The organism is Burkholderia sp. BCC0405, from assembly GCF_902833075.1.
In the GTDB taxonomy this organism is placed as follows: Bacteria; Pseudomonadota; Gammaproteobacteria; order Burkholderiales; family Burkholderiaceae; genus Burkholderia.
This window is the reverse complement of the sequence record NZ_CADFEO010000014.1, coordinates 54,634-169,976: the sequence shown is the minus strand read 5'-3', so window position 1 is coordinate 169,976 and position 115,343 is coordinate 54,634. Positions and strand designations below refer to the sequence as shown.

95 protein-coding genes and 1 tRNA gene (2 of these 96 only partly in view) are annotated in these 115,343 nt (G+C 65.7%); 26 read left to right on the top strand and 70 right to left on the bottom strand.

Translation table 11 applies throughout. The features are described 5' to 3' along the window. The 3 genes in view from HWX36_RS23425 to HWX36_RS23415 are tightly spaced (at most 26 nt apart) and all read right to left on the bottom strand, a layout consistent with a single transcriptional unit that may run on beyond the window. Nucleotides 1-2,257, bottom strand: the 5' portion of a protein-coding gene (locus HWX36_RS23425) for a glycosyltransferase family 4 protein (protein WP_175955190.1). The gene continues 209 nt to the left of window position 1, outside the view; the window shows 2,257 of its 2,466 coding nt (coding positions 1-2,257); its start codon is at nt 2,255-2,257; its stop codon lies beyond the left edge, outside the window. Then, nucleotides 2,254-3,720, bottom strand: coding sequence for an oligosaccharide flippase family protein (locus HWX36_RS23420; RefSeq protein WP_175955188.1), 1,467 nt, complete (start codon nt 3,718-3,720; stop codon nt 2,254-2,256). Before HWX36_RS23420 ends, HWX36_RS23425 begins: the two co-directional genes overlap by 4 nt. A gap of 26 nt (nt 3,721-3,746) precedes the next feature. Then, a complete protein-coding gene (locus HWX36_RS23415) occupies nt 3,747-5,939 on the bottom strand; it encodes a hypothetical protein (protein WP_175955250.1) in 2,193 nt (730 codons plus the stop codon). A 497-nt stretch (nt 5,940-6,436) separates the two neighbouring features. Here HWX36_RS23415 and HWX36_RS23410 point away from each other — a divergent pair, with 497 nt between their 5' ends. Genes HWX36_RS23410 through HWX36_RS23400 form a run of 3 tightly spaced genes read left to right on the top strand, consistent with a single transcriptional unit; the run spans nt 6,437 to nt 9,532 of the window. After that, nucleotides 6,437-7,501, top strand: a complete 1,065-nt coding sequence (locus HWX36_RS23410; protein ID WP_175955186.1) for an acyltransferase — start codon at nt 6,437-6,439, stop codon at nt 7,499-7,501. 35 nt (nt 7,502-7,536) lie between these two features. Then, entirely contained in the window at nt 7,537-8,583 is a 1,047-nt protein-coding gene (gmd, locus tag HWX36_RS23405) for a GDP-mannose 4,6-dehydratase (RefSeq protein ID WP_175955184.1), read from the top strand. Next, nucleotides 8,570-9,532 (top strand): NAD-dependent epimerase/dehydratase family protein, encoded by a 963-nt coding sequence (locus tag HWX36_RS23400; RefSeq protein ID WP_175955182.1) that lies wholly within the window; start codon nt 8,570-8,572, stop codon nt 9,530-9,532. The genes gmd and HWX36_RS23400 overlap by 14 nt, the downstream gene beginning before the upstream one ends. A 97-nt stretch (nt 9,533-9,629) precedes the next feature. Here HWX36_RS23400 and HWX36_RS23395 read toward each other — a convergent pair whose 3' ends face one another. From HWX36_RS23395 to HWX36_RS23340, 12 genes are all read right to left on the bottom strand, one after another. Then, nucleotides 9,630-10,820 carry an O-succinylhomoserine sulfhydrylase gene (locus HWX36_RS23395; protein ID WP_039358331.1) on the bottom strand — a complete coding sequence of 397 codons (1,191 nt, stop codon included), beginning with the start codon at nt 10,818-10,820 and terminating at the stop codon, nt 9,630-9,632. Between the two features lie 245 nt (nt 10,821-11,065). Next, nucleotides 11,066-12,598: an amidophosphoribosyltransferase gene (gene purF, locus HWX36_RS23390; RefSeq protein WP_175955180.1), complete on the bottom strand. Its 1,533-nt coding sequence runs from the start codon at nt 12,596-12,598 to the stop codon at nt 11,066-11,068. 51 nt (nt 12,599-12,649) lie between these two features. Further along, a complete protein-coding gene (locus HWX36_RS23385) occupies nt 12,650-13,144 on the bottom strand; it encodes a CvpA family protein (protein WP_027782633.1) in 495 nt (164 codons plus the stop codon). Between the two features lie 6 nt (nt 13,145-13,150). Then, complete coding sequence (locus HWX36_RS23380; protein WP_175955178.1) at nt 13,151-13,981, bottom strand: SPOR domain-containing protein; 831 nt, start codon at nt 13,979-13,981, stop codon at nt 13,151-13,153. 29 nt (nt 13,982-14,010) lie between these two features. Beyond that, nucleotides 14,011-15,321, bottom strand: a complete 1,311-nt coding sequence (gene folC, locus HWX36_RS23375; protein ID WP_175955176.1) for a bifunctional tetrahydrofolate synthase/dihydrofolate synthase — start codon at nt 15,319-15,321, stop codon at nt 14,011-14,013. A gap of 100 nt (nt 15,322-15,421) precedes the next feature. Next, a complete protein-coding gene (accD, locus tag HWX36_RS23370) occupies nt 15,422-16,294 on the bottom strand; it encodes an acetyl-CoA carboxylase, carboxyltransferase subunit beta (RefSeq protein WP_175955175.1) in 873 nt (290 codons plus the stop codon). Nucleotides 16,295-16,358: 64 nt separating this feature from the next. Next, nucleotides 16,359-17,174: a tryptophan synthase subunit alpha gene (trpA, locus tag HWX36_RS23365; protein ID WP_027791147.1), complete on the bottom strand. Its 816-nt coding sequence runs from the start codon at nt 17,172-17,174 to the stop codon at nt 16,359-16,361. A gap of 46 nt (nt 17,175-17,220) precedes the next feature. Continuing rightward, complete coding sequence (locus tag HWX36_RS23360) at nt 17,221-18,072, bottom strand: site-specific DNA-methyltransferase (protein ID WP_011355718.1); 852 nt, start codon at nt 18,070-18,072, stop codon at nt 17,221-17,223. Nucleotides 18,073-18,081: 9 nt separating this feature from the next. Beyond that, nucleotides 18,082-19,275 carry a tryptophan synthase subunit beta gene (gene trpB, locus HWX36_RS23355; protein ID WP_089474483.1) on the bottom strand — a complete coding sequence of 398 codons (1,194 nt, stop codon included), beginning with the start codon at nt 19,273-19,275 and terminating at the stop codon, nt 18,082-18,084. Between the two features lie 55 nt (nt 19,276-19,330). Further along, a complete protein-coding gene (locus HWX36_RS23350; RefSeq protein WP_175955248.1) occupies nt 19,331-20,032 on the bottom strand; it encodes a phosphoribosylanthranilate isomerase in 702 nt (233 codons plus the stop codon). Next, nucleotides 20,029-20,841 (bottom strand): tRNA pseudouridine(38-40) synthase TruA, encoded by an 813-nt coding sequence (gene truA / locus HWX36_RS23345; protein WP_175955173.1) that lies wholly within the window; start codon nt 20,839-20,841, stop codon nt 20,029-20,031. The genes HWX36_RS23350 and truA overlap by 4 nt, the downstream gene beginning before the upstream one ends. After that, complete coding sequence (locus HWX36_RS23340; RefSeq protein ID WP_175955170.1) at nt 20,841-22,943, bottom strand: FimV/HubP family polar landmark protein; 2,103 nt, start codon at nt 22,941-22,943, stop codon at nt 20,841-20,843. The genes truA and HWX36_RS23340 overlap by 1 nt, the downstream gene beginning before the upstream one ends. Before the next feature lie 849 nt (nt 22,944-23,792). Here HWX36_RS23340 and flgE point away from each other — a divergent pair. After that, nucleotides 23,793-25,037, top strand: a complete 1,245-nt coding sequence (gene flgE, locus HWX36_RS23335; RefSeq protein ID WP_175955169.1) for a flagellar hook protein FlgE — start codon at nt 23,793-23,795, stop codon at nt 25,035-25,037. Nucleotides 25,038-25,141: 104 nt separating this feature from the next. On the opposite strand, the gene asd is transcribed toward flgE, so the two are convergent. The 8 genes from asd to HWX36_RS23300 form a co-directional block, all read right to left on the bottom strand. Next, complete coding sequence (gene asd / locus HWX36_RS23330) at nt 25,142-26,263, bottom strand: aspartate-semialdehyde dehydrogenase (protein WP_175955167.1); 1,122 nt, start codon at nt 26,261-26,263, stop codon at nt 25,142-25,144. Nucleotides 26,264-26,344: 81 nt separating this feature from the next. Further along, on the bottom strand, nt 26,345-26,464 hold the full coding sequence (locus tag HWX36_RS37840) for a hypothetical protein (RefSeq protein ID WP_006756675.1): 120 nt from the start codon (nt 26,462-26,464) through the stop codon (nt 26,345-26,347). A gap of 98 nt (nt 26,465-26,562) precedes the next feature. Beyond that, nucleotides 26,563-27,630 carry a 3-isopropylmalate dehydrogenase gene (gene leuB, locus HWX36_RS23325; RefSeq protein ID WP_175955165.1) on the bottom strand — a complete coding sequence of 356 codons (1,068 nt, stop codon included), beginning with the start codon at nt 27,628-27,630 and terminating at the stop codon, nt 26,563-26,565. A gap of 79 nt (nt 27,631-27,709) precedes the next feature. Then, on the bottom strand, nt 27,710-28,360 hold the full coding sequence (gene leuD, locus HWX36_RS23320; protein ID WP_175955163.1) for a 3-isopropylmalate dehydratase small subunit: 651 nt from the start codon (nt 28,358-28,360) through the stop codon (nt 27,710-27,712). Between the two features lie 68 nt (nt 28,361-28,428). After that, complete coding sequence (locus HWX36_RS23315) at nt 28,429-28,575, bottom strand: entericidin A/B family lipoprotein (RefSeq protein ID WP_021158717.1); 147 nt, start codon at nt 28,573-28,575, stop codon at nt 28,429-28,431. A gap of 3 nt (nt 28,576-28,578) precedes the next feature. After that, the gene (gene leuC / locus HWX36_RS23310) at nt 28,579-29,988 is read right to left on the bottom strand and encodes a 3-isopropylmalate dehydratase large subunit (RefSeq protein WP_175955162.1); all 1,410 of its coding nucleotides are present in this window, start codon (nt 29,986-29,988) and stop codon (nt 28,579-28,581) included. A gap of 235 nt (nt 29,989-30,223) precedes the next feature. After that, nucleotides 30,224-30,982: a Tat pathway signal protein gene (locus HWX36_RS23305; protein ID WP_175955246.1), complete on the bottom strand. Its 759-nt coding sequence runs from the start codon at nt 30,980-30,982 to the stop codon at nt 30,224-30,226. Between the two features lie 32 nt (nt 30,983-31,014). After that, nucleotides 31,015-31,836 carry a hypothetical protein gene (locus HWX36_RS23300; RefSeq protein WP_175955160.1) on the bottom strand — a complete coding sequence of 274 codons (822 nt, stop codon included), beginning with the start codon at nt 31,834-31,836 and terminating at the stop codon, nt 31,015-31,017. 399 nt (nt 31,837-32,235) lie between these two features. On the opposite strand from HWX36_RS23300, the gene HWX36_RS23295 reads away from it, so the two are divergent. After that, the gene (locus HWX36_RS23295; protein ID WP_175955158.1) at nt 32,236-32,961 is read left to right on the top strand and encodes a glutathione S-transferase; all 726 of its coding nucleotides are present in this window, start codon (nt 32,236-32,238) and stop codon (nt 32,959-32,961) included. A 103-nt stretch (nt 32,962-33,064) separates the two neighbouring features. On the opposite strand, the gene HWX36_RS23290 is transcribed toward HWX36_RS23295, so the two are convergent. From HWX36_RS23290 to HWX36_RS23270, 5 genes are all read right to left on the bottom strand, one after another. Then, nucleotides 33,065-34,597 carry an amino acid permease gene (locus tag HWX36_RS23290; RefSeq protein ID WP_175955157.1) on the bottom strand — a complete coding sequence of 511 codons (1,533 nt, stop codon included), beginning with the start codon at nt 34,595-34,597 and terminating at the stop codon, nt 33,065-33,067. A 102-nt stretch (nt 34,598-34,699) separates the two neighbouring features. After that, nucleotides 34,700-35,164 carry an Lrp/AsnC family transcriptional regulator gene (locus HWX36_RS23285; protein WP_175955155.1) on the bottom strand — a complete coding sequence of 155 codons (465 nt, stop codon included), beginning with the start codon at nt 35,162-35,164 and terminating at the stop codon, nt 34,700-34,702. A 98-nt stretch (nt 35,165-35,262) separates the two neighbouring features. Continuing rightward, nucleotides 35,263-36,021 carry an arginine deiminase family protein gene (locus tag HWX36_RS23280; protein ID WP_175955154.1) on the bottom strand — a complete coding sequence of 253 codons (759 nt, stop codon included), beginning with the start codon at nt 36,019-36,021 and terminating at the stop codon, nt 35,263-35,265. A 210-nt stretch (nt 36,022-36,231) separates the two neighbouring features. After that, nucleotides 36,232-37,482, bottom strand: coding sequence for a DUF1479 domain-containing protein (locus HWX36_RS23275; RefSeq protein WP_175955151.1), 1,251 nt, complete (start codon nt 37,480-37,482; stop codon nt 36,232-36,234). 110 nt (nt 37,483-37,592) lie between these two features. Next, on the bottom strand, nt 37,593-37,982 hold the full coding sequence (locus tag HWX36_RS23270; RefSeq protein ID WP_175955149.1) for a VOC family protein: 390 nt from the start codon (nt 37,980-37,982) through the stop codon (nt 37,593-37,595). A gap of 72 nt (nt 37,983-38,054) precedes the next feature. On the opposite strand from HWX36_RS23270, the gene HWX36_RS23265 reads away from it, so the two are divergent. Beyond that, on the top strand, nt 38,055-39,032 hold the full coding sequence (locus tag HWX36_RS23265) for an AraC family transcriptional regulator (protein WP_175955148.1): 978 nt from the start codon (nt 38,055-38,057) through the stop codon (nt 39,030-39,032). Nucleotides 39,033-39,123: 91 nt separating this feature from the next. Here the strand turns inward: HWX36_RS23265 and gltA are convergent, their stop codons facing one another. The 7 genes from gltA to HWX36_RS23230 form a co-directional block, all read right to left on the bottom strand. Beyond that, nucleotides 39,124-40,425, bottom strand: coding sequence for a citrate synthase (gene gltA, locus HWX36_RS23260; RefSeq protein ID WP_011355741.1), 1,302 nt, complete (start codon nt 40,423-40,425; stop codon nt 39,124-39,126). Nucleotides 40,426-40,491: 66 nt separating this feature from the next. Continuing rightward, complete coding sequence (locus HWX36_RS23255; protein ID WP_011355742.1) at nt 40,492-40,764, bottom strand: succinate dehydrogenase assembly factor 2; 273 nt, start codon at nt 40,762-40,764, stop codon at nt 40,492-40,494. Nucleotides 40,765-40,848: 84 nt separating this feature from the next. Beyond that, nucleotides 40,849-41,550, bottom strand: coding sequence for a succinate dehydrogenase iron-sulfur subunit (locus HWX36_RS23250; protein ID WP_011658352.1), 702 nt, complete (start codon nt 41,548-41,550; stop codon nt 40,849-40,851). Between the two features lie 21 nt (nt 41,551-41,571). Next, nucleotides 41,572-43,347, bottom strand: a complete 1,776-nt coding sequence (gene sdhA, locus HWX36_RS23245) for a succinate dehydrogenase flavoprotein subunit (RefSeq protein ID WP_175955146.1) — start codon at nt 43,345-43,347, stop codon at nt 41,572-41,574. Between the two features lie 3 nt (nt 43,348-43,350). Further along, entirely contained in the window at nt 43,351-43,719 is a 369-nt protein-coding gene (gene sdhD / locus HWX36_RS23240; protein ID WP_011355745.1) for a succinate dehydrogenase, hydrophobic membrane anchor protein, read from the bottom strand. 4 nt (nt 43,720-43,723) lie between these two features. Continuing rightward, complete coding sequence (sdhC, locus tag HWX36_RS23235) at nt 43,724-44,140, bottom strand: succinate dehydrogenase, cytochrome b556 subunit (protein ID WP_175955143.1); 417 nt, start codon at nt 44,138-44,140, stop codon at nt 43,724-43,726. A 170-nt stretch (nt 44,141-44,310) separates the two neighbouring features. Continuing rightward, a complete protein-coding gene (locus HWX36_RS23230; RefSeq protein WP_175955141.1) occupies nt 44,311-45,135 on the bottom strand; it encodes a GntR family transcriptional regulator in 825 nt (274 codons plus the stop codon). Nucleotides 45,136-45,423: 288 nt separating this feature from the next. Here HWX36_RS23230 and HWX36_RS23225 point away from each other — a divergent pair, with 288 nt between their 5' ends. From HWX36_RS23225 to acnA, 5 genes are all read left to right on the top strand, one after another. After that, nucleotides 45,424-46,410: a malate dehydrogenase gene (locus HWX36_RS23225; protein ID WP_006754984.1), complete on the top strand. Its 987-nt coding sequence runs from the start codon at nt 45,424-45,426 to the stop codon at nt 46,408-46,410. Between the two features lie 184 nt (nt 46,411-46,594). Next, entirely contained in the window at nt 46,595-47,602 is a 1,008-nt protein-coding gene (locus tag HWX36_RS23220; protein ID WP_175955139.1) for an aldolase/citrate lyase family protein, read from the top strand. A 230-nt stretch (nt 47,603-47,832) separates the two neighbouring features. Continuing rightward, nucleotides 47,833-48,348, top strand: a complete 516-nt coding sequence (locus HWX36_RS23215) for a hypothetical protein (RefSeq protein WP_027791117.1) — start codon at nt 47,833-47,835, stop codon at nt 48,346-48,348. Nucleotides 48,349-48,370: 22 nt separating this feature from the next. After that, nucleotides 48,371-49,822, top strand: coding sequence for a bifunctional 2-methylcitrate dehydratase/aconitate hydratase (locus HWX36_RS23210; RefSeq protein ID WP_175955137.1), 1,452 nt, complete (start codon nt 48,371-48,373; stop codon nt 49,820-49,822). A 52-nt stretch (nt 49,823-49,874) separates the two neighbouring features. Beyond that, nucleotides 49,875-52,592 carry an aconitate hydratase AcnA gene (gene acnA, locus HWX36_RS23205; protein ID WP_175955135.1) on the top strand — a complete coding sequence of 906 codons (2,718 nt, stop codon included), beginning with the start codon at nt 49,875-49,877 and terminating at the stop codon, nt 52,590-52,592. A gap of 123 nt (nt 52,593-52,715) precedes the next feature. On the opposite strand, the gene HWX36_RS23200 is transcribed toward acnA, so the two are convergent. The 10 genes from HWX36_RS23200 to vgrG all read right to left on the bottom strand — a co-directional run bounded on the left by HWX36_RS23200 (nt 52,716) and on the right by vgrG (nt 62,411). Continuing rightward, entirely contained in the window at nt 52,716-53,153 is a 438-nt protein-coding gene (locus HWX36_RS23200) for a DUF1801 domain-containing protein (RefSeq protein WP_175955133.1), read from the bottom strand. Then, entirely contained in the window at nt 53,150-53,581 is a 432-nt protein-coding gene (locus HWX36_RS23195; protein WP_175955131.1) for an SRPBCC domain-containing protein, read from the bottom strand. The genes HWX36_RS23200 and HWX36_RS23195 overlap by 4 nt, the downstream gene beginning before the upstream one ends. Next, nucleotides 53,581-53,904 carry a metalloregulator ArsR/SmtB family transcription factor gene (locus HWX36_RS23190; RefSeq protein WP_041493622.1) on the bottom strand — a complete coding sequence of 108 codons (324 nt, stop codon included), beginning with the start codon at nt 53,902-53,904 and terminating at the stop codon, nt 53,581-53,583. Before HWX36_RS23190 ends, HWX36_RS23195 begins: the two co-directional genes overlap by 1 nt. A 261-nt stretch (nt 53,905-54,165) precedes the next feature. Then, nucleotides 54,166-55,575, bottom strand: coding sequence for a hypothetical protein (locus HWX36_RS23185; RefSeq protein ID WP_175955129.1), 1,410 nt, complete (start codon nt 55,573-55,575; stop codon nt 54,166-54,168). Continuing rightward, nucleotides 55,572-55,829 (bottom strand): PAAR domain-containing protein, encoded by a 258-nt coding sequence (locus HWX36_RS23180; protein WP_175955127.1) that lies wholly within the window; start codon nt 55,827-55,829, stop codon nt 55,572-55,574. The genes HWX36_RS23185 and HWX36_RS23180 overlap by 4 nt, the downstream gene beginning before the upstream one ends. Before the next feature lie 47 nt (nt 55,830-55,876). Next, nucleotides 55,877-56,458, bottom strand: coding sequence for a hypothetical protein (locus HWX36_RS23175; RefSeq protein WP_175955125.1), 582 nt, complete (start codon nt 56,456-56,458; stop codon nt 55,877-55,879). Nucleotides 56,459-56,485: 27 nt separating this feature from the next. Then, nucleotides 56,486-57,196, bottom strand: a complete 711-nt coding sequence (locus HWX36_RS23170; RefSeq protein ID WP_175955123.1) for a hypothetical protein — start codon at nt 57,194-57,196, stop codon at nt 56,486-56,488. A gap of 173 nt (nt 57,197-57,369) precedes the next feature. Further along, on the bottom strand, nt 57,370-58,023 hold the full coding sequence (locus HWX36_RS23165; RefSeq protein WP_244136496.1) for a hypothetical protein: 654 nt from the start codon (nt 58,021-58,023) through the stop codon (nt 57,370-57,372). 95 nt (nt 58,024-58,118) lie between these two features. Then, nucleotides 58,119-60,053: a DUF3274 domain-containing protein gene (locus HWX36_RS23160; RefSeq protein WP_175955119.1), complete on the bottom strand. Its 1,935-nt coding sequence runs from the start codon at nt 60,051-60,053 to the stop codon at nt 58,119-58,121. Between the two features lie 3 nt (nt 60,054-60,056). Continuing rightward, the gene (gene vgrG / locus HWX36_RS23155; protein ID WP_244136500.1) at nt 60,057-62,411 is read right to left on the bottom strand and encodes a type VI secretion system tip protein VgrG; all 2,355 of its coding nucleotides are present in this window, start codon (nt 62,409-62,411) and stop codon (nt 60,057-60,059) included. Nucleotides 62,412-63,639: 1,228 nt separating this feature from the next. On the opposite strand from vgrG, the gene HWX36_RS23150 reads away from it, so the two are divergent. Then, a complete protein-coding gene (locus HWX36_RS23150) occupies nt 63,640-65,373 on the top strand; it encodes a S53 family peptidase (protein ID WP_175955117.1) in 1,734 nt (577 codons plus the stop codon). 106 nt (nt 65,374-65,479) lie between these two features. Here the strand turns inward: HWX36_RS23150 and HWX36_RS23145 are convergent, their stop codons facing one another. The 5 genes from HWX36_RS23145 to HWX36_RS23125 all read right to left on the bottom strand — a co-directional run bounded on the left by HWX36_RS23145 (nt 65,480) and on the right by HWX36_RS23125 (nt 71,578). Further along, nucleotides 65,480-66,898, bottom strand: coding sequence for an MFS transporter (locus tag HWX36_RS23145; protein ID WP_175955115.1), 1,419 nt, complete (start codon nt 66,896-66,898; stop codon nt 65,480-65,482). Nucleotides 66,899-67,105: 207 nt separating this feature from the next. Next, nucleotides 67,106-67,942, bottom strand: a complete 837-nt coding sequence (locus tag HWX36_RS23140; protein WP_047901362.1) for an ABC transporter permease — start codon at nt 67,940-67,942, stop codon at nt 67,106-67,108. A 37-nt stretch (nt 67,943-67,979) separates the two neighbouring features. Beyond that, nucleotides 67,980-69,236 carry an ABC transporter permease gene (locus tag HWX36_RS23135; protein WP_175955244.1) on the bottom strand — a complete coding sequence of 419 codons (1,257 nt, stop codon included), beginning with the start codon at nt 69,234-69,236 and terminating at the stop codon, nt 67,980-67,982. A gap of 111 nt (nt 69,237-69,347) precedes the next feature. Next, the gene (locus HWX36_RS23130) at nt 69,348-70,394 is read right to left on the bottom strand and encodes an ABC transporter substrate-binding protein (RefSeq protein ID WP_175955113.1); all 1,047 of its coding nucleotides are present in this window, start codon (nt 70,392-70,394) and stop codon (nt 69,348-69,350) included. A 77-nt stretch (nt 70,395-70,471) separates the two neighbouring features. Continuing rightward, the gene (locus tag HWX36_RS23125) at nt 70,472-71,578 is read right to left on the bottom strand and encodes an ABC transporter ATP-binding protein (RefSeq protein WP_175955111.1); all 1,107 of its coding nucleotides are present in this window, start codon (nt 71,576-71,578) and stop codon (nt 70,472-70,474) included. 108 nt (nt 71,579-71,686) lie between these two features. Here HWX36_RS23125 and HWX36_RS23120 point away from each other — a divergent pair, with 108 nt between their 5' ends. Continuing rightward, nucleotides 71,687-73,210 (top strand): PLP-dependent aminotransferase family protein, encoded by a 1,524-nt coding sequence (locus HWX36_RS23120; RefSeq protein WP_175955109.1) that lies wholly within the window; start codon nt 71,687-71,689, stop codon nt 73,208-73,210. Nucleotides 73,211-73,246: 36 nt separating this feature from the next. Here HWX36_RS23120 and HWX36_RS23115 read toward each other — a convergent pair whose 3' ends face one another. The 5 genes from HWX36_RS23115 to HWX36_RS23095 all read right to left on the bottom strand — a co-directional run bounded on the left by HWX36_RS23115 (nt 73,247) and on the right by HWX36_RS23095 (nt 78,883). Further along, nucleotides 73,247-74,281 (bottom strand): lipase secretion chaperone, encoded by a 1,035-nt coding sequence (locus HWX36_RS23115; protein WP_175955107.1) that lies wholly within the window; start codon nt 74,279-74,281, stop codon nt 73,247-73,249. Between the two features lie 3 nt (nt 74,282-74,284). Continuing rightward, nucleotides 74,285-75,379, bottom strand: a complete 1,095-nt coding sequence (locus HWX36_RS23110) for a triacylglycerol lipase (protein ID WP_175955105.1) — start codon at nt 75,377-75,379, stop codon at nt 74,285-74,287. 228 nt (nt 75,380-75,607) lie between these two features. Beyond that, nucleotides 75,608-77,740: a TonB-dependent copper receptor gene (locus tag HWX36_RS23105; RefSeq protein WP_175955103.1), complete on the bottom strand. Its 2,133-nt coding sequence runs from the start codon at nt 77,738-77,740 to the stop codon at nt 75,608-75,610. Nucleotides 77,741-77,822: 82 nt separating this feature from the next. After that, nucleotides 77,823-78,191 (bottom strand): DUF2946 domain-containing protein, encoded by a 369-nt coding sequence (locus HWX36_RS23100; protein WP_175955101.1) that lies wholly within the window; start codon nt 78,189-78,191, stop codon nt 77,823-77,825. Nucleotides 78,192-78,346: 155 nt separating this feature from the next. Then, nucleotides 78,347-78,883, bottom strand: coding sequence for a cytochrome b (locus HWX36_RS23095; RefSeq protein ID WP_175955099.1), 537 nt, complete (start codon nt 78,881-78,883; stop codon nt 78,347-78,349). 226 nt (nt 78,884-79,109) lie between these two features. On the opposite strand from HWX36_RS23095, the gene HWX36_RS23090 reads away from it, so the two are divergent. Beyond that, nucleotides 79,110-79,748 (top strand): Pr6Pr family membrane protein, encoded by a 639-nt coding sequence (locus HWX36_RS23090; protein ID WP_175955097.1) that lies wholly within the window; start codon nt 79,110-79,112, stop codon nt 79,746-79,748. Between the two features lie 48 nt (nt 79,749-79,796). Here HWX36_RS23090 and HWX36_RS23085 read toward each other — a convergent pair whose 3' ends face one another. Continuing rightward, complete coding sequence (locus HWX36_RS23085; RefSeq protein WP_175955095.1) at nt 79,797-80,531, bottom strand: peptidoglycan DD-metalloendopeptidase family protein; 735 nt, start codon at nt 80,529-80,531, stop codon at nt 79,797-79,799. 425 nt (nt 80,532-80,956) lie between these two features. Here HWX36_RS23085 and HWX36_RS23080 point away from each other — a divergent pair, with 425 nt between their 5' ends. Continuing rightward, entirely contained in the window at nt 80,957-81,277 is a 321-nt protein-coding gene (locus HWX36_RS23080; protein ID WP_175955093.1) for a hypothetical protein, read from the top strand. Nucleotides 81,278-81,395: 118 nt separating this feature from the next. Here HWX36_RS23080 and HWX36_RS23075 read toward each other — a convergent pair whose 3' ends face one another. From HWX36_RS23075 to HWX36_RS23055, 5 genes are all read right to left on the bottom strand, one after another. Next, the gene (locus tag HWX36_RS23075; RefSeq protein WP_175955091.1) at nt 81,396-81,740 is read right to left on the bottom strand and encodes a DUF4148 domain-containing protein; all 345 of its coding nucleotides are present in this window, start codon (nt 81,738-81,740) and stop codon (nt 81,396-81,398) included. A 200-nt stretch (nt 81,741-81,940) separates the two neighbouring features. Further along, nucleotides 81,941-83,353, bottom strand: a complete 1,413-nt coding sequence (gene gndA, locus HWX36_RS23070; protein WP_175955089.1) for an NADP-dependent phosphogluconate dehydrogenase — start codon at nt 83,351-83,353, stop codon at nt 81,941-81,943. A 97-nt stretch (nt 83,354-83,450) separates the two neighbouring features. Beyond that, nucleotides 83,451-84,092 carry a DUF938 domain-containing protein gene (locus tag HWX36_RS23065; protein WP_175955088.1) on the bottom strand — a complete coding sequence of 214 codons (642 nt, stop codon included), beginning with the start codon at nt 84,090-84,092 and terminating at the stop codon, nt 83,451-83,453. Further along, on the bottom strand, nt 84,089-84,985 hold the full coding sequence (locus HWX36_RS23060; RefSeq protein WP_175955086.1) for an NAD-dependent protein deacetylase: 897 nt from the start codon (nt 84,983-84,985) through the stop codon (nt 84,089-84,091). The genes HWX36_RS23065 and HWX36_RS23060 overlap by 4 nt, the downstream gene beginning before the upstream one ends. Before the next feature lie 1,183 nt (nt 84,986-86,168). Continuing rightward, the gene (locus tag HWX36_RS23055; RefSeq protein ID WP_175955083.1) at nt 86,169-86,567 is read right to left on the bottom strand and encodes a lysozyme inhibitor LprI family protein; all 399 of its coding nucleotides are present in this window, start codon (nt 86,565-86,567) and stop codon (nt 86,169-86,171) included. A 199-nt stretch (nt 86,568-86,766) separates the two neighbouring features. Here HWX36_RS23055 and HWX36_RS23050 point away from each other — a divergent pair, with 199 nt between their 5' ends. Together HWX36_RS23050 and HWX36_RS23045 are read left to right on the top strand one after the other, a co-directional pair. Further along, the gene (locus tag HWX36_RS23050; RefSeq protein WP_175955082.1) at nt 86,767-87,744 is read left to right on the top strand and encodes an LLM class oxidoreductase; all 978 of its coding nucleotides are present in this window, start codon (nt 86,767-86,769) and stop codon (nt 87,742-87,744) included. A 281-nt stretch (nt 87,745-88,025) separates the two neighbouring features. Further along, a complete protein-coding gene (locus HWX36_RS23045) occupies nt 88,026-90,500 on the top strand; it encodes a mechanosensitive ion channel domain-containing protein (RefSeq protein WP_175955080.1) in 2,475 nt (824 codons plus the stop codon). Between the two features lie 27 nt (nt 90,501-90,527). Here the strand turns inward: HWX36_RS23045 and HWX36_RS23040 are convergent, their stop codons facing one another. Further along, nucleotides 90,528-91,361 carry a CerR family C-terminal domain-containing protein gene (locus HWX36_RS23040; RefSeq protein ID WP_175955078.1) on the bottom strand — a complete coding sequence of 278 codons (834 nt, stop codon included), beginning with the start codon at nt 91,359-91,361 and terminating at the stop codon, nt 90,528-90,530. 92 nt (nt 91,362-91,453) lie between these two features. Here HWX36_RS23040 and HWX36_RS23035 point away from each other — a divergent pair, with 92 nt between their 5' ends. The 7 genes from HWX36_RS23035 to HWX36_RS23005 all read left to right on the top strand — a co-directional run bounded on the left by HWX36_RS23035 (nt 91,454) and on the right by HWX36_RS23005 (nt 102,948). Beyond that, nucleotides 91,454-92,575, top strand: coding sequence for an HlyD family secretion protein (locus tag HWX36_RS23035; protein ID WP_175955076.1), 1,122 nt, complete (start codon nt 91,454-91,456; stop codon nt 92,573-92,575). Further along, nucleotides 92,568-94,154, top strand: a complete 1,587-nt coding sequence (locus HWX36_RS23030) for an MDR family MFS transporter (protein ID WP_175955074.1) — start codon at nt 92,568-92,570, stop codon at nt 94,152-94,154. Before HWX36_RS23035 ends, HWX36_RS23030 begins: the two co-directional genes overlap by 8 nt. Nucleotides 94,155-94,167: 13 nt before the next feature. Then, the gene (locus tag HWX36_RS23025) at nt 94,168-95,655 is read left to right on the top strand and encodes an efflux transporter outer membrane subunit (protein WP_175955071.1); all 1,488 of its coding nucleotides are present in this window, start codon (nt 94,168-94,170) and stop codon (nt 95,653-95,655) included. Between the two features lie 302 nt (nt 95,656-95,957). Beyond that, on the top strand, nt 95,958-97,493 hold the full coding sequence (locus tag HWX36_RS23020; protein ID WP_175955070.1) for a catalase: 1,536 nt from the start codon (nt 95,958-95,960) through the stop codon (nt 97,491-97,493). Nucleotides 97,494-97,570: 77 nt separating this feature from the next. Continuing rightward, on the top strand, nt 97,571-98,182 hold the full coding sequence (locus HWX36_RS23015) for an ankyrin repeat domain-containing protein (protein WP_175955068.1): 612 nt from the start codon (nt 97,571-97,573) through the stop codon (nt 98,180-98,182). An 834-nt stretch (nt 98,183-99,016) separates the two neighbouring features. Then, nucleotides 99,017-100,849, top strand: coding sequence for a S53 family peptidase (locus tag HWX36_RS23010; protein WP_175955066.1), 1,833 nt, complete (start codon nt 99,017-99,019; stop codon nt 100,847-100,849). Nucleotides 100,850-101,301: 452 nt separating this feature from the next. Continuing rightward, complete coding sequence (locus tag HWX36_RS23005) at nt 101,302-102,948, top strand: DUF3300 domain-containing protein (protein WP_175955064.1); 1,647 nt, start codon at nt 101,302-101,304, stop codon at nt 102,946-102,948. A gap of 137 nt (nt 102,949-103,085) precedes the next feature. Here HWX36_RS23005 and HWX36_RS23000 read toward each other — a convergent pair whose 3' ends face one another. After that, the gene (locus tag HWX36_RS23000; protein WP_175955063.1) at nt 103,086-103,736 is read right to left on the bottom strand and encodes a pyridoxamine 5'-phosphate oxidase family protein; all 651 of its coding nucleotides are present in this window, start codon (nt 103,734-103,736) and stop codon (nt 103,086-103,088) included. Between the two features lie 314 nt (nt 103,737-104,050). On the opposite strand from HWX36_RS23000, the gene HWX36_RS22995 reads away from it, so the two are divergent. Then, the gene (locus HWX36_RS22995; protein WP_175955061.1) at nt 104,051-105,517 is read left to right on the top strand and encodes a PLP-dependent aminotransferase family protein; all 1,467 of its coding nucleotides are present in this window, start codon (nt 104,051-104,053) and stop codon (nt 105,515-105,517) included. A gap of 22 nt (nt 105,518-105,539) precedes the next feature. Here the strand turns inward: HWX36_RS22995 and HWX36_RS22990 are convergent, their stop codons facing one another. The 7 genes from HWX36_RS22990 to HWX36_RS22960 form a co-directional block, all read right to left on the bottom strand. Further along, on the bottom strand, nt 105,540-107,090 hold the full coding sequence (locus HWX36_RS22990; RefSeq protein ID WP_175955059.1) for a phospholipase D family protein: 1,551 nt from the start codon (nt 107,088-107,090) through the stop codon (nt 105,540-105,542). A 258-nt stretch (nt 107,091-107,348) separates the two neighbouring features. Further along, nucleotides 107,349-107,424 (bottom strand) — tRNA-Ile (locus tag HWX36_RS22985). A 129-nt stretch (nt 107,425-107,553) separates the two neighbouring features. After that, nucleotides 107,554-109,971, bottom strand: coding sequence for an RNA polymerase sigma factor RpoD (gene rpoD / locus HWX36_RS22980; RefSeq protein ID WP_175955057.1), 2,418 nt, complete (start codon nt 109,969-109,971; stop codon nt 107,554-107,556). Nucleotides 109,972-110,059: 88 nt separating this feature from the next. Continuing rightward, nucleotides 110,060-111,937: a DNA primase gene (gene dnaG, locus HWX36_RS22975; protein ID WP_175955055.1), complete on the bottom strand. Its 1,878-nt coding sequence runs from the start codon at nt 111,935-111,937 to the stop codon at nt 110,060-110,062. Between the two features lie 69 nt (nt 111,938-112,006). Further along, nucleotides 112,007-112,453 carry a GatB/YqeY domain-containing protein gene (locus tag HWX36_RS22970; RefSeq protein ID WP_069251095.1) on the bottom strand — a complete coding sequence of 149 codons (447 nt, stop codon included), beginning with the start codon at nt 112,451-112,453 and terminating at the stop codon, nt 112,007-112,009. Nucleotides 112,454-112,663: 210 nt separating this feature from the next. Further along, the gene (gene rpsU, locus HWX36_RS22965) at nt 112,664-112,876 is read right to left on the bottom strand and encodes a 30S ribosomal protein S21 (protein ID WP_006479415.1); all 213 of its coding nucleotides are present in this window, start codon (nt 112,874-112,876) and stop codon (nt 112,664-112,666) included. A 104-nt stretch (nt 112,877-112,980) separates the two neighbouring features. Then, entirely contained in the window at nt 112,981-114,201 is a 1,221-nt protein-coding gene (locus HWX36_RS22960; protein ID WP_175955054.1) for an NAD(P)/FAD-dependent oxidoreductase, read from the bottom strand. Nucleotides 114,202-114,331: 130 nt separating this feature from the next. Between HWX36_RS22960 and tsaD the strand changes: the two genes are divergently transcribed. After that, nucleotides 114,332-115,343, top strand: partial view of a tRNA (adenosine(37)-N6)-threonylcarbamoyltransferase complex transferase subunit TsaD gene (gene tsaD / locus HWX36_RS22955; RefSeq protein WP_175955052.1) — the 5' portion only. Its footprint extends 29 nt past the window's final position; the window shows 1,012 of its 1,041 coding nt (coding positions 1-1,012); it begins with the start codon at nt 114,332-114,334; the stop codon falls past the right edge of the window.

Here is a 115,343-nt window from a genome sequence, read left to right as displayed (position 1 = left end):
CGTCCTCGATGATCTCGACGACACCGCCCGCGCGGGCCGCGACGACCGGCCGCCGCGCGAGCATCCCCTCGACGATCACGCGCCCGAACGGCTCCGGCGTGATCGACGTATGCGCGACGACGTCGACCGTCGTCATGCACGCGGCCACGTCGCGCTGGAACCCGAGAAAATGCACGCGCGCGTCCATCCCGTGCCGGGCAACGTATTCATGCAGCTGCGCGGCGTATTCGTCCTCGCCGAACAACGGTGCGCCGACCAGCACCACGTGCATGTCGGGATGCCGCGCAGCGGCCTCCAGCAGTACATGCTGCCCCTTCCAGTGCGCGAGGCGGCTGAACGAGCCGACGAGCCATGCGTGCTCGGGCAACCCCAGCCGCGCGCGCAGCGCGGCCTGGCTGACACCTTCCAGCGCATCGAACGGCTCGGCCGAAATGCCGTTGAACACGACGTCGACGTGCTGCGGCGTGAAGCCCGTCAGCGTACGGAACGCCTGCGCAGACGCATCCGAATTCGCGATCACGCGCGTGACGCCGAGCCGCGCGCAGTACTTGATCGCCAGCAGCTGCTTGCTGCCGAAATGGTCGGTGCTGACGATGTCGCGCAGGTGCCACACCACCGGCTTGCGCGCAAGCCGCCCCGCCAGCGCGGCGACCACCATCGCGCGCTGCGTGTTCGCGTAGATCACCTCGGCACGGCGTGCGCGGCGCGCGACGTCGCGCACCAGCCGCACGAGCTGTTTCACCGCGCCGACCGACACGCCGCCCTGCTTGCGCACACCCGCGAGCGCGCCCTGGTCGACCACGTCGACGCGCGCACCGATCTCGTAGAGCGCCGCACGGAACGGCCCGTCGTCGAACAGCAGGACATCGGCGTTCGCGCGCATGTGCTTCATGATCTCGAGCAGCGACAGCTCGGCGCCGCCCAGCACGCCGCTCTGGTCGAGCACGAGCGTCGCCGGGCCGCGCGAGGCCGGCATCGGCGCGATGGCCGTACCACGCTGCGCGGTCGAGCCAGGCAGCGCGGCTTCGACATAGTCGAGAAAGCGCCGCCGGAACGTATCCGCGGAGAATCGCTCCGCGTTCGCGCGGCAGGCGTTCGGCGTGAAGCGCTGCGGCGCACGCTCGAAATCGTCGACGGCCGCGACGATCGCGTGCGGCGTCTGTTCGTCGAAAAAGAGCCCGGTGGGATTCAGGTTCGACTGCGGGTCGAGCACGGTTTCGAGCGCGCCGCCCTTGCCGTACGCGATCACCGGCGTGCCGCACGCCTGCGCCTCGACCACCGAGATCCCGAAATCCTCCTCGGCCGCGAATACGAACGCCTTCGCGCGGCGCATCCGGTCGTGCAGCACCGCGAACGGCTGGTAGCCCATGATCTCGACGTTCGGGGCGGCCTTCGCGCGGATCTTCTGCATCTCGGGGCCGTCGCCGATCACGACGAGCTTGCGCTCGGGCGTCCGCGAGAACGCATCGACGATCAGGTCGATCTTCTTGTACGGCACCATCCGCGACGCGGTCAGGTAGAAATCCTCCTTCTGCGCGTTCAGCGAAAACGCGTCGACATCGACCGGCGGGAAGATCACCGCCGCGTCGCGGTGGTAGACCTTCCTGATACGCCGCGCGATGAACGCGGAGTTCGCGACGAAACCGTCCACCGCGTTCGCGGTGCGCGTGTCCCAGTTCCGGATGTAATGCAGGATCATCCGCGCGAGCAGCGATTTCGGCCCGTGCGTGAGGTTCGACTGTTCCAGGTACTGGTGCTGCAGATCCCACGCATAGCGGATCGGCGAATGCACGTAGCTGATGTGCACCTGGTCCGGCCCCGTCAGCACGCCCTTCGCGACCGCGTGGCTGCTCGAGATCACGAGGTCGTACTCGGACACGTCGAGCTGCTCGATCGCGAGCGGCATCAGCGGCAGGTAGCTGCGGTACTTGGTGCGCGCGAACGGCAGCTTCTGGATGAACGACGTCGTCACCGGCTTGCCGCGCACGAACGCCCGATCGTCGAGGAAATCGACGAGGCTGAACAGGTCCGCATCGGGAAAACACGCGACGATCTGCTCGAGCACGCGCTCGGCGCCCGCATAGGTGACGAGCCAGTCGTGGACGATCGCCACGCGCAGCGCGCGCGACGCAGGGCGCGCGCCGGCGCGTTCGGCCGGCGCGGACCGGCGCAGCACGGCGGCGTCGCCCGCTTCGGCCACGGCCGCATCGGCGGCGGCGAGATTCAACACGGCGTGTTCCGCCAGATCGCGATTCATACGGTTCTCCTCGCATTGAGACGGACGAACAGGTCGCGCACGAGCGCACGCAACCCCGGCGTCATCGTGAGCGACCACGCAACATTCAGCAGCAGCACGACCGCGCACATGCCGATCGACTCGACGAGCCCCGGCCACGCCTGCGCCAGAAACAGGCTCGCGAGCAGGAAGGCGAGGTGCGCGAGCATGTCGAGCACGATCGCGCGCATCCGGATCGCCGACAGGTACAGCAGCACGCCGTAGTCGACGAGCGCACGCGCGGCAACCACCACCGCCGCGCCGATCAACCCGAAGTGATGAATGCCGAACCACAGGCCACCGACGAAGAACGGCATCTCGACGAGTCCGGCGAACGCCGCGCGGGCCGGGTTGACCTGCGACTGGATCAGGATTCGCGTGACGCTCGCCTGGCCGACGAGCCACACGCTGATCACCAGCACGCGGCCGACCGGCGCCGAATGCGCGGCGAGATCGGCGCCGACCCACAGCGTGAGGAACGGCGCGAGCGCGAAAATTGCGACGATGCCGACCGGCGTGAACACGCCGTTCAGGAATTCGAGCGACTGGCGCGCGAGCGTGTCCGCATGGTCGCGGCCCACCGCCGACAGGCGCGGGAACAGCGTGCGCACAAGCGCGTTCGGCAGCATGTTCAGGCGCGTGACGAGGTTCTGCGGCACCGTGTAGTAAGTGACGAACTTCGCACCCATGCCCGCGCCGAGCATCACGCGATCGAGCGTGTCGGCGATCATGCTCGTCGTGCTCGCGATCAGCATCCAGCCGCCGAAGTTGAACAGCCCTTTCGCGGTGCCCCACTGCGGCGGATCGATGCGCCGGATGCCGAGCACCTTGATGCTGGCGTGGCCGAGCATCACCGCTGCGACCAGGCGCGCGACGACCGCCGCGGCGAGCACCGTCTGCAGGTTCGGCGCGATCCACCACGCGGCGCCGAGCGGCAGCAGCTGGAACAGGAAGGTGCCGATCGTCTGGTTCGTGTTGAACACGCCGAAGCGTTCGGCGCCGTTGATCGCGCCGGCGAACACCCACGACACGTTCGCCAGCGGAATCGCGAGCGCGAGCCACGGCAGCGCGAGATAGACCTCGTGCTGCATCGCCGCCGACACCTTCGTGAAGTACGCGGTGTAGATGAACGCGCCGAAATAGATCAGCAGCCCGCCCACGATGCCGGTGCCGAGGTTCAGCCAGAACGCGCTCCAGAACACGCGTGCGCTCTCGTCGGCGTTGCCGCTCGCGAGCGCCTTCGAGATGTGGTTCTGCGCGGCCATGCTCATCCCGAGATCGAGAATCCCGAAATAGCCGATCAGCGTCCACACGAGGCTGACGACGCCATAGCGTTCGACGCCGAGCGCATGGATATAGGCGGGCACGGTGACCAACGACACGAAGGTCGGCAGGATCAGCCCGATGAAGTTGATCGAAACGTTCTTGAGTATGCCTTTGTCCATGCTTGTGCCTTGTGTGACGTCGCCCGTCACGGTTTCCAGCGATACATCAGCACCTTGCCGCGCGCGTCTTCCTCGACGAACACGAGGTATTCGCCGTTTTCGCGGCGGAACGCGCTGATGCCGAACGGCACGTCGACCCAGCCGGATGCCTTGCCGACCTCGGCGCCGGGGCTCATCACGCCCACTTCCTTGCCGGTTTCCTTGTCGTACACGTGGATCTTGCCGACCGGCTCCACCCCGAACAGGTAGCGGCCCTCGACCGTGATCCCGATCAGGTCGAAGATCGGCTTCGCGTCGAGCTGCCACGGCAGCGCGACCTGGTAGCGCACGACCGGCGCGCCCGTCGACCACTTGTCGAAGCGCACCAGCACGCGGCCCACTTCCTTGTTGATGCCCGGCTGCGGCGGTGCGTCGGCCGTGTAGCCGGTCACGTACAGCGTGTCCGTCTGCGCGTCGTAGATCGAGCGGCGCAACTGCGTGAACGGCTGCGGCATCGGGTAGGTCGTGACCTTGTCGTACGAGTAGACCGGGTTGCCGGCCTTGTCGACGCCGCCGTAGCGGAACCGGTGGATGCCGCGCACGTCGCTCGTGCGCCAGATGTCGCCCTTCGTGTCGACCCACCAGCCCCAGCCACCCGCCTTCGCCTTGCCCGTCGTGTTGAGCTCGAACTCGTCGGCATCCAGCCGGCCGTTGCCGTTTGCGTCGCGCCATAGCCAGTCGCCGCCCGGCGGCTTGTTCGGCACGTTGTCGACCGGCCGCGCACGGCCCGCGATCAAGCCGGACGGAATCGCGACTTCGCCGTCGCGCTTCGCATCGAAGCGGTAGATCTTCAGGTGATCGGCGTACATGTCGGTCAGGTACAGGAACGTGCGGCCGTCGACGCGGCGCGCGATCGGCATGCCCGGCCATTGGTCCGTGTGGAACACGGGGTCGTCCGGATACTTGAAGCGGTTCGACAGGAAGCCGACGTATTTCCAGTCCTGGCCCGGCGGCTTCGACAGGTCCAGCTCGAAGCGCTTGTTGCCCGTGTACACGCTGTCCGGCCGCGCCGGGTCGAGCCACGCGCCGTCGACGAACAGCAGCCCCTGCACCTGCCAGCGCGGCTTGCCGTCCGGCGTGTAGCTTTCGAGCACCGCGCCGAGCCCTGCGCCGATCGTGTCGTGACGCGGCCCGATGCCGTTCATCGACACATAGATGTTGCCCGCGCGGTCGACGCCGACGCCCGTCAGCCCGTTGAAGCGCTGCGGCCCCGGCCGGCCCGGCACCGGGCCCGCGAAAACGCCGCCGCGCTCGCCGAGCGTGCCCGACTGCGCATAGCCCTTGCCGCCTTTCGAGAAGATCAGGATCTGCTGGCGCGGGCCATTGTCCGCGACGAGCACACGCCCTTTCGTGTCGACCGCCACGTCCACCGCGTCGGCGCCTTCGGGCAGCGCGGGCGCGTCGTCGAGCCTGCGGCCGTCCGCGCGCACGTGCACCAGGTGCGCGGGCCCGTTGATCGTATCCGTGAGCAGCCACAGCGTGCCGTCGCCCGCGAGCGCGATGCGGCCCGGCTCGTGCGCGCTCCACGTGCCCTTCTGCTGCATCGTCTCCGCGTCGTACAAGTCCACCGCGTCACGCGACGGATTCGTCGCGAACAGCGTCTTGTCGTCGGCCGCGAGGCCGCCGACTTCCGCCTTCTGCTCGCCCACTTCCGAGCGCGCGGGCGCCGCCACCTCGTTCATCATCATGAAGCTCGCGGCCATCCGCGCGCGGCCGGGGTCCGCCCGGCCGCCCGGCGCGACCTGCGGCGCCGCGCGAAACGGCGCGGGCTGCTTCAAGTCGCCGATCGTGCGGCGCGAGATGCCGAACCACTGCTTGCCCTTGTCCGGCCAGATGCCGGGCGACTGCAGGTGGCCGCGCTCGTTGCCGACACCGATCGCGACGTATGCATACTTGCTGTTCACGGCGATCGCGCTGCCGCCGAGGTTGCCCCAGCCGTGCGTGCCGCCCGCGAAGCCGAGCATCTTCCCGTCCTGGTAGACGCTCGCCTCGGCCCCGCTCTCGTCCCACGGCGCATTCGTATACACCTTGCCCTCAGGCGTCACCGCGATCGCGCGGATGTCGATCTGCGTCCAGCTGCCGTCGCCATAGCCGAACGTATTGCCGATCCACGACGTCGTCGCGGGCAACACCGTTTCCGCCGGTGCGGCGCGCGTCAGCAGCGTCGCGCATACCGTCATGCCAACCAGAATCAGACATCGCAATGCGCTTCTCCAGACTTGATGCAACAGCGACCGGCACCGCCACGGACTGCCGCCGGCGCACCTGTCGCTAAATGGGTTTCAACCGTCGCGATGCAGGTTACAAGCAAAAATAATCACAAGAAATTTGGAAATATTTGGGGATGTTTCTGCATGAAATATCGAACCGGAACAGAGGCGAAAAGGCATCCGAAAACGGCAATAACGACCGCCCTTTGTTTTCCGATCCGTAGAAAATTCCGCTTCGCACCGCCTGACGGGGCCGTCCGGGCACCGACCTTTCACCCCGCGACTGAAACAATCGGCATTTGAATGTTTGTCGCCAGATAAATGACGCGCGTTTTTTTGCCGATTTCTTTTCCCTAGAATCGGTTTCGATTCGATATTTCATTTAATGGCATGCATTACGTTCACGTTTACGCATCGGATGTGCGGCACGCCCCGGCTCACGCCGCGCGTCGCGAAGGAGCGGCGCGATGACGGGCATCTCGCGACCCGCGGACCTCCCCCCGCCGCAACACGGCCGCATCGTGCAGCTCGACGGGCTGCGTGCGATCGCGGTCGGCGCCGTGTTCCTGCAGCACGCGCTGAAGGCGCCGCTGTGGATGGGCGTCGACCTGTTCTTCGTATTGAGCGGTCTGCTGATCACCGGCATCCTGCTCGATCGCAAGGCGCGCGGGCAGTCGTACTTCAGCCACTTCTACGCGCGCCGCGTGCGCCGCATCCTGCCGCCGTACGCGCTGCTGCTGCTGGTGTCGACGATCCTGTTCGGCGCGAGCTGGCTGCCGCACTGGCCGTGGTTCGCGTTCTTCTCGACCAACATCGGGCTGTCGCTCGGCAGCATCGGTCATGACAGCCTGAACGTGCTGTGGTCGCTCGCGGTCGAGGAGCAGTTCTATATCTTCTGGCCGTTCGTCGTGCTGTGGTGCTCGGAGCGCGCGCTGCTGTGGGTCGCCGCCGCGCTGATCGTCGCGGCTCCGGTGCTGCGCGCGATCGCGACGCCGTGGTTCGACTCGTTCTGGCCGATCTACTACCTGACGCCGTTCCGGATGGACCTGCTCGCCGCAGGCGCACTGCTCGCGATCGTGCTGCGCCGCGACCGGCGCGCGCTGGAGCCGTTCTATCCGCTCGCGATCGCCGGCGCGCTCGTGTCGCTCGCGATCCTCGGCTGGCTGCACCTGTCGTTCCCGCGCTTTCGCGCCGCGAACACACCGCTGTCGAATGCGGCGCTCTACAGCATCTCGCTGCTGCTGTGCACGTCGATCGTCGTGATCGCGCTGCGCGGCCGCGGCATCGTGCAGCGCGTGCTGACGAACCCGATGCTCGTCTACGTGGGCACCGTCAGCTACACCGTGTACCTGATCCACCTCAGCGTGCTGTACGCGCTGTGGCCGCTGCATCTGAACCGTTTCGTCACGGCCGCGCTGGCGCTCGCGATCACGCTCGCATACGCGACCTTGAGCTGGTACGGCTTCGAACGGCGCCTGACGCGCGGCCCCGCCCGCCGCGCGCTGCCGGCCGCCGCCCGCACGACCGCCTGAATTTCATCATCCATCGTTTCTACCAGGACAACGTCATGAGCCAAATTCGCAAGAAGGCCATCATTACCGGGATCTCGGGGCAAGACGGCGCCTACCTGACCAAGCTGCTGCTCGACAAGGGCTACGAGGTCACCGGCACCTATCGCCGCACCAGCTCGGTGAATTTCTGGCGCATCGCCGAGCTCGGCGTCGACACGCACCCGAACCTCACGCTCGTCGAGCACGACCTGACCGACGCCGGCTCGAGCCTGCGCCTGCTCGAACGCACGCAGCCCGACGAGTTGTACAACCTCGCCGCGCAGAGCTTCGTCGGCGTGTCGTTCGACCAGCCGGCGACGACCGCCGAAGTGACGGGCCTGGGTCCGCTGAACCTGCTCGAGGCGATCCGCGTCGTGAGCCCGAATACGCGCTTCTACCAGGCATCGACCTCCGAGATGTTCGGCAAGGTGCAGTCGATTCCGCAGACGGAAGCGACCTCGTTCTATCCGCGCAGCCCGTACGGCGTCGCGAAGCTGTACGCGCACTGGATGACGGTGAACTACCGCGAGTCGTACGGCCTGTTCGGCAGCAGCGGCATCCTGTTCAACCACGAATCGCCGCTGCGCGGCCGCGAGTTCGTCACGCGCAAGATCACCGACACCATCGCGAAGATCAAGCTCGGCAAGGCGACCCGCCTCGAGCTCGGCAACCTCGACGCGAAGCGCGACTGGGGCTTCGCGCTCGAGTACGTCGAAGGCATGTGGCGCATGCTGCAGGCCGACGAACCCGACACCTACGTGCTCGCCACCAACCGCACCGAGACCGTGCGAGACTTCGTGCAGATGGCGTTCGCCGCGGCCGGCTACCAGATCGAATGGACCGGCAAGGGTGAGCAGGAGCGCGGCCTCGACGCGTCGAACGGCAACGTGCTCGTGGAAGTGAATCCGAAGTTCTATCGTCCCGCGGAAGTCGATCTGCTGATCGGCTGCGCGGACAAGGCTAAAGCCAAGCTGGGCTGGGAACCGAAGACGACGCTCGAACAACTTTGCCAGATGATGGTCGAAGCGGATTTGACGCGGAACCAACACCATGACACGTTCTGAAGCCGGACGCCCGTCGCGCCGTGCATTCGTCACGGGCCTGACGGGCTTCACGGGCCGCTACATGGCCGAACGCCTGCAGGCGGCCGGCTACGAGGTCTGGGGCACGGTCGCGCCTGGCACGGCACGGCCCGACGATCCGGCCTTCGCGTCCTGCACGCTGCTGCCCGTCGACCTGCTCGACGCGGACGCGATGCGCGCGGCGGCCGCCGACGCCCGGCCCGACGCGGTCGTGCATCTCGCCGCCCGCGCGCACGTCGCGCAGGACGAGCCGTCGCAGACCTACGCGGTCAACATCGTCGGCACGCGCAACCTGCTGGCCGCGCTCGCGGGACTCGACCGCCGCCCGTCGGCCGTGCTGCTCGCCAGCAGCGCGAACATCTACGGCAATTCGACGGCCGGCGTGCTCGACGAAACCGTCGCCCCTGCCCCGGCGAACGACTACGCGGTCAGCAAGCTCGCGATGGAATACGCGGCGAAGCTGTGGGCGGACCGGCTGCCGATCGTGATCGCGCGGCCGTTCAATTACACGGGTGTCGGCCAGAGCGATGCGTACCTGCTGCCGAAGCTCGTCGCACACTACGCGCGCAACGCACCGCGCATCTCGCTGGGCAATCTCGACGTGAGCCGCGATTTCTCCGACGTGCGCGACGTGACGGCCGCGTACCTGAAGCTGGTCGAAGCCGCGCCGGCCGGCGAGACGTTCAACGTCTGCTCGGAGCGCGCGTATTCGCTGAAGGAAGTGCTGGCGATGCTGTCGCGCATCGCCGGTTACGTAATCGACGTGACGGTCGATCCGCGTTTCGTGCGGCACAACGAGGTGAAGCGCCTGAGCGGGTCGCGCGAGAAGCTGCGGCGCGCGGTGGGCGAGCTGCCCGTCACGCCGCTCGACGAAACGCTGCGATGGATGGTGGAAGCGATGCGCGACGCGCCGCACGGGCACGCCGGCTGATTCCGGCAACGCTCACGCCTCGCCACGCTGAAAAGACAACGGGCCGCTCTTTCGAGCGGCCCGTTGTCATGTCGACCGCTGAAAGCGGTCGCCGCGTTCAGCCTTCGAGGCCGCGCGCGAGATCCTTGCGCAGGTCGCCCGCATCCTCCAGGCCGACCGACAACCGGATCAGCCCTTCGCTGATCCCCGCTGCCGCGCGCGCTTCCGGTGTGATGCGAGCGTGCGTGGTCGTCGCGGGATGGGTAATGGTCGACCGCGTGTCGCCGAGGTTGCCGGTGATCGAGATCAGCTTCGTGTTGTCGATCACGCGCCACGCATTCGCGCGCTGCTGTTCGGGCGTGTCGCCCTTCAGCTCGAACGACAGGATCGACCCGCCCGCCTTCTGCTGACGCTTCGCGAGTTCGTGTTGCGGGTGCGATTCGAGGCCCGGATGAAACACGCGTGCGACGGCCGGATGCGAATCGAGCCAGCGTGCAATCTCCAGCGCGTTCGCCGACTGCTTCTCGACGCGCAGCGACAGCGTCTCCATCCCCTTCAGCAGCACCCACGCGTTGAACGCCGACAGCGTCGGGCCCGCGCTGCGCACGAACGGGAACACCTTGCCCATGATGAATTCCTTCGAGCCGACCAGCGCGCCGCCGAGCACGCGGCCCTGACCGTCGAGGAATTTCGTCGCCGAGTGCATCACGACATCCGCGCCGAGTTTCAGCGGCTGCTGCAGCACCGGGCTGCAGAAACAGTTGTCGACGACGAACAGCGCGTTCGATGCCTTCGCGATCTTGCCGATCGCCTCGATGTCGGCGAGTTCGGTCAGCGGGTTCGACGGCGTCTCGAGGAAGAACATCTTCGTTTCCGGCCGCACGGCTTCCTTCCATGCGTTCAGGTCGGTCGGGTCGACGAAGGTCGTCGTGATGCCGAACTTGCTGAAGATCTGCGAGAACATCCCGAGCGTCGAGCCGAACAGGCTGCGCGAGCTGACGAGGTGGTCGCCGGCCTGCAGCGCGGCCATCACGACCGACATGATCGCGGCCATCCCCGACGCCGTCGCGATGCAGGCCTCGCCGCCCTCGAGCGCCGCGAGGCGCTCCTGGAACATGGTGACCGTCGGGTTCGTGAAGCGCGAATAGGTGAAGTAGTCTTCCGAATTCGCGAAGCGCTCGGCCGCGTCGGCCGCGCTCTGGAAGCAGAAGCTCGACGTGAGGAACAGCGCTTCCGAGTGCTCGTTGAAGTCACTGCGCAGCGTGCCCGCGCGCACGGCGAGCGTGTCGAAGTTGAGGGAGTCGTCCATGTTCCGTTTTCCGTATTCGATGGCCGCGCAGGTGGCGCGAACCCAGTCAAAACCAGGCCAAAACAAAAAGCCCGCTATGCGTCGGCATCAGCGGGCTTCGGTGCGGTACGACAGCGATCGACTCGGGCCGGTTGCCACCGGCCTTCGCTTTAGCTGTTTTGGGAAAGTCGCCCCGCGTCCGCAAGCTGAATCAAATCGACGCAAGGCCACATCCTATCACGCTTCGTCAAAAGCGTGCGCCGGTGTCACTCGACCGACAGCTGCAGGTTCATCTGCGAGCGTTGGGTGTCGCCGGCCGTGTCGCGATCGGCCTGCGACGCCGGCGTGAGGCGCGCGCGCTCGATCGCATCGAGATACTCGGGCGTCACGTCGCCGGTGATGTAGTTGCCGTCGAAGCACGACGCCTCGAAGCCTTCGAGCTTCGGGTTGATGTCGCGCACCGCGCGGCGCAGGTCGTCGACGTCCTGGTAGATCAGGTGGTCGGCGCCGATGATCTTCGCGACGTCTTCGTCGGTACGGCCGTGGGCGACCAGCTCGCCGCGCGTCGGCATGTCGATGCCGTATACGTTCGGGAACTTCACGGGCGGCGCAGCCGACGCGAAGATCACCGACTTCGCGCCCGCATCGCGCGCCATCTGCACGATTTCATGCGAGGTCGTGCCGCGCACGATCGAATCGTCGACGATCAGCACGTGCTTGTCCTTGAACTCGATGCTCATCGCATTCAGCTTCTGGCGCACCGACTTCTTGCGCACGGCCTGGCCCGGCATGATGAAGGTACGGCCGACGTAGCGGTTCTTGAAGAAGCCTTCGCGGTACTCGACGCCGAGCTTCGCGGCAACCTGCATCGCAGCCGGGCGCGACGAATCGGGAATCGGCATCACGACGTCGATCGGCACGTTCGGCAGCTCACGCTTGATCTTCTCGGCGAGATAGTCGCCCATGCGCAGGCGCACGTTGTAGACCGGCACGCCGTCGAGGCACGAATCCGGGCGCGCGAGGTACACGTATTCGAACATGCACGGATTCAGCGTCGGCTGCTCCGCGCACTGCTGGCTGTGGAAGTTGCCGGCCGGGTCGATGAAGATCGCCTCGCCCGGCTGCACGTCGCGCACGAATTCGAAACCGATGCCTTCGACCGCGACCGACTCCGACGCGACCATCCACTCGGTGCCGTGCTCGGTTTCGAGCTTGCCGATGCACAGCGGGCGGATGCCGAACGGATCGCGGAACGCGAGCAGGCCGTAGCCGGCGATCAGCGACACGATCGCGTACGAGCCCTGCAGGCGGCGATGCACGCCCGAGACGGCCTTGAACACCGAGGCGGGATCGAGCTCGAGGCCCGTGGTCGACAGTTGCAGCTCGTGCGCGAACACGTTGAGCAGCACTTCGCTGTCGGAATTGGTGTTGATGTGCCGGCGGTCGATCCGGAACATCTCGTCCTTCAGTTGCTGCCAGTTCGTCAGGTTGCCGTTGTGCGCGAGGATGATCCCGAACGGCGCATTCACGTAGAACGGCTGCGCCTCGGCTTCGCTCGACGCCGAACCGGCCGTCGGGTAGCGCACCTGGCCGATGCCGTAGGTGCCGGGCAGGCTGCGCATGTTGCGCGTGCGGAACACGTCGCGCACCATGCCGTTCGCCTTGTACATGTGGAAATTGCTGCCGTCCGCCGTCGCGATGCCCGCTGCGTCCTGACCGCGATGCTGCAGCAGCAGCAGGCTGTCATAGATCAGCTGATTGACGGGGGATTGGGAGATAACGCCTACGATGCCGCACATGGCATGTCCTTCAGAATGACAAAATCGGTTCCGTCCTGCCCGGCCGCGTCGTCACACGCGTACGTACTGGGCCATGCCGTCGGGCAGGAGCTGCTTCAGCTCGTGCACGCCCTGTTCGGCGAAAGGACGCAATAGCGCATTGCGCCAGAAATCCTGTTTGGGCAGTTCGGTCAGCCCGGCCGCGGCGACCAGCAGCACCACCAGCACGCAGCCGCGGACGAGCCCGAACATCATGCCCAGCGAGCGGTCGACGCCGCCCAGGCCACTCGCCTGCGCGATCCGCGACAGCAGCGCGTTCGCGACGCCGGCGACCAGCACCACGCCGATCACGAGCAACGCGAAGGCGATCACCCACTGCGTCAGCGCGCCGCCCGGCCAGTTCGCCGGAATGTACGGCACGACCAGCCCGACGTAGCGACCGGCGATCACGATCGCCGCGATCCAGCCGATCAGCCCGAAAATCTCGGACACGAAGCCGCGCCACGCACCGCGTAGCGCCGACAACACGATCACCGCCAATACAGCGTAGTCGAAAGCCGTCAACATCGTGCGTTATTGCGTCAGACCGGCTTCGCGCACCTTCGCGATCGCGGCGGAAGCCGCCGCGCGATCCGCGAACGGGCCCGCACGCAGCAGTGTAGCCGTGCTGCCGTCTGCCTGCTTGCGATGCTCGACATAGGCGGGCACGCCCGCCGATTTCAACTTGGTGGCCCACGAACGGGCCGTCGCGTCGTCCTTGAACGAACCGAGCTGCACCGCGAAACGCGCGCCGGCCGGCGACGACGGCGACGAAGCGTCGCTGCTGTCCGGGCTGGCGGCGTCGGTATTCGCGACGGCTGCGGGCGCGGGTGCAGGCTTCGGCGCAGCCGGCTTCGCCGCGGGGGCAGCCGGTTTCGGCGCAGGCTTCGGCGGCGTCACGCTCGCCGTGGTCGTGGTATCGGGTTTCGCGGCCGGCTTGTCGGCATCCGTCGGCGCAGCCGCAACGGCCACATCGGACGCCGGCGGTTCGTCGTGCGCGACGCCCGCCTGTACGTCGGACGCGTCATCGTCGCGCGGCGCGACCGCCTGGTGCGCGGGACGATTCGGGATGTCGATGGCGATGTCGTCCGTGACCGGCTTCGGGTGCGAATCGAGCACCATCGGCAGCACGATCACGGCCGCGACGACGAGCGCGATCGCGCCGACGAGGCGACGGCGCGCGCGTTGCTTTTCTGGAAGGGTCGGATCGAGGAGCAGTGCGTCCGATTCCGGACGCTCGGTGCGGCGCGAGCGGCGCTCGACGCGTTCGGTGCGCTCCGTGCGCACGTTCCGGGAGGCCCCGGTGCGACCGCCGCGCCGCGGGGGCGCGTCGTCGTCTTTTTTGCCGAACGAGAAAATTCCCATGAATGGCTGAGTCCGAAACTGCCCGTCAGTCAGTGTTGCTGCGATTTACGGTAGGCCAGCACGCCGGCAACCGTATGGAAACTGCCGAAAACCACGATTCTATCATTTTCGGATGCTCTTTTTAGTGCATCGCGAAACGCTTCGGCGGGCGATGTGTAACGCGTGACGCTCGAATCGGGCCCTTCCTCCACGCCGGCCTTGCGCAGCGCGGCTTCGAGCTGCTCCGAGGACGCCGCGCGCGGCAGCGGCAGGTCGGTTACGCACCAGTGGTCGATCTCGCCCTTCAGGTGCTGCAGCACGCCGTCGATGTCCTTGTCGTGCATCGCGCCGAACACCGCGTACGTGTACGGGAAGAAACCCATGTTGCCGAGGTTCTGCTCGAGCACCGCCGCCGCATGCGGGTTGTGCGCGACGTCCAGCACGATCGCCGGCTTGCCGGGCAGCACCTGGAAGCGCCCCGGCAGTTCGACGTTCGCGAGGCCGAGCCGGATGTCCTGCGCCGACACCGGCAGCACCGGGCGCAGCGCTTCGAGCGCGGCGAGCGCGGCCGATGCATTGATCAGCTGATTCGCCCCGCGCAGCGCCGGATAAGCAAGCGCCGGATAGCGCTTCTCGCGACCGAGGTAGCTCCACTGCTGGCGCTCCGCGCCTGCCTGCGCCTCGTAGCGGAAATCGCGGCCGACCAGCCACAGGTCGGCGCCGATCGCTTCGGCGTGGTCGATCAGCGTTTGCGGCGCGGCCGGATCGCCGCAGATCGCCGGCTTGCCGGCACGGAAGATCCCGGCCTTCTCGAAGGCGATCTTCTCGCGCGTGTCGCCCAGATATTCGGTGTGGTCGATGTCGATGCTCGTGACGATCGCGCAATCGGTATCGATGATATTGACCGCATCGAGCCGGCCGCCGAGGCCGACTTCGAGGATCACGGCGTCGAGCCCGCGCGATGCGAACAGGTGCAGGATCGCGAGCGTCGTGAATTCGAAGTACGTGAGCGACACGGGCTCGGGCAACGACGTGCGCGCCGCTTCGACGGCCTCGAAGTGCGGCAGCAGCTCAGCATCGGTAACGTTCTGCCCGTTCACGCGCGCGCGCTCGTTGAATTCGAGCAGGTGCGGCGACGTGTGGCAACCGACCTTGTAGCCCGCGCGCACGAGGATCGTCTCGAGGAACGCGCAGGTCGAGCCCTTGCCGTTCGTGCCGCCGACGGTGATGACGGGGCACGCGAATTCGAGCTGCAGCGCCGCCTTGACCTGCCCGATGCGGGTCAGGCCCATGTCGATGCCGACCGGGTGCGCGCGCTCGAGATGCGAAAGCCACGCGTCGAGAGTGGGAAAAGTGCTCATCGGTTCAAATCTGGATCGGGACCGCCACTACGCCAAAAAACGAAGCGCGCCGCCTGACGCTGAAGCCAGGCGACGCGCAGAGTTCACAACCTCGCGCCGGTCAAGCCAGCGCGTCAGCCGGCTGTCGCTGCAGCAGCGCGAGCAGCTGCGCGATCTCGTCGCGCATCTTGCGGCGGTCGATGATCATGTCGATCGCGCCCGTCTTCAGCAGGAATTCGGCGCGCTGGAAGCCTTCCGGCAGCTTCTCGCGGACCGTCTGCTCGATCACGCGCGGGCCGGCGAAGCCGATCAGCGCCTTCGGTTCGGCGATCACGACATCGCCGAGGAAGGCAAAGCTCGCCGACACGCCACCCATCGTCGGGTCGGTCAGCACCGAGATGAACGGCAGCTTCGCTTCGGCCAGCTTGGTCAGCATCGCGGTGGTTTTCGCCATCTGCATCAGCGACAGCAGGCTTTCCTGCATCCGCGCACCGCCCGAAGCGGTAAAGCAGATGAACGGCACCTGCTGTTCCAGCGCGTTCTGCGCGCCGCGTGCGAAGCGCTCGCCGACCACCGAGCCCATCGAGCCGCCCATGAACGAGAACTCGAAGCAGGCCGCGACCACCGGCAGCGTGTGGATCGCACCGCCCATCACGACCATCGCGTCGGTTTCGCCCGTGTCGTCCATCGCTTCCTTCAGACGATCGGGGTACTTGCGGCTGTCCTTGAACTTCAGCGAATCGACCGGCACGATTTCCTGGCCGATCTCGTAGCGGCCTTCCGGATCGAGCAGCCCGTCGAGACGCTCACGCGCACCGATGCGCATGTGGTGATCGCACTTCGGGCACACGTGCAGGTTCGCGTCCACGTCGTTGCGGTACAGCACGGCCTCGCAGGACGGGCACTTGACCCACAGGCCTTCCGGAATGCCCTTGCGGCTTTTCGGGTCGGTCTGCTTGATCTTCGGCGGCAACAGTTTGTCGAGCCAGCTCATCGTATGGTTTCCTGTTCCGTGGCGGGCCGGGCCGCATGGCCCGTTCCCGCTTCCTGTGTTGTGTTTATCGCGCCGTCTTGCCCGCGCCGTCCAGGGCCGCGCGCAACTCGGCGATGAAAGTCTTCAGCGCGGCGGCGGCACCCTCCGGCGCGGCGCTTTCGAGCAGCTGCACGAGGCGGCTGCCGATCACGACGGCGTCCGACACTTCGGCCACCGCGCGCGCCGTTTCGGCGTCGCGGATGCCGAAGCCGACGCCTACCGGAACCGGCACGCGCGACTTGATGGCCGGGATTTTACCCGCAATGCTCGAAACATCCAGATTTCCCGCACCGGTCACGCCCTTGAGCGACACGTAATACACGTAGCCGCTCGCGATCTTGCCGACATCGGCGATGCGTTCGTCGGTCGACGTGGGCGCGAGCAGGAAGATCGGATCGATCTGCGCGGCACGCATTTTCTCGGCGAACACGCCCGCCTCTTCCGGCGGATAGTCGACGACGAGCACGCCGTCGACCCCGGCCGCCTGTGCTTCGGCCGCGAACGCGTCGACGCCCATCCGCTCGATCGGGTTCGCATAGCCCATCAGCACGACGGGGGTTTTGGGGTCGGTTTCGCGAAAGCGCTTCACGTCGGCGAGCACGCTCTTGAGCGTGACGCCGCGCGCGAGTGCGCGTTCCGACGAGCGCTGGATCACGGGGCCGTCGGCCATCGGATCCGAAAACGGCACGCCGAGTTCGATCACGTCCGCGCCGCCTTCGGCGAGCGCGTGCATGAATTCGACGGTTTTGGCCGGATCGGGGTCGCCGGCCGTGATGAACGGGATCAGGCCCTTACGGCCTTGTTCGGCGAGCGCGGCGAAGGTCTGCTGAATACGGGACATGGCAATTTTCCTGGATGCGTTGCGTTCGGCGATGCGGCGGCGCGATTCACGCGCACGCCGGCGCAGCGAGCGCGTTCACGCGCTCGTGCGCGATCGCACAATAGCTTTCGTTGATCTCGTAGCCGACGAAGTCGCGCCCCTGCCGTGCGCAGGCCACCGCGGTCGTGCCGCTGCCCATGAACGGATCGAGCACGCGGCCGCCCGGCGGGCAGCTTGCGAGCACCATCCGCTCGATGATTTCCAGCGGCTTCTGGGTCGGATGATCGACGCGCTCCGCGTGCTGCCGGTGCAGGCGCGAGACCGACCAGACGTCCTTCGGGTTGTAGCCCATCTCCAGCCACTTGCTGCCTTCGAACAGCTTGCGCGAGCGGGCCTTCTTCGTGTCGGCGTCGTACGGGATGCGGACCGGATCGAGATCGAAGTAATACGCCTTGGACACCGCGAAAAAGCCGATGTTGTCGTGCACCGACGTGAAGCGGCGCGTCGTGCCGCCCATGCTCGGCACGCGCCGGTCCCAGATGATCTCGTTGACCATCGTGAGCTGCGTCTTCAGGAAACTGAAGATTTCCGGCGCGTACTGCCACGTGCAGAAGATGTACATCGACCCGCTCGGCTTCAGCTTCGGAATCGCGAGCTCAAGCCACTCGCGCGTCCACGCGAGGAAGTCGTCGCCCGAACGCTTGTCCGAGTCGTTGCCGTAGTCCTTGCCGAGCCCGTACGGCGGATCGGCGACGATCAGGTCGATCGACGCGTCCGGCAGATGCGCGGCATGGGTCAGGAAATCGCGGTTATGCAATTCGATACCGGACGGCAGCGCGCGCGGCACGGCAGCGGCGGGCTGAACCGCCCCCGCCTCGCTCGCGGCGCCGCCGCCCGGTTCTTCGATCAGGTCACGCATCGGTCGGGGTCAGAGCTCGATGCCCGATCGCTCGGCGACCGTGTGCATGTCCTTGTCGCCACGGCCCGACAGGTTGACGAGCAGGATCTTGTCCTTCGGCAACGTCGGCGCGAGCTTCACGCCATATGCGATCGCGTGGCTCGACTCGAGCGCGGGAATGATCCCCTCGATCCGGCAGCAGTCGTGGAACGCCTTCAGCGCTTCCTCGTCGGTGATGCCGACGTACTGCGCACGGCCGCTGTCCTTCAGCCACGCGTGCTCGGGGCCGACGCCCGGATAGTCGAGGCCCGCCGACACCGAATGCGTCTCGATGATCTGGCCGTTGTCGTCCTGCAGCAGGTAAGTGCGATTGCCGTGCAGCACGCCCGGGCTGCCGGCGATCAGCGACGCCGCGTGATGCCCCGTGTCGAGGCCGTCGCCGGCTGCTTCGACGCCGATCAGCTGCACCGACGTGTCGTCGATGTACGGATAGAAGATGCCCATCGCGTTCGAACCGCCGCCCACGCAGGCGATCACCGCGTCAGGCTGCCGGCCTGCGAGTTCGGGCATCTGCACCTTGCATTCGTCGCCGATCACGCGCTGGAAGTCGCGCACCATCATCGGGTACGGGTGCGGGCCCGCGACCGTGCCAATGATGTAGAACGTGTTCTCGATGTTCGTAACCCAGTCGCGCATCGCTTCGTTCAGCGCGTCCTTCAGCGTGCGCGAGCCCGATTCGACCGGCACGACCGTCGCGCCGAGCAGCTTCATCCGGTAGACGTTCGCGGCCTGGCGGCGCACGTCTTCCGAACCCATGTAGACGACGCACTCCATCCCGAAGCGGGCGCAGATCGTCGCGGTCGCGACGCCGTGCTGGCCGGCGCCCGTCTCGGCGATCACGCGCTTCTTGCCCATGCGCTTCGCGAGCAGCGCCTGGCCGATCACGTTATTGATCTTGTGCGCGCCCGTGTGGTTCAGGTCTTCGCGCTTCAGGTAGATCTGCGCGCCGCCGAGCGTCTCGCTCCAGCGCTGCGCGTGATAGATCGGCGACGGGCGGCCGACGAAATGCTTCAGCTCGCGCTCGAATTCGGCGACGAAATCGGGATCGTTCTGGAATTTTTCATACGCCGCGCGCAGTTCGTCCAGCGCATGAATCAGCGTCTCGGCGACGAACGTGCCGCCATACGGGCCGAAGTGGCCACGATCATCAGGAAGGTTGTACATGGTGTCTCTCTCGATCGGTCGGTGCGCCCCGCTTTCGGAGCCGCACCGGCTTGCATCACCCGGCGTCCGCTTCGCGCACCGCGCGTACGAACGCCGCCATCCGGGCGTGATCCTTCACGCCCTTCGCGCCCTCCACTTCGATGCCACTCGAGACATCGACAGCAAACGGGCGCAACTGGCGAATCGCATCACCGACGTTTTGCGCGCTCAAGCCACCACTCAAAACGGCCCGATGCGCGAGCTCTGCGGGAATAAGAGACCAATCGAAGACCTTGCCGCTACCGCCGTAATCCGGCACCAGGGTGTCGAACAGGAGGCCGCGCGCTTTCGAATAACGAAGACCCGATTCTACCAAATCGGCCGATTGCGTCGAGGGGCCCACGCGCACCGCGCGCAGCCACGGCAGGCGCGCCGCGCGGCCGAGCGCATCGCACTGCTCGGGCGTCTCGTCGCCATGGAACTGCAGCAGCGTGAGCGGCACGTCGCGCACGACGGCCTCGATCTCGGCCTCGGTCGCGTTCACAAACAACCCGACCACCGACACGAACGGCGGCGCGAGGCGCGCCAGCTCGGCCGCCTGCGCGATCGACACCGCACGCGGGCTCTTCGGGTAGAACACGAGGCCGATCGCATCGGCGCCGAGCGCGGCCGCGTGCAGCACGTCCTCGGGACGCGACAGCCCGCACAGCTTGATGCGGGTGCGCGGCGGCAGGCCGGCCGCAGCGGAAGTCGAGGGAGACACGGCGTGATCCGTCATGATTGCGGGTCCAGATCGGCCCAGACGCTGCTCCACGGCACGCTGCCGAGCTGCGCGGGCGGGACGGCGAATTCCGCCGGGTAGCCGACGTGGGCGAGATACAGCCCGTCGGCCATGAACGTGGGCGCCGCAAGATTGCGGTCGCGCCCGGCCAGCACGTCGGCGAGCCAGTCGGCCGGATAGCGGCCGCGGCCGACCGCGACGAGGCAGCCCATCAGGTTGCGCACCATATGGTGCAGGAACGCGTTGGCGCGGAACCGGAAATGAACGAAATGGCCCACGCGCCGCACGTCGATCTGGTACAGGTGTTTGACCGGCGTCTTCGACTGGCATTCCGACGACCGGAACGACGAGAAATCGTGCTCGCCGATCAGGTGCGCGGCGGCGGCGCGCATCGCGTCGTCGTCGAGCGGCGTATGAATCCAGCCCGCGCGCCCGGCGAGCATCGGCGAGCGCACGGGATGCACGTAGAGCGCGTAGTAATAGGTGCGTTCGAACGCCGAGAAACGCGCATGGAACGTGTCCGGCATCGGCTTCGCCCATTGCACCGCCACGGTCGGCGGCAGGAACGCGTTGGTGCCGCGCACCCACGAGAAAACCTCGCGATCGAGATCGGTATCGAAGTGCACGACCTGCCCGAGCCCGTGCACGCCCGTGTCGGTCCGCCCGGCCACCGTCGTATGCAGCGGCACGCGCGCGAACTCGGCCAGTGCGTGCTCGAGACGATCCTGCACGGTCTTGCCGTGCGGCTGCGCCTGCCAGCCGCAGAACGCCGCGCCGTCGTACTGAATGCCGAGCGCGATCCGCATCACGCCTCGTCCGCCAGTTTCGCGAGCAGCGCCCGCGCATCGTCGCGCGTCGCAGCGTCGTTCGCGTCGACCACTTCCTGCAGCAGCGTCCGCGCCCCGGACAGGTCGCCCAGCTCGACGTACTCGGACGCGAGGTCGAGCTTGTTCCGCGCGATGCGGGCCAGCTCGTCCGGCGTCAGCGCCGGCAACGCAGCGCCCGGCGCGGACGGCAGGTCGAGATCGAAATCGAGCTTCAGCGCGCCGAAGTGCGCGCCACCGAGCGGCGGCAGCGGCGACGTCGCAAACGGGCTGCCCGCTTGGCTCGCAGGCGTCGCTGCGTCCGGATCCCAATCGAACTCGTCGTCCTGGTCGGCCGGATGTTCCGGAGCCGGATCGATCGAGTCAGCCGGCAGGTGCTGCGCGGCTTGACCGTTAGTTGCGATTTCGCCGGTGTCAGGCTGCCCTGCTTGCGCAGCCGGCTCATCCGCCTCCAGCGACAGCTCGTCCGGCGTGCGCGGCGGCAGCGGCATGTCGAGGCTGTTGAGCGCGCTGATCGCGTTCTGCATCAGCACCTCGTGCTGCGCTTCGGCGGCCGCGGGTGCGGCCGGTGTCTCGGCAGGCATTTCCGCCGGTTTTGCGGCAGCGGCCTGCTCTTCCGGCCCGGCAACGTTCGGAACCGGAGCCGCCTCGCTCGCGGGCGGCTCCGCAGCGTGCGCGCTCGGCCATTCGAGCTGCTCGCCATGGGGCGTCGCTTCTTCCTGCGCCGGCGATACATCCGTATCCGGCGGCTCGATCGTCTCCGCCGCTGCGGCAGTCGCCGCGGCAAGGCTCAAGTCGGACGCTGCATCGCGTGCGACCGGCATCTCGGGCCGGATCGGCAGTTCGGGTTCGACGGACGGCGCGTCTTCTGCCGCCGCAGCCGCTGCACCGCCCACTGCGGCCGGTGCAGCCGCCGCACCGGCACCCGACTCTTCCGTGCCCCGGCCTTTCCGGCGCTTGCGCCACGCGAAACCTGCCGCGAGGGCGATGACGGCCGCACCGGCCACCGCGGCCGGACGCCAGTCCATCTGCTCGTTACTGCGTGCAGGCGCCACGACCGGCGCGGCCGGTTGCGCGAGCGCCGATACCGATACCGATGCCGGCTGCACTGCGCTGGCTGCAACACCTGACGCTGCTTCGCCTGCCGTCGGCGCAGCAGCGGACGCGCCCGCGTCGCTTGCGGCCGGACGCGGCGCGGCAGGCGCCGGCGCAACCTCGTTCGTCGTGGCCGGCTTGCCGATACCGTGCTTCTGCAACTCCATCAACACACGGTTCTTCAGCGCCAGCAGTTGCTGCAGGCTCGACGGCCGCGGCTGCGACGCGTCTGCGACAGGCGCCACGCCGGCCGGTTCGTTCATGCCGGAAACCTGGCTGCCCGGCGCAGGCGGGATTGCGGCACCGCTCGCGGACGATGGCGCCGACTGGATCGCGCCGCTCCACACATGCGGCCCGCTTGCACCGGCAACGGGCGCTGCCGGCTGCATGCTTTCGACAGCCGATGCGCCGTGTGCAGCCGACGCACCGACCGATGCCGACGCGCCAGCAGCTGTCGCTGCGCTCGCACCGCTGACAGGTGCCGCATGCACGGCTGGCGCCACCGGCGCGGATTGCACGGTCGACCCCGGATGCGGTGCGGACGCGCCATGCTGCGCGACTGCCGTGCCGCCCGATGCGGCGGCGGGCGCGGACGCTGCCGCCGCACCGGACGCTGCGGATGCACCTGCCGGCACGAGTGCCGCGCCTGTCGCGTCGAGCGCCGGCACGGTCAGCGTCGCGCCGACCTTCAGGCGGCTCGCGTCGTGCTTCATGAATGCTTGCGGATTGGCGTCGAACAGTGCGCGGCCGGCGCGCGCAAGCACGCCGGGATCGCGCGACTGCGTGGCCGCTTTCGCGATGTCGTTCAGCGACTGGCCCGGCTGGACCGTCACGGTAAGCGGCACTGCGCCGCCGGCAGTGGACGCCGGCAGTTCGCCGGCGCCGGCGGCCCAGGCCGATGCGGTTGCGCCGAGCGCCAGGATCGCCAGCGCGCCACGCACGGCGCGTGACAGACGGGACTGACGCGGAAACAAGGAAATTCGGGACATCGTTGGCTCTATCGCCGCGCGCGGGCGCGGCTCGGTTTCGCGGTTGAAAGCGTCAATAAAGTTGCCGCAGAAATGCAAAAGCGTCGCGTGGAACGCGACGCTTTCGGCGGGTCTGTGCGTCGTAACCGCGTAGTTTACTTCACGCGATCGGGTTCGGGCCGAATTCGTCGCCGATGGGTGCAATCGATCGAGTGTGCGCGTCGGGGCGCCCCGAGATCGGGCGCGTTGGCGCGTGGACACACACGCTGCAGCCTGCGCCTTCGATCGATCGGAAGCACGTCTCTCACTGATGAAAAAAACCGCCCGGCCGCATCGCATCCCGAACGCATGTCGCAGCCTTTGCTTGCTCAACGGTGTGGTTCGCACAACCCGTGGCCCGACGCAGAGGCACGGCCGGGGAATCAGGTGCGTTTGCTCAATAATTCGCGCCGCCTGCCGTTAATGGATCAACAAGCGCCAATCAAAACAAATCCGGCCAACCACTATCCCATTCAAATAAATTTCAATTGATCGATAAGAGGCCAATTCCCCTCTCTTATCGTCTAATTGAATATTTCCGCCGCAAACCCACCGCCCCACAAGGCTCTCTAGCCTCATCTCCACTTCATTACTCATACGAAAACGATCATTTCTACAGCAATTCAATTACATTACACAAAATTACACAGATCAAATAATTGCCGTCGCTAGGATCGTCTTCAAACAAGAATCGGCGCAGTTCGACCATCGCGCTCGCACCCGCCGGAAACGCGGGAACGCGGACGGCCGGGCTGACGCCGAGAGGTGCCAGGGAGGCATCGCGCAGTCGCACGACTGCATTTACTCACCAGCTCGTTACGGGGATCGAACATGGGCTATCAACAGGGTTTGAGCGGGTTGGCCGGCGCGGCGAACCATCTCGACGTGATCGGCAACAACATCGCGAACGCAAACACGGTTGGCTTCAAGCAGGGTCGCGCGAACTTCGCCGACATGTACGCGAATTCGGTCGCGACGTCGACCAACACGCAGATCGGCATCGGCACGCGGCTCGCGTCGGTGCAGCAACAATTCGGCCAGGGGACGATCAACACGACGAAGTCGTCGCTCGACATCGCGATCAACGGCAACGGCTTCTTCCAGATGTCGAACAACGGCGTGACGACGTACTCGCGCGACGGCGTATTCCACCGCGACAAGAGCGGCGCCATCGTCGACGCGCAAAACCGTAACCTGATGGGCTATGCGGCAGGCCCGGGCGGCGTCATCAACACCGCGGCGACCGTGCCGCTGCAGGCGCCGACCAACAACATCCCGCCGCAAGCGACGACGAAAATCACCGGCCAGTTCAACCTGAACTCGCAGAACAAGGTGCCGGCCAAGACGCCGTTCAATGCGGGCGACAACACCACATACAACTACAATTCGTCAATTCAGGTGTACGACACGCTCGGCGGCGCGCAACAGGTGTCGATGTATTTCACGAAGAACGCGGCCGGCGCCTGGCAGGCCTACGCGGGCGTGCAAGGCCAGACGCCGACGAATCTCGGCACCGTCACGTTCGACGCGTCGGGCCGGATCAGCTCGACGACGTCGGCCGCAACCGGCCAGCCGACGCCGAGCCTCGGCCAGTTCGCGTTCTCGATCCCCAACGCGTCGGGCGGCGCCAATCCGCAGAACCTGACGCTCGACCTGAGCGGCACGACGCAGTACGGCGGAAAGAACGGCGTGAACAATCTCGCACAGGACGGCTTCGCGAGCGGCACGCTGACGACGTTCTCGATCGGCGCCGACGGCAAGCTCACCGGCAATTACTCGAATGGCCAGAGCGCGGTGCTCGGCCTGATCGCGCTCGCGAACTTCAACAACCCGAACGGGCTCGAGAACATCGGCGGCAATCAGTATGTGGAAACCGCCGCGTCGGGTGTGCCGCAGATCTCCGCGCCGGGCAGCACGAACCACGGCACGCTGCAGGGGAGCGCACTGGAAAACTCGAACGTCGACCTGACGTCCGAGCTCGTGAACCTGATCAAGGCGCAGCGCGACTACCAGGCCAATGCGCAGACGATCAAGACCCAGCAGACCGTCGACCAGACGCTCCTGAACATGCGCTGACCCGCGCATGAAAAACGCGCCGCGCCAGCCTTGATATCGTCAAGGCCGACGCGGCGCGCGATGTTGTGCACCGCGGCCCGCGTATTGCGGGCCGGTTATCCCGCTTACTTGTCGAGCAGGATGCGCAGCATGCGGCGCAGCGGCTCGGCCGCGCCCCACAGCAGCTGGTCGCCGACCGTGAACGCCGACAGGTATTCACCGCCCATCGCGAGCTTGCGCAGGCGGCCGACCGGCACCGTCAGCGTGCCCGTGACGTTCGCCGGCGACAGGTCGCGCATCGACGCTTCACGCTCGTTCGGCACGACCTTCACCCAGTCGTTCGCCGATGCGAGGATGCCGTTGATCTCGTCGAGCGGCACGTCCTTGTTCAGCTTGATCGTCAGCGCCTGCGAGTGGCAGCGCATCGCGCCGATCCGCACGCACAGGCCGTCGACCGGGATCGAACCCGGCTCGCCCATGGCCGGCTTGCCGAGAATCTTGTTGGTTTCCGCGCCGCCCTTCCACTCTTCCTTCGACATCCCGTTGCCGAGATCCTTGTCGATCCACGGAATCAGCGAGCCCGCGAGCGGCACGCCGAAGTGGCTCGTCGGCATCGCATCGCTGTTCATCGCGGCCAGCACGCGGCGGTCGATATCGAGGATCGCGGAAGCCGGATCGGCGAGCTGCGCCTGAACCGCGCCGTTCAGCGTGCCCATCTGCGACAGCAGTTCGCGCATGTTCTGCGCGCCCGCGCCCGATGCGGCCTGATAGGTCATCGCCGTCATCCAGTCGACGAGGTTCTCGCGGAACAGGCCGCCGAGCGCCATCAGCATCAGGCTGACCGTGCAGTTGCCGCCGATGAAGTTCTTCGTGCCCTTGACGAGCGCATCCTTGATCACGTCGAGGTTGACCGGATCGAGGATGATGACCGCGTCGTCCTTCATCCGCAGCGACGATGCCGCATCGATCCAGTAGCCGTTCCAGCCGGCCGCGCGCAGCTTCGGGAACACGTCGTTCGTGTAGTCGCCGCCCTGGCACGTGATGATCACGTCGCACTTCTTCAGCTCGTCGACGTTGGTCGCATCCTTGAGCGTAGTCTCGTTTTTCGCGAACGAGGGCGCTTTGCCGCCCGTGTTGCTGGTGCTGAAAAACACCGGTTCGATCAGGTCGAAATCGCCCTCTTCCTGCATGCGCTGCATCAGGACGCTGCCGACCATGCCGCGCCAACCTACGAGACCTACGTTCATGACTAACCCTTTGATGGAGCTTCCCCGCCATTTCCGTCCCCGATGTGACCGCGCGGGGAAATAGGCGGGCACGACGGACGATCAGCGTTTAATGATCGTTTTCGTGGTAATGGTTTTCGTGATGACGATGGCGCGCGCACCCGCACGGGCTGTGTTGCCGTGGAGTTTCAAGACCGGGGAGATCAGGGAAATAAGCGCCATCGTTCGAGTCTACACAAAGCCGGTGGCCCGCACAACGGCCAACCGCATGCGAACCGGCCGATTTCGCGGCCCGTTCGCACCCTTTCTACATGATTGCGTTACAGCGCCGCGACCACCGCGTCGCCCATCGCCGTCGTACCGACCTTCTGGCAGCCCGGCGTCGCAATGTCGCCCGTCCGGTAGCCCTGTTCGAGCACCGTTTTCACCGCGCGCTCGATGCGATCGGCCTGCTCCGCACGGTTCAGCGAGTAGCGCAGCATCATCGCGGCCGACAGGATCGTCGCGAGCGGGTTCGCGATGCCCTTGCCCGCGATGTCCGGCGCCGAACCGTGCGACGGCTCGTACAGGCCCTTGTTGTTCTTGTCGAGCGACGCCGACGGCAGCATGCCGATCGAGCCCGTCAGCATCGACGCCTCATCCGACAGGATGTCGCCGAACATGTTGCCCGTGACGATCACGTCGAATTGCTTCGGCGCCTTCGCAAGCTGCATCGCCGCATTGTCGACGTACATGTGCGACAGCTCGACGTCCGCGTATTCCTTCGACACGTCGATCATGATGTCGCGCCAGAACTGCGACGTCTCGAGCACGTTCGCCTTGTCGACCGACAGCAGCTTCTTCGCGCGCTTGCGGGCCGCCTGGAACGCGACGTGCGCGATGCGGCGCACTTCCGGTTCCGAATAACGCATCGTGTCGAAACCTTCGCGCTCGCCGGCGAACAGGCCGTCCGGTGCCGTGCGCACGCCGCGCGGCTGGCCGAAGTAGATGTCGCCGTTCAGTTCGCGCACGATCAGGATGTCGAGGCCCGCGACCAGCTCGGGCTTCAGCGGCGATGCATCGACGAGCTGCGGATAGCAGATCGCCGGGCGGAAGTTCGCGAACAGTTCGAGGTGCTTGCGCAGCCCGAGGATCGCCTGCTCGGGGCGCAGCGCGCGCTCAAGCGAATCGTACTTCCAGTCGCCCACCGCGCCGAACAGGATCGCGTCGGCTTCCTTCGCGAGCTTCAGCGTCGCGTCCGGCAGCGGATGGCCGCTTGCCTCGTAGCCCGCGCCGCCGACCGGCGCCTGTTCGAGTTCGAACTTCTCGTCGAGTGCGTTCAGCACCTTCACGGCTTCATTGACGATTTCCGGGCCGATGCCGTCGCCGGGCAGCACTGCAATCTTCATGCGAAATTCCTGACTGGGTAGGTTTTTATGGAGGCAGGCCGACGAACGCGCCGCCGGCGCGCCCGCCCGAAAGGCACGATCAGCCGACCAGCTTGGTGTTGAGCCACGGCTGCTTCACCAGGCGCTCGGCTTCGAACTGGCGAATCTTGTCCGCGTGGCGCAGCGTGAGGCCGATGTCGTCGAAGCCGTTCAACAGGCAGTACTTGCGGAACGCGGTGATCTCGAACGGATACTCGCGGCCGTCGCCCGTGCGCACGACCTGCGCGTCGAGGTCGACCGTGACCTCGAAGCCGTTGAACGCGACCGTCTCGTTGAACAGGTGATCGACCTGCTGCTCGGTCAACACGATCGGCAGCAGGCCGTTCTTGAAGCAGTTGTTGAAGAAGATATCCGCGAAGCTCGGCGCGATGATCGCGCGGAAGCCGTACTGCTGCAGCGCCCACGGCGCGTGCTCGCGCGAGCTGCCGCAGCCGAAGTTCTTGCGTGCGAGCAGCACGGATGCGCCCTGGTAGCGCGGCTGGTTCAGCACGAAATCGGGATTCAGCGGACGCTTCGAGTTGTCCTGGCCCGGCTCGCCGTGATCGAGGTAGCGCCATTCATCGAACGCGTTCGGACCGAAGCCCGTGCGCTTGATCGACTTCAGGAACTGCTTCGGGATGATCGCGTCGGTGTCGACGTTCTCGCGATCGAGCGGCGCCACGACGCCGGTATGTACTGTGAATTTTTCCATGATCCGTCTATCCGGTTGGAGGGCCGGCGTTCAGCCGGCGCACATCGACAAATTCTCGGCGGGAATCGTCACTCCGCGGCGCGCTTCAGCGCGTTGCCGGCGGCGTTGACGTCCTGCCCGAAGCCCTGGACGGTATTGCAGCCCGCGAGGCCGAAACCCAGCCCCGCCAGCGCCAGCGCGGCAACCAGCCGCGCAATGACCTTCGATGCCGTCACGCGTCACCCCAGCTTGCGAATGTCGACGAAGTGACCTTCGATCGCCGCGGCCGCCGCCATCGCGGGGCTCACGAGGTGCGTGCGACCGCCCGCGCCCTGCCGGCCTTCGAAGTTGCGGTTCGACGTCGACGCGCAGCGCTCGCCCGGATCGAGCCGGTCGGCGTTCATCGCGAGGCACATCGAGCAGCCCGGCTCGCGCCATTCGAAGCCCGCATCCGTGAACACCTTGTCGAGCCCTTCGCGCTCGGCCTGCGCCTTCACGAGGCCCGAGCCCGGCACGACCATCGCGAGCCGCACGTTCGATGCGACGCGACGGTTCAGCTTCTTCACGACATACGCGGCTGCGCGGATGTCCTCGATGCGCGCGTTCGTGCACGAGCCGATGAAGATCTTGTCGACCTTGATCGATTCGATCGGCGTGTTCGGCTCGAGCGCCATGTAGGCCAGCGCACGCTCCATCGCATCACGCTTGACCGGATCCTTCTCGCGCTCGGGATCGGGCACGCGACCGTCGATCGACGTGACCATTTCCGGCGACGTGCCCCACGTGACCTGCGGGACGATCTCGGCTGCGTTCAGCTCGACCACGCGATCGAACTGCGCACCGTCGTCCGACTTGAACTGGCGCCAGTATTCGACGGCCTGGTCCCATTCCGCGCCGGTCGGCACGAACGGGCGGCCTTTCAGGTAATCGATCGTCGTGTCGTCGACGGCAACCATGCCTGCGCGCGCACCCGCTTCGATCGCCATGTTGCAGACGGTCATGCGGCCTTCCATCGTCAGCGCGCGGATCGTCGAGCCGCCGAATTCGATCGCGTAGCCCGTGCCGCCGGCCGTGCCGATCTTGCCGATGATCGCGAGCACGATGTCCTTCGCGGTACAACCGCGCGGCAGCGTGCCTTCGACCTTCACGAGCATGTTCTTGCTCTTCTTCTGCAGCAGGGTTTGCGTCGCGAGCACGTGCTCGACTTCCGACGTGCCGATGCCGTGCGCGAGCGCGCCGAATGCGCCGTGTGTCGACGTATGCGAATCGCCGCACACGATCGTCATGCCCGGCAGCGTCGCGCCCTGCTCCGGCCCGATGATGTGGACGATGCCCTGGCGCACGTCGTTCATCTTGAACTGCGTGATGCCGAACGCATCGCAGTTCGCGTCGAGCGTGTCGACCTGGAGCTTCGAGACGGGATCGGCGATGCCGTGGCTGCGATCGGTGGTCGGCACGTTGTGGTCCGACACGGCCAGGTTCGCGCTGATGCGCCACACCGGACGCTGCGCCATCTTCAGCCCTTCGAACGCCTGCGGGCTCGTGACTTCATGCAGCAGCTGACGGTCGATGTAGAGCAAAGTCGTGCCGTCTTCCTCGGTGTGGACCACGTGGGTGTTCCACAGTTTGTCGTAGAGAGTCTGTGCCATGGGTATGCGGGGTCGTTGTGACTACAAGCCTTGCGGATGCGGTCGATTATGCCACGCAGAACGCGTCACGGCGCAGGCCGGATGCGAAAAAACCCATTAAAAACAGTGGTTTGGCTGGTAGTGCCAATACCTGTATCGGCATTACCAGCCAAATGGGGCGCGCAGGATCCGGCGCCGCGCGATGACGAATCGCGGATCGCGCCGTCCGGATCGCGCGCGCCGGTGCATGGCGGCTTCAGCCGTTCGGATACTCGCGATTGATCAGGTCGAGCCGCAGCATGCCGAGCTGCACACCCGCATTGCTCATCAGGTAGAGATCGCGCCGCCGCAAGGCCGGCATCGACGCCGACGTGTCGTAGAGCGACGGCAGCGTGAGGCCGGCCGGCACGGCGGCCTGCATCCCTGCCGCAGCCGACACGCGCACGGCGATCGATGCCTGATCCGAATGCGTGACGACAGCGACCTTGCCGAGCGCCGCGGCCGAGCCGGCCTGCTTGACGATCGCGGCGGCCACGCCATCGGGCGTCGGTATCGGGCTGCCGGCAGCCGGGGCCGGCGTCGCGATCGACGTCACGCCGGCCGTCAGTCCGTACTTCGATGCGAGTACGCTCGCGACTTCCTGCTGCGCGTAGATCGGGACCGAGACCTTCTGTCGAAGCTGGAACACGGCGTCGGCGATCGCCTCGTTCACGGGGCCCGGCACCGGTGGGGTGCCGGATGTCGGGGCACGACTGCCGAAGCTGAACGCGGCAATCGTGTGGATGCCGGCAGCATCGACGGTCGGCGGCGTCCACGCGAAAAACGTGTCGAACAGGTAGCCTGTTTCGTCGGTGGCGGTCGCGCGATCGTTCAGTTCGTTCGTCAGCTTGCCGAGCATCTGGCGCTGCAATTCCGCATCGGAAACGGGAGCATCATTCGCGAAAGCCGGGGCAACGGACGCGCACGAGGCGGCGAGCAACGAAGTGGAAGCCAGGAAATGGCGGCGGGTCGTCATGGTCATGAGGTTCGAGTGAGGAGCGGCGGGCGTCAACCCTTCGGGAACGCCTGCATCGTCGCGGTCACCGCGCGGGCAAGCATCTGCGCATACATGTCGTGCACGAGATAGAGGCTGCGGTTGCGCGTCCACGGCTGGCCCGATTGCGGGTCGTACATCGCCGGCAGCGACACCTCCGCCACCGCCGCGGCCTTCATGCCCGCCTGCTGCGAGGTCTGGATGCAGCGCTTCGCATGGTCGCGATGGCCGACCACCGCAACGGCGCTCATCGCGGCCGCGCCGCCCGCGCGCGACACGGCCACGGCCGCGACACCGGCCGTGCTCAGGTACACGATCGAGCCGTCGCTCGCGATCACCGGCTCGACCGACGACAGCACGTCGGCGCCCATCCCGTACTTCGACACGAGAAAGCGCGCGATCTCCCACTGCGCATAGACCTTCACCGGTTTCAGCTGGCGAATGCGGTACACGGCATCCGCGAGCGCTTCGTTGACAGGCCCCGGATCGGGTAGCGCCGATTGGTTGCCGCCGGTGCTCGACGTATTGCCGCTTGCCGCATTCGGGCGATTGCCGAAGCTGTACGCGACGATCGCGCCGATCTGTGCAGCCGGCACCGTCGGCAGATCCCACGTGAAGCCGACATCGGTCAACGCCGGCACGATCGCGTTGACCGTCGCCGCGTCGCCGAGCTGCGCGTTGAGCTTCGCGGACATCTGCGCGGCCAGCGCCGCATCGGTCACGGGCGCCGACGTGACGCCGTCACCGCCGCATGCGCTCAACAACGGCGCCACGGCAGCCGCGGGCGCGGCAGCCAGGAATTTTCTGCGTAAAGAAGCCGACGGGTTCAGATTCATGAGAAATACGAAATGATGCGAGCAACGCCGACAGCCGGTCACGGCGTTGCAAATCGCGGGTTCACGGGAAATGACAACCTGACGCGTCGCGCGGTTGGGCGATGGATGGCAGGCTCGACGCTCGAATCGAATCGCTGCGCATCGGTCGATTGACGATGCGGGATCGTAGTGGGCATTTATTAAATCGCGGTGAACCTGTCGATCGGAAGCAAACGCTCGCCACACCGTTTCATCCATGTACGGCCCCGAAGGCGGCGAGCGCAACGCGTCGCGCGCGATGCACGCGGCACTTTTCCGGCGATCGCCTAGACTGTCTATTCGCAGCGGGTGGCGCGCAGCACGCGGCCGCCCGGTCGTCACGATGCCTGTGGCAGCCGGTGCAACCAACGGGAAGACAGCATGCGATACGAACTGTATTACTGGCCCGAGATCCAGGGCCGGGGCGAGTATGTGCGGCTCGCGCTCGAAGCGGCCGAAGCCGACTACGTCGACGTCGCGCGTGAATCGGGGCGCGGAATGGGTGTGCCGGCCATGATGCGCATGATGGACAGCTCGAAGGCGGAATGCGTGCCGTTCGCGCCGCCGTTCCTGAAGGCCGGCGATCGGGTCATCGGGCAGACCGCGAACATCCTGCTGTTTGTCGGCGCGCGGCTCGGGCTCGCGCCTGACGACGAAGCCGGCCGGCTGTGGGTGCACCAGCTTCAGTTGACCGTCGCCGATTTCGTCACCGAGATCCACGACACGCACCATCCGATCGCAAGCTGCCTCTACTACGAAGACCAGAAAGCGGAAGCCGCCGAGCGCGCGGCCGATTTTCTCGAAAACCGGCTGCCGAAATTCCTCGGCTACTTCGAGCGTGTACTCGACCAGAATCCGCACAAGAGCGGCTACCTCGCCGGCAATGAACTCAGTTATGCGGACCTGTCGATGTTCCAGACGATCGAGGGCCTGCGCTACGCGTTTCCGAAAGCGATGAAGCGTGCGGAGCGGAAGATCGCGGCGCTGGTCGCGCTGCACGACCGCGTCGCACTGAATCCGCCTGTCGCGCTCTATCTCGAGTCGGAACGCCGTATCCCGTTCAACGACATGGGCATCTTCCGGCACTATCCGGAGCTGGACAAGTAACGCCGGCACGGCATCCGCGCCGCTTCATGCGCGGCGGCCGCCGCATCGGCACCGGCCGGGCGCTACGGCCGGCGCCCGTTACCGCGCCCTCCGTGCCGGGCCGTCAGCGCGGCTGCCCGTGCTGCGTGGCCGCTGCATCGACGGCCTCGACGGAACGCGTCAGCCACGGCCCGATGTCCATCTCCTCGTAGCGCACGAGCCGGCTCTTGCGCGCACGGCGATACGCCCACCAGATCGCGACGAACAGCGGAATCCACACGTAGATCGACAGCACTTCCATCCAGTCGATGCGGGCCGCGAAGAACGCCTGGTAATCCTGCCCGAGCGAGATCACGATGCAGATCGCGATCGCGAACAGCGGCCCGAACGGAAACCATTTCGCGCGGTAAGGCAGTTGATCGAGCCGGTAGCCCTGCTTCAGGAACCCCTTGCGGAACCGGTAATGGCAGACCGCGATACCGAGCCACGCGATGAAACCGGTGATACCGACCGTATTCAGCAGCCACAGATAGATGCTCTGGTTGTTGGCCAGCGACGTGAGGAAGCACAGCCCGCCGACGGCCATCGTCGCGTACAGCGCGTTGCGCGGCACGCCACCCGGCGACAGCGTCGCGAACATCGCCGGCGCGCGCCCTTCCGCCGCGAGGTTGTACAGCATCCGCGTCGCCGCGTAAGTGCCGGAATTGCCGGCCGACAGCACGGCAGTCAGGATCACGAGATTCATTGCGCCGGCCGCGAGCCGGAAACCCGCGTGGCTGAACACCAGCGTGAACGGGCTCACGCCGATGTCGGTCACGTCGCTCTTCAGCAGGTTCGGATCCGTGTATGGCACCAGCAGCCCGATCACGAAGATCGCGAACACGTAGAACAGCATGATCCGCCAGAAGATCTGCTTTACCGCGCGCGGGATCGTCTTGCGCGGGTTTTCCGATTCGCCAGCGGTGATCCCGACCAGCTCGGTGCCGAGAAACGAGAAGCCCGCGATCAGCGCGACGCTCATCATCGCATGCACGCCGCCGACGAACGGGGCGTCGCCCGTCGTGAAATTGCGCAAGCCGACCGGATGCCCGTTCCCGATCAGGCCGGCCGCGATCAGCAGCCCGGCCGCGATGAACGCGACCACGGTGACGACCTTGATCAGCGAGAACCAGTATTCCGATTCACCGAAGCCGCGCACCGACAGCGTATTCAACAGGAAGATCAGCACGAGGAAGCCCGCGCCCCACCAGATGCCGGGTAGGGTTGGAAACCAGTAGCGCATCACGATCTGTGCGGCGACCAGCTCGATCGCGATCGTCACGGCCCAGCTGTACCAGTAGGTCCAGCCGAGCGCGACGCCGAAGCCTTCGTCGACGTACTTCTCGCCGTAGATCGCAAACGAGCCCGATACCGGCATCAGTGCGGCCATCTCGCCGAGGCCCGTGACGACGAAGTACACCATCAGCCCGATCGCGATATACGCGGCAATCGCACCGCCCGGCCCGGCCTGCGCGACCGACGCACCCGACGCGACGAACAGCCCCGTGCCGATCGAGCCGCCGATCGCGATCATCGCGATGTGGCGGCCCTGCAGACGGCGCTTCAGCGTCGCTCCGGACGGTTCGGCCGTTTCCGCTGCCGCTTGCAAAGCATCCATAGTGTTCACCCTGGTTCGGTTTGAGCTTGACGATTTGATTCGGAATGCAAATCGTCAAGCCCGGTCATTCGCGTCGACACCGGCCCTTCCCGGCCGGCCGCATCACACGACGCTGCGCTTGATCGCCTGCAGTTCGGCCGTCGTCACGATCTTTTCGATCCGGAACCGCGGGCTTTCCAGCCACGCGTTCGCGATCCGCCGGTACTCGTCGAGATCCTCGCACGCGAGCCGCACGAGAAAATCGAACGTGCCGCTGACGAGCCAGCAATCGAGCACGGCCGGATTCGCCCGCATTTCGTCCTCGAACGGCGCCTGCGAACGCCCGTGGTCGGCCAGCGTGACCTGCGCGATCACGACGATCGGCTTGGTCGCGCGCGGCGCCTTGATCACCGCGCGGTACCCTTCGATCACGCCGAGTGCCTCGAGCCGCTCCACACGCGCCTGGCATGGCCGCGGCGTGAGGTTCACGAGCTCGGACAGCTTCCGGTAGGAAATTCGCCCGTCGGTGCGCAGGATGTCGAGGATCCGGAGATCGATCTTGTCGAGCTGCATCTTCTTGTCGGTCATCCGCGTTCGCTCCGGTCGGGTCGTGGCTGGTGCGCGCAACGTCTCCCGTTCCGCGCGGGGGCCACATTATCCGGCCGAAGCGGCCGCGCGCCAATCGGCTAGAACCGCAGCGACAGGCAGGTCAGGCCGCCGTCCATCTTGCGGAACTCGCTCGTATCGATCACGTGCAGCGGCAGCCCGAGCGACGCGATCGCATCGTGCACGCGCGGGTAGCCGGCCGGCGTGATCAGCGTGCCGTTCACGCGCAGCGTGTTGCCCGCGTATTCGTCGGCAGCCGAGATCGCGATCCGGCGATAGTCGGCGAACGCCGGATGCGCGGCCAGCGCCTCGGTCACGAGCAGCGTGTCGTCGCCGAGCGCGTTGACGACCGACTTGAGGTGCAGGCCGGCGCCCACCGGCACCGCGACGACCGAGTACCCGTAGCGCGACACGAGCGATTCGAACGCGGCGATGCCTTCGGCATCGGTACGGCCCGTCAGGCCAATGTAGAAGCGCTTGCCGACCTGCATCACGTCGCCGCCGTCGAGACGGCCGTCCTGCATCGGCAGCAAGTCGCGATGCGCGGCCAGCGCCGCTTCGATGTGCGCCGTCTCGCCACGCCGCGCCGGCGCACCCGGGCGCGTGATCACCGCGAATTCCGGCGTCACGACCGCGGTGTCCTCGACGAAGTGTGAATCGGGAAACGCCTCCAGCGGCGGCAGTTCGGTCAGCTCGACGCCGAGCGTGCGCAGCGCTTCGCAGTAAGCGTGGAACTGGGTGAGCGTCTTGTCGTAATCGGGCGCGCCGAGTTCGGCGGTGGTCAGGCCCGCGCCACAGGACGGCGCGGGTCGGCGAACGATCGCTTGCGTGAATTGCATCGACTCCTCCATGGTCAGCGCCACACCCGTGCGTCACACGGGGCGGCCGCGTTGTGTCCGGACCATTATCGGAAGCCAAATTGCACAATTCGCGTCGATTTCGGCTGCGCCGACAGCCGATTGCGTCGAATTCTGCGCGGCGCGCAGCGGATTCGGCAGCTCACCCGCCCCCTGCCTGGCGAGCCGCCGCTTTCACATGCCGCATGCCTGCTACACGTCCGCCCCGAACCCCATCTGCGAACGGCCGAGCGCCCCGAGATCGCCCTCCCCGCCGCGTCCGTCGAATTCGACCTCGAAATGATCGGCCGGGAAATCGGGCGGGCTCTCGCCACGCAGGAACGCGGCCCGCTGACGCTGCAGGTATGCGTCGTTCTTCGCGCAACCGGGCGCGGCCGCAATGTACATCACGTTGCTGTCGCCGCGGCCGCGGTGCGCATCCTCGACCGCGTGCACGACGTCGCCGTGCCAGAACACCGCGTCGCCCGGCTCCATGTGCGGGATCGGCACCAGCGCATCGAGCAGCAGCGCGTGCCATTCGGGCCGGATCGACAGCGCCCTGCCGGGACGCGCGCCGCACAGGTCGTCGTCGGCCACATCGTCCTGCAGCGCGCGCAGCACGATGTAGGCCATCGCGTTCGCGACCGGGATCAACTGCAGCGTGCCGTCGCCGGGCCCTTGCGGCGTCAGTGCGGTCCAGCCCTGGAATGTACGGAACATCGAGCACACGGCCGGCGACGGAATCTCCTCGACGTCGGGACGAAACGCCGCGTCGAACGGATCGTAATCGCGCCAGTTGCCGGCCAGCACGTGACGATAGACCTGGCGGAAATTCGCGCCGAGCCAGCGTTCGACGGAACCGCCGTCGACATGCGGCGACAGCCCGAGCGACGTCGAGCCGGGCGGGCGGCGACGGATCCGGTCCGCATAGGCCGGCACCTGGTCGGGATCGAAGTGCGTGCGCCCGCCGTGCGCGTGACGCCACAGGCGGTTCAGGAACACGCGCGCCTGGGTCAGTGCCGGCGACTGGCGCGCAGCCACCTGCGGCTTCGACCAGTAGACGCCGTAGATCTGCGGCTTGCCCGACGCGAGGTTCCCGAAATAGCGATCCTCGGCACGCGCGTGCAGCCGCTCGGTGAAGCGGTTCGCGTCCAGGTACGCACCGATCTCGTCGTTCCAGTCGCGCGCCTGCCGCGCATCGAATACGCCACGGATCACGACCGCGCCATGCGCGCGGATCGCAGCAATCGCGCGCGGATCGACGGTACCGCTCGCGATGTCCGCGAACGGCACCACCGGAATGACGTCACGGCCATGCGCATGCGCACGCCGGATCGCGTCGACCTGCCGTGCGATATCGCCCTCCAGTTCGCGAAACGTGGCCGCATAGCCGGGCAAGTCGGCGCGCAGCGCTCTTTTCGCGTCGCGAATCGCGGCAGGCAGGTCGTCTATCGTCAGTTGCATCGTGGTCTCCTCGCTGACAGGTGTCGTGATGTGCTGTCAGCGTACGGCCGATGCTCGGCCATCGTTACCCCTATCCGGCCAACTATCAATACAATCGGGACAACCGTGCCTTACTCCGGACGATGACAGACCACGCACAGCTTGTTGCCGTCCGGATCGCGGAAATAGGCGCCGTAGTAGTCGCGGTGATAGTCCGGCCGCAGGCCCGGCGGCCCTTCGCAGGTGCCGCCGTGGCGCAGCGCGAGCGCGTGGCAGCGATCGACGTGCGCGCGGGTCGGCGCCACGAACGCGATCGTGTGGCCATTGCCCGGTTCGGGCGCGCGGCCGTCGAGCGGCTGGCCAAAGAAGAACAGCGGCCGGTCGGTGTCGGCCGGCATCCAGCCCGACCAGCCGTCCGGTTCGCGAAATTTGACGCGCAGCCCGAGTTCCGCGAATAGCGGCGCGTAGAAATCGTAGGCGCGCGCGGTGTCGGTCACCCCCACGCAAACATGTGAAAACATGGCATCGCTCCGTTGTGACGATTGCTCACGATCATGCCACGGCGCGATGCCGGCCCTCTCCCGGAGGCCGCGATGAAACCGCAGTACGAGCACGTGACGTTCGCACCCGGCTGTTCGATCCGCGTCTATCACCGTCAGCTCGCGCGCATTCCGTTCGAATGGCATCGCCATCCCGAATACGAACTGACGCTGACGCTCAACAGCCGCGGCCGGCGCTTCATCGGCGATCACGTCGCGCATTACGCGGACGACGACCTGGTGCTCGTGCCGCCCAACCTGCCACATACCTGGTCGTCGAATGCACGCATCGATCGCGATGCACCCGAAGTCACGCTCGTCATCTGGTTCGACGGCGACTGGGCGCGGCGTCTGGCCGACTGTTGCCCCGAATACGCGTCGCTGCGCTCGCTGCTGCGGCGTGCCGCACCGGGCCTGCGTTTCGACGCGGACGCGGCCCGGGCAATGCGCGCACGACTGCCGCAGTTGCTCGATCCATCTCCCCGCATACGGCTCGCGGCCGCGCTCGACACGCTCGCCGATCTCGCGGAGGCCGGCGGCGAGCCGCTCGCCACCGCGCACACGCATGACCTGACCGACGGCGCGACACCGCCCGCCAGCGTGGCCGCCCCCGAAGCCGAACGCCTCGACCGCGTGCTCGACGCAATCGACCGGCATTTCCACGAACCGCTGCGCATCGGCGCGCTCGCCGCCACTGCGCACATGTCCGAACGCACTTTGCAACGCCTGTTCGTCCGGCATCTCGGCGAAAGCGTCGGCCGCTACGTGCAGCGGCTGCGGCTCGCGCATGCGTGCCGCCATCTCGTCGGCACCGACTGGCCGATCGCGACCGTGGCCGTGCGCTGCGGCATTCCGAATGCCGCGAACTTCAACCGACAATTCCTCACCGCGCGCGGGATGACGCCCGGCGCATACCGGCAGTTCTTCGTGCAGCACGGCCATGCGCCCGATGACGACGCGCCTGCACTCGACACGCGCCCGCCGTCGCTTGAGCGCCGCGCCGGCCCGGGCGAACCTCGGCCGCACAAATGAAAACACCCCGACGGGATGACCCGTCGGGGTGTCGTGGCGTTGCGTTTCGCCCGACGCGAGCGGCCTGCCGGCCGTTCGCGCCGCGCACGACTTAACGTGCGTTGAGCGGCTTCGCTTCGCGCGGCGTATCGCCGATGAACAGCTGGCGCGGACGGCCGATCTTCTGCTCCGGATCGCCGATCATTTCGTTCCACTGTGCGATCCAGCCGACCGTACGTGCCATCGCGAAGATACACGTGAACATCGACGTCGGGATGCCCAGCGCGCGCTGGACGATGCCCGAGTAGAAGTCGACGTTCGGGTACAGCTTGCGCGACACGAAGTATTCGTCTTCCAGCGCGATCTTCTCGAGCTGCATCGCGAGCTTGAACAGCGGGTCGTCGTGCAGGCCCAGTTCGTTCAGCACTTCGTAGCACGTTTCGCGCATCAGCTTCGCACGCGGGTCGTAGTTCTTGTACACGCGGTGACCGAAGCCCATCAGCTTCACGCCCGAATTCTTGTCCTTCACCTGCTTGATGAATTCGGGGATGTTGTCCGGCGAACCGATCTGCTCGAGCATGTTCAGCGCGGCTTCGTTCGCACCACCGTGCGCCGGGCCCCACAGACACGCGATACCGGCCGCGATACATGCGAACGGGTTCGCGCCCGACGAGCCGGCGAGGCGCACGGTCGACGTCGATGCGTTCTGCTCGTGGTCGGCGTGCAGGATCAGGATACGGTCGAGTGCGCGGACGAGCACGTCGTTGACCTTGTACTCTTCGCACGGGTTCGAGAACATCATGTGCATGAAGTTCGCGCTGTACGACAGCGAGTTCTTCGGATACACGAACGGCTGACCGATGCTGTACTTGTATGCCATCGCGACGAGCGTCGGCAACTTCGCGATCATGCGGATCGCCGACACTTCACGGTGACGCGGATCGTTGATGTCGAGCGAGTCGTGGTAGAACGCCGACAGCGCGCCGACCGCAGCGACCAGGATCGCCATCGGGTGTGCGTCGCGACGGAAGCCACGGAAGAAGAAGTGCATCTGCTCGTGCACCATCGTGTGCTTCGTGACGGTATCGACGAATTCCTTCTTCTGCGCTGCGTTCGGCAGTTCACCCTTCAGCAGCAGGTAGCAGCTTTCGAGGAAGTCCGCGTTCTGCGCGAGGTTGTCGATCGGGTAACCGCGGTACAGCAGTTCGCCCTTGTCGCCGTCGATGTACGTGATCGCCGAATTACAAGCTGCCGTCGACATGAAGCCCGGGTCATACGTGAACTTGCCGGTCTGGCCGTACAGCTTGCGGATGTCGATCACGTCCGGGCCCATCGTGCCCTTGTAGATCGGCAGTTCGACGCTCGGCGAGTTGTCGCTGAACGATAGCGTGGCTTTAACATCAGACGGAGTCATGGCACATCCTCAATCGAAATAAAGAAACGGGATTCGATAACGGGCACAGCGCGTTACACCTTGGCGTTACACGTTGCGCAGCATCTCCAACAGCCGGTGAATGTCCGGGCTGTCAAGGTCGCCCTCTGGTTCCTTGCGCGCGAGGAGCAAGTCCATCAGGTCGTTGTCGCTCAGATCGAGCAGGCGCGACAACGCGCCTACGTCTGCATCGGTGAGGTCATGCTCGTATCTGCTGAAGAAACGCTCGAAAATGATGTCGTTCTCCAGCAGACCCCGCCGCGCACGCCAGCGAAGGCGTGCGCGACGGTGCGGGTCGGATTGATGCGAATCGTCGCTCATCTCGCAGACTCCCGCAGGGCCACCCCAAGGGTGTCGACACCCCCTCGGGGGGCAGCGAACGCAGTGAGCTTGGGGGTCGTCATATCAAACCGCGCGGCGAACCATCAGTTCCTTGATCTTGCCGATCGCCTTCGTCGGGTTCAGGCCCTTCGGGCAGACGTCGACGCAGTTCATGATCGTGTGGCAACGGAACAGACGGTACGGGTCTTCCAGGTTGTCGAGACGCTCGCCGGTGGCCGTGTCACGGCTGTCCGCGATGAAGCGGTAAGCCTGCAGCAGGCCGGCCGGGCCGACGAACTTGTCCGGGTTCCACCAGAAGCTCGGGCACGACGTCGAGCAGCTCGCGCACAGAATGCACTCGTACACGCCGTCGAGCTCGTCGCGCTCTTCCGGCGACTGGAGGCGTTCCTTCTCCGGCGGCGGCGCGTCGTTGATCAGGTACGGCTTGATCGAGTGGTACTGGTTGAAGAAGTGCGTCATGTCGACGATCAGGTCGCGCACGACGGGCAGGCCCGGCAGCGGACGCAGCACGATCTTCTGCGGCAGGTCGTTCAGGTTCGTCAGGCACGCGAGACCGTTCTTGCCGTTGATGTTCATCGCGTCCGAACCGCACACGCCTTCACGGCACGAACGGCGGAACGACAGCGTCTCGTCCACTGCCTTCAGCTTCACCAGTGCGTCGAGCAGCATGCGCTCGTGCTGGATCTCGAGCTCGTACGTCTGCATGCGCGGCGCTGCGTCCTTGTCCGGATCGTAGCGGTAGACTTCAAAAATGCGTTTTGCCATTTCGGATTCCTTTGACTCGGCTTAGAACGTGCGCGGCTTCGGCGGCACGGATTCGACCGTCAGCGGCTTCATTTGAACCGGCTTGTAGTCGAGGCGATCGCCTTCGCTGTACCACAGCGTGTGGCGCAGCCAGTTCTCGTCGTCGCGGTGTTCGTAGTCGCTGTGGGCGTGTGCGCCACGGCTTTCCTTACGTGCTTCCGCCGACACCATCGTTGCGCGAGCAACTTCGATCAGGTTCTCCAGCTCGAGCGCTTCGACGCGCGCGGTGTTGAACACCTTCGACTTGTCCTTCAGGTGGATGCTTTCCACGCGCGCCTTCAGGCCGGCCATCTGGTCGACGCCTTCCTTCAGCAGTTCCGACGTGCGGAACACGCCTGCGTGCTTCTGCATCGTCGAGCGGATGTCGTTCGCGACGTCCTGCGTGTATTCACCCGAAGTCGACTTGTCGAGCTTCGCCAGGCGCGCCAGCGAGAATTCGCCTGCATCGGCCGGCAGCGGCTTGTGTTCCTTCTGGTTCTTCACGTGCTCGACGATGTGGTTGCCGGCCGCACGGCCGAACACCACGAGATCCAGCAGCGAGTTCGTGCCGAGGCGGTTCGCGCCGTGCACGGACACGCACGAGCATTCGCCCACTGCGTAGAAGCCGTTGACCGGATCCTTGTGGCCGCGCGACGTGCCGACGACCTGACCGTGGATGTTGGTCGGGATGCCGCCCATCTGGTAGTGGATCGTCGGGACGACCGGGATCGGTTCCTTGATCGCGTCGACGTTCGCGAACTTCAGCGCGATTTCGCGGATCGACGGCAGACGCTTCATGATCGTCTCGGCGCCGATGTGCGACAGGTCGAGCAGCACGTGATCCTTGTTCGGACCCACGCCGCGGCCTTCCTTGATTTCCTGGTCCATCGAACGCGACACGAAGTCACGCGGCGCCAGATCCTTCAGCGTCGGCGCGTAGCGCTCCATGAAACGCTCGCCGTTCGCGTTGCGCAGGATACCGCCTTCGCCGCGCACGCCTTCGGTGATCAGCACGCCCGCGCCGGCCACGCCGGTCGGGTGGAACTGCCAGAACTCCATGTCCTGCAGCGCGATGCCCGAACGCGCGGCCATGCCGAGGCCGTCGCCGGTGTTGATGAACGCGTTGGTCGATGCCGCGAAGATCCGGCCTGCGCCGCCCGTCGCGAACAGCGTGGTCTTGCCTTCCATGATGTAGACGTCGCCCGTCTCCATCTCGAGGGCCGTCACGCCGAGCACGTCGCCTTCCGCGTCGCGGATCAGGTCGAGCGCCATCCATTCGACGAAGAACTGCGTCTTCGCTTCGACGTTCTGCTGGTACAGCGTGTGCAGCAGCGCGTGACCGGTACGGTCGGCGGCCGCGCAAGCGCGCTGAACCGGCTTCTCGCCGTAGTTCGCGGTGTGGCCGCCGAACGGGCGCTGGTAGATCGTGCCGTCCGCGTTACGGTCGAACGGCATGCCGAAGTGCTCGAGTTCGTACACGACGTTCGGCGCTTCACGGCACATGAACTCGATCGCGTCCTGGTCGCCGAGCCAGTCGGAGCCCTTGATCGTGTCGTAGAAGTGGAAGTGCCAGTTGTCTTCGCTCATGTTGCCGAGCGACGCGCCGATGCCGCCCTGCGCGGCCACCGTGTGCGAACGGGTCGGGAACACCTTCGACAGCACGCCGACCGACAGGCCCGCGCGCGACAGTTGCAGCGCCGCGCGCAAGCCGGAGCCGCCTGCGCCGACGATCACTACGTCAAACTTGCGGCGCGGGAGGGAAGTTTTGATTGCAGCCATTCTTTACACTCTCCAGAGAATCTGCGCGGCGTAGCCCGCACATGCGAGCAGCCAGACGATGGTCAGCGATTGCAGCAGCAGGCGCACACCGACGGGCTTCACGTAGTCCATCCAGATGTCGCGCACGCCGACCCATGCGTGGTAGAAGAGGGAAAGCAGCATCACGAAGGTGGCGAGCTTCATCCATTGCGCGGCGAAGATCGATGCCCAGCCTTCGTACGAGAAATCATGCGCGCCGAAGAACAGGACGAGCAGAATGACCGTGTAGACCGCCATGATCGTGGCGGTGATGCGCTGCGCAAGCCAGTCGCGCAGGCCGTAGTGAGCGCCGACGACGAGGCGCTTCGAGCCGATTCGGTTATTGGCTGCCATTTTCTTAGAATGCTCCGAACAGTTTGAGTGCCATGGCGATCGTCAGGGCGATCGAGACGACAAAGACGACGACTGCCGTCCGCTTGCCGCCTTCCTTCGTGACGGCGTCGTGGTTGACGTCCATCAGCAGGTGGCGAATGCCGGCGCAGAAATGGTGGAAGAAGGCCCACGACAACGCGAGGACGATCAGCTTGACGATGATGTTGGAGAGGAAAGCCTTGAAGCCTTCGAAGCTGAGCTCGGACGTGAGGCTCTGGTCGAAAAGGAACAGCAGGAACGGCAGGAACAAGAACAGCAGCGCGCCGCTGACTCGATGGAGAATCGACAATATCGCTGCCAGCGGCATGCGATATTTCATCGTGATATCGCCGAATCCGATGTTCCGGTATTCCGGCCTCGGCTTTCTTACTGCATCAGTCATGCTAGACCCCTACTATGTTGTCACACTAATCCGCGATTTTAGCGCCTTTTTATATCGCGCTGCAGCGAAAGTCTGCTCTGGATAGTTGCGCGAACAAGAACAAAGGCGGCCCGAAACGTGCTTCGCGAACGTGGGGAACGCGAACGCACTCGGCTTGAGCCGATACACCGTCAACTCAAGTCATTCTGATAGTAGTACCCGGTTGTGACATACCAGCCGCGACGCACTTCCACCGGCCGGTCTCCGTATGTATAGGACACCCGCTCGACCGACAGCAAAGGGAAACCTGCCGGCACGTGCAGCAGGTCGGCCACCGCCGGCTCCGCCGCCACCGCACGGATCTTCTCCGTCGCGCGGATCATCCGCGTGCCGAACTCCGTCTCGAACATCGCGTAGAGCGGCCCCTTGTACTCGCTCAGCCGCTCGAACGTGAGCCCGCGGAACATCGCGCCCGGCAGCCAGATCTCGTCGAGCACCGTCACCTCGCTGTCGAATTCCAGCAGGCGGCGCACCTGCACGACGGGGTCGGCCGGCTTCAGGTCGAGCTGCCGCGCGATCTCGGCCGGCGCGCGCAGGCGCCGGCATTCGAGCAGGCGGCTCACGTGCGGATGCTCGGCACCGTCGTCGGCCAGCAGCCGCAGGAAGCGGAACTGCGCGCGATCTTCATTGTGCGTTGCAACAAAAGTGCCCTTGCCCTGCCGCCGGACCACGAGGTTTTCGGCGGCCAGCTCGTCGATCGCCTTGCGGACGGTGCCCTGGCTGACCTTGTAACGGGCCGCGAGCTCCACCTCGCTCGGGATGATCTCGCCCGGCTTCCATTCACCGGTTTCGAGACTTTGCGTGATCAATGACTTAATCTGCTGGTATAACGGGCTGAACGTCGGCGACGGAGCCGCCGCAGGCGAAGATGCGGGATCGCCCCCGCCCGGCTGCCCTGGGCCGCCTGCGCCGGTCTGATTCGCGGTATTCGCCTGGTTCGATGTCATGGCGCGCATTTCATCACAAACCGCACTTTTAAGTCCACTCAATTTCCGCAAAACATCTGTCTTATATAAGACATATGATACCGTTTGACTTTGAGCGAGACGGCTCCTACACTCCCGGTCGAGCAAGGGTTCGCGGGTGCAAAAGCGCGTCCCCGGCTACGTGCCACGGCCGTCTCCAGGTTCACCGCGTCTGCCATCGCGAGTCCTCCGCCCTGCTTCAATGCAACGCTACGCACAACGCGCATAGAATGGCGTTTTCGCGAGTGTCCAACGCTTCACCCGTCCTGGAGATTTTCAATGGCTAAGCCCGCAAAGCGCGTTGCCGTCACCGGCGCCGCAGGTCAAATCGCTTACTCCCTGCTGTTCCGCATCGCGAACGGCGACCTGCTCGGCAAGGACCAGCCGGTCATCCTGCAACTGCTCGACCTCCCGCAAGCTCAAGCCGCCGTCAAAGGCGTCGTGATGGAACTCGACGATTGCGCGTTCCCGCTGCTCGCGGGCGTCGTGATCACCGACGATCCGAAGGTCGCATTCAAGGATGCCGACGTCGCACTGCTGGTCGGCGCACGTCCGCGCTCGAAGGGCATGGAGCGCAAGGACCTGCTGTCGGCAAACGCCGAAATCTTCACGGTTCAGGGCGCTGCGCTGAACGAAGTCGCGAGCCGCGACGTGAAGGTGCTGGTCGTCGGCAACCCGGCGAACACGAACGCATACATCGCGATGAAGTCGGCACCGGATCTGCCGAAGAAGAACTTCACGGCCATGCTGCGCCTCGACCACAACCGCGCGCTGTCGCAGCTCGCGGCGAAGTCGGGCAAGCCGGTCGCATCGATCGAGAAGCTCGCCGTGTGGGGCAACCACTCGCCGACGATGTACCCCGACTTCCGCTTCGCGACCGCCGAAGGCGAATCGCTGCTGAAGCTGATCAACGACGACGTGTGGAACCGCGACACGTTCATCCCGACCGTCGGCAAGCGCGGCGCGGCGATCATCGAAGCGCGCGGCCTGTCGTCGGCAGCGTCGGCAGCCAACGCGGCGATCGACCACGTGCGTGACTGGGTCCTCGGCACGAACGGCAAGTGGGTCACGATGGGCATCCCGTCGGACGGCTCGTACGGCATCCCCGAAGACATCATCTACGGCGTGCCGGTCGTGTGCGAAAACGGCGAGTACAAGCGCGTCGAAGGCCTGGAAATCGACGCGTTCTCGCGCGAGAAGATGGACGGCACGCTGGCCGAGCTGCTCGAAGAGCGCGATGGCGTCGCCCACCTGCTGAAGAACTAAGCATCACGCGTATCGCCGGGCGGCCCTCGGGCAGCCCGGTTTCGGCCCGGGCCGGCATGCCGCCGGCCCGGCCGACCGATCCGATCCGCGCCCGTTTTGCCGCTCCGCGCCCGCCGCGCACCGGCCCAGAACGCGCCCGAATCCGATTTTCTCCACGTTGACCCGCTTCCCTGGCGTAGACGAGATGGCCGCGCTCACTCCCGCACAAGTGCTGTACGACGGGGCGTCCCCGCCCGCGATCCTGCCCTGCTGCGATCACTACGCGGGCAGCGAAAAGCTGATGCGCAAGTCGCTCGCGCTGCAGGCCGAGCTGGGCCCCGTGTTCGACATCACGCTCGACTGCGAAGACGGCGCGGCCGTCGGCCAGGAAGCCGCGCACGCGGCACTTGTCGCCGACATACTCGGCAGCGACGAGAACCGCTTCGGCCGCGTTGGCGTGCGCATCCACGACTTTTCCCACCCGCACTGGCGCGACGACGTGCGCATCGTGCTGCGTGCGCCGCGCGTCCCCGCCCACATCACGCTCCCGAAGATCGCGAGCGCCGCCGACGCAGCCGAAATGACCGCGTTCATCGAGGGTACGCGCCGCGAGCTCGGCATCGCGCAGCCGATTCCGGTCGACGTGCTGGTCGAGACGCACGGCGCGCTCGCGCAGGCGGCCGCCCTCGCCGCGCTGCCGACAGTCGGCACGCTGAGCTTCGGGCTGATGGATTTCGTCTCCGCGCACCATGGCGCGATTCCCGATTCGGCGATGCGCTCGCCCGGCCAGTTCGAGCACCCGCTCGTGCGCCGCGCGAAGCTGGAAATCGCCGCAGCCTGCCACGCGCACGGCAAGACGCCGTCGCACAACGTGACGACGGAAGTGCGCGACATGAGCATCGTCGCCGCCGATGCGCGCCGCGCGCGCGACGAATTCGCATTCACGCGGATGTGGAGCATCCACCCCGCGCAGATCCGCCCGATCGTCGACGCATTCGCGCCGCGCACCGACGAGGTCGCACTGGCCGCCGAGATCCTGCTGGCCGCGCAGGCCGCCGACTGGGGGCCGACACGCCACGGTGATACGCTGCACGATCGCGCGAGTTACCGGTATTACTGGTCGGTGCTGCGCCGCGCGCGGGCTACCGGCCAGCCCGTGCCGGCAGAGGCCGCGCCGCTGTTCGGCCCGGCCGCCGCGGGCGGCGCCCCCTGAGCGCGCGCCGCCGGCCGATACACGAGTTTCATGCATTCGACGAGGCGCGAACCGGATAGAGGTTTGCGAAACGACAAAAAACGTAACGGAGCCCGAAAACCTGATATATACGCGGCCAAATAGGTGAAAATAGCGGCCGCTGCGCGCTTTCGGGGCGCGTGCAGTTTCAAACCGGCCGGCAGTTTCGATTGCCGGCCCTTGTCAACTGATTATCGAAAGGTTCTGACTCCATGAAGAAACTCCTGATCGCTACCGCCATCGGCGCCTTGTCCGCCACGATGCTGGTGTCGGCTCCGAGCGCGTTTGCCCAGGGTACGACCACCACGACCGCGAAGAAGGCAACGGCCAAGCGCCCGGCGCCGGCCAAGCGCATCATCCCGCGCAGCAAGAAGGCACAGGCACGTGCCGCGGCGAAGGTCGATCCGGTACCGGACGGCGCGGTCAAGTGGTCGTGCAAGGAAGGTCTGTCGTTCGACCTCGCCGGCGACATGAAGCGCGACCAGGTCGTCACGGTTCACTGGGCGAAGAAGAACTACAAGCTGCCGCGTCAGGCCACGACGACGGGCGCCGACACGTTCTACGATCCGGCAGCAGGCTTCAAGCTGATCGTGATCCCGACCAAGGCGATGCTGTTCTCCGACGCAAACGGCGGCGAACGCCTCGCGGACGAATGCGTGACGCCGGAAATGGCGCAAGGCACGCCGGCACCGACGCAGTCGAACGAACTGAAGCCGGCAACGAACTAAGCGCGTTCCCATCGGCCCCTCGATGTCCGCCCCGGTCTCCAACGTCCGCCCTGCTCCGGATACGGTACTCGTCGATATCGTCGACTACGTGCTGAATGCCGGCATCGACAGCGCGCTCGCGCTGGAGACGGCGCGTCATTGCCTGATCGACACGCTCGGATGCGGACTCGAGGCGCTGTCCTACCCTGCCTGCACCAAGCTGCTCGGCCCCGTCGTGCCCGGCACGATCGTGCCGAACGGCGCGAAGGTGCCCGGCACGTCCTTCCAGCTCGATCCCGTCCAGGCCGCCTTCGGCATCGGCGCGATGATCCGCTGGCTGGACTTCAACGACACCTGGCTCGCCGCCGAATGGGGTCATCCGTCCGACAATCTCGGCGGGATCCTGGCGACGGCCGACTGGCTTTCCCGCACGGCCGTCGCGGCCGGCCGGAAGCCGCTCACGATGCGCGACGTGCTGGTCGCGATGATCCAGGCCCACGAGATCCAGGGCTGCCTCGCGCTCGAGAATTCGTTCAACGCGGTCGGGCTCGACCACGTGCTGCTCGTGAAGGTCGCATCGACGGCCGTCGTCGGGCGGCTGCTCGGGCTCACGCGCGACGAGCTGATCAACGCGGTGTCCAACGCGTTCGTCGACGGCCACGCGCTGCGCACCTACCGCCACGCGCCGAACACGGGCTCGCGCAAATCATGGGCGGCCGGCGATGCCACCTCCCGCGCGGTGCGCCTCGCGCTGATCGCGAAAACGGGTGAAATGGGCTACCCGTCGGCGCTCACCGCGAAGACCTGGGGCTTCTACGACGTGCTGTTCCGCGGCCAGCCGTTCCGCTTCCAGCGCCCGTACGGCACGTACGTGATGGAAAACGTGCTGTTCAAGATCGCGTTCCCCGCCGAATTCCACGCGCAAACGGCCGCCGAGGCCGCGCTGCAGCTGCACGCGCAGCTCGCCGCCGCGGGCCGCATGACCGACGACATCGGCCGGATCACGATCCGCACGCACGCGGCCGCGATCCGCATCATCGACAAGCAGGGCCCGCTGGCCAATCCGGCCGACCGCGACCACTGCATCCAGTACATGGTCGCCGTGCCGCTGCTGTACGGCCGGCTGACCGCGGCCGACTACGAAGATTCGGCCGCCGCCGATCCCCGCATCGACGCGCTGCGCGCGAAGACCGTGTGCGTCGAGGATCCGCAGTTCACGAAGGATTACCACGACCCGGACAAGCGCTCGATCGCGAATGCGCTGACGATCGAGTTCACGGACGGGTCGAAGCTTGCCGAAGTGGCGGTCGAATATCCGCTCGGCCACCGGCGGCGCCGGGCCGAAGGCATCCCGCTCCTGGTCGAGAAGTTCAGGACCAACCTTGCCCGCCGCTTCCCGGCAAAGCAGCAACAAGCGATTCTCGACGTGTCGCTGGATCAGGCAAAGCTCGAAGCGATGCCGGTCGATGAGTACGTCGATCTGTATGTGATATAGCCGTCAGATACAGGACTCTTTGTTTCCTAGCCTTAAACCCAGGAAAATCACCATGGCCCACAATCTCCACAAGACCCTCAAGGAATTCGACAGCGGTTCCGGCAAAGGCAAGTTCTACTCGCTGCCGCAGCTCGGCAAGGAACTGAAGACGAAGATCGAACGCCTGCCGGTGTCGATCCGTATCGTGCTCGAGTCCGTGCTGCGCAACTACGACGGCAAGAAAATCACCGAAGAGCACATCGAGCAGCTCGCGAACTGGAAGCCGACCGCGAAGCGCGTCGACGAGATTCCGTTCGTGGTGTCGCGCGTCGTGCTGCAGGACTTCACGGGCGTGCCGCTGCTCGCCGACATCGCGGCCATGCGCGGCGTCGCCGAGCGTACGGGCAAGAATCCGAAGAAGATCGAACCGCTGGTCCCGGTCGATCTCGTCGTCGATCACTCGGTGCAGATCGACTACTTCCGCCAGAAGGACGCGCTCGACCTGAACATGAAACTGGAATTCCAGCGCAACAACGAGCGCTACCAGTTCATGAAGTGGGGCATGCAGGCATTCGACACGTTCAAGGTCGTGCCGCCGGGCGTCGGCATCGTCCACCAGGTGAACCTCGAATACCTCGCGCGCGGCGTCCACAAGAAGGCGGACGGCGGCGACACCGTGTACTACCCGGATACGCTCGTCGGCACCGACAGCCACACGACGATGATCAACGGCATCGGCGTGGTCGGCTGGGGCGTGGGCGGCATCGAGGCTGAAGCCGGCATGCTCGGCCAGCCGGTGTACTTCCTGACGCCGGACGTGGTCGGTGTCGAGCTGAAGGGCAAGCTGCGCGAAGGCGTGACGGCTACCGACCTCGTGCTGACGATCACCGAAATGCTGCGCAAGGAGAAGGTCGTCGGCAAGTTCGTCGAATTCTTCGGCGAAGGCACGAAGTCGCTGTCGCTGCCGGACCGCGCCACGATCGGCAACATGGCGCCGGAATACGGCGCGACGATGGGCTTCTTCCCGGTCGACGAAAAGACGATCGACTACTTCGAAGGCACGGGCCGCACGAAGGCCGAAATCGCCGCGTTCGAAAACTACTTCAAGGCGCAGAAGCTGTTCGGCATCCCGAAGGCCGGCGACATCGACTACACGAAGACGGTGACGCTCGACCTCGCAACGGTCGCACCGTCGCTGGCCGGCCCGAAGCGTCCGCAGGACCGCATCGAGATCGGCAACGTCAAGTCGACGTTCACCGACCTGTTCTCGAAGCCGGTCGCGGAAAACGGCTTCGCGAAGAAGGCGGACGATCTGGCCACGCAATACACGACGAGCAACGGCGTCGACGTGAAGAACGGCGACGTGCTGATCGCCGCGATCACGTCGTGCACGAACACGTCGAACCCGAGCGTGCTGCTCGCTGCCGGCCTGCTCGCGAAGAAGGCGGTCGAGGCCGGCCTCACGGTCGATCCGAAGATCAAGACCTCGCTCGCGCCGGGATCGCGCATCGTCACCGAGTACCTGACGAAGACGGGCCTGCTGCCCTACCTGTCGAAGCTCGGCTTCGAAGTCGCGGCCTACGGCTGCACGACCTGTATCGGCAACGCGGGCGACCTGACGCCGGAACTGAACGAAGCGATCACGAAGAACGACATCGTCGCGGCAGCCGTGCTGTCGGGCAACCGTAACTTCGAAGCGCGTATCCATCCGAACATCCGCGCGAACTTCCTCGCGTCGCCGCCGCTGGTCGTCGCGTACGCGATCGCCGGCAACATCACGCGCGACCTGATGACCGAGCCGGTCGGCAAGGGCAAGGGCGGCCGCGACATCTACCTCGGCGACATCTGGCCGACGAGCGAAGAAATCCACGCGCTGCTCAAGTTCGCGCTCGATCCGAAGAAGTTCGAGGACAACTACTCGAAGCTGACCAAGAAGGGCGACCTCTGGAGCAAGATCGAGGGCGAATCGGGCCAGGTCTATGACTGGCCGAAGTCGACGTACATCGCCGAACCGCCGTTCTTCGGCAACGACTTCTCGATGGAACCGGCTGCTTCGATCCCGACGGTCAACGGTGCGCGCGCACTGGGCATCTTCGGTGACTCGGTCACGACCGACCACATCAGCCCGGCAGGCTCGATCAAGGAAGATTCGCCCGCAGGCAAGTGGCTGAAGGAAAACGGCGTGCAGAAGGCCGACTTCAACAGCTACGGCTCGCGCCGCGGCAATCACGACGTGATGATGCGCGGCACGTTCGCGAACGTCCGGATCAAGAACCTGATGATCCCGGCGAAGGCCGACGGCTCGCGCGTCGAAGGCGGCCTGACGATTCATCAGCCGAGCGGCGAACAGCTGTCGATCTACGATGCGGCGATGAAGTACGTCGACGCCGGCACGCCGACCGTCGTGTTCGCGGGCGAAGAGTACGGCACGGGCTCGTCGCGCGACTGGGCGGCGAAGGGCACGCAACTGCTCGGCGTGAAGGCCGTAATCGCACGCAGCTTCGAGCGTATCCACCGCTCGAACCTGGTCGGCATGGGCGTGCTGCCGCTGCAGTTCAAGGGCTCGGACAGCGTCCAGTCGCTCGGCATCACCGGCGAGGAGACGTACGACATCGAAGGCCTCGGCGACGACTTCAAGCCGCAGCAGGACGTCACGCTCGTGATCCACCGCAAGAACGGCGACACGCAGCGTGTGCCGGTGCTGCTGCGCATCGATACGCCGATCGAAGTCGACTACTACAAGCACGGCGGTATCCTGCCGTTCGTGCTGCGCTCGCTGCTCGCAGCGTAAGCGCCCTGCTTTTGCAGGTGCCGCAGCCGCCTCGCGGGCGGTTGCGGCCGATTTGGAAGCCCGACCTCGTGTCGGGCTTTTTTTCGTGCGTACGTTACGCGATATCGCCGTGCGTCCGGCGCGTCACGCCGCGTTGTCGGCGCGCGCCTTCGCGCCTGGGCCCGCTCGCCGCGTGTTCTTCTTCAGATGCGTGCGGTTGTATTCGATCGCCGCGCGCACGAGGGTCTTCAGCGCCCGCTTGTCGATCCGGTCGCCTTCGAACAGGTCGATCGCACGCCGCGCATTGCCGTCGAGGCCGTCGTTGAACAACCTGGCGGGATCCGGCAGCTGCGCGCCGTGCATGAAGGTCAGCTTCACCTTGCCCTTGTGTGCGTTCGCCACGGCGATCATCCCGTCGCACGACCACACGGGGCTGCCCATCCATTTCCATTCCTCGACGATGCCCGCTTGCGCATCGAGGATCGTCTGGCGCAGGTCGGCGAAGGTCTTGCCGCGCCAGTCGGCAATGCCGGCGATCAGCGCGTCGATATGTTCCGACGGCGTGAGGTCCGTTGTGCTCATGCGCGGGCCTCCGTGCCTTCGTCGGGGCGCGCCAGTACCTGTTCGAGCGAATCGAAGAACCGGACCCAGCCGTGCTGCGCACCGCGGTACGCGTGCTCCTGGCCAGTGCGGAAGCCGACCTGCTCCATCCGCAGGTGCGTGCCGACCGGCGTCGGCGTGAGCGTCCACGTGACGACGCTTTCGAGGCCGTATGCGGCCCACGTATAAGACAAAGCGCGCGGCGGCTCGATCGTCAGGACCGTGCAGTCGACCGAGCCCCAGTCCGCACGGAAGCTGAATGCGCGGCCCGCGACAGGCTCGAAGTCGCTCTTCATCAGCCACGCCTCGATCAGGTGCGGTTGCGTGAGCGCGCGCCAGATCTTCTCCGGCGGATGCGGCAGCTCCCGTTCGACGACGACGGAGCGCGTTTCGGTAGTGGCCTGGTTCATTACTGATCCATCCTTTTGAGCAGATCTTCGAGGGCGTCGAACCGGTTCTGCCAGAAGCCTGCCATCTGGCTCGTCCAGTCGATCAGCGGGGCCAGCGCTTGCGGCTGCGCGCTGTAGTGCGTCTGCCGGCCTTCGTGGCGGTCGCTCACGAGCCCGGCCTGCTTCAGGACGCCGAGATGCTTGGAGACGGCCGGCTGCGAGACGCCCGCATGGGCCGTCAGCGCGGCAACTGTCAGCTCGCCGTCCGCGCACAGCCGCTCGAAGAGCGCGCGGCGCGTGGGGTCGGCAAGCGTTCTGAAAAGCATGTCGTGAGCGTTCTGCATGTCCTGATTCATAACCCGTTGGTTATGGGTTGAAGGATATCTGCTGAACGGCAAGAGTCAAGGAGGTATTTCGCGGATGCCGAGGTGCTCCGCTGTTGCATGCGACGCGCTTCGCGTCGGAAGCAGTCGCGCCGGAAGCGGGCTGGCCGAAGGTCTCGCGGACCGTCAGATCACGCCGGCTTCGCCCATCCGGGTTCGAGTGTTTGCTCTAATTTTTATTCGATCGTCGCGCGCTGATGCCGTGCCACACATGACCCGGCCTCAAATCCAAGCGCCCATGCGCCGCAGTTGCCGGTAAAAATCGTCTTCCAGCAAGCGACGCCTCAGAAACGAACCGCCAAGCTGGATCAGGAACAGCAATACGAATCCGGCCAGGCAGGACCAGAACCATCCTCTGGATGCATTGAGAGCATCAAGCGCGACCACGATCAGGATCAGGCAACAACTCCCACCCAGGCTTACCGACAAGCTAAGCCGACGCATATAGCCCGCCTCGACGCGAGGCACCGGTGCGCTCTGCGCTCCGACCAAATTCAGCCGCACCTGTTGAGCGCTCGGCAAAGCAACCAGCTGTGCGCCTTGGCCATGCGCCACCATCTGCGCCGCGAGCGCCTGAAGCAAGAGCCCATTCACCGGCCCCGGCTTGCCGATCGCGCGGTCGACATCGTGCACCGGCAGTTCCAGTCCTGCATCCTTGATGGCGCCGAGCGTCGCATGCCGACCCGGGGGCGGCAGATCACTCAGCCACGCGTGCCTGATGCGCACGCGCGGCGTCTGCTCCGATGCCAGCAGCGTTTCCAGGGCGTCCACCATGGAATCGGAAGGCATCGCAATCGGGCGGAATAAACGCGCCTGAGGCCGGAGTTTTCCGTTGAAGTCCTCGATCACGCGCGGCGAGGTGAGCAACATCGCCACGGCGGCCTCCGACCATGCCGGCTCCGCGCCCTCCGCATGCATTTGACAAGCCAGCAACAACCGGAAATCGGATTTGCAGCCTTCGTCGAACCACGTCTGGATGTTCGTCTGCTTCGCACCGAACGGCACCCATCCGAACTGCACGAGGTCGGGCAGGTTAAGCCTCTTCCAGACGGCCCGGAGTTCGGTCAGATCCTCCTTGCCGGCCGATTGCAGGATCACATCGACGACACGGCTCCGCGCATGACGCGCAAGGCTGGCAGCGAACGGCATCAGCAGTTGCTCCAGTACCCGTTCGAGCCGCGATACGCCTGCCGAACCTTTCGCCTCCGGCAACGCCAGGATCTTGCCGGGATTCATCGGCGCACTGCCTTCCAGGCCCAGCAGGCGTTCGGCCAACTCGGGCTCAGGCGTCAACGCAATGCTATCGACAATCACCATGTGAGCTTGCGCCCATTGCCGCCACGTCGCCCGCTCGCTGCGGCACAGGAAATTCCACCAGTCGACCCGCTCGATCCACTCCTCATAGCTGCAATAGATCACGCCGCACACGGCACCCGACACCAGCAACGGCAACAGCAACGCGCGCACGAAGAAGTGTTCGGATATCACCGGCTTGCCCTGCTCCCACGTGAGTACCGCAATGAGCATGCCCGCGATCTGGATGACGACGATCGCAAGTACGCACCACCAGATCGAGGGGGGCTTGCCGTACTGATATTCCCCGACGTTCGGGACCGTCCACGTTCGCTTCATGCGATTTTCATCCCTGCGCTGCTGGCGATCACCTGGCTGCCACACTGTGTTCGGCACAGGTGCACCGCCCATTTTCGGCCGCCTTCGCTGTAACCCTCGGCGCATTCGATGATCGGGTTGTCGCCGTGCTCCGGGCATGAGACGACGTCATGAAGCAGCGCTACCTTGCGGCCGTCGAGGTCGAATGTCGATGATGCGGTTTTGACAACACCTCCGTGTGTGGTGGCATCGCCTAGGCATACGGGTGTTTTCATGAGGAAGGTCCTTGTAATTGCGGGTGACGCGCCACATCGAAGCTGGATCATGGCTGGCCCTTGCCTGAAACTGTCGACCCAAGTTGAGAGCCATCTATGTTCCGACAAAGCCATGCTCTCGCCTGCACGGATGGGGTATCCGGCTCGATCAAATTAATAGAGAGCGGTTTCATGTCTTTGCGTTCTCCCGAGTCGCTCACCACTTTCCCTTTCCCGTCGTATTCATCAAACCGGAGAGTAAAGAACGTAGCAACCTCATTCTTTCTATAATCATCTCCACACCAATACGCCTTGCCCTCAATAAGCGATGCATAGCCGAGCGCTTTTATACATCGACCTCTCGCCTCCTCACGAGTCTGCGCCACCGCACGATCAGAGCAATTCATTCTATTTACCATAACCGGAGAAAAAACGATATTCGCATTACGCCCTCCGCGCCTGGCTCGCTTTGCATCAACGTAGACATCGTCACCACCGAAACTTCGACCTACATATTTCCAAACCTCCTGATCCAGCGCCGTTTCAAATAACGGATTGTCGAATTGCGCAAATGCGCTTCCTGACAACATCAAGGCTACAGGTAGCAAAATTCTATATAACTTATTCAGGCAACCGAGGGTTTTCATCATGGGTCTTTGTTGTAAGTTTCGCGCGCCTCATGGCACCAGCGGCGCGTCCGGGTTCGTTGGCTTGATCGATGCGTCACAGGTAATGCGGTCCTGACCGGAGGGCGTGCGAAGCTTTGAAAAAACACCTGGTCGCTTTGATGCTGCAAAGCTCCCGCCCTGGACGCCAGGCGGGTAGGGGCCGCTTAAGTCAATGCCCGGAATCATCGGATATTCGATAACGTAAGCGTCACCGTCCGCCGACCTATTTGCGACATAGAGTCGATCTTTTGTTACAAAAACCGAATAGTCCTTCGAGTCCTCGAATGGATCAAAACTGTGCTTCATATAAACCATTGCAGAAAAATTTCTGCCGCCGTCCGTCGAATACAACAATCCAACATCAACACCGTGATCTGATGTTCCAAGATGCGGTGGAGCACCGGATGGAAAGGCCAAATTTCGCCCAGTCAGATCAGCATTAACTAGCCGACCTTGGTAATCTTCGACACTCGCCCTACCCAAACCTTTTTTTATACCAGCGTTTGTATCATTGTAATAGGCTTGGCCATAATTGCAGTCTCGATAGTTCTCGATTGTCACAAACCGGTGGGCATCGATTCGGTAGATGATCTGGGGTGGTGAATCATAGGGCAGCACGCTTGCACGCAGAAAATTACCCAATGAAAATATCTGCCTCTGCTGTGTCACGCATCCCTGTATCAGGGCGGCCAGTACAATGACAACAATCGAGTACCTCATCACGCCCCCCCTTTCCATTGTTGTTGCCGAAGTTGTTATACTTCGGCCTTACTTTTTCCTCAACTAACCGACTCGCGACAGCAAAGCAACCGGTCCCGGGCCAGCGATTCGATCAACGCGCGAAGATCGATCCCACAAGCCACACGATGACGGCACGGCCGAATGTCTGCACCTCACTGCGGAACTAGTGGCGCGTCGAAATTAGTCGGCTTAATCGACGCATCGCAGGTGATGCGATCCTGTCCGGACGGCGTGCGAAGGCCATCCGGCATTAACTTTTTCTTAGATTCCCACGCACCGTCCGATTCAAAGATTGATGGCTGAGGGTTACCGGGATCGACAGAATGATGAAGCAGGTATTGGCGAACGCTCAAATCGTATTCCGGCCGATCCATTCTGTATTGATATTTCTTGGCAACAAACAACTTGTCTCTTGTTACTGCCACCGTATAGTCTTTCGAGTCCTCGAATGCATTGAAACTGTGATCCATGTAAATCTTCGTGGCGAAAGTTTTCCCACCATCTGTCGAGTACCAAAATGGCACCGCACAACCCTTTTCACCATTGCCACAAATCAGTCCATCCGGATACGCCAGCGGCAAAACAATATTCTCCCCAGTCGGGTCAGCATTAATAATACGTCCCTGGAAGTTTTCAAACAGGCCTCGCCCTAAATACTTTCGAATTCCAGCGCGGGAGTCGTTGTAGTACGATTCCCCGTGTTGACAGTCCCGGTAATGTTCCAGCGTTACAGAGCGGTGATCGTCGATTCGGTAGATGACTTGGGTTGGTGAGTCATACGGCAATTCCTTGAGCGCTGAGCTCATGAAATCTCCAAGCCCGAAAGTCGGGCGCCGCGAAGTCTGTACGGTGCATCCTTGCAGCAGGGCGAATAGCGTGAATGCACAAATCGTGTATCTCATCACGCTCCTCCTTTCCATTGCTGTTGCCGAAGTTGTTCTGCTTCGGCGTTGCTTTGTTCCTCGGAGATCGTGGTCCAATCGATACAGGGTGGCTTGGTAACGGATTGGGAGGCGCCAAGCTCAAAGTAACTGTCGTAGCCTTGCATCCAGTCGGCCAATTTCATCAGGCGGGTCCAGAACGCCGCCCTCTCGTATGCATCACAAAAGCCGACTGGGAGATCGTAGGCCACCACCCGACGCATGAACGCTTGGTGCTGCGGCAACGTGCTGTGGTTGGTCGGCTCAGCGCGATAGGTGTCGAGTCGTTGCAGCATTTCGTCTTGGGTCTCAGGTCGAGTCGTGCGCCTAGAGCTGTAAATGTCCTCGGTAGTAACGGTGTGCTCCGGCTGATAAATCGACCGCATATAACGGTAGTCGGGATCAGCGTAGCTCCCTGTATTCGGATCATTCTGATCGGGAACCCACTTACCCATTTCCTCGGCTCCTCTACGTGAGTCTTCGAACTGACGCATCTCGTCCGCCGTGACCGGATGCGGTACCTCTTCAGCATTGATCGTCACGGTTTTGTCGGGATGCGGCACTGTCCACAGCTTCACGAGAGGTGTGAAAATATCCCTGTTTCCATTCCAGAAATCGGTCGGCTTCGCACCGGGCACGAGCTTGTTTTCGAGAATTGGCGGCAAAGTACCAAACTTCTTCACGCCCGGCGCGTCGCCCACCGGAGTACCCCGCGCCAGCATGCGCTGCTTGACGGTATCGCCTAACTCGGCGAGCAGTTTGTCGTCCACGCCCTGCCAGCCGATACTTTGCAGAGGCACCGCACCCATCACGCGATCATGCGGCGTGAAGTACACGTACAGTCGACCGTGATTGTCGCGCTCGTGGACACCGGAGTTGCGCTGGTTGTCAGGGCGCCAGAAATCTATGTCCTCGGAGGCACCGCACTGCAACTGCTGCAATTGCGCCTCGGTGAAGATGCGCTTGTCCTCCTTGAGCCGATTTGCGATATTCCGGAAGGTATTGACGCGTGCCTCGGGAGTAGGGCGCGCCACACCGCAGGCCAGCGCGTCCGTGATCTTGTCATCGAGTGCGTACGGCGAGTTCATCACAAACAGGGCATCAGGCGCGCGCGTCTTGCACAAGGCGGTCGCTGCCATCGCGATCATGGTGCCCTGGCTGTGCGACATCACAGTCACGGTATCGCGCGGACACTCGGAACGAATCTTGTCGATCAGGTCCGCCAATCGTTGCGCCGCGTGTGCATAGTAGTCGCGTGGTGGCGCATCCTGGAGTTGCCGATCGGCCTCGGTATTGAGCTTCTCCATATCGAACCCGAGCACATGACGTTTGAATCCTTCCCGGCTCCACAATTGCGACAGGTTATTGGTACCGTTCTGGAAAGGACCGCCTCCCCAATACCATGGACCTTTCTCGTTTGTGCACTCGGGCGCCCCCCATGCAGATAAATCGAAACCGCGCGGACTGCGCATCTGAATGCGCCAGTTGCGCTCCTCTCCGTCCTTCGCACGGTAGCCCCAGTAGAAGCGGATCACGGGAGAGTTACCTTCATCCCCCTTCTTGATATACCTAGGCACGGGACGGTCACCGTCTACCGTGCTGTAGGTATTCGCCTTCAGATCGCTCCGTTTCAGCCGTTCGTTGAGCCCTTGGCACAACGCCTTTTCCGCCGCGTCATACCACTCCCCCGTGGAATTAACGCCATGCACAAAGATGATGATGCCTGGCATATGCGGCGGAATGCGGCATTCTGCGCGCACCTGAAAACTGCTCGGCGTGTGATAGGACTCCCAATACGGCTGCCCCAGATGATCGCGATGCATCGGCACGATGCGCGTTGCGGTGTCGTGCCGATAGGGTGTCGGCGAACCAGCATCATCGTCCGTGTCATCCGGCTGGTTGGAGTGATCCGTCATGAATTAGCCTTCCTTATTGTTCTGAAGCAGCAACTTGAGCCCCCGTGCAACATCCTGCCGGCTCAACGAGGTCTCCCCCTTGTCGTTGGTTATGCCCTCGATAATCTGCCCGCCGGCGAGCTGAATCTTGTACGGTCGGTTTGCAACCGGTCGGCCGGTGATGTCGTCGCTGAGAATGAACCGCTCGTCGTTCGCGATATCGATCTGGTTGAACTTCGGCAACGGCAACGACAGCGCACCCGGTCCTTCCTTCTGGATTTCGATGATCTTGAGGATCAGGCAGCCGGCCCCGCCAATCTCGACGTTATCGCCCTGCACCTTGACGTAGGCCGTACCGCCGCCGCCGAGCACAACCCCGTTCGCGGCATTGACGGTCGTGGTGCCGTCGGCACTGGTGATCCGCATGTCCTTCTGCGCCACCAGCTCCATCGCGTCGGACTGCGCCTGGATCCGAACCTTGCCGCGCGCGGCGTAGAGTTTGATGCCGAACTTGTGCGCAAACAGCGACAGCACCTCACCCGCCGCGATCGCGACGTTCCGGAGCGCATTCACGTTGAACCGCGACGACGTGCCGACACTCACGTCCTTGCCTGCCGACACCATCACCCGATCCGGTGTCGCCAGGCCAATGCCGTTCGGCGCGGACAGTGCGATCACTGCCGTCTTCAAGCTCGCCAGTTCGTCCTTCAGCCACGCGTTTTCCGCCCTCAGGTCCGCGATCTCCGCGTGCGCCACCGCTGCGGCGTCGGTCAACCCCTGGGCCTGCGCCTGTGTCAGCGCAAACTGGTTCGTCGCCGGCCGCATGTCGGTCGTCTGCCCGATCGCCTTCTCCTGCCTGTCGGACGACACCAACAGACCGCCCCCCGCGCGCACATGCCCCCGATCGTCGGTGCGCAGTTCGAAACCCTCGCCGCGCAGTTGTTGATCGCGGTCCACCGTATAGCCGAGATTGAGCTGCGACTTGCCATGCTCGGTCGCGACTTTGATGTGTTCGCGACCCTGCCGGTCGTCCATCTCCAACGTGTTGTTCGAGCGCGTGCGGATCGTGTTGCGCGTGCCCCAGGGCACGCCCGCGACGATCGGGTCCGTGTGCTGCGCGGTATGCAGCACGTGGCTGATGAACGGCAAATCCACGCAGCCCCACAAAAAGCTCACGCCGACCACCGTGCCCTCGACGAGCCCGAAGTGAAAGCCTGTTTGGTTCGGCCCCGCGAACGGCTTCGCCAGCCTCATCGGGCAGCTCTGCAGACCCGGTACTCGCTTGTCGCGATCCAGATGGAGATCGACGATGTATTCGCCCTCGCTATCCAGATATGGGGCTTTCCAGCCGCCGGACGACGCGATCGTCCCGGTGATGACCCCGTCGATCCTGGGCCACGTCGCTTCCATCAACGGCATTCGATACTGGCGATCGGATGGAATCGCGTCGAACTTGACGTGATAGGCCTTCTTCCGACTCGCGCCGCACGTCACCCGCACCACGACCAGACCGTGCTTCGCATCGGGCAATTGCCGGTTCGACAGTTTCAGCACAGAGCCGGGCGTGAGGTCCAGCATGTCGCACTCGCCGCGATACTCGACTTGCCCGGCCAGCGCAGCCTCGCGGCGCAACTGCACCTCTTCCTTCGCGTCGTCCTCGCTCCGGCCCGGCGTTCCCCATGTATACGCTTCACCATACGTGCCGCGATCATCGCGGATCGGGCTGACCGCCTCGATCGGCACCGATTCCGCCGCTTCGCTGTTGAATGTGCGCACCGCGTAAACCGCGGACATGGTCTTTGCGCACATTTCCAGTGCGCTGACCGACTCGATGCCCCCGGTTTCCAGACCACCGTGCGGCCGGTATGCAACCGTCAGGCGCTCGGGATCGCGGCGGTAGTGCGCATAGTCGTCGCCGAAGCACACCCGCTCGCAGCGTTCCCCTTCCTCGCAGACGAACCAGATGCCCGAGCGACGGCACAGTCGCGTGATGAACGCCAGATCGTCCTCGCCCCACTGCATCACGAAGCTGCGCTTTCGATAGGATCGATACAGCTTGAATTCGAAGCGGGCGAAAATCTTGTTGAACTCGTGTTCCCGCAGGATCTGCTCGATGATCTCGGGAATGCTCATGTCCAGAAAGAACCGGCACTTCGGCGCATTGCGCAACAGCGCCAGACGCGATTCCAGCACGATCTCGTACAGTGACTGATCGCGGTTCGTGGCCTTGAGCGCGAAGCCGGTCACCACGCCTTGCACGCGACGCGCGCCTTCCGGTTGGCTCCATCGGTCGCGCGGCGGCGGCTGGATCACGAACGCGCCGATTCGGTTCAGAAATTCGCTGCGTGACAAATCATGGCGGGGATGGGTGAACCGGATCGTGTACTTAGTCGGCTCGCCGATCCCGCGCTCGCCATCGAACTCGTAGATGTCCGCAAGCGCGGCAGCGGGCGCACATCCAGACTATAGAACCGATGGATGTCGACGCCCGCGCGCGCAGTCGCGTCGGACATAGCCAAGTTCGCGATCAATTAATTCTCCGAAAACGTTTGCGGAATATTCGGCGCGACTTTAACTGGATGAAAGACAAATCTGCTATAGGACGAATCTGAAATTAGCAAGGAGCGGGATTTAAAGCCGGATCCATTGACGAATCCTGCTCGAGCGGAAACAGACTCCGTGTTTCCCGAATGCCGCTTCGCTCGATTGGCACCACGCGGCCGATGCATGGGCTCTCACCGCGCGACATGTGCGGTGCGTCCGGAGACCATCGGCGCGTGTACCGAAAACTGTCGCAGGCCGGAACCCGATAGCGCATTCCGCGTGCGGCGGAACAGCGCCATCGAAACGCCCGGAATCGAAAACATCTCCCGAAAATCCGGAATGCCGGCTTATGACCGAACATTCGATACGGAAACCTACCGTTCTGCACGCCGCGAAATGCCTATGAGGACTATCCAATCCAGTTTCGGCGACAGCGGCGTTCAGGCGTCGACGATCGCCGCCGCAAGTCATTGCGGCATCGCACCGGACAAGATCGACCATTCAAGGTCGCTTTCGCTTCGCGAAGCGCTCCAAACAGCGCCGGCTTCATGTTTCCGGACTCGAGCGTTTGCTCTAATTCACGTCGGCGTTCTCGCAATCGAAAGCGGTCTGCAAGACTGCGCGGCAAGCTGTTCCACACTTCGGGAAACGCCGGCGGTCGGCCAGCCCCAATGTCGTGCATCAGCGATGCCGTCCCGGCCGCCTCGCCTCGTTTGATCACATAGTGCGACACCGCGTGCGGCGATGGACGATCGAGAATCATGCGCATACGAGATCGTCCACGCCGCCATCGCGCACGTTTCGGCGCTCCGGCGAACAACTCGTGCGCACGAGCGCGGCGCGTCGTCGTGCCATCGTGTCGCGAACCGGTTCCGTCGCCGATACGGAGCAGTTGCCGTCTGCACCGCGCGATACACACCCGGTCGCGCGCCGATGTCAGAACTGACAGCTATGGAAACTGGCAGCTACCTGAACGGCAGCGACGCCCTACGCTCGTCACCGCTCGCGATCCCACAAGGATCGAGGGCTCCAGCAACGTCGTCTCTCCTAAAAAGGACTCCCGATGAAAAGGAACGCCTGGTTTGCCCTGCCCCTGCCGTCGCCCCGCCGCCTTGCGTGCGTGGCACCGCTCGTGTTCGCCGCCGCTGCGGCGCATGCGGCGACGGACTGGGTCGACACCCATACGAAGGCCTTTCTGACCGGCCCGCAGTTGATGGCGCGCAGCGCGACGCCGTCACTCGAACTCGCGGCCGGCGAAACGACTGACGTCGTCGTCAGCCTGAAACTGCGCAATGCCGCGCAGCTCAAGCAACTGTCGCGCGACGTGAACCGGCCGGGCAGCCCGCATTACCGCCAGTACCTCACGCACGAGCAGTTCCTCGCCAACTACGCGCCGACCGAAGCACAGGTGAAGTCGGTCGTCGACTATCTGCGCAAGAGCGGCTTCGTCAACATCGAGGTCGCGCCGAACCGGCTGCTGGTATCCGCACGCGGCACGGCCGGCACCGTGAAGACCGCATTCAACACGTCGCTCGTGCACTTCGAATACGCAGGCCACTCGGGCTTCGCGAACACGTCGACCGCGCAGGTGCCGCGCGCGCTCGGCGACGTCGTCGGCTCGGTGCTCGGGCTGCAGAGCGTCGCACACGCTCGGCCGCTGCTGCACATCGGCAACGTGTCGAAGCCGCAGGCGCTCGCGGCCGGCACGGCGACCGGCCACTATCCGAAGGAATTCCCGGGCCTCTACAACGCGACCGGCGTGCCGACCGCGGCCGGCGTCACCGTCGGCATCATCACGATCGGCGGCGTGTCGCAGACGCTGACGGACCTGAAGCAGTTCACGTCGAGCAACGGCTACGGCACGGTCTCGACGCAAACCATCAAGACCAACGGCTCGGGCGGCAACTACACCGACGACCAGGACGGCCAGGGCGAGTGGGATCTCGACAGCCAGTCGATCGTCGGCTCGGCCGGCGGCCAGGTCGGCAAGCTCGTGTTCTACATGGCGGATCTCAACGCAAGCGGCAACACGGGCCTCACGCAGGCGTTCAACCGCGCGGTGTCGGACAACACCGCGAAAGTGATCAACGTGTCGCTCGGCTGGTGCGAGACCGACGCGAGCGCGGACGGCACGCTCGACGCCGAGGAACAGATCTTCACGACCGCCGCGGCACAAGGCCAGACGTTCTCGGTTTCGTCGGGCGACGAAGGCGTGTACGAGTGCAACAACCGCGGCTATCCGGACGGCTCGAACTACACGGTGTCGTGGCCGGCTTCGTCGCCGCACGTGCTCGCGATCGGCGGCACGACGCTCTACACGACGTCGTCGGGCGCGTTCTCGAATGAAACGGTGTGGAACGAAGGGCTCGACGGCAACGGCAAGCTGTGGGCGACGGGCGGCGGCGTCAGCACGATCCTGCCGGCCCCGTCGTGGCAGACGGGCAGCAACCGCCAGTTGCCGGACGTCGCGTTCGACGCCGCGCAAAGCACCGGCGCGTACATCTACAACTACGGCCAGTTGCAGCAGATCGGCGGCACGAGCCTCGCCGCGCCGATCTTCACGGGCTTCTGGGCGCGTCTGCTCGCAGCGAACGGCACGGGCCTCGGCTTCCCGGCCGGCAACTTCTACGCCGACATTCCGTCGAACCCGTCGCTGGTGCGCTACGACGTGGTGTCGGGGAACAACGGCTATCAGGGGTATGGCTACAACGCAGGCACCGGCTGGGATTACACGACCGGCTTCGGGAGCCTGAACATCGCGAACCTCAACCAGCTGATCAAGTCGGGCGGGTTCTAAGCGAAGCGTGAAGGCCGGCGCGCGGCGGTGGTTCGTTGCGCGCCGGTTCGTGACTTCCCCGCGATCGTTGCCCGGTCGTCAGCCTGCGCCGCAACCGCGCACAACCCTACTCCGTCGCCCGCTCGCTCACCCGCTCCGATGCGGCCGGCACGCCGGCCCGATGCGACGGCGCAAACAGCCGCAACCCGCTCGCGACGCTCGCGGCCCCGGCGAAGCCCGCGCCGAGCATCAACGCGAGCGTCGGCCCGTGGCGCCCCGCGATCCCGAACGACAGTGCGACGAGCGCCGCGCCCGTCGCCTGCCCGATCAGCCGCGCGGTCGCGATGATCCCGCTCGCGCCGCCGCTGCGCTCGGGCGGCGCACTCGACATCAGCGCCTTCAGGTTCGGCGACTGGAAGAAGCCGAAGCCCGCGCCGCACAACATCATCCGCCAGCCGATGTCGATGACGCCCGGCGCCGCCGGCAACGCGGCGAGCGACACCATGCCCGCGCTCAGCAATGCAAGACCGATCGCGCCGAGCAGGCCGGGCGGATAGCGATCCGACAAGCGCCCCGCGATCGGCGCGGCGAGCGCGACGATCGCCGACCACGGGGTCATCAGGAATCCCGTCTCGACCGCGTTGCGATGCAGGACGGTTTCGAAATAGAACGGCAGCGACACGAACGCGAGCCCCTGCGCGGCGAACGCGCACACGGCGGTCAGCGCGGACAGCGTGAACACCGGCCGGCGAAACAGGTCGACCGGCAGCATCGGCGCCGGGTGCCCGGCCTGGCGGCGGATCAGCAGCCAGCCGAAGGTGAGCGCAACCGCGGCCGCCGCGAACACGACGGAAAGCGGCCCGCGCTGCGCGAATTCGCCGAGCGCGAAGATCAGCGATGCGAACGTGATCACGTTGAACAATGCGGCGACCGGATCGAACGGATGCTTGCCGCGCGCCGTCTGCGGTAGCGACGGAATCGCCACGGCCAGCGCGAACACGCCGAGCGGCACGTTCACGGCGAACAGCCACGGCCATGCGGCGACCGACAGGATCAGCGACGCGATGGTCGGCCCCACCGCGAACGACACGCCGACCACGAGCGCGTTGAAGCCGACCCCGCGCCCGAGCCGGTGCGCGGGGAACAGGCCGCGGATCAGCGCGACGTTGACGCTCATGATCGCGCTCGCACCGAAGCCCTGCACGATCCGCGCGGCCGTCAGCATCGGCAACGTCGACGCGAGCGAACAGCCGAGCGACGCGAGCGTGAACACCGCGAGCCCGGCGATATACACGCGCTTGTGGCCGACGATGTCGCCGAGCGATGCGAACGGCAGCAGCGTCGCGACCATCGCGAGCTGGTACGCGTTGATGATCCACACGGACGCGGCCGGCGATGCATGCAGGTCGGCGGCGATCGCAGGCAGCGCGGTGTTCGCGATCGCGGTGTCGAGCGTCGCGAGCGCGACGGCCAGGAGCACGGCGGACATCGCGCGCCAGTTGACGGCCGGCTCATGCGCGCCGGCGGGGGAAGCGAATTCGGACAAGATAAGGCTCGACTGACGAGCGACGCGTTGCGCCGCGTCGCGGATTGGACTCGCGGCGGCGTTCCGGTCGCACCGCACGGAACGCGCGCCGCCGCGCCCCGTATTGTTGCAGAGCCGCATCGAACGTGCAGGCGAGCGCCTCGTCAGTCAGGCAAATGAAAGCGAATGCGTTGCCGCGCACGGTGCGCGGCAGGCAGGCTCGCCGCGTCAGGTCACCGCGCGCCGCGCATTGCGACCGCGCAGCCATTCGAGCGCAAGCAGCAGGCTCGTCGAGAAGATGATCAGGATCGTTGCGAGCGCAGCGATCGTCGGGCTGATGTTCTCGCGGATCCCCGTGAACATCTGGCGCGGCAGCGTCGTCTGGTCCGCGCCCGCGAGGAACAGCGTGACGACGACTTCGTCGAACGACGTCGCGAACGCGAACAGCGCGCCCGACATCACGCCCGGTGCGATCACCGGCAGCGTCACGCGGAAGAACGTCGACACCGGATTCGCACCGAGCGACAGGCTCGCGCGCACGAGGTTCTGGTTGAAGCCCTGCAGTGTCGCGGCAACCGTCGTCACGACGAACGGCACGCCGAGCGCCGCGTGCGCGGCGATCAGCCCCGTGTAGGTGTTCGCGAGTCCGAGCGGCGCGAAAAACAGGTACATGCCGACGCCGACCACGACGACCGGCACGATCATCGGCGACAGCAGCACGGCCATCAGCAGCCCCTTGCCGCGGAAGTCGGCCTTGGTGAGACCGATCGCGGCGAGCGTGCCGAGCACCGTCGCGACGACGGTCGCCGACGGTGCGACGATGAAGCTGTTCTTCGCGGCCATCCGCCACTCGTCCGATGCAATCAGGTTCTCGTACCAGCGCATCGAGAAGCCCGGAATCGGATAGACGAGGAACGTGCTCGACGAAAACGACAGTGGCACGATCGCGAGCACCGGCAGGATCAGGTACAGCAGTGTCAGCACGACGAGCACGCGCAGCGCGACGTACCACGCGCGCTCGACGAACGACATGTGCGGCGCGAACAGCGGCCTGGCGAGTTTCATGGTCGGAATCCCCTTCCCGTTTCGTAGTGCGCGGCGCTCAACCGAGGCTCACGTTGGTGCGCGTGAAGCGCCCGTACACCGCGTACAGCACGAGCGTCGCCGCGAGCAGCAACCCGCCGAGCGCGCACGCCATGCCCCAGTTGATCGTCACGTTCGTGAAGTACGCGACGTAGTAGCTGACCATCTGGTCGTTCGGCCCGCCGAGCAGCGCGGGCGTGATGTAGTAGCCGATCGCGAGGATGAACACGAGCAGCGCGCCCGCGCCGACGCCCGGATAGGTCTGCGGCACGTATACGCGCCAGAACGCGGCGAACGGATGGCTGCCGAGCGACACGGCCGCGCGCTGGTAGGTCGGCGGGATCGACTTCATCACGCTGTAGAGCGGCAGGATCATGAACGGCAGCAGGATGTGCGTCATCGAGATGTACACGCCGACGCGATTGAACAGCAGCGCCAGCGGATGCGAGATCAGCCCGCTGCCGATCAGCGCCGTGTTGATGAGCCCTTCGCTCTGCAGCAGCACGATCCACGCGGCGACGCGCACGAGCACCGACGTCCAGAACGGGATCAGCACGAGGATCATCACGAGGTTCGAGCGACGCTCCGACAGCGTCGAGATCCAGTACGCGAGCGGATAGCCGAGCAGCAGCGCGAACAGCGTGACGGCGACGCCGATCACGAACGTGCGGCCGAAGATCGCGAGATAGATCGACTGGTCGGGATCGGCCTGCACGATGTGGCCGAAGCCGTCCTGCTTGTGGTCGAGCGCGGCGAGCAGGTAGAACGGCGACACCTGGCTGCCGTTCTTCGCGATCGACTGCCAGTACGCGACGTCGCCCCAGCGCGCATCGAGTTCGACGATTTTTTCGCGCGTCTGCGCGGGTGTCAGCGCCGCGTCATTGTCGCCCTTCAGCGGCATCGCGCGCGCCGTCTTCGCGACGAGCGAGCGGTAGCCGGGAATTTCGGTGTTCAGGCGCCGCGCGAGCGCCCCCATCGCCTCGCTGTCCGCCACCTTCGTCATGTCGGCCGCAAGCGCGACATACGCGGCGTCGGCCGGCGGCGCCTTGCGGTCCCAACTGGACAGCGCGGCAACCGTCTTGGGCAGCGCGGTCGCGATCTCCGGGTTTTGCACCGCGCGAGTAAGCAGCGTGCCGATCGGCACGACGAAAATCAGCAGCAGAAAAATTGCGAGCGGCGCGACCAGCAGCAGTGCCATCGTGCGCTTGCGGGCCTCGGCGGCCTTCAGCTCGCGCTTGAGCGCGGCGTTCGACGGCGAGGAAGGCGCGATCGTCATCGTATTCAACGGTTCTCTCCGGCCGGGCACGTTCCGGCGGAATGCCGCGCGACACGATCGACGTGCCGCGCGGCCGGTTGCATCAGGACACCGTTCAGGAAGCCTGATCGGTTACTTCGTCGCCCACGCGGCAAAGCGCTGCTCGAGCTCGTCGCTGTGGTCGGTCCAGAAGCCGATATCTTCCAGCACCGCGTTCTTGCCGTTGGCCGGCGAGTTCGGCAGGTTCGCGAGCGTCTTCGCGTCGAGCGACTTGATCGCCGCGATGTTCGTGGGGCCGTACGCGATGTGCTGCGCATACGCCTGCTGCGGCTTCGGCGAGAGCGAGTACGCGATGTACTGCTCGGCCAGCGCCTTGTTCGGCGAGCCCTTCGGAATCGCCCAGTAGTCGAGGTCGTAGATGCTGCCGTTCCACACGACCTTCAGGTTCTTGCCTTCCTTCTGCGCGGCGTCGATGCGGCCGTTGTACGCGGTCGACATCACGACGTCGCCGGCGACAAGGAACTGCGGCGGCTGCGCGCCCGCTTCCCACCACTGGATGTTCGGCTTCAGCTCGTCGAGCTTCTTGAACGCGCGGTCCTGGCCGGCCTTCGTGCCGAGCACCTTGTAGACGTCCTTCGGTGCGACACCGTCGGCCATCAGCGCGAATTCGAGGTTATAGCGCGCGCCCTTGCGCATGCCGCGCTTGCCGGGGAATTTCTTCACGTTCCAGAAATCGGCCCAGCCGGTCGGTGCCGACTTCAGCTTGTCCGCGTTGTACGACAGCGCCGTCGACCACACGAAGAAGCCGACGCCGCACACCTGCGGCGATTCCGGAATCAGGTCGGACTTCTTGGCGATCTTCGACCAGTCGAGCTTCTCGTACAGCCCTTCGTCACAGCCGCGGTTCAGGTCGCCCGACTCGACTTCGACCACGTCCCAGTTGACGTGCTTCGCCTCGACCATCGCCTTCACTTTCGCCTGCTCGCCGTTGTATTCGACGGCCGTGACCTTGTTGCCGGTCGCCTTCTCGAACGGCTGGTTGAACGCGGCCTTCTGCGCGTCGCCGTTCGCGCCGCCGAAATTGACGACCGTGAGTTCGGCAGCCGATGCCGATGCGCCGACGACGGCGAGCGCCAGTGCCAGCGCGGTGCGCCGTGCGGGAATGCGTGCTCGGTTCATGGTGGTTCCTCTCCTCTCGTGGTGGAAATGGGCAGTTGTTGTTGACGACGTGCTGCGGGAAATCGGGGAAACCCTGCTCACGCGAACACGCGCAGGTGTTCGGGCGCAAATGCGAGCGCGACCGGGGCGCCGGGCGAGAACGCATCGAGCGCGCCGGTGCCGAGCGGCACCTTCACGAAGCATTCGTCCTGGCCGGGCAGCGCGCAGCGCATGCGCACGTGGTCGCCGAAATAGATGAGGCTGCGCGCCTCGCCGCTCAACCGGTTGGCGGCCGAGCCGTTCGCGTGCCCGTTCGCGCCGTGCACGGCGAGGCTCATGCGTTCGGGGCGGATGCACGCGACGGCCGGCGCACCCTCGGCCGCATCGCCGATGCGGCGGCCGACGAGCTTCGTGCCGTCGTCGAGCCGGAATTCGCAGAATTCGCCGTCGACACGTGCGATGGTGCCGCGCAGCCGGTTGCTGTCGCCGATGAAGTTCGCGACAAATTCATTGCATGGCGATTCGTACAGGCGGTCGACGGTGTCGAGCTGCTGCACGATGCCCTTGTCGAACACGGCGACGCGATCGGACATCGTCAGCGCCTCGCCCTGGTCGTGCGTCACGTACACGAAGGTCACGCCGAGCTTTTCGTGCAGCGCCTTCAGTTCGTACTGCATGTGTTCGCGCAGTTGCTTGTCGAGCGCGCCGAGCGGCTCGTCCATCAGCACCAGCTTCGGCTCGAACACGAGCGCGCGCGCCAGCGCGATGCGCTGCTGCTGACCACCCGACAGCTGCGCCGGGTAGCGTTTCGCGAAGCGCTCCATCTGCACCATCTTCAGCGCATGCGCGACGCGTTCCACGCGCTCGGCCGCCGGAAGCTTGCGCACGGTCAGCGGATACGCGACGTTCTGCTCGACCGTCAGGTGCGGAAACAACGCGTAGTTCTGGAACACCATGCCGATGTTGCGCTTGTGCGGCGGCACGTGGTTCAGCAGCTCGCCGTCGAGGCGGATCTCGCCACCGGTCGGGAATTCGAAGCCGGCCAGCATCATCAGGCAGGTGGTCTTGCCGGAGCCCGACGGCCCGAGCAGCGTCAGGAATTCCCCCCGGCGGATATCGAGGTCGAGCGATTTGACGACCAGCGTCTCGCCGTCGTAGGTCTTCCGCACACCGCGAAAGCTGACGATCACATCATCGGACTTCATCGTGGCTGTCCCCTTGCTTCGCGACAATTGATTTTGAGATGCGAGCCACTATACGGCGCACACGGTTCTACAATAGGGAACCATTTCAATATTCCGCATGGGACCACTTTGGACACCGTGATCGTCGCCGACTGGCTCTCCGCCCGCCTCGACCGTAGCTCGCCCGAGCCGATGTACCGGCAGTTGCTGCAATTGATGCAGCAGGCCATCCTGACCGGGGAACTGGGGCCAGGCACCAAGCTGCCGAGTTCACGCACGCTCGCGGCCGACCTGTCGATCGCGCGCAATACCGTGCTGCACGTGTACGACCAGCTGACGGCCGAAGGCTACGTGCTGACGACCACCGGCAGCGGCACCTATGTGGCCGACACACGGCCGGACGCCGCCGCGATCCACGTGCCGGGCGCCGCGCCGCCGCCGTCGAGCGCCGATGAACCGCCGCAGCCGGACGCGCAGGGCGGCCTGTCGATGCGCGGCCGGCAACTGATCGAGCACGCGGGCGTGTCGCGGCGCCAGTGGGGCGCGTTCATGCCGGGCGTGCCGGACGTGTCGGAATTCCCGAGCCGGACGTGGAGCCGCCTGCAGGCACGGCTGTGGAAGGAAGCGAACCCCGAGCTGCTGACCTACGCGCCGGGCGGCGGCTACCGGCCGTTGCGGCGCGCGCTCGCCGATTACCTGCGCGTCGCGCGCTCGGTCAAATGCTCGCCGGACCAGCTCATCATCACGACGGGCATCCACCAGTCGATCGACCTCGCGGTGCGGCTGCTGTCCGACATCGGCGATCGCGCGTGGGTCGAGGAGCCGTGCTACTGGGGCGTGCGCAGCGTATTGCAGGCGGCCGGTCTCACGCTGACGCCGGTGCCGGTCGACCAGGAAGGGCTCGACCCGCGTGCCAGCGACATGCAGCATCCGCCGCGGCTCGTGCTCGTCACGCCGTCGCATCAGTACCCGCTCGGCATGGTGATGAGCCTCGCACGACGCCGGATGCTGCTCGAATACGCACGCCGGCACCGCTGCTGGATCATCGAGGACGACTACGACAGCGAGTTCCGCTACGGCAGCCGCCCGCTCGCATCGCTGCAGGGGCTCGACGACGGCGGCCGCGTGATCTACGTCGGCAGCCTCGGAAAGATGCTGTTCCCGGGGCTGCGGATGGGCTACATGGTCGTGCCCGAGCATCTGGTCGACACGTTCCGCACCGGCTTATCGGAGCTGTACCGCGAGGGCCAGCTGATGCAGCAGGCCGTGCTCGCCGAATTCATCATGGACGGCCACCTGACCTCGCACGTCAGGCGGATGCGCACCCTGTACGGCGAGCGCCGGCAACTGATGATCGACGCGATCCGCGCGCGCTTCGGCGATGCGCTGCCCGTGATGGGCGACGAGGCCGGCCTGCATCTCGTGCTCGGCCTGCCCGACGCCTGCGACGATCGCGCGGTCACGCAGAGCGCGTTCGATGCCGGCGTGATCGTGCGCCCGCTCACCAGCTACTACAGCAGCCTCGACACCGCGCGGCGCGGCCTGCTGCTCGGCTATGCGTGCGTCGCGCACGAAAGCATCGGGCCCGCGTTCGACACGCTCGCGAATACCATCGAGCAACACCTGCCTCGGGACCTCACGCGCGCGGCATAGCGGCGATCATTCGCCGCGCCGCCCGCGCCTGCCACATTACCGCGCGCTGCCCGCCCCGCGATCGAGCGATGCCGCGCGCACGGCTTCGCCGGGCTTCGTGAACACGCGCTGCCGCAGCGCGGCGATCTGCGCGTCGCGATCCTGCGGCGACAGGCCCGCCGACTCGATCTGCGCACGCTGCGCAGCATAGTCCGCGTAGCGGCTCTGCCACGATGCGTCGTCCTGCTGCATCTGCGCGACGCGTGCGGCGGCTTCCGGGCCGAGCGTCTGGGTCAGTTGCGCGCGCATCGCGTCAGGCGTCGCCCCGCTCTTCTGCAATTGCGCGATCTGGTCGATCGCCGCCCGCTGCTGGTCGATGCGCTGCTGCGCGGCGCGTTCGTCGGCCGGCATCTGCTGTTCGAGCGCCGCGAGCCGCTCGGCCTTCTGCGCCGCCGTCAGCGTGGGATCCTGCGTGATCTTCAGCCGCGCGAGGTCGTAGCGCTGCCGCCACTGCTCCGCACCGAAGAACGGCTGGGCCCACTCGCCGAGCGTGCGGTAGGCGATCGACGCGCGCTGGTCGAGCGCGAGCTGCAGCGCGCCCAGGTCGGACTTGTCGACCGCGCCGGCATCGCGCAGCTTCGCGAGTGCGTCGCGATACGCGCGATAGCGGTGCCATACGTCGAGCGCCTCGGCCTGCGCAACCGTGCCGTCGAGTTGCGCGGCGATCTCGCGCACGACGAACGCATCGAGCGCGGCCGCGCTCAGGTCGCTCTGCGCGGTCAGGCAATAGTCGAAGAAATCGCGCACCGCGCGCGACTTCGCGAGATGGCCGCCGGCATCGAGCGGCAACCGCGGCGCGCTGGAGCCGGCGAGTGACGGCGGCAGACCCGCGCTTGCCGGCACGGCGGCCTGCGGCGGCGCGGCAACCAGTCCGCCTGCCGCCGGCGCATCCGGCGCATCGCCGGCAGCGCCCGTCCCGCGATGCCAGCCCGCACCGCTCCACATCGCCACGCCGGCAATCGCCGCCAGCCCCACGACACCATAGATCATGGCGCGCCGCGCCAGCGGCGCGCGTCCTTCACGTGCCGTCATCGATTACACGCCCGCCAGCTTCAGCCGGTTCGCATGCGTGCGGATCACCGCGACCGGATCTTCCGCATACGCGCCGCGCACGCCGAGCAGCTGGTTGATCTCGTCGAGGTGGTTCCACTTGTAGCTCGTGCTCAGCACCTTGCCGTACAGCGCACTGCACTTCGACACGAGCCCGTCGTTTTGCCCGGAGCCGCGGTTGATCATCACCGTGCCCGTGCCGAACAGCGCGAGCGTCGACGGGTCGAGCGCATTCGCCGGATCGACGACAGGAAGGGTGCTCGTGTCGGTCGCACCCGTGACACCCAGCAGCGACAGCGTCGGCTGGATCGCCGTGCCGGCCCACGAGTACAGCAGATGCGTGTTGCCGCCGACGGTTTCCGTCGGTGCGCCGGTCTGGCAACTGCCCGGCGCACCCAGGCCCGCACTCGGGTAGCTCTGGTTGTACGCGGCGGCCCGTGCGGTGGTCAGCGTCTGCAGCGCGGCGAGCGCGTCCTGGTTCGTGTTGTGGGTGCTGCTCGTCAGGATGCCGAACACATTGACGAACGCGGCGATCACCGATGATGAAAGCCCGGTCGGATCGTATGCAAGCACGCTCTGCACGAAGTCGGCGAACTCGGAGCCGCGATGCGGCGTGCCGATCGTCGTCACCGACGCGACGAGATCGGGTGCAACGGCCGCGACGTAGCGCGACGTGAGGCCGCCCTGGCTGTGGCCAATGAGATTGACCTTGGTTGCGCCTGTCGCCGCGAGCACCGTCTTCACGTAAGCGAGCAGCTGTTCGCCGCGCCCGTTCGGGCCGTCGTCGCTCTGGAACCCGGACAGGTTCGCGACGTAGACGGTCGCACCGTTCTGTTGCAGGTCTTCCTGGATGCCATACCAATACTCGAGCACGCCGGCGTACTTGTCGGTACCCGAGAGCCCGTGCACGAGGATGATCGGATAACGCGTCGCCGCGTAGCCGTCGGCGGGCGCGGTCGCCGCCATCGCCGCGTGCGTCGTCGCGAGCGTCATCACTGCGGTCGTCCCCGCGAACGGCGCGATGCTCATCGCGCATGCCACTGCCCCTGCCACCACCCTGGAACGCATCGTTCTGGCCATGCATGTTCTCCTGATTATTGTGCTGCCGGTGCGAATGAAGCCGGATCGACACGCACTATGCATCGCAAACGTCGCGACCGCCGTGTGCGTCGAATGCGGGAGTGAATCACGAGTCGACAACGTTTGCGCCCTGACTAGATACGGTTCTCTAATCGGTTGACGCGGCCCGCCCGTTCAGGCGGGGCCGCGTTCATCGGCACGCATGCTGCAACGCACACGTGCGATGCGTTACAGCTTCGCGCTCACGCGCACCCATGCGGTCCGGCCCGGTTCCATCACCGGCGAGTTCGCCGGATAGCCGAAGCCCGCGTTGCCGGCGAGGTTCAGGTGCTCGCTGTAGGCCTTGTTCAGCACGTTGTCGACGCCGACCGAGATCTGCACGGTCTTGCTGACGTTGTATTGCGTATGCAGCGAGAGCACGCCGAATCCGGCGCTCGGGCCGAAGTCCTTGCCGACCACGTTGCCCTCGTTCAGCGCATAGCGATGCTGCGGCGCAACGATGCGCCACAGCCCCCCGGCCGACCACGCACCACGCGTGTATTCGAGCCCGATACGCGCCTCGAGCGGCGGCATCTGCGGCAACGGATCGCCGGTTGCCGCGTTGCGCCCCCACGCATACGCGAGCGATGTGTCGACGCGCAGCGGCGAAACCGGTTTCCACGACATGCCCGCTTCGCCGCCCATGATCTGCGCGTTGACGTTGGTTGCCTGCGTGGTCGGGCCCATCATGCCGGCCGCGTAGTTGAACAGGATGAAGTCCTGCACGTAGCCCGCGTACGCCGACACCCATGCATCGAGCCGGTCGCTCTTGTATTGCGCACCGATATCGAGCTGTGTGGTCTTCTCCGGCTGCACCGCCGAGAACGCGTTGACCGAGCCGGCCGGCCCGCGCTTCGCGGAAAACAGCTCCCAGTAGTCGGGATAGCGCTCCGTATGGCCGACGCCCGCGTACCATGTGACGGGCAGCGACGCGAGATCGCGCTCGTAGCGGACGAAGCCGCTCGGCAACATGCGCGTGCGATCGTCGTCGAAGGTCGGATTCGGCTTGCTCATCATCATGCCGCTCGTCGTCGCGCGCTTGTCGCGCGCGCTCGCATAGTCGATGCGCGCGCCGCCGATCACGCGCGACACCTCGCTCGCGTACCACGTCAGTTCGCCGAACGCGCCCGCGTTCCACATCGTCGCCTGGGCGTCCCACGGCTTGTCGCCGTAGTTCTGCCGTCCCATCGCCGAACGCGAGTCGAGCCGGTTCGATTGCGCGTCGACACCCGTCACGAGCTTGAAGTCGTCGGCAAAACGAAACGTCGCGGCCGCGCGCGCGCCGAACGTGCGACGCCGCACTTCCGACGCCATCCGCATCGGCATGCTGCTGGTCGGGTCCGGTTGCCGCAACGTGTAGTTGTCCATCACGTGATCGGCTTCGTTGTAGTACACACGGGCCTCGATCCGGTCGAGCACGTCGCCGAGGTGCTTCTTGTCGAACGACAGGCCGAACGTTTCCCGGCGGAAATGCGCGCCGTCCATCCCGCGCCCCGCGTAGCGCGCATAGCCGTCGCCGGTGCCGGCGGTCAGCTCGACGCGTGTGTGGTCGTCCGGCGTCCAGCCGAGCGCCGCATCGGCGTTCCACTTGTCCCACTGCGACGGCACGGTGTTGCCGTTGCCGTCCTTGTAGTCTTGCGAGTGTGCGTGGTTCGCGGTCACTCGGCCATAGACGTCCGGCGTGCCGGCCGTCACGTCGATGTTCTGGTCGTTGCGGCCGAACGACCCGCCGACCAGGCTGCCCGCGAAGCGCATGCCGGGCTTGTCGAAGCGCGGCGTCACGCGCTCGAACATCACGGTGCCGGCCGACGCGCCGGGACCGTACAGCACGGTCTGCGGCCCCTTCACGACGGTGACCTTGTCATAGCTCTCCGGTGCGATGTACGACGTCGGCGCATCCATCCGGCCCGGACATGCGCCGAGCGTCGACATCCCGTTCGCCAGGATGTTGAGCCGCGAGCCGAACATCCCGCGCAGCACGAGGTCGCCGTTGGTGCCGCCGCTGCGGATCGACGTGAAACCGGGGATGGTTTTCAGGTAATCCGCGCCATCGCTGGCGGGCAGCGGCTGGCGCGGGGTCTTCGGATCCGTGACGACGACGAGCGGCGTCGACAGCGGCGATGCGACGACTTCGATGGCCGGCAGCGGCGCGGCCGTATCTTCGGCCGGCGCGCCGGGTGTGCGCGCCGTTTCGGCGGCCGCGGCGCTCGCGGCCAATGCGCCGACAGCGAGCGCGGGAACGGTAAGTTTCAGCACGCGCGGCATGCGCCGCACGCAGGCATTGCGTGACGCCCGCGGCGCACGCAACTGGAAAATGGTCATGATCGAAAGCCCGAGTGACGCCCTCCACGCGGCCTCGACGGGCCGCACGGATATCGGCGGTGAAAAGAACGGAAACAGCGCGTCAGGCGCGCTCGGGCGGGGCGCGCGGGTACGCGCGCGGATAGCGGTCGGCGCGCGCCGCGACGGCGGGCGGCGCGACGGCGGCAACGGAAACGAAGGGAACGAAAGCGAGTGCCGCGGCGGCAGGCCCGCCGATCGCGGGGCTGTGCGCGAAGAAACCGCAGTAGCCGCACGCATCGAGATGCAGCGCATGATCGTGCCTGCGGCCCGCATCGGGCGACGGATGCGCGCCATGCTCCGTACTGCAGACGATTGCGTCAGGCGTGGCCGCCTGCGCGACGCGCCACTGCGACACCAGCGGCGCCGCGATCGCGAACCAGATCGCGAGCACGCCAAGCCAGGCGGTCAGGTGACGATGTCGGTGCAGCATGCTCGGCAACGAGTAAGCGGATTGTAAAAACAGCCGAGATATTACAGAATGTTTAACGCGATAGCCAGTGCGGATGCCGGTAAACGAACCGGGGGCGCATGGTTGTCAACACAACCATGCGCCCCCGCCTGCTGCCTGTTTCCGGAACGTGCCGTTCAGGGCGCCATGCGCCGCAGCACGTCGTCGCGCCGGATGAAATGATGGTAGAGCGCGGCCAGCGCGTGCAGGCCGATCACGAAGTAGAACGCGTTGCCGATCAGTTCATGCGCTTCCTTGATCGTCGGCCGCAGCGCCTTGTCGGGGCCGACCAGCGTGAACGACAGGCCGAGCCAGTCGAGCGACACCGGCTTGCCGCCCAGGTTGATCATCATGATGCCGAGCAGCGGCTGCGCGATGATGAACACGTAGAGCGCGACATGCGCGAGCTTCGAGAGCCAGCGCAGCAGCGCCGCTTGCGGAATGGCATCCGGCACACGGCTGACGGCCCGCCACAGCACGCGCAACACCGACAGGACGAGCACGAGCGTGCCCGCGGTGAGATGCACGTTCATCCAGAACACCCGGCTGTCGCTGCCTTTCGGTCCACGGATCTCGATGGCCAGGTAGGCCAGCGCCACCAGCAGGAAGACGGCCCAGTGGAAGAAGATCGCGGGCGAGCTGTAGCGCGTCTGTTTCGCGAGGATGTTTCTCATGCTTCGTCTCGTGTCGTATGCGGGGATGGACGCATGCAGCCACCGGCCTGCGCCCGGCAAAACTGCCCCGATTGTAGCCGCACGGGCGCCCGGTTTTGCACGACGCGCGCAAATATCCGACGAATTGTCCATGCGCGCCGCGCAGGGCTTCATATGGGAAAGTCCGCATCGCGCGCCCGGACGGCTGTGGCACGATGAAGCTTTGGTGCGACGGCGCGCGGGCATCATGAGCAAGGCGTTCTTCGTTGCGGCCTATCGGCTGACCGCCGCGTTGCTCGCGGTATCCACCACGCTGCGCAGCATCGCCAACTACTGGCACCTGCCGGGCTTTCATCTCGGCAACTACCTCAGCTACTTCACGCAACTGAGCAGCCTCTACGCGGCCGCGATGCTCGCCACCGGGCTGTGGCACATCGCACGCCCCGGCTCGGCCCGCTACGAATCGATGCGCGGCGCCGCGGTGCTGTACGTCCTGATCACCGCGATCGTCTACGAACTCCTGCTCGCGCGGCTCGATGCACTGCGCCACATCACGCCGGCGTTCAACAACTGGGTGCTGCACCGGATCGTGCCGCTCGTCATGCTGTGCGACTGGCTGTACGTGGAGCCGCGCCTGCCGATTCCCCGGCGCAGCGCGTTCGCGTGGCTCGCTTTCCCGATCGTCTATCTCGGCTATACGCTGGTGCGTGGCGCGCTGGAGAACTGGTACCCCTACCCGTTCGTCGATCCGCGGCCGCACGGCTACCTGCCGGTTGCGATCCAGTGCTCGCTGATCGCGATTGGGGCGACGGCGCTCGCACTCGGCATACGCTGGCTCGGCAATCACGCGAGACAGTCGGGTGCTGTGACTCTCCGGAAGGGATGAGGGCGGGAACGTGTGCGCCGCCCGGCGCACACGGGGTGAAGCGGGTCGTCAGCCGCCGTTGCGCGGCAGGAAATTCATCGGATCGACGACCTTGCCGTTCTGGCGGACTTCGAACTCGAACGCCGAGCGGCCGTTCGCGTCGGTGCCCATTTCGGCGACCGGCTGGCCCTGGCGCACCGCATCGCCTTCGTTGACGAGCAGCTTGCCGTTGTGTCCGTAGGCCGTGATGAGCCCGTTCTCATGCTTCAGGATCACGAGCGGGCCGTAGGCCTTGACGCCGGACCCGGCGTAAACCACGCGCCCGGCCGCCGCGGCCCGCACCGAATGGTCGGGCCCGGATGCGACGATCACGACGCCGCGCGTCTTGCCGGCCGAGAACGGCGTCGCCACGACACCGGTGGCCGGCCATGCGAGCGAGCCCGGCTGTGCGGCCGCCGCGGGCGGCTGCCCAAACGACGTCGCGGCAGGCGGCGGCGCGACGCGCAGCACCTGGCCGGGATACACGGCATCGGTCGGTGCCATGTGGTTCCAGCTGGCCACGTCCTGGACGCGCTGCCCGTAGGCGTTCGCGACGCTCGCGAGCGTATCGCCCGGATTCACGCGGTAATAGCCGGCGATCACGCCCGGCGTCGCGGCCGACGTGGGTGCCGGCTGGCGCGCCGGCTGCCAGCTGTCGGTCCACGGCGTCATCGTGCAGCCCGTCAGCGCGATGGCCGCGGCAACGAGCGCCGCCTGCGGCAGCCAGCGCGTCAGCGCATCGTGGATGGGAATAGTTTCTCTCAAGGGTCCTCCCGGATTTGCGTCGTTGCGCCGCCCACCGCCCCCCGGCGCGCGACGCACGATGTCCGGCCGAACGGCCGGACCAATCAGTATCCGACCGCTCTCGCGGCCGTCAGTTTCCACAGCGGGACGTTGGCGCGAATGGACTCACCGGCCCCTTTTTTGCGTCGTCCCGATCGGCAAAGATACCATTTGTGGCGGTCAAGCCCGCGTCAGTTGCCCGATCCGGCAACAATCTTGCTGCGTCACACCATCATCGCAGCGGCCTGCAAGCCGCGCCGCGCGGGCCGCCGGGCGGGCCTGCGGCGGATCTTTCGCCTGCCGTGCCGCCCTCGCGAGCAGTATCGATCCCGTCACATTCTCCGCTTCGATCGCCACCTATACTCGGTGATGCACTGCGCGACCCAACGACAACGAGGAGCATGACAATGAACAACGCGACGTTTCTTTCCGTGCAGCTCAACGCCGATGACTTCTCCGGTTCCAGCGGCCTGGTCGAATTGCTCAACCGGCACCTGCTGTTCGCGACCGACGTCGCCGAGGCGGCCGATGCGCTCGTCCAGCTGGCGAGCGTCGCGCATTTGACCGGCGCCACGCGCCACAGCGTCGAGCTGCCGATCCTCGCGATCGAGCGGCTGCGTGATGCGCTCGACACGTTGAGCGGCTACGACGAAACGTGGCTGCAGGTGCTGGAACCGGCCGAAGCGCTGTTCCGGGATATCGGGCGCGGCCGGCGCGCGCTGCACTGAACTGACGGCAGGCGCGATACACGCGCGGCCAATGAAAACAGCCCGCCGTTCCGAATGACGGAACGGCGGGCTGTTTGTACTTCCAGGGGCGGATCAGGCCGCCGATGCGACCGCACCATTAACGACCCTTGTAGATCGGGGCGTCGTCAGCGATACGCTTGACTTGCCAGCCGGTCTTGGCCTTGGCCGGCGCGCCGGATTCCTGCGCGGCAGCCGGTTGCGCGCCGTAGCCGGTCGTGTCGGCAGCGGCGACGTTCTGTTGCGGGTTCAGGCGGGCTTCAGCAGCCTGGATGCTTTCCGGGTAGTTCGTACGGTCGCTGCCCAGCTTATAGCCGGCCTGTTGCACGGCGGCCAGTTCGGCCTTGACCTGTGCGCGGGTGACGGGTGCGTTCTGTTGGGCGAACGAGACAGCGGGAACGGCGAGGACGGCAGCTGCGGCGAACGTTGCGATCAGCGATTTCATGATTACCTCCGGGATTTTTTTGCTCCGCCGCACACACCATGTCTGCAGCGATGGAACAGAGTTTAGTCCCGGCGTCGCCTAGGGAAAACCATGAAAGAACGAAAACACTGTTTCCCCGGAGCCAACAATGTCGGCATCCGGGATAGAAAAACCCTATTCAAAGCATAGATTTTCGCAACAATGCTGTCCCCGCCAGCCGGTTACGACCAGTTCGCGTGGAAGCTGCCCGGCTTGTCGGTACGCTCGAACGTGTGCGCGCCGAAGAAATCTCGCTGCGCCTGCACGAGGTTCGCCGGCAGCCGCTCGGAGCGGTAGCTGTCGAAGTACGCGACCGCCGACGCGAACGCCGGCACCGGCACGCCGGCCTTCACCGCGGCGACCACGACATCGCGCAGCGACGCCTGGTAATTCGCGGCGATGTCCTTGAAGTACGGATCGAGCAGCAGGTTCGCGAGCGCCGGATCCTTCGCGTACGCGTCCGTGATCTTCTGCAGGAAGCGCGCGCGGATGATGCAGCCCGCGCGGAAGATCTTCGCGATCGTCCCGAGATCGAGGTTCCAGCCGTACTCTTCCGACGCCGTGCGCAGTTGCGCGAAGCCCTGCGCGTACGAGATCACCTTGCTCAGGTAGAGCGCGCGACGCACCGCTTCGATGAACGCGGCGCGATCACCGTCGAACGGCGCGGCAACCGGGCCCGACAGGATCTTGCTGGCCGCGACGCGCTCGGTCTTCAGCGACGACAGCACGCGCGCGAACACCGATTCGGTGATGAGCGGCAGCGGCACGCCGAGATCCAGCGCGTTCTGGCTCGTCCATTTGCCGGTGCCCTTCTGCGCGGCGCGATCGAGGATCACGTCGACGAGGTGCTTGCCGGTTTCCTCGTCCTTCTTACCGAAGATCTTCGACGTGATCTCGATCAGGTAGCTGTCGAGTTCGCCCTGGTTCCACTCGGTGTACACCGCGCCGAGCTCGTCGTTGGTCAGGCCCGCGACGTCCTTCAGCACCGCATAGCTTTCGGCGATCAACTGCATGTCGCCGTACTCGATGCCGTTGTGGACCATCTTCACGTAATGGCCTGCACCGTCCGGGCCCATGTACGCGACGCACGGCTCGCCGTCCGACGGCGCCTTGGCGGCGATCTGCTTGAGGATCGGCTCGACGAGGTCGTATGCGTCACGCTGGCCGCCGGGCATGATCGACGGGCCGCGCAGCGCGCCCTCTTCGCCACCCGACACGCCGGTGCCGATGAAATGCAGGCCCGATTGCGCGAGCTCCTGGTTGCGGCGGATCGTGTCGGTGAAGTGCGTATTGCCGCCGTCGATCAGCACGTCGCCCTTCTCGAGCAGCGGCTTGAGCGCCGCAATCGTCGCATCGGTCGCTTCACCGGCCTTCACCATCATCAGGATCCGGCGCGGCGTTTCGAGCGACGCGACGAATGCCTCGAGCGTATAGGTCGGCACCAGATTGCGGCCGGGGAATTCGGCGATCAGTTCGTCGGTTTTCTCGCGGCTGCGGTTGTACACCGACACCGCGTAACCGCGGCTCTCGATATTGAGTGCGAGATTGCGGCCCATCACCGCCAGCCCGATCACACCGATTGCTTGTTTGCCCATTAGTCAATTCTCCGGAAAAAACGGGGCGCGACCCGAGCCGGGTCGCGCGCACAGGCGAAAGGATAGTGGAAACCCGGCGGCGATGCGCGCTTGCGTGTCATTGCTCCGCGTGCGGCAGCCGCCGGAACACGACGCTCAGGTTGTTCGCCGGCATCTCCACCACCTCGATGCAGTCGAGCCCGCGATCGAGGCCGAGCGCGACGACGGTCTCGAGATCGCGCACGCCCCACGACGGGTCGCGGCTGCGCAGTTGCAGGTCGAAGGCTTCGTTCGACGGCGCCGTATGCCGGCCCTCGCGGCGATACGGCCCGTAAAGGAACAGCACGCCGCCCGGCCGCAGCAGGCGCGACGCACCCGCGAACAGCGCGTCGGTGCAGGCCCACGGCGAGATGTGAATCATGTTGATGCAGACGATTGCATCGAGCGCGTCGACCGGCCACGACGCGTCACGCACGTCGAACGCAAGCGGCCCGGCAACGTTGGCGAGGCCCGCATGGGCAACCCATGCGGCGATCGAGCGCCGCGCCTGCGCGTCGGGATCGCTCGGCTGCCAGTGCAGGCCCGGCAGCGCCTGCGCGAAGTGGACCGCATGCTGCCCCGTGCCGCTCGCGATTTCGAGCACGCGGCCGCTCGCCGGCAACACGCGGCGCAAGACGTCGAGGATCGGCCCGCGATTGCGTTCGGCCGCCGGCGCCGACAGCCGCGCGGACGGATCGGGAGAAGATGTCGGGCCGCTCACGATGCCTGCTCCGGTGCGCGGCCCGTGAGGCCCAGCCGCGCGGTCAGCGCGTCGAGCGCGGGTGCGCAGCGTGCCTCCACCTTCAACGTCAGCATCGGATCGGCGCGCGTATGGCCGAGATTGAGCGCAGCGACCGGCTTGTGCCGTGCCTGCGCCCACACGCAGAAGCGGTAGCCGGAATACACCATCAGCGACGAGCCGACGACCAGCAGCGCATCGGCCGCATCGAGCGCCTGCGACGCGAGCGTCACGCGCTCGCGCGGCACGTTTTCGCCGAAGAACACGACCGCCGGCTTCAGCAGCCCGCCGCACGCGGGGCAAGCCGGGATGCGGAACGTGTCGAGCGCGGCCCATTCGAGGTGCGCGTCGCCATCCGCGGCCGGCTCGGCCTGCGCGCCCAGCAATTCGGGATTGTCGGCCTCGAGCATGACCTGGATCGTCGCGCGCGCATGATGCGCGCCGCAGCCGAGGCACGTGACGCCGTCGATTCCGCCGTGCAGTTCAATGACGTCGCCGCTGCCCGCGCGCTGGTGCAGGCCGTCGACGTTCTGCGTGACGAGCCGCTCGATCCGTCCCGCACTGCCGAGCCGCGCCAGCGCGACGTGCGACCCGTTCGGCTGCGCGCGGCCGACGACGGGCCAGCCGATCATGCTGCGCGCCCAATAGCGCCGCCGCGCGGCATCGGAGCCGAGGAATTCGTGGAGCTGGATCGGCGGCGAGCGCATCCATTGGCCGTTGCGGTCGCGATAGCCGGGAATGCCGGAGTCGGTGCTGATGCCCGCGCCGGTCAATACCAGCAGGCGCGGATGGCGCTCGACGAACGTGTGCAGCGCATCAAGTGCGGCCGGATCGACGCCGGCGGTTGAAGGGTCGTGCAGGGCTGTGTCGTTCATGTTGGCAACGCGTGATCGGGCGCGCCGGCAAGCACCGTGCGCCCGCACGGGCGGCCAGGCACGCCAGCACATGATACAGAACGCCGCGCGATCGGGCCGAGGGCTCGCGTCGCAAACCGGCGCACAAAAAAAGACGCCCATCCGCCACGTGGCGGACGGGCGCTTCAACAATTGATCCATCGGGGTAGTGGATCAACTGACAGCACGATTTCGCGGCGTCCGCCCTGCCGTGGCCGGTGAACGCTTCCCCTGGACTGCATATGTTCCGCGATGCCGAACGCATCGTTGCGCTGCCGGCTTTCCGGTGCGATCCGGTTCGGTCCCGTCGCACCGACGCAATGCACGGCACGCACACGCATACGCCGCGCGACGACTCGCGTTGCGCGCGGCACATTGACGATCCGGGATCCGGGCCGGGCCATCCGCAGGCATTCGAAGCTCATCCCCGACGGCCGACCGGCACCAGTCGGCCTCGTGCGTTACATCTGCACGTCGTCGTTCAGATCAAACCCGATTGCTCGGATGGAACGGAAAGCCGCGCGCTCACGTCGCCTCGATCAACGGCGAAGCGAATACGCTGGCAGGTCGGCGATTCATGTTTGCAACACGACACGTTGCGATTCGGTCTGTTTTCATTCTCTTGTCCCCGTCTCCGATACGTCCGACCCACTGAAGCGATCGCCGGACCGACTGCGTCCGCGACCGCGCTCACGGCCTGCACAGATATGCAAGGAGCGCACCATGCTTCACGCCGCAAGGCCGCGCGGGCGGATTGGGTGCGATCGACGCGAATCGCGCACCGGCAAGGAACGCGAACGTTTCGAAACTGAAACGCCTTCCGGATCGACGAACGTCGGCCGGGCGTGCCGTCACGCGGTGCAGGCACGCCCGGCGCGGGTAGTGCGGCGTTGCATCCGCGCGCGTTCGCCGAACGGCTGTCCGAAGTCGGTGCCGAACCCGGTCTCGCGACGGCCGCTGCATTTCGGGGGCATGGCGTCGCGGCGGCGGTGACCGCCGCGTGGACGCGACTGCCTTCGCTTCAAACGCGCACGCTGTTCTACAGCACCGACGGCGACAACCGCGCGTCACAACACGTGGCGTGGCGTCGCGCCTCGGCCGCACACTGCGAGGCATGACGCTGCGGGAGCTTGACACCGCGGCCGATACGACGCCTCGACACGCGTCAACGAAAGGCTTCGATCACCTTGGCACGGCGCTCGGTTTCGTCGACGAAGCAACTGTCGACCTCCACGAGCCCGAGCGTGCCGCCCGCATCGGGCTGCCGCGATTCTGCGCAAGCGGCATCCCGTGCCTTGAGCCAGCGGCGCTCGTCGTTGCGCAACCTCACCTTGCCTTGCTCATCCAGGCTCGCCATCTTCGTCTTGTAGACGGCATTTAACCGTTTGTCGACCGCGTCGTATTTCAGCCGCAGGCAATTACGGATGTCGGCCGTGTAGCCCGTCTCCTCGGCAGTCTTGCAGATAGCGGCTCGCTCCGCCTCGTCCGCGAGCGCACCGGACGCAACCGCGAAGAGCATTGCGCCCGCCGCCAGACCGATCACCCTGTGTTGAAGTGCATTCATCCGAATTCGTTGGTTTCAATGACGGAAGGTATCGATTATGCCCGGCCCGCTGCCTGCATGACCCTCGCGGTTCCGACGTCAACCGGTCACGCTCGATCGGTCACTGCGCATGCCGTGCCGCGCAACCGTCGCGCAAACACGCTAGCATTCGGACACGCATCGCCCTGCGTACGCCCCGCACTGCCTCCCAGGATTCGACATGACGACGCCCGCCCTCGCCCGCCCCGACGTTGCGCATCGCGTCTTTTCGGACGGACGGCTGTCGATCGGCCTCACGCTGCCGCTGCTTCGCAGCGGCCATATCGTCGCCGACTTCGGCGAGCAGCTTGAATTCGCAGCGCTGGCCGACACGCTCGGCTTTCGCGCGTTGTGGATTCGCGACGTGCCGCTGAACAGCGCCGACTATCCCGACCCGGTCGGCCACCTCGACCCGTGGGTCCTGCTCGGCGCACTGGCGTCACGCACGCGCCGGATCGCGCTCGCCAGCGGCGCGATCGTGCTACCGCTGCGTCATCCGCTGCATATCGCGAAGGGTGCGCTGTCGGTCGCGACGCTGTCGGACGGGCGCTTCATCCTCGGGCTCGGCTCCGGCGACCGGCCGCCCGAGTATGCGGCGTTCGGCGTCGATGCGGAAACGCGGCGCGACCGCTACCGCGCGCACTGGGAGGTCGTCGCGGCCGCGCTCGGCGTGCCGTCTCGTGTGCTGCCCGACGAAGCGCCGCCCGATGCGCCCGAATTCACGCTGCTGCCACGCGGCGCCGACGCGGTGCCGATGCTGGCAGTCGGCTCGGGTGGGCAAAGCGTCGACTGGATTGCTCGGCACTCGATCGGCTGGATGACGTATCACCGCGATCCGGACACGCAGCGCGCCCGCCATTCGATGTGGCGTGCGGCGGTCGAACGGCTCGCGTCGCCCGCCTTTCGCGCGTTCGGCGTGTCGATGCGGCTCGACCTTGTCGCGAATCCCGACGCGCCGGCCACCGCGTTGCCGCTCGGCTATGCAACCGGACGCCGCGCATTGGTGGACATCCTGCACGACATGCGCGCGGCGGGCACGCACCACGTCACGCTGAATCCGGGCTCGGACCAGCCCGTGCGCGAAGTCATCGAAGAAATCGCGGAACACGTTCTGCCAGTCTTTCACGACGAGCCCGCGCCATTCAGCAGGATTCCATAGTAATTCGACACGACGCGTGCATCGCCCGCCGCTGCTGACAAGCCGTCGTTACAAATGCATTACACGTCTGCAATTGAAATGCCCCGACCTATCCGGCTGCCTACAGCCCGCGTCAGACACATGACTGCGCAAACGCGCCGCAAACGCCCGCGCCGCGTCGGGCATGCCCGATTCGAATGATCGTCGATGGAACTATTCGGTTCCGATCGCAATCATGTTAACTTCCGTCCATCGTTCAGCCCGGCGGGCCGCGCGCCGATGCGCGCCCGCATGCCTACTCCATGCGACATTTCCTCCTCGGCTGGCTGCTTGCCGCCGTCGTCTCGGCCGCCCACGCGGCCGCTCCCGCCCCGGCCGCCGCGTCGGCCGCTTCCGGCACCGCGCCCGCGCTGACGCCGCAACAGGCGCAGCAGGCACTCAATGTGCTCGAAAATCCACGCGACCGCGCGCAGGTCGAAACAACGCTGCGCGCGATCGCGGCCGTCGGCGCACTGAGCGCACCTGCGGTCGCGGCAAGCGATGCGGCTGCGGCCAGCGCCGCGTCGGCCGCCGCGGCCCCGGCCGCGCTCAAGTCGAATGGGCTCGCGTCGATGCTTGTCCGGCAGGGATCGCGCTGGGCCACCGAAATCGGCGGCGCGCTGAAGGAATCGCTGCGCTCGCTGCTCGATGTCGGGTCGGTTGGAAGCTGGTGGCACGACAGGCTGGTGAGCGCCGACGAGCGCGCGGATCTTGCACACGCGCTCTGGATCATCATCGCCGTGCTCGTGCCCGCGCTCCTCGTCGAATGGTTCGCGAAGCGGCTGTTGCGACGTGCGCTGGGCGCAGTGGCCGCTCGACGCGCCGGCACGTCGCGTCGCACCGCCCCCGACGCCGTTACATCCGGCTCCGCCGCGCCCGACGACGACAACGCACCACCGGGCACCCCCGCCCCGCCAGACGCTCCCGACACCCCCGGCGCCGCGCCCGCCGCGTCGCAAGGCCGCGGCCACGCGCGCCGCCACACCACGCTGCTGCACCGGATGCCGCGCGTGCTCGTCAGCCTCGCATTGCGTGCGGTGCCGCTGCTCGTGTTCGTCGGCGTCGCGAGCCTGACGATGTCGGCGATCGGCGATACGGGCACGCCGATCGAATCCGCGCTCGAAGCGCTGATCGACATCTACGTGATCTGCCGGCTCGTCACGATCGTCAGCCGGCTGTTCTTCCAGCCCGATGCGCGGCAATTGCGGCTGCTGCATATCAGCGACGCGTGGGCCAACTTCGCGCAACGCTCGATCGCGCGGATCGTGATCGTGGTCGGCGCCTGCACGGCCGCTGTCGAGATCGCCGCGAACTTCGGTCTCAGCGAAGCCGGTCACGTCGCGCTGCTGAAAGCCGTCGCGCTCGTCGGGCACCTGATGGTTTCGGCACTGATCCTGCGGTGCCGCCAGCCGGTCGCCGCGCGGATCCGCTCAGCCGGCGAGGACCGTCCGTCCTTCACGATGATCGCCAACGCGTTCGCGGACGCATGGGCGCCCGTGTCGGTATTCGTCGTGATGGCGCTGTGGTTCGTGTGGGCGCTCGACGTCCACAACGGCTACCGCGTGCTGATCACGCTCGGCGGCCGCTCGATCGCCGTGATGATCGGCATGCGGATGGTGTCGATCGTCGTGTTCGGCGCGCTCGCGCGGCTGTTCCAGGGCCGCGACGAAGACCGCACGCTCGTCCACACGCACGCGTACCGCTACTACCCGCTGCTGCGCCAGATCGTGTCGGGCGCGATCGGCATCGTGACCGTCTTGGTGCTGCTGCAGATCTGGGGTGTGCCGATCTTCCGCGCGTTCGAAACCGGCACGATCGGCCACCGGCTCGCGTCGGCGCTGGTGACGATCGCCATCGCGGCCGTCGTCGCGCTCATCGTGTGGGAGGCCGCGAACATCGCGATCGAGCGCCGGCTGCAACGATGGTCCCGCGAAGGCAATCTCGTGCGCGCGGCGCGGCTGCGCACGCTGCTGCCGATGCTGCGCTCGCTGCTGTTCGTGATGATCGCACTCGTCGTCGTGCTGACGGGCCTCAGCCAGCTCGGCGTGAACGTCGGCCCGCTGCTTGCCGGCGCCAGCATCTTCGGCGTCGCGCTCGGCTTCGGCTCGCAGAAGCTCGTGCAGGATTTCATCACCGGGATCTTCCTGCTGATGGAAAACGCGATGCAGGTCGGTGACTGGGTCACGCTCGCCGGCGTGTCGGGCACGGTCGAGTACCTGTCGATCCGCACCGTGCGGCTGCGCGCCGGCGACGGGTCGCTGTACACGATCCCGTTCAGCTCGGTGACGACGGTCAACAATACGAATCGCGGGCTCGGCAACGCGTCCGTCAAGATCAGCATTGCCTACGGCGAGGATATCGATCGCGCGGTCGCGACACTGAAGGAAATCGGCGCCGCGTTGCGCGACGATCCGACGTACCGCGACGGCATCCTGTCGGACTTCAGCTACTGGGGTATCGACCAGGTCGACGGCGCGGCGCTCGCGCTGGCCGGACAGATGCAATGCACGGACTCGACGCGCTGGAGCGTGCAGCGTGAATTCAACCGGCGGATCGCGGAGACATTCCGCGAACGCGGCATCCGGATCGCCAATCCGCAGCGCAGCGTCGTCGCGTACGCGGACGGATCGCGGCCTGTCGTCAATGGCGGCAACGGTGACAACAGTGACAACGGCCATGCGCCCGAACCGCCGGCCCGGCCGCCGGCGCCCGCCGAACCGGCGCGCAAGCCGGGTTGACCCGCCGGGGCTGACGGCGCGCCGCGCTCAACGCGCGGCGGACTTGTTCACGCGTCGAGTGCTGTTCGCGGCGGGCCTCGACGCCCCCGCCTTCGCCGTGCGTTTCGCCGCCGCACCCTGCCGCCGCTTCGAGCCGGCCTCAGGGTCGGCCGCCAATCCGTCGCGCTGCGCGTGCCATTGCCGGAGCAGCACGCGCGTCTGCTCGGCGATCGTGTCGGTCAGCAGCGCCGCACGCTCGCCTTCGAATGCCTCCCATTCGAGCAACTGCAGCGCCGAGCGCTGCGCGATGTGGAACACCGTGATCTGCCCGAACAGGCTCAGCGCGCGCAATCGCGTGACCGGATCGTTGGCCGGCCGCCCCGAGATACGGCCGATCAGCTCGGCGCTCACGTCGTTGAGCGGCTTGCGCATGCGTTTCATCAGGATTTCGCTCGCGCTCGCCGGCTCCTGGCCGCCTTGCTCGCGCGCGAAGAACATCCGCTGGTTCATCGTCTTCGGCGCCGTGAACATCCGGTCCGCAACCGCACGCAGCAGCCCGACGAACGCGTCGATCAGCACGTCGACGTCCGCGTCCGCATCGAGCATCGCCCGTGCATGGCCGACTGCCGGCGCGAACACTTCCCAGCCGAGCTCGGCGATCGTCTCCACGCACGCGCGGTACACGCCTTCCTTGTTCTCGAAGTAGTACTGGAGCGCCGGCGCATTCACGCCGGCCATCGCCGCGATCTCGCGTGTCGATGCCCCCGCGAACCCGCGCTCGCCGAACAGTTCGATCGCCGCCTCGATGATCCGCTGGCGCGTTTCGTCGCCGCGGGCGTAGCCGCCCGCCGACGTGCGGCGCAGCTTCTTCGCTTCGTTCATGCCTTCCTCGTCATTCGATCGCCCGACATTCTACTTGACACAATTTTATCAACTGGAATAATTATTCCACTTGGAATAAATTGGACGCCCGCATGTCGACGCTGCAAGACTCCCCACAGAAAGCAAATCGTCAGGAAAACGGAACAACCCCGCGAAACGGCAACAGCACGAAGCGGCGCGTCCTGCTCGTCGCCGCCGTGCTGGCGGCCATCGGCGGCGCCGTCTGGCTCGGCCGATGGTGGACCGTCGGCCGCTTCATCGAAAGCACCAACGACGCGTACTTGCAGGCGGACAGCATGACCGCCGCGCCGAAGGTTGCCGGCTACGTGACCGACGTGTATGTGCGCGACAACCAGGCCGTGAAGGCCGGCGATCCGCTCGTGCGGCTCGACGTCCGCCAGTACCAGGTCGCGCTCGCGCAATCGCTTGCGACCGTCGACGCGCGCCGCGCGGATATCGCACGCGCCGAGGCCGAGATCAGCCAGCAGCAGGCGAATCTCGAACAGGCCGACGCACAGGCGAAGGTGTCGCGCATCAATGCGCAGCACGCCAGCGACGAATACTCGCGCTATGCGCCGCTCGCGGCGACCGGTGCGGAAACGCACGAACGCGTGGCCGACCTGAAGAGCACGCGCGATCAGGCGGCCGCGACGCTCGCCGCGAACAACGCGTCGATCGCCGCCGCCCGCACGCAGATCGCGTCGTTCACCGCGCAGCTCCAGCAGGCGCGCGCGCAACTCGAGGCCGCGCAGGCCAGCGCCGCGCAGGCGCAGCTCGACCTCGACAACACGATCGTGCGCAGCACGCTCGACGGCCGGGTCGGCGATCGCACGGTGCGCGTCGGTCAATACGTGCAGCCCGGCACGCGCCTGCTGACCGTCGTGCCCGTCGACGCGATCTACCTCGTCGCGAACTTCAAGGAAACGCAGATCGGCAACATGCGCATCGGCCAGCCCGTCGAACTGCACGTCGACGCGCTGCCGGACGGCGCGCTGTCCGGCGTCGTCGACAGCTTCGCACCCGGCACGGGCGCGCAGTTCGCGCTGCTGCCGCCCGAGAACGCGACCGGCAACTTCACGAAGATCGTCCAGCGCGTGCCGGTGCGCATCCGCCTCGCCGCGAACGCCCGCGCGCAGCGCATGCTGCTGCCGGGGCTGTCGGTGACGGTCGACGTCGATACACGCTCGGCCCGCGACGAGACGCATCATGGCTGAACCGTCCGCCACGATACCCATGCCGCCGCACGAAGGCCGCGCGAGCGTGACCGACTGGATCGCGGTCGCGGCCGGCGCGCTCGGTGCGCTGATGGCGACGCTCGACATCTCGATCACGAACTCCGCGCTGCCGCAGATCCAGGGCGAAATCGGCGCGACCGGCACCGAGGGCACGTGGATCTCGACCGGCTACCTGATGTCGGAGATCGTGATGATTCCGCTCGCCGCATGGCTCACGCGCGTGTTCGGGCTGCGTAATTTCCTGCTGACGAACTCCGCGCTGTTCATCGCGTTCTCGATGATGTGCGGCTGGTCGCATTCGCTGCCGATGATGATCGCCGGCCGGATCGGCCAGGGCTTCACCGGCGGCGCATTGATCCCGACCGCGCAGACCATCATCCGCACGCGGCTGCCGCTGTCGCAGCTACCGGTCGGCATGACGCTGTTCGGCCTGATCGTGCTGCTCGGGCCGCTGTTCGGCCCCGTCCTCGGCGGCTGGCTCGCGGAAAACGTGAACTGGAGCTGGTGCTTCTTCCTGAACCTGCCCGTGTGCCTGCTGCTGATGGCGCTGTTGATATTCGGGCTGCCGTCGGACCGCCCGCAATGGCACGCATTCCTGAACGCGGACTGGCTCGGAATCTTCGGCCTCGCGATCGGGCTGAGCTCGCTGACCGTCGTGCTCGAGGAAGGCCAGCGCGAACGCTGGTTCGAATCGCAGATGATCGTCACGCTGAGCATCGTGTCGTTCGCCGGGATGATCCTGATCGCGTTGTCGCAGATCTTTGCGAAGCGGCCGATCGTGCGGCTGTCGCTGATGCGCAACCCGCGCTATGCGAGCGTGATCGTGATCGTGTCGGCGGTCGGCGCCGGGCTGTACGGCGTGTCCTACCTGCTGCCGCAGTTCCTCGCGATCGTCGCCGGCTACAACGCGGAACAGGCAGGCGCGATCATGCTGCTGTCGGGGCTGCCCGCCTTTCTCGTGATGCCGATCCTGCCGCGCCTGCTCGGCAAGGTCGATTTCCGCATCCTCGTGATCTCGGGGCTGCTGCTGTTCTGCCTGAGCTGCATGCTCGACATCAGCCTGACCGCGCAGAGCGTCGGCCACGACTTCGTCTGGTCGCAACTGATCCGCGGCGTCGCGCAGATGCTCGCGATGATGCCGCTCAACCAGGCATCGATGGCGGCCGTCGCACGCGAAGACTCGGGCGATGCGGCCGGGCTCTACAACATGGCGCGCAATCTCGGCGGCTCGATCGGGCTCGCGATCATCGGCACCGTGATCGACCGGCGCACGACCTTCCATACGGCCGTGCTCCGCGAATCGGTGACGGCGAACTCGCCGATCGGGCAGGACCGGCTGTCGGCCTACGCGGCCAACTGGTTTTCCCACACTGGCGACCTCGCGTATTCGAACATGCGCGCGCTCGGACAGCTGGCGCAGCAGATCCAGATCCAGGCCGTCGTGATGACCTATTCCGAAACCTTTTACTTGCTGGGCCTCGCACTGCTCGCCTGCGTGCCGCTCGCGCTGCTGCTGAGAACGCCGCGCGGGCCGCAGCCGATGTCGTCCGGCCACTGAACCGTCTTACGCGATGAAACCCTTCTCCCTGCCCCGCCGCCCTGCGCTCACGCTGTGCGCGGCCGCGTGCCTGCTTGCCGGCTGCACGGTCGGCCCCGACTACCGCGGCGCGCCCGCCGCGCCGGATGCGCCGACTTTCGTTCGCGCACCGGCCTCCGGCATCGACACCACTGCGCCCATGCCGAGCGCGTGGTGGCACACGCTCGACGATCGCCAGCTCGACGACCTGATCACCGCCGCGCTCGCGTACAACCCCGATCTGCACGCTGCGCAGGCACGCTTGCGCGCGTCGCGCGCGCAGCTCTCGCAACAGCGCGCGGCGCAGTTGCCGAAATCGTCGGCCACCGTCGCCGCCATCCGCATGCGCGAGCCGGACGTCAGCGCACTCGGTTCGCTGCTGCCGTCGAGCGACTCGAGCCAGTCGGGCGCAACATCACCGTTGCCAGGCGGCTCGGGCCCGCTGCAGCTCTATTCGGCAGGCTTCGACGCAACCTGGGAAATCGACCTGTTCGGCGGTACCCGTCGCGCGGTCGAAGCCGCATCCGCACAAGCGGAAGCGGTCGACGCCGACCTCGCCGATACGCAGGTGTCGATCGCGGCCGAAGTCGCGAACGCGTACGTCGACCTGCGCGACCAGCAGCAGCGGCTCGCGCTGTCGCGGCGCACCGCCGAGTTGCAGCAGAAGATGCTCGACCTCACGCAGCAGCGCCGCGCGCGCGGCGTTGCCGCGGATGTCGACGTTGAACGCCTGACGACACAGGTCGAAAACACGCGCGCGTCTCTGATCCCGCTCGACGCGCAGGTGACGGAATCGCTCGACCGGCTCGCGATCCTGACGGGCCGCGCGCCCGGTGCGCTCGACGCAACGCTGTCGACACCGGATGCACCGCTGCCGACGCTACCCGGCAGCGTCGCGATCGGCGATCCGGCCACGCTGCTGAAACGGCGCCCCGACATTCGCGCGGCCGAACGCCGGCTCGCATCGAGCAACGCGCAGATCGGCGAGCATGTCGCCGATTACTTCCCGAAGGTGACGCTGCTCGGCGATCTCGGCTTCAGCGCGACCGACCCGGGCCACCTGTTCCGCAAGCAGAACTTCACCTGGGTCGGCGCGCCGTATCTGCAATGGAATATTCTCGATTTCGGGCGCACGCGCGGTGCGGTGCGCGCGGCCGAGGCATCGCGCGACGAAGCGGAAGCGAATTATCAAAAGGTAGTGCTCGGCGCCTTGCAGGATGCCAACACGGCATTGCAGCGCTACGGGCACCAGCGCGAGCACGTCGTTGCGCTCACCAAGGTGCAGACGTCGGCCGTGCATTCCCGATCGTTGATGGACGAGCGCTATCGCGCGGGTGTCGCATCGTTGATCGACCTGCTCGATACGCAACGCGAGGCGTTGTCCGCACAGCAGAACGTGATCGCCGGGCAGGCCGAACTGATCAAGGACTATGTGTCGCTGCAGAAGAACCTCGGGCTCGGATGGCAGGCGGGCGCAAGTTGACGGCAAATTGATCGGTGCCGCACGGCCGGGTTGGTCGAGGCCGCCGCGGCGCCGATGCTTGAAAGGCGGATCGCAACATCCACGCAGCTCGACGCTCGCGGAGCACTTCATGGTACGCGATGCAACAACTCATTGCGCACGCAACAATATTCGCGATCTGCGCCGATAACAGCCGCGCTCACCCCGCATCGACGACGCCGCTATCGGGAACATATCGAATATCAATTAGCCAATCGTCTGACGATCTCTTGTAATTCAGTCGGCTTCCCCACCACCGATCGGATTCAAGGAGTTCCCTCGTCATGCCCTCATCCTCCAATCGCGTGCTGAGGCACGCAGTCGCCGCGCTCTGCGTTGCACTTTCCGCGTCCCCCCATGCCGCCGAGCTCACTCGAGACACCGGCGCCCCCGTCGGCGACAACGAGAATTCGCAGACGGCCGGCCCTGCCGGCCCCGTGCTCCTGCAAGACTCCGCACTCATCGAGAAACTGCAGCGCTTCGATCGCGAACGCATTCCGGAACGGGTCGTGCATGCACGCGGCACCGGCGCATTCGGCGAGTTCGTGCCGAGCGCCGACATCTCGGACCTGACGCAAGCGAAGGTCTTCACGCCAGGCACCCGCACGCCCGTGTTCGTCCGCTTCTCCACCGTGATGGGCTATCGCGGCTCGCCCGAACAGGCGCGCGATCCGCGCGGCTTCGCGGTGAAGTTCTATACGCAACAGGGCAACTGGGACATGGTCGGCATCAACTGGCCCGTGTTCTTCATTCGCGACGGCATCAAGTTCCCCGACTTCGTTCACGCGAACAAGCCAAGCGCCGTGACCGGCGTACAGGATCCGAACCTCGCATTCGACTTCTTCGCGAACACCCCCGAAGCGACGAACATGCTGACGATGCTGTACACGAATGCGGGCATGCCCGATTCATACCGTCACATGGACGGCTTCGCGGTGCACGCGTTCAAGTTCGTCAATGCGCACGGCGACGTGCACTACGTGAAGTTCCACTGGAAAAGCCAGCAAGGCGTGCACGGCCTGCGTCCGCAAGACATCGACGCATCGATCGGGAGCGACTGGAACATGATGACGAACGATCTGTACGGCGCGCTGAAGCAAGGCGACTTCCCGAAGTGGGATCTGTACGTGCAGGTGCTCGCGCCGCAGGACCTGAGCCGGTTCGACTTCGATGCGCTGGACGACACGAAGGTCTGGACCGGCGTCCCCGAGCGCAAGATCGGCACGATGACGCTGAATCGCGTGCCCGACAACTACTTCCAGTCGACCGAGGAATCGGCGTTCGCGCCGTCGCGACTCGTGCCGGGCATCGAGCCGTCCGAAGACCGGATGCTGCAGGACCGCCTGTTCGCGTACGCCGACACGCAGATGTACCGTCTCGGCGCGAACTACATGGACCTGCCGATCAACCGGCCCGTCGTGCCGGTGGTCAACAACAACCAGGACGGGAAGATGAACGCCGGCGACCGCAAGGGCGAGGTGAACTACGAACCGTCGACGCTGCATGAACTCGCGCCGGCCCCGCAGTACAAATCCGTGCGCATGACGCTCGGCGGAACGACTCAGCAGGAAGCGATCCACAAGCAGCTGCGGTTCCGCCAGGCGGGCGAGTACTACCGCAGCCTGTCGCAGCAGGACAGGGACGACCTGATCACCGCGCTGTCCGGCGATCTCGGCAAGGTGACGAACGCTCACAACCAGTACGCGATGCTGTCGTACTTCTACAAGGCCGATGCCGACTACGGCACGCGTCTCGCGCAGGCCGTTCATGCCGATGTCCGGCAAGTGCAATCGCTCGCGTCGAAGCTGAGCGAGAACTGATCACGCGGCTCCGGTCGCCGTCGACGTGCGGGGCTGCGCCGCGCACGTCGACCTGCCCCACACATCAGGACATCCCCATGCAATCCAAACGGCTGACCCGCGCGATCCGCTCGACCACAACGGCCCTGATGCTGGCCGCGATCGCCGGTTGCGCGCACCTTCCCGACCGGCCGGCCTACTCGCCGGCCGATCCTGCCGCGCTGCGCCGCTACAACAGCGACTGGTTCGATGCCGCCCGCGTCGGACGCGTCGACATCCTGCGTGCATTGCACGACGCCGGCTATCCACTTGACGCCACCGACAGCCACGGCTTTACGGCCGTGATACTCGCGTCCTACGACGGCCAGCCAGCCGCACTCGACTATCTGCTGTCGGCCGGCGCGAACGCATGCGCCGGCGACCGTCACGGCAATACGGCGCTGATGGGTGCCCTCTTCAAGAACGAACCCGACATCGTGCGGCGCCTGATCGACACGCATTGCCCGATCGACCAGACGAACGGCGCCGGGGAAACCGCGCTGGGATTTGCCACGTTGTTCAATCGATTCGACCTGATTCCGCTCCTCGTCGCACGTGGCGCGAATCCGAATCATGTCGATCGGCGCGGCCAGTCGCTGCTGCAGCTCGCGCAGTCGCACGACAACACGGAAGCTGTGGACGCGCTGCGGCATGCAGGTGCGGTGCAGTAGAAAAGGAGGATTCCTGCTTGTTTCAGATAACGCAGGGAGGCAGGGAAGCGATCTCTTACGTCGCTCTCGACACCTCGCAGAATAAAAAAACTCGTCGAGCAGCCGGTAGAAAGCGATCCGCCCTGCATCGGGCTGCTCGATTCCGTACCGGGCAAAGAATGGTGCGCCCCGGCGATTCGAGTCATGGCTCGAACCCGATCGGCCAATTGCGCCCATTACGCATCAAACCAGTCACTATCGGTAAATCGAATTGGGTATTACCTTTTTTGTCACCGCCAAACATTACAAAATACTGCCAATCTTTTCAAAAACATTTCACTTATTCGATTTAATTTAGTTTCATATAATCAAAAAAAGTTTGACATCGCGCTTTCGTTCTTGATAACGTCCGATGCAAGCAATCTGACGCATTGTTCACCACGCACTCGCTTCCGCTCGACGTTTTTTCGCTTCCGCCGCACCGAAGTGCTCGCCGCCGGCTGTATCGTTCGCGCGCCGGCGCATGCAACATCCCGATGCATCTCATTGGACGACTGCCATCCGGCAGCGGGCCGAAGGATCGAACCAAATGAGCAGGACACCGAAACTGTTGCTCTAGCAATCCCGCCCGCGCCAGGTCCGGCGTAGTTGCGTCGTATCGCGGCGCAGCCTTCCCGTTACCGCGCTTTCCGTATTTCGCCCCCGGAGCAACAACACGTTTCCGGATCGGGTGAAAGGCCCTGTCGCGTCCGTGCCATCCGCACGCGTGCGGCAGAAATCGGCGGTGCATGACCCGCATCGCTGTCGACCGTTGTTGTTCGTGCTGTTCGATGTTCAACCGGAGGGGTAATTCAAATGAATCAGGTTGCAGACAAGAAACAAAAGCACATTCGCCTCGTCAAGCTCGCATTCGCCGCAGCCGCCGCCGCGTCGTTCGGCATGGCAACCGTCCACGCCGCGCCTGCGGCCGGCTGGACGGAAACGCGCACCAAGGGCTTCCTTCCGCTCGTGCAGCAGAGCGAAGCCGGTACGGCCGGCGCGCCTGCCGCGAGCACGGCCGCCGCTGCAGCGGCGGCAATCGAGATGGCGCCGGGCGAATCGGTGGACATCGTGCTCGGGCTGAACCTGCGCAACGAAGCACAACTCGACCAATACCTGCACGACCTGCATACGCCTGGTTCGCCGCACTACAGGCAGTTCCTCACGCCGGCGCAGTTCGCATCGCAATATGCGCCGACCGACCAGCAGGTCGCGTCGGTCGTCGCGCATCTGCGCAAGGCAGGCTTCGTGAACATCGTGGTCGCGCCGAACCGCCTGCTGGTATCCGCATCCGGCACCGCGGCAACCATCAAGTCAGCGTTCCGCACGACGCTCAAGCGCTTCACGCGCAACGGCCGCAGCGTCTATGCGAATACCGACGCCGCGCAAGTGCCGAACGCGATCGGCGGTGTCGTGGGCGCCGTGCTGGGCCTGCAGAACGTCGAGTTGATGCACACGGGCGCGGGCAGCCAGCCGCGAGGCAACACCAGCAACCTGACGATTCCGGCCGGCGCATCGGCGGTGCCGCACAACCCGACCGAATTCTCGTCGCTCTATGGCGGCGACGGTACGCCGACTGCCTCGCAGACCACCGTCGGCATCATCTCCGAAGGCGACCTGTCTCAGACGGTGAGCGACCTCAATACGTTCGCCGCAAACAACAGCCTCGGCTCGATCAGCAGCAGCATCGTGAAGACGGGCCCGTCCGGCAGTTCGTACACCGACACCGACGGCACCGTCGAATGGAACCTCGACAGCCAGTCGATCGTCGGCGCGGCCGGCGGCAGCGTGAAGCAGGTCGTGTTCTACGTCGCACCGTTGATGACGCTCACCGCGATCACCACCGCGTACAACAAGGCCGTGACCGACAACGTCGCGAAGGTGATCAACGTGTCGCTCGGCGTGTGCGAATCGTCCGCGAACAGCACCGGCTCGCAGGCAACCGACGACACGATCTTCAAGCAGGCGATCGCGCAGGGGCAGACCTTCTCGGTATCCGCCGGCGATCACGGCGCGTACGAATGCGCGAGCGGTACGCCGTCGCGCTCGACCTACACGGTGAGCGAGCCGGCAACGTCGCCGTACGTGATCGCGGTGGGCGGCACGACACTGTTCACGAATACGTCGAACAACGCGTACAACAGCGAGATCGTCTGGAACGATCCGAGCTGGCAGCCGGGGACCGTGTGGTCGACGGGTGGCGGGTACAGCAAGTACGAAGCCGCGCCGTCGTGGCAATCGTCGAGCCTCACCGGGTCGACCAAGCGCGCACTGCCTGACGTCGGCTTCGACGCGGACCTGCGCACCGGCGCGATTCTCGTCGTGAACGGCCAGACCTCCGACACGCTGTGGGGCTCGGGCTACCTGAACAACGAAGGCGGCACGAGCCTCGCCGCGCCGATCTTCACGGGCATCTGGGCGCGCCTGCAGTCCGCGAACAACAATGCGCTCGGGTTCCCCGCGTCGAGCATCTACAAGTACTTCCCGAGCAACGCGGCCCTGCTGCACGACGTCACATCCGGCAACAACGGCAGCGGCACCTACGGCTACAAAGCGAAGGCCGGCTGGGATGCGACGACGGGCTTCGGCAGCGTGAACATCTCGAAGCTGAACGCGTTCATCCAGAGCACGCCGGATTTCGCACGCTGATGGAGCGGTGACCGCCCCGGTTCCGCGTGCGCACCGTCGCGCACGCACGGAATCGGAGGGAATGGTTTGAACAACCCGCGAAGGCTGCAAAACCTTCGCGGGTTTTTTGCGTTCCGCGTAATCTCGCGGCGCAGCATCCGGCGCAGCGACGCACTCACCAACCTTTCAATCGTTGCGCACGCAACTTTTATTATCCTTTCCATGGCCGTGCCAACCCGCTTACGGACTGCAAGGTACACATACTGTTACACAACACCCGGACAACTTCCGCGTGCGTCGTGCGTTTAACTGGATATATCGATTCGTCGCGGGGCAACCACCATGCGAACACGACCTTGCCGCCTGCTCCGGCCGATGCCCACGGAGCATGTGCAAACGGTCGCGGCACAGTGCTCGAGCCGATCGCGCGGCCCGCATATCTGCCAACCCCGACACAACACCGAACGCACAACATGACCCACGCACGTGCACACCGCCCCGTCAGGACGCTGATTGCGTCGACCCTCATCGTGTCGCTGCTCGGCCTCTCGGCCTGCAACAAGAACGGGGACAACAGCGTCGCCGCTCCGGCCAGCGATGCGAGTGCGGCCGCGGCGGCACAGCCCGCATCGGCGCCCGTCGCCTACACGCCTCCGAGTGCCGACCAGCTCTACCAGATGGTCGCGCCGATCGCACTCTTCCCCGACAAACTCGTTGCGCTGGTGCTTGCGGGTGCGACCTACCCGGACCAGATCACGGCAGCCAACAACTGGGTGATGCAGAATCCGTCGTTGAAGGGGCAGGCACTCGCGACCACCGCCGATACGCAGCCGTGGGATCCGTCCGTCAAGGCATTGACCGCGTTCCCCGCGGTACTGTCGCAGATGGCGTCGAACCCGGCCTGGACCACGTCGCTCGGCCAGGCTTACTACAACGACCCCACCGACGTGATGAACGCGATCCAGGTGATGCGCCAGCGCGCGCAGGCCTCCGGCCATCTCCGCTCAAGCGGCCAGATGCGGGTCACGCAAGTCGCGCAGGCAGCACCGGCCGGCTACACGCCGGCCACCGATGAGCCCGTGGTCTACGCCGGACCGGCGATCGTACCGCCGCCCGCGCAGGCCATCGAGATCGAATCCGCACAGCCCGATGTCGTCTACGTCCCGTCGTACAACCCGACGGTCGTCTACGGCGAGCCGGTTTCGGCCTACCCCGGCTACGTGTATCGGCCGCCTTCATACAGTACGGGTGAAGTCGTTGCCGCCGGCGTGATCACGTTCGGCGTCGGCATCGCCGTCGGCGCCGCGATCTTCGGACACCACGACTGGGGCTGGCATGCATGGGGCATGAACTGGGGCGCGCCGCGTCGGGAAGGCCCCGGCTGGAATGGCGGCTGGCAGCGTCCGGCCGTGGTGTACAACCACACCACGTACGTGTCGAAATCGACCACCGTGATCAACCACATCACCAACATTCGCAACACGCGCATTACGAACAACTACGGCGGCAACGTCACCAACAACACGACGAACACGGCGATCGAACGCAACACGCTGCAGCCGGGCGCCGTGCCGATGACGATGCCGCACTTCGGCGCGAACGATACGCACCCCGGCGCGCGGCCGTCGCCCGACGCGTTCGCGCAGAACCGCTCGAACGAGCCGCATGCAGAAGCGTCGACGCAACATGCGCCTGGCGCGATGCGCGAGGAGCGACAGCCGGAGCACGCCGTACAGGAAAATCGCGCGATCGCGCAGCAACAGCAATTGCAGCAGCAGCGCAACGAAGCCGAGCAGCAGCGCGAGGCGATGCAACCTCACAACGCAACACAGCAGCAACAACGCGCGGAAATGCAACAACACAACGCGGCAGAGCAACAGCAGCGCGAGGAAATGCAGCAACGCAATGCGGAGCAGCAACGGCAGCGCGAAGCAATACAGCCACGCAACGAGACGCAGCAGCAATTGCACAAGGAAACGCCGCCGCGCAACGAAGCGCAGCCGCAGGAACACGCGGCACCGCAGCCGCGGCAACCGGCCCCCGAGCACGCACCCGTCCCGCGTCCGCACCCTGACGAGCCGCATCCGCCGCACGAGACGCATGAGCATCGCGCCGACTGAAGCCCACCTCGTCACGGCAGCGTGGCATTCGCGCTGCCGTCCGGCGAAACCCGTGTCTCGCTGTCATGCCGAGGCAACACGGCCATAACATCGCACGCTGCCGTTTTCGGCCATACCGCGCGGCCTTGCCGCGCAACTCACTCGGCCCAGTTCCGGACGTAGTCCGGCACCGGCATGTTGCCGTCGGCATGAACCGGCGCGCTGCGCGTCGTCTTCAACGGCAGGATTCCCGTCCAGACAGCAAGCGCGAGATCGTCTTCCTTGTCGGACGGCATCGAATCGCTGACTTTTACAGCGGCTTCCGCAAGGGCAATCCGCAGCACGCGGGTCGCATTGACCTCCTTCTCGTTACCGGGCCGCGCATCATGCTTGCGACCGGGCGCGATCTTGTCCATCAATGCATCCAGCGCCACCAGCTTTTCCGCACGACCCTCCACCATCTCGAACCGCCCGTAGATCACCGCGGATCGGTAATTCATCGAATGGTTGAAGGCCGACCTGGCCAACACGAGACCGTCCAGCAACGTAATCGCGACGGAGGCCGGCGCACCCGCCGCCAGCGCCTTGATCATCCGGCTGCCGTTGGACCCGTGAATATAGAGATCGTCGCCGCGCCTCCAGTGCGCGGTCGGGATGCAGTGCGTGTCCTCGCCCGAACCGAATGCGATGTGGCACACGTAGGCCTCGTCCACGATGCGATGAAGCATCTCGCGATCATGGTTTGCCAGTTCCGGCAGGCGGCGAATGGTGGTGCGGGATGCGGGGGAGATGACGGTCTGGTCTTTCATGTTTCGTTTTCCTGTTCGCGCGCCCTTGCGCGCATCGAGCGGCCCGCGTTCCGGCAAGACTCGGGCACTCGCTCTAAATAATATTTGCACTACGAAGTGAATCGAATCGAACGTTACAGCTTCCACGCGCGAGCGACCGGTCGATCGGCCCATCGACAGCCGCTTGCCAGATCGATCAAAATACGCGCGTGCCACTATCCGTGACGATCCCCGGAAATGCCCGCGCACCGGCCGGCACCACGAGAACGCGAACGATACGATGCGCGTCGAATCTTCAAAAGAACCAGCTCAACGAAAAATTCTAGAACCAGCCCATGGATCTCGCGCTGCTCATCTCATCGCTTTCCAGACAGGACGGCACGGCACGACACAGCCAGCAGGAAGCCCTCTACCGGAGCCTGCGCGACATGCTGCTGGACGGACGCATCCCGCCCGGCACGCGGCTCGCGTCGACGCGTGTGCTCGCGGCCGAGCTGGGTATCGCGCGCAACTCGGCGGTCTATGCGTACGAGCGCCTTGCCGAGGAAGGTTTCGTGGCAGCCACGCGCAACGGGACGATCACGCTCTGGGACGGATGCGGCCGCTCTGGCGCAGCGCTCGAAAGCGGCCCGGCCCCGGTTCGATTGTCCGGGCGCGTGCACGGGCTGGAGAACGCCGACCCCGAACCCGAACGCATGCTGCCGTTCGTTCCCGGCCTCCCGTCGCTCGATGAATTCCCCGTTGCCCAATGGCGACGCTGCATCGAGCGCGCGTGGAGAGTCATCAAGCCCTCCCAGCTCGCATACGGCCCGGTCGAGGGGCTGCCCGAATTGCGGCGTGCCGTGGCCGCCTACATCCGGGTCTCGCGAGGCGTGCGCTGCGAAACAGGCCAGGTATTCATCACCGACGGCACGCAAGGCAGCCTCGAACTGTGCGCGCGCATGCTGGCGGATCCCGGTGAGTATGGCTGGCTCGAGAACCCCTGCTATAACGGCGCCCGGACCGCATTCCGGTCGACCGGCCTGGAACTCGTGTCGATCGAAGTCGACCGCGAAGGGATGGCGCCAACCGACGAACAGTGGCGCACCCGGCCGCCCCGGCTGATCTATACGACGCCGTCGCACCAATACCCGCTCGGCGCGCTGATGAGCCCTAGGCGGCGCGCGACGCTCGTCGAGCACGCTCGTGCGTGCGGCGCATGGATCATCGAGGACGATTACGACAGCGAGTTCCGCCAAGGCGGCCAGCCGCTGCCCGCGATCCAGGGCCTGAGTGCCGACGCACCGGTCTGCTATCTCGGCACTTTCAGCAAGACGATGTTTCCCGCCCTTCGGCTCGGCTTCATGGTGGTTCCGTCGATTCTGGTCGAACGCTTCGCCAGCACGCTGCGCGAACTCGTCCATCGCGGCCACTCGGCCGATCAACTGGCGATGGCCGAATTCATCGACACCGGCCTCTTTGCGCGGCACCTGCGCAGGATGAGGACGCTATACGCCGAGCGGCGGCGCAGCCTCGAAGCCGCACTCGGCCGCCACCTCGGCACGGTGCTGAGCGTTCGCGAAAGCCCGGGCGGCATGCATCTGTCGGCGGATCTCGCAATGCCGCTGCACGATACCGACGTCGCACGCGACGCAGCCGCACATGGCCTGCTGCTTCAGCCGCTGAGCAGCTATCGGGTCGGCGACGGCCGGCCGTACAACGGCTTCGTGCTGGGATACGCCGGGCTGAACGACGCGACGATCGAAGCCGCAACGATGCAGCTCGCGGCCGTCATCGACCAGCACCGCCGCACGCGTTGCTGAATGTCGCGCGCGGCAGCGTCGCTCACAGTTGCGATTCGATCGGAAACAGCCCGAGAAACCAGACCTCCATCCGCCGCCCGGCGGACACTTCCGGTTCGTGATCGAGCTCGGTGACCTTGCCGTCCGAATCGGTCTGAATCCACTTGAGCTGCCCGTTGCCCGCCGAATCGGTCCTCGGCTCGACGCGCCACGCGATTCGATCGAGCCGCGCTTCCAGATCGTTGGCCACCTGCGACGCAATCGCCGGACTCTCGCAGTAAACGCCGATCTCCGTATTGAGGTTCAGCGAGCGCGGATCGAGATTCATCGACCCGATGAAAATGCTCTTGTGATCGAACACGTAGGTCTTCGCATGCAGCGACGCACGCGACGACCCGATGATGACCTGCTTCGAAATGCTCTTGTCGCCCGACGGCCGGCGTTCGTAAAGCCGCACGCCGGCGGCCAAGAGATCGCTTCGGTAGTGCCGGTAGCCCGCATGCACGGCCGCCACGTCGGTCGACGCGAGCGAGTTGGTCAGCACCGTCACGCGCACGCCGCGCGCCGTGAGCGCGCGCAGCCGCTCGACACCCTCCTTGCCCGGCACGAAATACGGCGACACGATCAGCAGATCATGTTCGGGCTGCAATGCGAGTGCCCGCAACTGCGGCATCAGATGCCCGTCGCTGTCCTTCGGCGCGTGCGCGATCTTCGACGGATCGTCGTACAGCACCGTCGCGTGGCCCCACGACAGTTCCGTGCCCTGCCCATGAACGATCCGGTCGAGCCGCTGCCTGGCCTCGAGCACGTACGGATTGTCCTCCATGGCCCTCAGGTAATCGCGTAACCGTTCGCGCTCGCGGTCCAGGCCGCCCGGCGCCGCGTCATGCCCGACCAGCGCACTGATCGGATACGCGTACGGAGAATTCCAGAACGTATCGAATTCGGTCGAGATGTCCTTCACGGCCGGACCATGAACGACGACGTCGAGATCGCCGAACTCCAGCATCGACGATGCGCCGAAATACTCGTCGCCGATATTGCGGCCGCCGACGATCGCCGCCTGGTTGTCCGCGATCATCGCCTTGTTGTGCATGCGCCGGTTGACGCGCGAGAACTCGAACACGGTGCCGATCTTCTTGAACCGGCGCGTGGCGACCGGATTGAACAGCCGGATCTCGATGTTCGGATGCGAACTGATCTCGAGCAGCTTGCGGTCGTCCGCGTTCGTGCCGAGGTCGTCGAGCAGCGCGCGGACGCGCACGCCGCGATCGGCCGCGCGAATGATCGCATCGGCCAGTTCGTGCCCGGTCAGGTCGTCATGCCAGATGTAGTACTGAAGGTCGAGCGAGCGGTCCGCGCGATCGGCCAGCAACACGCGCGCATCCAGCGCATCGACCGGATCGGTCAGCAGATGAAACGCGTCCTGCCCCGGATGCGTACTGGCCTGCTGCCGGAACGCGATACCCAGCCGCGTGTCGTCCGTATCGGTGTACGCGTGCGTCGGCGCGCGATCGGCCTGCGGCGGCAGGCTCGCGCAGGCAACGAGCGCCAGCAACGAAAGAATCGCACCCCACGAACGCAGCATGGTCATGATTGCCGCCCCACTCCCGGCCGAAGTCTGTTTATTCTCGCCGCCGGATGGATCGCGGGGCTGTTTGGCTTTCCTTCGGCCGCAACCGATGTCGCGTGTGGAACGGCCGCGCTACAGCATACTTCGATTGACCGCGACACGGCACCTTCTCGGTACTTTCCTGACCCTGGCGCTCGTCTCGCGTCCACGCAAAGAAAAACCCGCGACGCATGAAGCCATCGCGGGTTTTCGGCATGCTGCGCAAGCGCGCATGAAATCTGGTGGGCCCGGCGGGGTTCGAACCCGCGACCAATCGATTATGAGTCGACTGCTCTAACCGCTGAGCTACAAGCCCTGATGAGAAGCAAAGCGTGTCACACGCCTCCCCGACAAAGAAGCCGGGCCGGCATTGTAACAACAAAGGAGACAAACGCCACCGGCATCACGCGGATACCGGCGGCGTTCGCAGGCGAGACGCTGGAAATCAGTTCCCTTCGAGGAACGACTTCAGCTTGTCGGAACGGCTCGGGTGACGCAGCTTGCGCAGCGCCTTGGCCTCGATCTGACGGATCCGCTCGCGCGTGACGTCGAACTGCTTGCCGACTTCCTCGAGCGTGTGGTCCGTGCTCATCTCGATGCCGAAACGCATCCGCAGCACCTTCGCCTCGCGCGGCGTCAGCGAATCGAGCACGTCCTTCACGACGTCGCGCATGCTGGCATGCAGCGCGGCATCCGCCGGCGCGACCGTGTTGGTGTCCTCGATGAAGTCGCCGAGATGGGAATCGTCGTCGTCACCGATCGGCGTTTCCATCGAGATCGGCTCCTTCGCGATCTTCATGATCTTGCGGATCTTGTCTTCCGGCATTTCCATCTTCTCGGCAAGCGTGGCCGGATCCGGCTCGAGACCGGTTTCCTGCAGGATCTGCCGCGAGATGCGGTTCATCTTGTTGATCGTCTCGATCATGTGAACCGGAATCCGGATCGTGCGCGCCTGGTCGGCGATCGAGCGCGTGATGGCCTGACGGATCCACCACGTCGCATAGGTCGAGAACTTGTAGCCGCGACGGTATTCGAACTTGTCCACCGCCTTCATCAGGCCGATGTTGCCTTCCTGGATCAGGTCGAGGAACTGCAGGCCGCGGTTCGTATACTTCTTCGCGATCGAGATCACGAGACGCAGGTTCGCCTCGGTCATTTCGCGCTTCGCCTGGCGTGCCTTCAGTTCGCCGGCCGCCATCTGGCGGTTGGTTTCCTTCAGGTCCTTCAGCGGCAGCACGACGCGCGCCTGCAGATCGAGCAGGCGCTGCTGCTGTTCGCGGATCGCCGGAACGTTACGCGACAGCACCGCGCTGTACGAATGGCCTTCGGCCATGATCTTCTCGGCCCAGTCGAGGTCGGTTTCATTGCCCGGGAAGCGCGCGATGAATTCCGAACGCGGCATGCCGCACTTGTCGACGACGATGTGCAGGATCTGGCGCTCGACCTGACGCACTTCGTCCACCTGCGCACGCAGCGTGTCGCACAGGCGTTCGACGGTACGCGCGGTGAAGCGGATCGTCATCAGTTCGCTCTGGATCGTTTCCTGCGCCTTCAGGTAGGCCTTCGACTTGTAGCCTTCCTTTTCGAACGCGCGGCGCATCTTGTCGAACCACTCGCTGATCTGCGCGAACTTCTCGAGCGAGGCACGCTTGAGGGCTTCGAGCTGGGCGGCGTTGGCCGATGCCTGAGCGGCACCGTCGTCTTCCTCCTCTTCCTCTTCTTCCTCTTCCTCTTCGGCTTCCTCGTCCTCGTTCTCGATGGCTTCCGCTTCCTTCGCGGAGAAGCCGTCGGTGTCAGCGGAGTCCGAAGCATTCGGATCGAGCAGGCCGTCGACGAGTTCGTCGACGCGGATCTCTTCGTTCGCGACGCGTTCGGCCATCGCGAGGATGTCGGCGATCGTCGTCGGGCACGCGGAGATGGCCATCACCATGTGGCGCAGGCCGTCCTCGATCCGCTTCGCGATCTCGATTTCGCCTTCGCGCGTGAGCAGCTCGACCGTGCCCATTTCACGCATGTACATCCGGACCGGATCGGTCGTGCGGCCGAATTCCGAATCGACGGTGGACAGCGCGACTTCCGCTTCCTCTTCGACTTCATCGTCCGACGACGCGGCGGGCGCGTTGTCGTTCAGGAGCAGCGTTTCCGCGTCCGGCGCCTGCTCGTAGACCGCCACGCCCATGTCGTTGAACGTGCCGATGATGCCTTCGAGGGCTTCGGTCTCGGTGAAGTTGTCCGGCAGGTGGTCGTTGATTTCGGCGTACGTCAGGAAGCCGCGCTCCTTGCCGAGCTTGATCAGCGCGCGCAGTTTCACGCGGCGCTCTTCGAGCTCCTCGGCCGTACCCGGCGTGCTCGTCGCGAACGCTTCCTTCAGCAGCGCCTTTTCCTTGGCGCGACGATCGCGCACCTTGGATTTGCCCGGTGCAGCCGCCACTGCGGGCTGCTCGTCGCTCTGATTTGCGTCGTCTTCGACGGATACTTCGTTCAGCTTTTTGGTCATGGAGTTCGCCGTACCGGCTATATCGACTCGCGGCTGCTGGACGACAGCCGGTTGAACCGTGGGTGCATGAGTAGTACGTACTGCCGTTTCGTCCGCGGCGGCAGTCGTGTCCCTTGCGCTTTTCGCACTTGCCCGCTTCGCCGCCGGCTTGGCCGGCCCGGAGTCGGGTCTGGCGGCAGCCCGTGTTCTGGCTGCCGGTGCCGGCGCAGCCTGAGCAGTGCCGGCCGCGGTTTTCTTTCCTGCAGCGGCTGACGTGGCTAAAGACGTTGTCCTGGTGGAAGAAGCAGACTTGGCCGCTGTGACCTTTCTGGTCGGCTCCGTCGAGCCCTTGCCTGTTGCTTTCTTTCCGCCTGTCGTCTTTGCCATCGCGATTCTCGCCTCTGCTTGGAAAACAAACCGCTGGAAACCTTATATTATAGCACGCTGGGGAGCCCTCTCTAAGCTCCCCGGCCGCCTACAGCCCGAGCCGACGCTTCATGTCGGTTCGCTGCTGGTTCAATTCCGTCAATTCGGCCAATTCCTCGGGTGTGAAGGTGGACTGCCGCGCCAGCCTGTCAAGCCGGTCGCAGCAGGCGTCGTAACGCATCTTGAGCACCGCCGCCTGCAGCTCCTCCCCCGCGATCCGTTCCTGTTCACGCTGCCGCTCGGGCACCGTCTCGTCTTCCGGATTCTGTAACAGCAAGTCGCGGACGTTTTCATCATAGTCCAGAATTTCGCGGAAGATTTCCTCGTAAGTCGCTCCATTCGAGGACGTTCGCAGGACATCCGACAGCAGCCGGAACTCCGCGCCGTCGCCCAGCGCGCGCGCATGATCGACGACTTCCGCGAACAGCTCGCCGATGCGCGGCAACGCGCGCAGGGTCGCAATCTGTTCGTCGTCGAGCTGCGACGCGATACGCGGATGCATCACCAGCGTGCGCAGCGCACGCTTTTCGCTGTCCGTCACGCGGCGCCGCTCGCTGCGCGCGGGCGCCTGGCGCGGCGGCGGCGCGATCCGCGTATCGACGTCGGACAGCGCCGCGACCTCTTCGAACGGGATGTCGAGGCGGTCCGCGAACATGTGCATGATCTGCGCGCGCAACGCGTTCGCGGGCAGCGCCTGCAGCAGCGGCTTCGCATCGAACAGCGCTTTCGCTCGGCCTTCCGGCTGGTCGAGCGCCTTGCCGGCAATTGCTTCGTTCAGCAGAAATTGTGACAGCGGCATGGCGCGCTCGACCTGCTCGGAGAACGCATCCGCGCCGAACTCGCGCACATAGCTGTCCGGATCGTGCTCGGCCGGCAGAAAAAGGAACCGGATCGTGCGGTTGTCCGCCGCATGCGGCAAGCACGCCTCGAGCGCGCGTCGCGCCGCCCGCCGCCCGGCCGAATCGCCGTCGAAACTGAAAATGACCGTATCGGTCTGGCGCAGCAGCTTCTGCACGTGAATCGGCGTGCAAGCGGTGCCGAGCGTCGCGACCGCATTCGGGAACCCGAGCTGCGCGAGCGCGACGACGTCCATGTAGCCTTCGACGACCAGCACGTACTTGCGCTCGCGAATCGCGAGCCGCGCCTCGAACAGGCCGTACAGCTCGCTGCCCTTGTTGAACAGCGGGGTTTCGGGCGAATTCAGGTACTTCGGCTCGCCGCTGCCGAGCACGCGCCCGCCGAAGCCGATCACCTGCCCCTTCACATTGCGGATCGGGAACATGATCCGCTCGCGGAACCGGTCGTAGCGGCGCGCAACGCCCTGCGCATCGGTCTTTTCGCTGACGATCACGAGCCCCGACTCGACGAGCGATTCGTCGCGATAGTCCGGGAACGCGGCCTCGAGGTTCTGCCAGCCGTCCGGCGCATAGCCGAGCCCGAAGCGCGCGGCGATCTCGCCGGTCAGGCCCCGGTTCTTCAGGTACTGGATCGCGACGGCCGCGCCGCGCAGCTGCTTGCGGTAGTAGTCGCACGCGGCGGTCATCGCATCGGACAGCGCGGTCGCGACCGATTTCGACACCGGCGCCGGATAGTCGCCACCCCCGCCTCCGCCACCACCGCCGCCACGCATCGAAGGCTCGTGCGGCACGGTCAGGCCAACGGACTGCGCGAGCTCCTGCACGGCTTCCGGGAACGTGAGCCCCGCGTGTTCCATCAGGAAGCCGATCGCCGTACCGTGCGCGCCGCAACCGAAGCAGTGATAGAACTGCTTGGTCGGACTGACCGTAAACGACGGGCTTTTCTCGTTATGGAACGGGCACAGCCCCATGAAGTTGGCGCCGCCCTTCTTGAGCTGCACGTACCGGCCCACCACGTCGACGATATCGACGCGGTTCAGCAAATCCTGCAGGAACGAATGCGGAATCACCGTGGGTTCGAGCGAAAAAAAGACAATACGACACCCCGGCGCACGCACTGCGCGCCGGGGAAGCAGGTGTTACTTCGTGAGCGCGGCCTTGACCAGCGCGGAAATGGCCGTCATGTCGGCACGGCCGGCGAGCTTGCCCTTCAGGACGCCCATCACCTTGCCCATGTCCTGCGGGCCGGCCGCGCCCGTCTGCGCGACAGCTGCCTGGACTTCGGCGGCCACCTCGGCCTCCGACAGCTGCTCGGGCATGTAGCCGCTCAGCACGACCAGTTCGGCCTGCTCCTTCGCGACGAGGTCGTCACGGCCGGCTGCCTGGAACTGGCTGATCGAATCCTTGCGCTGCTTGATCATCTTGTCGATCACGGCCGTGATGCCCGCGTCGTCGAGGGTAATCTGATCGTCGACTTCGCGCTGCTTGATCGCGGCCATCAGCAAACGAATCGTTGCCAGGCGCTCGCTTTCCTTCGCGCGCATCGCGGCCTTCATGTCTTCGCTGATCTGCTCTTTCAAACTCATCTTTCACCCGGGAAGGAAACGTGAATCCGACGCCCGCCAAAAGGGCGTCAACACAAAAACCCGCTTGGGACAGTGTCTCAAGCGGGTTGCTCGAATCCGGCATCGGCGGCTCGCCTGATCGGTCGCACGATTAGGCGCGATCTTTCGCGATCGCCCGATCGCCCGGAGTCGCCGGTGCGCCGCTCAGCGAACCGCGCGGCGCCCAATCGTTCAGTACAACTTCTTCGGCAGTGTCTGGCTGCGGATACGCTTGTAATGACGCTTCACCGCAGCAGCCTTCTTGCGCTTGCGCTCCGCGGTCGGCTTCTCGTAAAACTCGCGCGCGCGAAGTTCGGTCAGCAGACCATTCTTCTCGATCGTGCGCTTGAAGCGACGCATTGCAACTTCGAACGGCTCGTTCTCTTTAACGCGAATGATCGTCATGATCCGACACGAATAAAGGTTTGCAGGGAAAGACTACCGAGTATAGCAGAGCGATTGTCTAAAGGCACGGGGCCTGGTCCCGCCAAAACGGCGTCTCCGGCCCGTCAGGTGCCGCGCGAATACTCTGCCGCGGCCCGTCCGGCCGCCGTGCCGGACGCCCACGCCCACTGGAAGTTGTAGCCGCCGAGCCAGCCCGTCACGTCCACCGCCTCGCCGACGAAGAACAGTCCCGGCACGCGCGCGCTCATCATCGTCGCCGACGACAGGTCACGCGTATCAACCCCACCTTTCGTCACTTCGGCCTTCTTGTAGCCCTCGGTGCCGTTCGGCGTCAGCGTCCAGCCGGACAGCGCATCGCCGATCTGGCGCAGCGTCTTGTCGGGCAGGTCCGCGAGCCGCGCGTCGGCCGCGACGCGATGCGTGTCGAGCCACGCATGCGCGAGACGCGACGGCACCCAGTCCGCGAGCAGCGAACCGATCTGGCGCCTTGACGTGCGCTTCGCGTCGAGCAGGTCGGCGACCGTGTCGCGCTGCGGCAACAGATCGACGCGGATCGGGTCGCCAGGCTGCCAGTAACTCGAGATCTGCAGGATCCCGGGCCCGGACAGGCCGCGATGGGTCAGCAGCAGATCCTCGACGAATTCGCCGCCGCGTTTCTTGTCGCCGGTCGATACGCGCACTTCGAGCGATACGCCGGACAACGCCGCGAACGGCTCCCAGTCCTGCTGCGCGAACGTCAGCGGCACGAGCGCGGGCCGCGTATCGATGAGCTTGTGACCGAACTGCTTGGCGAGCCGGTAACCGAAGTCGGTTGCGCCGATCTTCGGGATCGACAGGCCGCCGGTCGCGATGATCAGCGCGCGCGCACCGATCGTCCCCGCCTGCTGCGTGTCGAGCGTGAAGCCGTCGGCCGGCGCGTGGCGCACCGCGTCGACGACGACGGGCCGGCGCCACGCGACGCCGCCCGAATCGCACTCGTGCTTCAGCATGTCGATGATCGCGTCGCTGCCATGGTCGCAAAAGAGCTGGCCCTTGTGCTTTTCGTGCCAGGTCACATGATGGCGCTTGAGCAGCCCGAGGAAGTCGCGCGGCGTATAGCGCGCCAGCGCCGAGCGCGCGAAATGGGGATTCGACGACAGGTAGTTGTCGGGGCCGGCATACAGGTTCGTGAAGTTGCAGCGGCCGCCGCCCGAAATGCGGATCTTCTCGGCGAGCCGCGGCGCGTGATCGATCAGCACGACGCGGCGGCCGAGCTGCCCGGCGACCGCGGCGCTCATCATCCCGGCGGCGCCCGCGCCGATCACGGCGATGTCATAAGTTTCCATGGCGCGAATTGTACCCGCCCGGCATCGGACCCGGACCGCGGCCAGCGGCGGCCGGCCTTCGCCTGCTATACTTTCCGGTTACGTCGACCTTCCCGCGGCGTGCCCGATACGGCGCGCCCTGCCCGTACCCATGCTCGTTCTCGGCATCGAAAGCTCCTGTGACGAAACCGGCCTCGCGCTCTACGACACGCAGCGCGGCCTGCTCGCGCACGCGCTCCACTCGCAGATCGCCATGCACCGCGAATACGGCGGCGTCGTGCCCGAGCTCGCGTCGCGCGACCACATCCGCCGCGCGCTGCCGTTGCTCGAGGAAGTGATGGCGCAAAGCGGCACGCGCCGAGACGACATCGACGCGATCGCATTCACGCAGGGCCCCGGCCTCGCCGGCGCGCTGCTGGTCGGCGCGAGCATCGCGAATGCGCTCGCGCTCGCCTGGAACAAGCCGACCGTCGGCATCCATCACCTCGAAGGCCACCTGTTGTCGCCGCTGCTCGTCGCCGAGCCGCCGCCCTTCCCGTTCGTGGCGCTGCTGGTGTCCGGCGGCCATACGCAATTGATGCGCGTGACCGACGTCGGCGTGTATGAAACGCTCGGCGAAACGCTCGACGACGCGGCCGGCGAAGCATTCGATAAGACGGCCAAGCTGATCGGCCTCGGCTACCCGGGCGGCCCGGAAGTGTCGAAGCTCGCCGAGACCGGCACGCCGGGTGCGGTCGTGCTGCCGCGCCCGATGCTGCACTCGGGCGACCTCGACTTCAGCTTCAGCGGCCTGAAGACGGCCGTGCTCACGCAGATGAAGAAGTTCGAAGCGGCGAAGCTCGAGGGCGAAGCACTCGAGCGCGCGAAGGCCGACCTTGCGCGCGGCTTCGTCGACGCGGCCGTCGACGTGCTCGTCGCCAAGTCGCTCGCCGCACTGAAGAAGACGAAGCTCAAGCGCCTCGTGGTCGCGGGCGGTGTCGGCGCGAACCGTCAGTTGCGCGCTGCGCTGTCGGCCGCCGCGGCCAAGCGCGGCTTCGACGTACACTACCCCGATCTCGCGCTCTGCACCGACAACGGCGCGATGATCGCACTTGCGGGCGCATTGCGGCTCGGCCGCTGGCCCGAGCAGGCGAATGCCGACTACGCATTCACGGTGAAGCCGC

Coding starts and splice junctions, on each gene's coding strand:
- HWX36_RS23265 (WP_175955148.1), top strand. CDS start 38,055: ATGAAACCGCAGTACGAGCACGTGACGTTCGCACCCGGCTGTTCGATC.
- accD (WP_175955175.1), bottom strand. CDS start 16,294: ATGAGCTGGCTCGACAAACTGTTGCCGCCGAAGATCAAGCAGACCGAC.
- HWX36_RS22970 (WP_069251095.1), bottom strand. CDS start 112,453: ATGAGTTTGAAAGAGCAGATCAGCGAAGACATGAAGGCCGCGATGCGC.
- acnA (WP_175955135.1), top strand. CDS start 49,875: ATGGCCCACAATCTCCACAAGACCCTCAAGGAATTCGACAGCGGTTCC.
- gmd (WP_175955184.1), top strand. CDS start 7,537: ATGAGCCAAATTCGCAAGAAGGCCATCATTACCGGGATCTCGGGGCAA.
- HWX36_RS23360 (WP_011355718.1), bottom strand. CDS start 18,072: ATGCGTGACCTGATCGAAGAACCGGGCGGCGGCGCCGCGAGCGAGGCG.
- HWX36_RS23015 (WP_175955068.1), top strand. CDS start 97,571: ATGCAATCCAAACGGCTGACCCGCGCGATCCGCTCGACCACAACGGCC.
- HWX36_RS23180 (WP_175955127.1), bottom strand. CDS start 55,829: ATGAAAACACCCGTATGCCTAGGCGATGCCACCACACACGGAGGTGTT.
- HWX36_RS23020 (WP_175955070.1), top strand. CDS start 95,958: ATGCCCTCATCCTCCAATCGCGTGCTGAGGCACGCAGTCGCCGCGCTC.
- HWX36_RS22995 (WP_175955061.1), top strand. CDS start 104,051: ATGGATCTCGCGCTGCTCATCTCATCGCTTTCCAGACAGGACGGCACG.
- HWX36_RS23230 (WP_175955141.1), bottom strand. CDS start 45,135: ATGCGCGCCATGACATCGAACCAGGCGAATACCGCGAATCAGACCGGC.
- HWX36_RS23100 (WP_175955101.1), bottom strand. CDS start 78,191: ATGCTGCACCGACATCGTCACCTGACCGCCTGGCTTGGCGTGCTCGCG.
- HWX36_RS23300 (WP_175955160.1), bottom strand. CDS start 31,836: ATGAATCTGAACCCGTCGGCTTCTTTACGCAGAAAATTCCTGGCTGCC.
- HWX36_RS23170 (WP_175955123.1), bottom strand. CDS start 57,196: ATGAGGTACTCGATTGTTGTCATTGTACTGGCCGCCCTGATACAGGGA.
- HWX36_RS23075 (WP_175955091.1), bottom strand. CDS start 81,740: ATGAAATCGCTGATCGCAACGTTCGCCGCAGCTGCCGTCCTCGCCGTT.
- HWX36_RS23250 (WP_011658352.1), bottom strand. CDS start 41,550: ATGGCAAAACGCATTTTTGAAGTCTACCGCTACGATCCGGACAAGGAC.
- HWX36_RS23395 (WP_039358331.1), bottom strand. CDS start 10,820: ATGGACGACTCCCTCAACTTCGACACGCTCGCCGTGCGCGCGGGCACG.
- HWX36_RS23195 (WP_175955131.1), bottom strand. CDS start 53,581: ATGAACCAGGCCACTACCGAAACGCGCTCCGTCGTCGTCGAACGGGAG.
- HWX36_RS23060 (WP_175955086.1), bottom strand. CDS start 84,985: ATGAACGACACAGCCCTGCACGACCCTTCAACCGCCGGCGTCGATCCG.
- HWX36_RS23385 (WP_027782633.1), bottom strand. CDS start 13,144: ATGTTGACGGCTTTCGACTACGCTGTATTGGCGGTGATCGTGTTGTCG.
- HWX36_RS23095 (WP_175955099.1), bottom strand. CDS start 78,883: ATGAGAAACATCCTCGCGAAACAGACGCGCTACAGCTCGCCCGCGATC.
- HWX36_RS23125 (WP_175955111.1), bottom strand. CDS start 71,578: ATGAAGTCCGATGATGTGATCGTCAGCTTTCGCGGTGTGCGGAAGACC.
- HWX36_RS23185 (WP_175955129.1), bottom strand. CDS start 55,575: ATGAAGCGAACGTGGACGGTCCCGAACGTCGGGGAATATCAGTACGGC.
- HWX36_RS23165 (WP_244136496.1), bottom strand. CDS start 58,023: ATGAGCTCAGCGCTCAAGGAATTGCCGTATGACTCACCAACCCAAGTC.
- HWX36_RS23090 (WP_175955097.1), top strand. CDS start 79,110: ATGAGCAAGGCGTTCTTCGTTGCGGCCTATCGGCTGACCGCCGCGTTG.
- rpoD (WP_175955057.1), bottom strand. CDS start 109,971: ATGGCAAAGACGACAGGCGGAAAGAAAGCAACAGGCAAGGGCTCGACG.
- sdhD (WP_011355745.1), bottom strand. CDS start 43,719: ATGGCAGCCAATAACCGAATCGGCTCGAAGCGCCTCGTCGTCGGCGCT.
- HWX36_RS23005 (WP_175955064.1), top strand. CDS start 101,302: ATGACCCACGCACGTGCACACCGCCCCGTCAGGACGCTGATTGCGTCG.
- HWX36_RS23340 (WP_175955170.1), bottom strand. CDS start 22,943: ATGTCCCGAATTTCCTTGTTTCCGCGTCAGTCCCGTCTGTCACGCGCC.
- HWX36_RS23115 (WP_175955107.1), bottom strand. CDS start 74,281: ATGACGGCACGTGAAGGACGCGCGCCGCTGGCGCGGCGCGCCATGATC.
- HWX36_RS23025 (WP_175955071.1), top strand. CDS start 94,168: ATGAAACCCTTCTCCCTGCCCCGCCGCCCTGCGCTCACGCTGTGCGCG.
- HWX36_RS23220 (WP_175955139.1), top strand. CDS start 46,595: ATGGCCGCGCTCACTCCCGCACAAGTGCTGTACGACGGGGCGTCCCCG.
- HWX36_RS23175 (WP_175955125.1), bottom strand. CDS start 56,458: ATGATGAAAACCCTCGGTTGCCTGAATAAGTTATATAGAATTTTGCTA.
- HWX36_RS23410 (WP_175955186.1), top strand. CDS start 6,437: ATGACGGGCATCTCGCGACCCGCGGACCTCCCCCCGCCGCAACACGGC.
- HWX36_RS23040 (WP_175955078.1), bottom strand. CDS start 91,361: ATGAACGAAGCGAAGAAGCTGCGCCGCACGTCGGCGGGCGGCTACGCC.
- purF (WP_175955180.1), bottom strand. CDS start 12,598: ATGTGCGGCATCGTAGGCGTTATCTCCCAATCCCCCGTCAATCAGCTG.
- HWX36_RS23275 (WP_175955151.1), bottom strand. CDS start 37,482: ATGCAACTGACGATAGACGACCTGCCTGCCGCGATTCGCGACGCGAAA.
- HWX36_RS23380 (WP_175955178.1), bottom strand. CDS start 13,981: ATGGGAATTTTCTCGTTCGGCAAAAAAGACGACGACGCGCCCCCGCGG.
- asd (WP_175955167.1), bottom strand. CDS start 26,263: ATGAACGTAGGTCTCGTAGGTTGGCGCGGCATGGTCGGCAGCGTCCTG.
- HWX36_RS37840 (WP_006756675.1), bottom strand. CDS start 26,464: ATGGCGCTTATTTCCCTGATCTCCCCGGTCTTGAAACTCCACGGCAAC.
- HWX36_RS23140 (WP_047901362.1), bottom strand. CDS start 67,942: ATGAAACTCGCCAGGCCGCTGTTCGCGCCGCACATGTCGTTCGTCGAG.
- rpsU (WP_006479415.1), bottom strand. CDS start 112,876: ATGACGATCATTCGCGTTAAAGAGAACGAGCCGTTCGAAGTTGCAATG.
- HWX36_RS23000 (WP_175955063.1), bottom strand. CDS start 103,736: ATGAAAGACCAGACCGTCATCTCCCCCGCATCCCGCACCACCATTCGC.
- HWX36_RS23255 (WP_011355742.1), bottom strand. CDS start 40,764: ATGAGCGACGATTCGCATCAATCCGACCCGCACCGTCGCGCACGCCTT.
- HWX36_RS23415 (WP_175955250.1), bottom strand. CDS start 5,939: ATGACGGTATGCGCGACGCTGCTGACGCGCGCCGCACCGGCGGAAACG.
- HWX36_RS23305 (WP_175955246.1), bottom strand. CDS start 30,982: ATGACGACCCGCCGCCATTTCCTGGCTTCCACTTCGTTGCTCGCCGCC.
- HWX36_RS23030 (WP_175955074.1), top strand. CDS start 92,568: ATGGCTGAACCGTCCGCCACGATACCCATGCCGCCGCACGAAGGCCGC.
- HWX36_RS23280 (WP_175955154.1), bottom strand. CDS start 36,021: ATGCAATTCACGCAAGCGATCGTTCGCCGACCCGCGCCGTCCTGTGGC.
- HWX36_RS23190 (WP_041493622.1), bottom strand. CDS start 53,904: ATGCAGAACGCTCACGACATGCTTTTCAGAACGCTTGCCGACCCCACG.
- HWX36_RS23045 (WP_175955080.1), top strand. CDS start 88,026: ATGCGACATTTCCTCCTCGGCTGGCTGCTTGCCGCCGTCGTCTCGGCC.
- HWX36_RS23270 (WP_175955149.1), bottom strand. CDS start 37,982: ATGTTTTCACATGTTTGCGTGGGGGTGACCGACACCGCGCGCGCCTAC.
- leuD (WP_175955163.1), bottom strand. CDS start 28,360: ATGGAAAAATTCACAGTACATACCGGCGTCGTGGCGCCGCTCGATCGC.
- HWX36_RS23135 (WP_175955244.1), bottom strand. CDS start 69,236: ATGACGATCGCGCCTTCCTCGCCGTCGAACGCCGCGCTCAAGCGCGAG.
- gndA (WP_175955089.1), bottom strand. CDS start 83,353: ATGGGCAAACAAGCAATCGGTGTGATCGGGCTGGCGGTGATGGGCCGC.
- HWX36_RS23285 (WP_175955155.1), bottom strand. CDS start 35,164: ATGACCGACAAGAAGATGCAGCTCGACAAGATCGATCTCCGGATCCTC.
- HWX36_RS23080 (WP_175955093.1), top strand. CDS start 80,957: ATGAACAACGCGACGTTTCTTTCCGTGCAGCTCAACGCCGATGACTTC.
- gltA (WP_011355741.1), bottom strand. CDS start 40,425: ATGACTCCGTCTGATGTTAAAGCCACGCTATCGTTCAGCGACAACTCG.
- truA (WP_175955173.1), bottom strand. CDS start 20,841: ATGCGGATCGCGCTCGGCATTCAGTACGACGGCGCGGCGTTCTGCGGC.
- flgE (WP_175955169.1), top strand. CDS start 23,793: ATGGGCTATCAACAGGGTTTGAGCGGGTTGGCCGGCGCGGCGAACCAT.
- HWX36_RS23290 (WP_175955157.1), bottom strand. CDS start 34,597: ATGGATGCTTTGCAAGCGGCAGCGGAAACGGCCGAACCGTCCGGAGCG.
- trpB (WP_089474483.1), bottom strand. CDS start 19,275: ATGTACAACCTTCCTGATGATCGTGGCCACTTCGGCCCGTATGGCGGC.
- HWX36_RS23105 (WP_175955103.1), bottom strand. CDS start 77,740: ATGACCATTTTCCAGTTGCGTGCGCCGCGGGCGTCACGCAATGCCTGC.
- HWX36_RS22960 (WP_175955054.1), bottom strand. CDS start 114,201: ATGGAAACTTATGACATCGCCGTGATCGGCGCGGGCGCCGCCGGGATG.
- HWX36_RS23160 (WP_175955119.1), bottom strand. CDS start 60,053: ATGACGGATCACTCCAACCAGCCGGATGACACGGACGATGATGCTGGT.
- HWX36_RS23050 (WP_175955082.1), top strand. CDS start 86,767: ATGACGACGCCCGCCCTCGCCCGCCCCGACGTTGCGCATCGCGTCTTT.
- HWX36_RS23010 (WP_175955066.1), top strand. CDS start 99,017: ATGAATCAGGTTGCAGACAAGAAACAAAAGCACATTCGCCTCGTCAAG.
- HWX36_RS23225 (WP_006754984.1), top strand. CDS start 45,424: ATGGCTAAGCCCGCAAAGCGCGTTGCCGTCACCGGCGCCGCAGGTCAA.
- HWX36_RS23295 (WP_175955158.1), top strand. CDS start 32,236: ATGCGATACGAACTGTATTACTGGCCCGAGATCCAGGGCCGGGGCGAG.
- HWX36_RS22990 (WP_175955059.1), bottom strand. CDS start 107,090: ATGACCATGCTGCGTTCGTGGGGTGCGATTCTTTCGTTGCTGGCGCTC.
- HWX36_RS23200 (WP_175955133.1), bottom strand. CDS start 53,153: ATGAGCACAACGGACCTCACGCCGTCGGAACATATCGACGCGCTGATC.
- HWX36_RS23350 (WP_175955248.1), bottom strand. CDS start 20,032: ATGACGGATCACGCCGTGTCTCCCTCGACTTCCGCTGCGGCCGGCCTG.
- HWX36_RS23150 (WP_175955117.1), top strand. CDS start 63,640: ATGAAAAGGAACGCCTGGTTTGCCCTGCCCCTGCCGTCGCCCCGCCGC.
- HWX36_RS23110 (WP_175955105.1), bottom strand. CDS start 75,379: ATGGCCAGAACGATGCGTTCCAGGGTGGTGGCAGGGGCAGTGGCATGC.
- leuB (WP_175955165.1), bottom strand. CDS start 27,630: ATGAAGATTGCAGTGCTGCCCGGCGACGGCATCGGCCCGGAAATCGTC.
- folC (WP_175955176.1), bottom strand. CDS start 15,321: ATGAGCACTTTTCCCACTCTCGACGCGTGGCTTTCGCATCTCGAGCGC.
- HWX36_RS23210 (WP_175955137.1), top strand. CDS start 48,371: ATGTCCGCCCCGGTCTCCAACGTCCGCCCTGCTCCGGATACGGTACTC.
- HWX36_RS23420 (WP_175955188.1), bottom strand. CDS start 3,720: ATGGACAAAGGCATACTCAAGAACGTTTCGATCAACTTCATCGGGCTG.
- HWX36_RS23055 (WP_175955083.1), bottom strand. CDS start 86,567: ATGAATGCACTTCAACACAGGGTGATCGGTCTGGCGGCGGGCGCAATG.
- HWX36_RS23400 (WP_175955182.1), top strand. CDS start 8,570: ATGACACGTTCTGAAGCCGGACGCCCGTCGCGCCGTGCATTCGTCACG.
- sdhA (WP_175955146.1), bottom strand. CDS start 43,347: ATGGCTGCAATCAAAACTTCCCTCCCGCGCCGCAAGTTTGACGTAGTG.
- sdhC (WP_175955143.1), bottom strand. CDS start 44,140: ATGACTGATGCAGTAAGAAAGCCGAGGCCGGAATACCGGAACATCGGA.
- HWX36_RS23035 (WP_175955076.1), top strand. CDS start 91,454: ATGTCGACGCTGCAAGACTCCCCACAGAAAGCAAATCGTCAGGAAAAC.
- HWX36_RS23215 (WP_027791117.1), top strand. CDS start 47,833: ATGAAGAAACTCCTGATCGCTACCGCCATCGGCGCCTTGTCCGCCACG.
- leuC (WP_175955162.1), bottom strand. CDS start 29,988: ATGGCACAGACTCTCTACGACAAACTGTGGAACACCCACGTGGTCCAC.
- trpA (WP_027791147.1), bottom strand. CDS start 17,174: ATGTCCCGTATTCAGCAGACCTTCGCCGCGCTCGCCGAACAAGGCCGT.
- HWX36_RS23130 (WP_175955113.1), bottom strand. CDS start 70,394: ATGAACCGAGCACGCATTCCCGCACGGCGCACCGCGCTGGCACTGGCG.